A 115,343-nucleotide genomic window follows, 5' to 3' on the forward strand; every position below is an offset into this window, starting at 1 on the left:
TGGAGCGGGTACCGGGAATCGAACCCGGGTATCCAGCTTGGAAGGCTGGTGTTCTACCATTGAACTACACCCGCATATTGGTCGGGGTGACAGGGATCGAACCTGCGACCTCATGGTCCCAAACCACGCGCGCTCCCATCTGCGCCACACCCCGAGAGGTTTCTCTCACCGCCACTCTCTCGCGACGACAATAGTTATTCTACAGTATAGTTATTATTATGTCAACACTTTTTTCAAAGTTTTTTTTAAAAAATTTATCGAAACCTCTAAAACCTTGATAAACTCTAACTTTAAAGATAAAAAAAGCTAATAAAAATAGTTTCTTTTATCTTTATTAGCTATTATTTTTAATATAATTTTACTTAAACTGAGAAAAAGTTAACCTTTATATTTCCTTCATCCACATCCATAAAAGCTATACTTGCATCTCCATCTTTTGGTAAAGAAGGACTACCTGGATTTATTATATAAATATTTTCTTCTTTTAAAGCCATTTTTTTATGAGTATGACCAAAAATAACTCCATCTACTCCTAATTCTAAAGCTCTATAATATAACTTATCTAAAGAAAATTTAACTCCATATTTATGTCCATGAGTTATTAAAAATTTTTTCCCTTCAAGTTCAATTACATCCTCTACTTTTCCCTCTGATTCATAATCACAATTTCCTAAAACAGCATAAACTTTACCTTGAAATCCTTCACTTAAAAGTTTAACATCTCTTATATTATCTCCTAAATGTATTAAAGCATCTGAATCATTTAGCAAAGTTTTTATGTATTCTAAAACATTATCAAGTCCATGTGTATCACTAACTATAGCAACTCTCATCTTATTTCCTCCTATTTTACTATAAGTTCTAATTTCTCTTTTAGTTTATTTAAGGCTCTACCCCTATGGCTAATAGAATTTTTTTCATCTGAAGTCATTTCTGCAAAAGTCTTTTTATACTCTGGCACAAAAAATAAAGGGTCATATCCAAAGCCATCATTTCCACTTAATTTATCTAAAATAATGCCATAACTTTTCCCCTCTGCAACTATCTTTTCTCCCTTATCATTAACTGCAACTATAACACATGTAAAATTAGCTTTTCTATTATCTTCCTTAACATTTTTTAATTTAGATAAAAGTTTTTCATTATTTTTAGCATCATTTCCATGTTCTCCAGCATATCTTGCTGAATATATTCCTGGTTCTCCATTTAAATAATCAACCTCTAAACCAGAATCATCAGCTATAACAATAAAATTATTTTCTCCTCTTTTTAATAAGTATTTTCTTATTTCATTTGCTTTTTTAAAGGAGTTTTCTTCAAAGCTTTTACCATCCTCCTCAACATCTATATCAATATTTGCTTCTTTTAAGGATAATATATTTAAATCAAAATCTTTTAATATTTCCTTTATCTCTTTTATCTTATGTGAATTATTACTTGCTAATATAAGTTTTTTCATATTAATCTCTCCCTGTTCCAATCCATAAAGAATCTGTTTTTAAAGAATCTTTTTGACATTGTATAATTTGTTTTGCTCCCTTTTCAGCAATTTTAAGAAGCTCATCTAATTCTTCTCTTGAAAAAGGACCTTGCTCTCCTGTCCCTTGAATCTCAATAAACTTTCCTTCCTCTGTCATTACAACATTCATATCAACTTTAGCACTACTATCTTCTTCATAACATAAATCTATAACTGTTTCTTCATCCACTATACCTACACTTATAGCACTTACAAAACTTCTTATAGGATATACATTAAAAGGTTTCTTTTTATGAAGTTTATTTACAGCATCAACTAAAGCAATAAATGAGCCATTTATTGCTGTTGTTCTTGTGCCACCATCTGCTTGTATTACATCACAATCTATCCAAATAGTTTTTTCTCCTAAGGCTTTCATATCAACTACAGACCTTAAAGCCCTTCCTATAAGCCTTTGAATTTCCATAGTTCTTCCTTCTATCCTTAATTTGCTAATATCTCTTGCTTTTCTAACTTGAGTACTTCTAGGAAGCATATTATATTCAGCAGTTATCCAGCCTTCTCCTGTCCCCTTTAAAAATTGTGGAACTTTTTCCTCTATTGAAGCAGTACATAATACTTTTGTATCACCAACTTCTATTAAAACAGAACCTTCAGCATACTTAGTAAAATTTCTTGTTATCTTAACAGGTCTTATTTGTCCATTTTTCCTTCCACCACTTCTCATTTATTATCTCCTTACCTTTTAAAATTGTCTTAAACAAAATTAATCATAAGAATAGTATATTTCTTATTTTATTCTTAATCAATATTACCTAAATCACAAAAACTATTAATAAAATAACAATTTATTAATTCAAAATTCACATAAAAGTATTATATACTTATTAGGTAATATTTATAATAAAAATTCATATTAATATATATAAGAAATATTATTATGAGGTGAACTTTTTGAAATATATAAATTCCCTTCTTAAAGTGAATTCTCTTTCAAAAGAAGAAATAGAATCTCAACTGCTTTTTCTTTCAAAAGAAGCTATAAATCATATAGTTCTTGAATCTAGATGTGGTATATCTATAAATTATAAAAATATTAAAGAAAATTTCAAAAAAGATGAAATGAATTTCTTCAAAAATAATAATCCTTTAATTTGTATATATAAAAAAGCTAAACCTAATATATACTCTTCTAAATATTCTAAAACTTGGGATGATACTACATTTAAAAAAGAAATTCCTATATCATCAAATGCTTTAATGACCCTTTCTCTTTTAAGACTTTCTTCATACTATGAAGAATTTAAAGATAAAGAAAACTCCTTATATAAAAAAGCTATCTTTTATAGAAATTTAAGCAAACTTCAATTAGATTTTTATTATACCCATTTAAGAGATTCTGAAGGATTTTTTGTAGACAAAAAAAATAATGATTCTTCTAATAAACATCAACTAAATTTAAGTGAAATTGATAAAGAAATCTGTTATAGCGACCAAGCTTTTATGATGTTAGCATACTATATGTATAGCAAACTAAATCCTTCTGACAAAGATAGTCCAGCTTATGAAGATTTTGCACTTCAAATATTAAATATGTTTATAAACTTTAAGGATAAAATATATTCTTTATCTCTAGATGAATGTTGTAAAATAAACTACTGTTTAAATAATATGTTTTCTTATGATAAAAATGAAGAATGTAAGACTTTAATTTTAGATTTATCAGATTTTATACTAAATAAATATAAAGAATCAAATAATACATTTTCAAATATTGAAACCACAGCTCTTATAGCTATAAATCTTTATTTAAGTTATAAAAATACAAACATATTTTTATTTAAGGATGCTTACTTAGATTTAATTGAGCTTTTCATAAATATGTTCAATGAAGAAAAGGAATTGCTTTTAAAAGGAGCTGATAAAAAAGAATATAAATATTCAAATATAGAAATTTGTTTATATATAACTAATCTTATTTTAAATTATGACTTAGAAGAAGATTTTAAAAAGAAAAATCAAGTTATTCTTTCTAAGTTCTATAAAAATTATATTATAAATTCTGGTCTTGTAACTAGCTTCCCTGAAGCTCCTGATTTATCATCACAGGAAAGATATATGAATTTTTCTATTAAAGAAGGAAGAAAAATTGAGGAAAGTTATTTTAGAATGAATAATGTAACATCTCCTTTACTAGCTGGGCTAGCTCCTATTTTTATTAAGAATGTAAAATATTCAACTAAGAAATCAATATTTATAGCAGATAAAATAACCTTTAATAGTACAAAAAATATGTTTATCTTCTTTATCTTTATTAATAGTTTCCTTGATAATTATATAAGATTTGTTAAAAAATCTGAGGAAATAGAAAATATAAAAAACATAGAATCTAAAACTTTAGAAAATACTAAAAATAAAGAAAATCTTTCTGAGGACAATAACAGTACTAATTTAACTGTAGAAAATACTTTAGAAAATATCTGTAATGAAGTTAATGAAAAAGCTTCTCCTAATCTTTCTTGTATTAATAAAGATGAAGAATTTGAAGATACAAGCTTAGATAAGCAAAGTGAAAAAATATTAGAATCTACTGACTTACTTTAAATAAAAAAAATATAAAACTTATAGATAAAGATAACTGTATTCTAAATCTATAAGTTTTATATTTTTTATATAAATTTAACTACTATATTTAAATATTAGATTTCCAAGCCCATCAATAAATAGGTACTTGACCTTAGGTGATTTAAACCAAATGTCATTTTTCAAATATAAACTACTATAGCTTAAATTTAACTTTTCTTTTTCTTCTCCATTATTAGAATCTTTTAATTCCCTATTTTCATCATTCTCTTTTTCACTTATTTTATTTAATTCATTAAGGTTTATCTCTTTAAAAGTAATTGTAAAATCTCCTTTATTAATCTTCCGCTCTATATCTTCTTCATAAATTTTAACAGATGCCTTTATAAATAACTCCTCCTCTAAGAAGCTTTTTAAACTTTCTGCTAAAATTTTATCTTCTTCACTTTCTCCTATAATTATTTTAATATTTTCCTCTTTAAATTCCCTTAAAATTTTCTTAGCTTCTTCTTTTACATTATTTCTTTTTACTAAAAATTCATCATCACTTTCTTTTTTAGCATTATAACTTTTTATAATATTAAAATCCTCTTTACTATTTAAACTTTGAACTTTTAATTCTCCTATTATATTTTTTAGTATAGGAGATTCCATAACCAAAACTTCCATAATATTTTGGATTGCTTTGATAAAGGCATCATCTTTGCTATTTATAAGCATGAGCTTTAAATTATTATTTGTATATTTTGTAGATTCTTTATATAATTCTATTTCTTCTGAATAAATAATAGGTGGATTTTTCAATACATCTACTTTTTGTAAATTAAATGCAGCTAATTCTAGCTCTCCTTCTGTTTTTTCTTTAAAAGATATATTCTTTAACTTTAATTCTTCTTTGTTATAGGGATTTTCTTTTAAATTAACTACCCCTTCTTCACTTATATCTTTTAAAATATAAGAACCCGTATAAGATATTTCTTTAAAAGAATTTTTATAATCACCTAAGGGTTCATTAAAATCCCTTAATCTATAAATAGGTTTGGCTAAATTTTTAAGAAAGTTATCATCCTTATTATTCATTCTAAAAACTAAAGTGTAATCATCAATAGCATTTATAGCCACTTCACTAAATTCTATTTTTCCTTCTCTATAATCTTTAACACCATATATACTATATAATTCTTTGCTTTTATAATTTTTATTCTTAGGGCTTAGTAAATCACGAAAAAACAATTGAAAATCCTTAGCTTTTATATTTTCTCCATTACTCCACTTAATACCCTCTTTTATTTTAAAAGTATATTCTAAGAAATTATTACTAATTGTCCATCCTAAAGCAAGGTCTGGAATTGGCTCCCCCTGCTCATTTAATTCTAATAGTCCAGAAAATAAATTTACTATTAAGTCCTCTTCTCCTTTATTTAAATTTTCCATAGGGCTTAAACTTTGTGGCAAATTATTTATAGCATAAACAATATTATCCTCTTCTAAAAATTTATCTTCCTCTAAAAAAGAGCTTACATCTACATAACTTTTAGCTATACTAAAGCTAAAAAAACATATTATTAAAAATATAAACAAAAGTATCTTTTTCATTTAAATATCTCCTTTAATAAGCTGTCCCTCTAAATTATTGACAAGTCAAAAAAAAGAAATACAATTTAATTAATACTTTTAAAAAATTTAATATTTTTAATTATATACTTAGCTAGTAAAAAGATTTAAAAGTTATTTTATCGTAAGATATATGATTATGCTTTTTCTTTTTTATCCACCTTATTTTAATTATAAAATTTTTCCCATCTAAAAGTTTAACCTTGTTTATAAATTTGTCTGCTTCTTGTATATTATAAACATCTTGTTGAAAAACCCCTGTTGTTATATATACTCCCTTATCTATTTTTTCTCTTTTCAAAATCTCTATAAATTTATAATAATCATAAGTTGTAATAGCCAAGGCTTTATGGAAAATTATTAAAGTACTTTTTTTATAAGAATTTATTTTAACAATAAGTTCTCTATTATTACTCTCAATTATTTCATAATTTAAATTTTCACTCTCACACTCCTTACTTATGATTTGAGTAACTTTTTTTATTGAAATTTTTCTAAATTTCATTAAGGACTTTTCTATATTTTTTGAATTAATAATTGTATAAAAAGACTTCAGCATTACTATTCCCCTTATTTATTGCTTAATAAAAGTATATGTTTTATTGTAATAATTATTTAATACTATTTATAAGTAGTGTTATGGTATAATTTACTTATTATTTATATGGAGGTAGAATAAATGACCCTAGTAGTTCAAGTTGTTGCTATAGTATTTATGCTAATAATGATTTTTCTAGGAATATGGACCTTTGTATTAGTTAACAAAGCCTATAGACAAATAAAATATAAAAATTATTTACTTGAAAAAATAGCACACAATATCTCTTTAATAAGAAATAAAGAAAAAATATTTGACAACTTAGACTCAATGGATGATTCAGTTTCTTATGCTGAAATAAAAGAAAATCTTTTAAAAAAAGATAAAAACATGAGCTAAAATAAAATGAATATAAATTATTAAATTTCTTTATAAAGAAAAAAGCTATGCCTTTTAGCATAGCTTTTCTTTTATATCATATTTTCAAATTCTTCTTCACTTAATATAGTTACACCTAAATCTTTAGCTTTATCATATTTAGATCCTGCTGCTTCTCCAGCTATTACAAAATCTGTTTTCTTACTTACACTCCCTGAAACCTTTGCTCCTAATGCCTCTAATTTTTCTTTTATTGATGTCCTTGAGTAATTTTTCAAAGTTCCTGTAACAACTACTGTTTTTCCCATAAAGCTACTTTCTAAAACTTCTTTTTTCTCATAATGAGGATTAACTCCAAGAGATAATAATTCATTTATAACTTTTAATGTTCTCTCTTCCTTAAAAAATTCTATTATACTTTTAGCAACTATATCTCCAACATCTTGAACAGAAACTAATTCTTCAAAGGTAGCTTTTTCTATATTTTCTAGAGATTCAAATCTTTTAACCAAATCTTTAGCTGTTTTTACTCCTACATTAGGAATACCTAAAGAATATAAAAAAGCTTCTAAAGTACAATTTTTACTTTTTTCTATAGCATCTAAAAGATTTTGTGCTTTTTTAGGACCAAACTTTTCTAAACCTAATAATTTGTCGTACTCTAATTTATAAAGGTCTGATATATCTCTTATATCTAACTTTTCAAATAATTGTTCTGCTGTCCTTTCTGAAAAACCAGCTATATTCATAGCTTCTCTTCCTGCAAAATGAACTATAGTTTTAACCATCTGAGGTTTACATCCTAAAGTATTTTCACAATAAATGTGAACCCCTTCATGAACTAAATGAGCTCCACAAGCTGGACAAAACTTTGGTTCTTCAATTTCCTTTGTACCTTCTAAACTTTCAGGCACAACTCCCATTATTTCTGGAATTACATCATTACTTCTTCTTACAAAAACATAAGCTCCAAGTCTTACTCCTTTTCTAGCTATGTCATCCATATTATTTAAGGTGGCTCTTTTAACTGTAACTCCTGCTAATTCTACAGGTTCTAATATAGCTGTTGGAGAAACTCTTCCACTTCTTCCAACATTCCATTCAACATCTAAAAGTTTAGTTGTAGCTTCTTGAGCCTCAAATTTATATGCAATTGCCCATTTAGGAAATTTAACTGTATATCCTAATAACTCTCTAGTTTTTATATCATCTATGGCTATAACTAAGCCATCTATATCGTAATTTAATTCAAATCTAATATCTCTTATGTAGTCAATCTCTTTTTGAATTTCCTCTAAACTTTCACATTCTTTAAGATAATCATCCATTGGAAACCCCTTTTCTTTTATGAAATGTAACATTTCCATATAAGTTTTAAAAGGTCTACCTTCCTTATAACCAATATCATAAAAGAAAGCTGATAAATTTCTCTTAGCTGTTTCTAAGACATTTAAATTTCTTAAAGCTCCTGCAGCTCCATTTCTTAAATTTTTAAGGGGAGTATCTGTTTCTCTATTATATTTTTCAAAAGCTTCCTCTGTCATAATTGCCTCTCCATGAATCTCTAAAAAGTCATGACAGTCAATTTTTAAAGGAATACTTTTTATTGTTTTAACTTGAGCTGTTACATCTTCTCCAACAGTTCCTGTTCCTCTAGTAGCACCAGTTACTAAAACTCCATTTTCATCATAAGAAAGATTAATTGTTAATCCATCAAACTTTTTTGTCAAAACGTATTTTAGTGGTGGTAATTCTTCCTCTGCTGTCTTATTATATTCTTCAATAAACTTAATATTTTTATTGTGCCACTCTTTAATTTCCTCTAAAGTTTGAGCTTTATCTAAACTCCAAAGTCTTGCCTTATGAGTATATTTTTTAAATTCTGGAAGAATTACATCACCAACTCTTTGAGTAGGTGAATATGGTAATTTATATCCTGTTTCCTTTTCTAACTCTACTAATTCATAGTATTTTTTATCATAATCTTTATCTGTTATTGAAGAATTTCCTAAAACATAATATTCATAGGCATACTTATTTAACTCTTCAACTAACTCTTCTATTAATTTTTTCTTATCCATCTTACTCATCTACTCCTTATTAAAGTAAATATATATTAAAGAAGTTCAAGCTTTGCAAAACTAAACATTAAATGCTTAACTCCTTGACTATCAAAAGCTATTGTAAGCTTATAATCATCTCCAACTTTACTTTTTGTTATTAAAGTACCTACTCCAAATTTAGTATGTTTAACTTTTCTTCCAATGGTTAACTCATTTATTTCTATATTATCTGAAGATTTCTCTGATAAAGTTTTATTTAAAACTTCTTTAGCCTTAGAAAAACTCATTTCTCCTCTAAGACTATGAGGATTATAACTTTTTCTTGTTTCTCCATAAACTTTAGAATTATTTTTAAAAGAATCTACTGATGATTTCTCTTTATTATTTATATATTCCTTCAAATTAGATGGAATTTCTGAAATAAAATCAGATTGTCCATAGGATACCATTTTACCAAATATCATCCTTATTTCTGCAGATGTCATATAAAGTTTTTCTTCAGCTCTAGTTATTCCAACATAACAAAGCCTTCTTGCTTCTTCCATTTGACTATCTTTATCAAAACAAACTGCACTTGGGAATATTCCATTTTCCATTCCTACTAAAAATACAACTGGAAATTCTAATCCCTTTGAACTGTGAACAGTCATAAGCATTACATAATTATCTTCATTTTCTAAATCATCCATATCTTGAACAAGGGCAACCTTCTCTAAATAAGCAGATAATGATTTATCTTCTTCATTGCTCTTTTCAAATTCAACTGCATCAGAAACTAATTCTTCTAAGTTCTCTATTCTACTTTGGTCTTCTATAAGCTTAGAATCTTTAAGAGATTTTAAATATCCTGTTTTTTCTAAAACATATTCAATTAATTGAGAAACACTTAATTGCTCTGACATTACTAATATTTCTTCCATCATAGCAATAAATTTTTTAATAGGATTTATACTTCTAGCTGTTAATCCTGGTACATAATCAACATCTAATAAAACATTATATAAAGTATCTTCTATATCATTTGCATGATTTTGAAGCTTCTCTACAGTAGTATCTCCAATACTTCTTTTAGGAACATTTATTATTCTTCTTAAACTTATGGAATCCTTAGGATTAACTATTATTTTCAAGTATGAAAGAATATCTTTTATTTCTTTTCTATCATAGAATTTTAACCCTCCAAAAATTTTATAAGGTATTCCTGCTCTTCTTAAAGCCTCCTCAAAATTACGGGACTGTGCATTAGTTCTGTAAAGAATGGCAAAGTCTTTATAGTTATATCCCTTATCATTTCTTAATTTTTCTATTTCTGAAACCACAAAAGAAGCTTCCATTTTATCTGAATAAGCTCTATAAATACTTACCTTTTCTCCTTCAGCTTTTTCAGTTCTTAAAACCTTAAATTTTCTCTCTGCATTGTTTCTTATAACTTTATTAGCAGCTTCTAGTATATTTCCCTTTGACCTATAATTTTGTTCTAGTTTAATAACTTTAGCCTCTGGATAATCCTTTTCAAAATCTAAAATATTTCTTATATCTGCTCCTCTCCAAGCATAAATACATTGATCATCATCACCAACTACACAGATATTTTTATATTTATCAGCTAAAAGCTTAACAAATTCATACTGTGCTTTGTTTGTATCTTGATATTCATCAATCATAATATATTTAAATTTATTTTGATAAAATTCTAATACATCTTTATGTTTTCTAAATAACTCAACAGTTTTAACAATTAAATCATCAAAATCTAAGGCATTATTTTCTTTTAATTTTTTTTGATATAAAAGATATACCTCTGCAATTTTATTTTTTCTAAAATTACTTTCATTCTCTCTTTTAAAACTTTCAGCACTTTGTATATTATCTTTAGCTTTTCCTATAGTACCTAAAATCTCTAAATCACTTATATCTTTATCATTAATATTAAGTTCTTTCATAACTATTTTTATCAAAGTTTTTTGATCTGATGAATCATATATTGTAAAGTCTTTGCTGTATCCTAATTTGTCTATTTCTCTTCTTAAAATTCTTACACAGGATGAATGAAAAGTTGATATCCACATATTATCTGCAACTTCTCCAACTAAAGATTTTACTCTCTCTCTCATCTCACCTGCTGCTTTATTTGTAAATGTTATTGCTAATATATTATAAGGCTTTATATCATTTTCTATCATATATGCTATTCTATGTGTAAGTACTCTAGTTTTTCCAGAACCTGCTCCTGCTAATATAAGTACTTGCCCCTCAATTGTAGTTGCTGCTTCATATTGTTCCTTATTAAGCAAGCTTTTTAAATCCATTAAATCACTCCTCTTCCTACAATAAAACTAAACTTTATTATACCATATAAATCTACATATTATCTTGTATATAAATATTATTATTTTAAATACACAAAAAAATAAATGACCATTTAAAATATGGCCATTTATTCAAATAATTACATTATAATAATATATTTTTATAAACTAATTATAATAATTTAAATATCAAAAGACTTTTTTATTTCAAATAAATAAAAAATAGATATTTTTCTTGCAAAATTAAACAAATAAAAAACGCAACCCTTGGGGCTAGGTTGCGTTTCAGCAATAAGCAATAAATAAAAAGGGGGCTATTTATTCCTTTTATTTATCCTCGCACAACTATTATATTAGATGTTTACTTAAATTGCAAGTAATCTAATATCTTTTTTGCAAGTTTTCCTACATGAATTTTTCCTTAACAATCGTTCAAAATTAAACAGTTAAAAATTTTTGTAAAGTATCGCTAATTCGCTTTCTGAAAGCTCTTTATATTCGCCTTCTTCTAAATTTTCATCTAGTTCAAGATTTCCAAAAGAAATTCTTTTAAGATAAGTAACTTTCTTACCTCTAGCTTCAAACATTCTTTTTACTTGATGATACTTTCCTTCTTGAACAGTAACTTCAACTTTAGATGAATCCTCTAAATTTTCTATTACTTTAAGCTTTGCACTCATACATTTATAACCATCATCTAAAGTTACTCCATTTTCAAAAGATAAAATATCCTTCTCTGTTATTGGAGCATTTATCTCTGCATAATAAACTTTGTCTACATGATATTTAGGTGATATTAACTTATGATTTAAATCACCATCATTAGTTAATAATAATAATCCTACCGTATCCTTATCAAGTCTTCCTACAGGAAAAGGTTCAAAAACTTGATCTTCCATGTATAATAAATCAATAACAGTTTCATCTCTTTTATCATAAGTTGCAGAAATAACTCCTGCTGGTTTATTCATCATTAAATATATGTACTTTTTATATTCTACTTTTTCTCCATTTATAATTATAATATCTTTCTCTGGATCTACTTGAAGTCCACTATCTTTAACCTTTTCATCATTAACTGTAACAAATCCCTTTTTAACAACTTGCTTTATTTCTTTTCTAGTTCCATAGCCTAAATTTGACAAAACCTTATCTAATCTTTCCACTAAGTAATCACTCCTTAAAAATCACATTTATATCTGTGGTTAGTATAAAGCAAAGCTTAATTAATTACAACTTATTATAAATTAAAATAAATAAGACTCTATTTTCTTATAAATATTTATTTTAGATAAATATTATGTAAAATAGAATCTTAATAAATTTTCTTATATTTTTATTTTACCTTAAATTCAAAAATATCATAGTCCTCATAAGAACACTTCTTATAATAACTCTTACTTAAAACTAAGATTTTATATTTCCCTGGAACATAAGGCCTGAAAGAGTAATAACTTTTTCTACTATATTTTTGAACTAAAGACCAGTTTCCATTTATCATTATGTAATACTCATAACAAACTCTACTTCCACCTTCACATTTAGTATAAAAATTTATTTCTTCATTTATTTTAAATTCATTTTCAGAAGAAACTACTTTAGTATTTGTAATAGGTAAAGCTTCACTTACATAAAATTTTATTTCTCTCTTTGAATCAAAGCCCTCTTCACATTTAACATTTTTAGCAAAAACATCAATTGTATATTTTCCTGGACATTTTGGAGAAACTTTAAACTTTTTGCTTTTTATATAATCAGTTTCTTCCACAGTTTGTCCATTAACTTTAGTAACATACTTAACTTTTATTTGCCTAGTATTTTGTACTATAACTTCAATTTCAATATCATCTCCAACTAGAAAATACTCCTTAGCTGGTACTAAAATATGTTCAATCTTTCCTTCAACATAATCTCTAACCTTTAGATTTAAAACAGTATGAACATCATATTCCTTTTTTGAATACTTATCTTTTACTCTTACCTCTAATTGATAATTTCCTTTTACTTTTGGAATAAATTCTACCCAATTATTATTTCCAAAATCAATTTTTTCTAATAAATCTCCCTCTTTGAAAATCAAAAATGAATATTTTAAATCAGATGAACCTTCAGCATTTACCTTAAGTTTTACTATTTCATTTGTTATTGGAGCTTTATCCTTATCAAAAATTAATTCCTTTATTCTTATTGATTTTTTATGTTTTTTCTCAATTTTATAATTTAGTTTTGATTCAATTTCATAATCACCTATAAAAGCCTCATCTTTAACCCAAAGAGTTATTTTATAATTACCTTCCTTTTTAGTATTCCATTTAAAGTTATTACTTTTTATATATCCAGTATCTTCTGATATTTCTCCATCAATTTTAAATCTATATAAAAGACTACTTCCACCTTCAACTATAGCTTTAATATCTATTATTTCTCCTCTTTCCTGAGGAGAGCTTAAATCTGTTGTAAAACTTCTAAGTTGTAAAGCTTCATAAGGTTTTACTTCATAAACCATAACTGCTCTATCATCAAATTCTTTATTAGAATACATGTCTCTTATTAGACATAAAAGTTTATATTTTCCTTCTTTAAATTCCTTAAAAGTAACTGTTTTATTTGAAGAAAAATCTTGTATACAAGTTCTGCTTCCATCAGGTGAAATCTTAACAAATTTATATAAAGCCGTTCTCTCATCTTCAAAATTTGCTTCCACCTCAAAGGTAAGGTCTGAATTTACAATTAACTTTTTACTTAAATTTAGAAAATTTGTTATTTCAGGTTTTATAAAATCCTTTGCGGTAAATATAACAGTAGCATAATCATCAGCAGTATTTGTAGAGCTAGTTTTCTTACTTTCAATTAAAAACTCAAACTGTCCACTTTCATTTATTGTATAATTTAATTTTTTATCTAGAGTATAATCTTTTACAAGTTGCCATCCATTTTTTCCACTTATGAAAAATCTATTCATTACATCTGATTCACTATTTTCAATTTCTAATTTAGCTTTTTCTCCTATGTTAAATACATCCTTATTAAGATATATTCCCTTTATTAAGCTTTCTTCTTTATAATTAGTTTCTTTATCTTTTTCCTCTGAATTTTTCATAAGTTCTTTAGTATCAAACTTTTCAGTAACTTTATAATCAAAAGGTTTATTAGAATTTTCTTTCTTACCTTGAACCATTATCATATACTCTCCATCTTCATTAGGAGTCCATAAAAATTCATTATCTTTTTCAAATTCCCTTAAGGTTTCCCATATTCCATCTTTCCCTATTAAAATTTTATAATTTAAGTTTTCTTTTGTATTATTTATTATTTTAATTTTTATGAAACTATTATTTAAAGCTTCTAACTCTAAAAGCATTTCTCCCATATTGCTACGCCCCCTAAACCCCTAAACTTATGATAAATAAATTATATTATACTTGTGTTTTTATGTAAATATTTTCTATTTTTATTCCCATAAAACACTTTATTTCTACATTATTTATAAAGTGTATAAAAAAAATTTAAAATGTCTATAATATAGTTAGTGTTAAATGACACTATAAATCTCCTAATTTTATTATATCCATATAATCAAACCATTAAAGAAATCTCAGCCTTTCTGGGATTTCTTTTTAATTTTCAACGTTTTTAAGTATTAGAAGTTCTAAATTTTTATAAAGTCTTTCATCATCCTCAGCTTTTCTCTTATGACTTCCTTTTATTTTACCACCAGCTTTTCTATTCTTTTGTTTTAAATGTCTTTCAAACAATAACCTATCTATATTATTATTGTCATACACATATCCCTTAGGACTTATAGCTAAAGCTCCCTTTCCTAAAGACATTGCAGCTACTCCATAATCCTGGGTTACTACTATATCATTTTCATTGGTATTATTAGCAACATACATATCTACGCTTTGAAAGCCATGGTCTACAATTTTTACCTCTGAATAATCTGAACTTATACTGTGATTTATAGTGCAATAAATTAAAACCTTTATTGAATATTTCTTTCCTACCTCTTCAATTATTTCTCTCCCTGCACATCCATCACCATCTACTATTATTTTCAAAATATTATCCTCCAAAATATTTTTAAAAGGGAAATAACTTATTTATATGTTAAAAAGGAGCCCTTTAAAGAGCTCCCTTTTTTAAACTTAGTTATTATTTTAATCTTTCTTCTAATTCAGCTTTTAAATCTTCAAAGCCTGGTTTTCCAAGTAAAGCAAACATATTTTTCTTATAAGCTTCAACACCTGGTTGGTCAAATGGATTTATTCCTAAAATATATCCACTTATACCACAAGCTTTTTCAAAGAAGTAAACTAATCTTCCGAAATAATATGGAGTTAACTCTGGAACATTAACAACTATATTTGGAACTTCTCCATCATTATGAGCAACTAAAGTTCCTCTAAATGCTTGTTTGTTAACATAATCCATAGTTTTTCCTGCTAAGAAGTTTAATCCATCTATATTTTCTTCGTTAGCTTCTATAACTATTTCTTCTCTTGGAGTTTCTACATTTACAACAGTTTCAAATATATTTCTTCTACCTTGTTGAATATATTGTCCCATTGAGTGTAAATCAGTTGAGAAGTCAACAGCTGCTGGGAATAATCCCTTGTTGTCTTTACCTTCTGATTCTCCATATAATTGTTTCCACCATTCATTGAAGAAATGAACTGATGGTTCATAGTTAACTAATATTTCTATAGCTTTACCTTTGTTGTATAAAGCATTTCTAGCAGCTGCATATTTATAACATTCATTATCAGCTAATGAAGGATTTAAGTATTCTTCTCTAGCATCAGCAGCTCCTTCCATCATTTCATCTATATTTATTCCAGCTGCAGCTATTGGTAATAATCCAACTGCTGTTAAAACTGAATATCTTCCTCCAACATCATCAGGAATTACGAAAGTTTCATATCCTTCAGCATCTGCTAATGTTTTTAAAGCACCTCTCTTAGCATCTGTTGTAGCATATATTCTCTTTCTAGCTTCTTCTTTTCCATATTTCTTTTCCATGTAATCTTTTAAAATTCTGAAAGCTATAGCTGGTTCTGTAGTTGTACCTGATTTAGATATAACATTTAAGCTTACATCTAAACCTTCAATAGCTTTTAATAAATCAACCATATAGCTTGAGCTTATGTTATTTCCTGCATAGAATATAGCTGGTGTTTTTCTCTTATCTTTTGATACTGAGTTATAGAAGTTATTAGTTAACATTTCTATAGCTGCTCTAGCACCTAGGTAAGAACCACCAATTCCTATAACAATTAAAACATCAGAATCGCTTTGTATTTTTTTAGCGGCTTCTTTTATTCTTGCAAATTCATCTTTGTCATAATTAACAGGTAGGTCAACCCATCCTAAGAAATCATTTCCTGCTCCTGTTCCATTATGTAGTTTGTTATGTGCTTGGCTTATAGTTTCTTGCATGTAAGCAACTTCGTGAGATTTTAAATATGGAGCTGCTTTTGATAAATCAACAACTAATCCTTTTTTCATTATTACTACCTCCATTAGCGTTTATAAAATTATTTTATCCACGCCATCAATATATATAATATAATCGCAAAAATAATTAATCCTCCAAAGACCATTGGGAATATTATTGCGTATTGCGCTAACATTATAGCAACCAAATCCTTAAAAGTTGGCTTTTCTTTATCCTTAATTTCTTCCATTAACCTCTCATACTCTTCTTTTTCTTTCCTTCTAGCTATTTCATCTTTAAACCAAAACAAACTAAATCCTCCCATTTACCATCCGTTAATATTTTATCATTTATTATTTGTGTATTACAATACAATCTAAAATTTTTTATATTTTTAATGAAAATTTCTTATATATAGTTATAGTGTAGGAAATTTTATGTCCCTACACTACAAATTTAATTCTAAAATTAAGCTTTTAATTTATTTTTCTTAAAATGTAATTTATTTAATTAAACCAAATGGCAAGCTACAAAATGATTTTTTCCTACACATTTATACTCAGGTGCCTCATTTTTACATTTATCCATAGCATATGGGCATCTAGTATGAAACTTACATCCCCTTGGTGGATTAGCAGGAGATGGAATATCTCCTTTTAAAATTATTCTTTCCCTTTTAATTGTTGGGTCAGGTATTGGAACAGCTGATAATAAAGCCTTTGTATATGGGTGTAATGGATTTTCATAAAGTTCATTTTTAGGTGCTAATTCTACTAAACTACCTAAATACATTACTCCAATCTTATGACATATGTGCTTTACTATACTTAAATCATGAGATATAAAAAGATAAGAAAATCCCATTTCCTCTTGTAAATCCATCATTAGATTTACAATCTGTGATTGTATAGATACATCTAAAGCTGAAACTGGCTCATCTGCAACTATAAAACTTGGATTTAATATTAAAGCTCTTGCTATTCCTATTCTCTGCCTTTGTCCTCCTGAAAATTCATGAGGATATCTTTTCATATGATATCTTGCAAGTCCACATCTTTCTATGGTTTTAGCAACTCTTTCTGGAAGTTCACTTTTACTACATAAGTTATGACTTAAAAGTGCTTCCCCCACTAAAGAATCTACTGATAATCTTGGGTTTAAAGAAGAATAAGGGTCTTGAAATATCATTTGCATTTTAGGCCTTAAGTCTCTAAGTTCTTTCTTTTTAAGAGCAAATATATCTTTTCCTTCAAAATAAACATTTCCCTCTGTTTTTTCAAATAATCTTAAAATCGCTCTTCCTGTTGTTGATTTTCCACAACCTGATTCTCCAACTAATCCTAAAGTTTCTCCTTTATCAATAGTAAAACTAACCCCATCAACAGCCTTTACATTACCAACAGTTTTAGAAAAAACTCCTGCTTTAATAGGAAAGTATTTTTTTAAATTTTCAACTCTTACAACAGTCTTATTCTCCATCTACTTTCCCTCCTTCATATAACCAGCATGAAACTTTATGCCTATTTCCAACATCAATAAGATGTGGTTGCATAGTAGTACATTTTTTCATACATCTATCACATCTTTCATTAAAGTAACAATTATCAGGCATTCCTACTGGATTAGGAACTTGTCCTGGTATTGAATAAAGTCTAGTTTCATTTCCATTTACTGATGGCTTAGATTTAAGTAATCCTTGAGTATATGGATGAAGAGGATTTTTAAATAATTCTAAAACTGGTGCTTCCTCAATAACTTTACCTGCATACATTACAACAACATAATCTGCCATTTCAGCAACAACTCCTAAGTCATGAGTTATTAATAATATTGATGTATTTAATTTTTCTTTAATATCTCTCATAAGGTCTAAAATTTGTGCTTGAATTGTAACATCTAATGCAGTTGTTGGCTCATCAGCTATTAAAAGCTTAGGATTACAACAAACTGCCATAGCAATCATAATTCTTTGTCTCATACCTCCTGATAATTCATGAGGGTAAGACTTTATTATCTCTTCAGCTCTAGCTATACCAATTATTTTTAAAACTTCTATAGCTTTTTTTTCTGCTTCTTCCTTTGATAAATGTTGATGAAGTATTATAGCCTCACATATTTGGTCTCCTATTTTAAATACTGGGTTTAAAGATGTCATAGGCTCTTGGAAAATAACTGAAATATCATTTCCTCTCATATCCATAAGCTCTTGCTCTGTAAATTTTAAAACATCTTTTCCTTCAAAAAGTATTTCTCCACCAACTATTTTTCCTGGAGGACTAGGTATAAGTCTCATAAGAGACATGGCTGTAACAGATTTTCCACAACCAGACTCTCCAACTACACACACAGTTTCTCCTTCTTTTATTTTAAAACTAACGTTATTTACCGCCTTAACAATTCCCTCACCTGTATGAAAGTGAGTTTCAAGATTTTTAAATTCTACTAATGTTTTTGTCATTTCCTTTGCCCCCTTAGACCTTTAGCTTAGGATCTAGAGCATCTCTTAATCCGTCCCCAAAAATATTTATTGATATAACAGTTAAGAATATACATACACCAGGTGGTATCCATAACCACCATCTATTAGTTAAAGTATAGTAATCTTGAGCTGTTTGTATCATATTACCCCAAGTTGGTGTAGGTGGTGTAACTCCAAGACCTAAGAAACTTAAAGATGATTCAGTTAATATTGCTCCCCCAATTCCTAAGGTAGCCGAAACTATAATAACTGCTAGAGTATTAGGTAATAGATGCAAAAACATTTTTCTAGTATCTGATAAACCTAAAGCTTCTGCAGCTTGCATAAATTCTTGTTCCCTTAAAGAAAGAACCATACCTCTTACCATACGACAAGTACCAGTCCAACTAAGAGCACCTATAATAAACATAACTATAAATATTCTATATTCTGGTGGTATTTTTAAATCTGACATTATAGCAGAAACCATTATTAATAAGGATAAAAATGGGAAACACATAAATACATCAACAATTCTCATAATTAAACTATCTATAAATCCACCATAATATCCTGCTAAAATACCTAAACTAGTTCCTATAACTATTGAAATACCAACAGCAACTATACCTATTGAAAGAGAATATCTTCCTCCATACATAAGTCTAGCTAAAACATCTCTTCCTGATTCATCAGTACCTAGCCAATGAGTAGCTGATGGTGCTTGATTTGTTTGTAATAAATCAATGGTTAAATGGTCATGTGGATATACCATAGGACCAATAACTGAAATTAAAACTAAAACTAATAATATAAATAAACCACCTAAAGCTAATTTATTTTTTCTTAATCTTTTAAAAGCTACAGTCCAAGGGCTTTCTATTTTTTGTGTTTTTATTTTTTCAACTCTTATTGCCTCTTCTTTACTCATTAAAAAGCACCTCCTACTTAAGCCTTATTCTTGGATCTACCAATGCATATATAATATCAGCAAGTAAATTTCCTATTAAAACTAATATAGCTAAAGTAAGGTTTATACCCATAAGTAAATAGTAATCTCTATTATTAACAGCACTTAACTGTACTGGACCGATTCCTGGCCAGTTAAATATTTTTTCTGTTAATGTAGCTCCTGAAAATAACCCTGGAATTGACATTCCTAATAAAGTTACAACTGGTATAAGAGCATTTCTTAGAGCATGTTTATAAATAACCACCTTTTCTTTTAATCCCTTTGCTCTAGCAGTTCTTATATAATCTTGTCTAACTACCTCAAGCATACTTGACCTGGTATATCTCATCCATCCACCTACACTTCCAAGTGTTAAAACTATAAGTGGTAAAATCATATGCTTTAGCACATCAAATACATACTTCATCCCCGTATATGCACTACCTGGGGTTGTCATACCCGATATTGGAAATAAATTAAGTTGAACTCCTAAATATTTAATTAAAATAAGACCAAAGAAAAATGACGGCATTGATATTCCCATAAGGGCAAATACCGTAAAAAATTTATCAAAAAATGAATATTGCTTTGTTGCTGAAACTATACCTATTGGTACTGCAATTATAAGCCCCAAAATTAAAGATGCCGCTCCTAAAATAAATGAGTTTGGTATAAACTCTTTCATAACCTCTGCAACAGGTCTTTTATAATAAAAAGATTCTCCTAAAGAACCTTCTGTTACAACTCCTTTTAACCAATACATATATTGAGTTGTTTTTGGCTCATCTAAATGATATTTTTCTCTTATTGCCTGTTTTGTTTCTACACTCATATTTGGATCCATATTTGCTGTAATAGCATCACCTGGTGCCATAGCAAATATGAAGAAAAGTACTAATGATACACCAATAATAGTTGGTATTATTAATAGTATTCTTCTAGTTATATACTGTAGCATACTGTCTTTCCCCCCAATTTTTAAAAATTAGCCTGGATTTTACGTCCAGGCTAATTTCTTCTTAATTTATTAAAATCTTATTGATTCCCATTGTCTAATTCAAGTTTATGCACATCATGAGTCCAATCTATATAAGTTGAAGGATTATAACCTTTAACTCTTGAATTTGATGCAAACATCTCTTGTGCATTTCCAAGAAGAATATAAGGTACATCTTCAGAGAATTTTAATTGCCATTCATCATAAGCTTTCTTTCTATCAGCTTCATTTGTTGTTCCTTTACCTTCTTTTAATAACTCATCTGCTTCTTCATTTCTCCATCCAATATTATTAAATCCGCCTGGTACATCTTGAGAAATTGCAAATATTCCTGATGGGTCTGGGTCTATTGAAAGATTCCAAGCACCATTATATATGTCATACTCTCTGTTATTAACTTTATCCATCATTGTTCCAAATTCCATAAGTTCTGGTGTAACTTTAACACCTATCTTCTCCCATGATTGTTGAACTATTGGAATTAATGCATCAACATATTTAGAACCAGTATAAGTTAACCATTGAAGTTCTAATTCAACTCCATCTTTATCTCTAATTCCATCTCCATTTGTATCTTTCCAACCTGCTTCATCAAGTAATTGATTAGCTTTTTCTGGGTCATATTCATACTTAGGAACATCTGGGTTATATGCCCATGAAGTAGGTAAAATATGTGAATTGTATACTTGTCCATATCCTTGATAATAAGATTGCATAAATCCTTGTCTATCTAAACCATAAAGCAATGCTTGTCTTACTTTAGGGTCTTTAACTTTATCACTTCCATAGTTAAGCCCCATGTATCCATAACCATTTTGCATGTATAAGTCTAAATTTAAGAATCCAGCTTGTTTTAATGGATCTATATTTTCTGGTTTCGCACCAACTCTATCTATATCAACTGTTCCAGCCATTAATTCTTGTAATAATGTTTGTGCATTTGTAACCTTCATTACTATATAAGGTATCTTTGGTTCTCCTTTCCAGTAATCAGCATTTTTTTCAAATTTAACTTCTTGTCCTGGTTTAAAATGAACAAACTTATAAGCTCCTGAACCAACCGGTTCTAATAATTTATCCTTAACAGCTTGGAAATTTCCTTTTTCAAATTTATAAACACTCTCTGGCATAATTCCATATTCAAAATTCCATATACCAGCTGCATCAGTTTCTTTATTCGTAAATGATATTGTGTAATCATCAATTACATTTATACCCTCAACTTTAGTTGCATCACCCTTATTGTATTCTTCATAACCAACTAAATTATTTACAGCATCCATTCTTGGACCATCATAGCTTGGATCACAAATAGAAGTAAATGTGAATGCTACATCATTTGCTGTTAGCTCTTGTCCATTTGAAAACTTAATACCTTTATTTAGTTTAAAGGTATAAGTTTTTCCATCTTCTGAAACTTCGTAACTTTCTGCTACATTAGGAACAGGCTCTCCTTTTTCATTGTTAGTAATAAGCCCATCAAAGATTAATTTATTAACCCATGAATCATAAAGAGTAGATGCATATATTGGTACAAATTCACCTTTTGGGTCTGTAGTTCCAACAATCAAAGTATCTGTTCTATTTTTTGCAGCTTCTGGAAGTGCACTAGGATTTGCTGCCTCAATTCTCTCTGGCTTTGATAAGTCTTTAACAGTACCTCCTGTTTGTGTGCTACCATTTACTGCTGTTTCATTAGCTCCTCCACAACCTGTAAAAAGCATTGAAGTTGCTAAACCCGCCATTAATAACGCAACTAATTTTTTTTTCATTTAATATGCCCCCTTTAATATTTATTGTTTTGATATAACAAAATTTTAAATGCCCCATAAATAAAATATTGTTATAAAAACATACATTTAATGTTATTTTATAAATAAAGTTTTATTGTATATCTTTTATAATTTTTATCTTATAAATAAAATAAGTTAAAAATTATTTTTAATAAAATACTTAATTTAATAAATTATCAAAATAAAACTTTATATATAATTATTTTATTAAAACCAAATGTGTCCATAATAGAAAAACATTCGTCTTTCAAATTTATATTATTTGTATTTTAATTTATTTCCAATATTTTTGCAATATTGTAAAATTATTTTTTCATTATAAATATTTTCACATTTTATTATTAATTACTATTCATTTTATTAACAATATTAAATGTTTTTTAACATTAGTTTTTTATATTTTTTATCAACCTAACAATTTTTAATCATTTAATTATTAATTTCAAAGCACAAAGGCATATAAAAGCTATTATTTTATCAATTTATTATTTCTTTTCAATTTTATTAAAAAAGTTACATTTTATTTTTATATTAATGATAAGCTTTCCAAAGATTTGAATTTTTTTTAGATATAGATAAAAATAAAAAAATTTTATTTTTTTTTATTAGAACTGATTTTAACTAAATTACTTAAATAATGTTTTATTCAAAATATTTTTAACGTTAAATATTTTTTAAATGTTTATCCTTTATTATAAACTCTTTAATATCTTTATAGTATAATTAAACAATCATTCTACTATGAAAGGGAGATGTTTATGAATTCTTTTGACTTTATAGGTTTCACTTTTGAACCCTCAATAGGCGTGTTAGATATAGAAACAATGGAACTTTCTTGGGTAAATAAGGTAAAAAAAGACGATGAGATTTTTAAAGGTTTACAATGCGACTTTGATTACTATTACTTTAATAATATCTTAATAATTCCAGAACCTACTCCTTCTCCAAGAATAAATTGGAATAAAAAAATTATAATAGAAAATACCTTAGAAATAGATTGTATAGGTAAAGGTAAATACATATATTTCTTTCACTTTGAAAAACTTGATAACTGTATTTTCGCCAAATCTCTAACTCTACCAGAATACATATTTTTAGAAAATAATATTTCTATTGAGTAACATAATTTATACATAAAAAATACCCTATAGAATAATCTTTTTTAGATTTTATTCTATAGGGTATTTAATTAAAGAATAAACTTTTTGTTTGTAATTGCTTTTATTATTCCCACTCAATAGTTGCTGGTGGTTTTGAAGTTACATCATAAACAATTCTGTTTACTCCCTTAACTTCATTTACTATTCTTCTTGAAACCTTATCTATAACTTCATATGGTATATGAGCCCAGTTTGAAGTCATTCCGTCTGAAGATGTAACAGCTCTTAATCCTACAGTATGACAATAAGTTCTTTCATCTCCCATAACACCAACTGATTGTATGTTAGGTAAAACTGCAAAGTATTGCCAAATTTCACTTTCAAGACCTGCTAAAGCTATTTCTTCTCTAAAGATAGCATCAGCTTCTCTAACAACTTCTAATTTATCTTCAGTAACTTCTCCTAGAACTCTTATTGCTAATCCTGGTCCTGGGAATGGCTGTCTCCATACTAAATGATGTGGAATTCCTAATTCCTCTCCTACAGCTCTTACTTCATCTTTAAATAATTCTCTTAATGGCTCTATTAATGAGAATTCCATATCTTCTGGAAGTCCTCCAACATTATGATGACTTTTTATTACTGCTGAAGTATCTGTTCCACTTTCAACAACATCTGGATAAATTGTTCCTTGAACTAAGAATTTAATATCTCCTAGTTTTCCAGCTTCTTCTTCAAAAACTCTTATGAATTCTTCACCTATAATCTTTCTCTTAGCTTCAGGTTCTGAAACTCCCTTTAATTTTCCTAAGAATCTATCTTTAGCATTAACTCTAATAAGATTCATATCAAAACCTTCTTTAAAGATTTTTTCTACTTGGTCTCCTTCATCTTTTCTTAATAGACCATGGTCAACAAAGATACAAGTTAATTGCTTTCCAACGGCTTTATGTACCATAACAGCAGCAACTGATGAATCAACACCACCTGATAATGCACATATTAACTTTTTATCTCCAACAATTTTCTTTATTTCTGCTATTTTTTCTTCAGCAAAGGAAGCCATTGACCAAGAATTTTCTAAACCACATATATTGTAAAGGAAATTTCTCATCATATCTTGGCCAAATGGAGTATGTTCAACTTCTGGGTGGAATTGAACTCCATAAAGTCTTCTTTCTTCATTTTCCATAGCAGCAACTGGACAAACATCTGTATTAGCTATTATTTTAAACCCTTCTGGTGCTTCTGCTATATAATCAGTATGACTCATCCAACAAGTTTCAGCTGATTCTATTCCCTTAAATAATTTTGAAGAATTATCTAAAGTTACATTAGTTTTTCCATATTCTCTAACTGGTGCTGTACCAACTTTTCCCCCTAAAAGATGTGCCATTAATTGGTCTCCATAGCATATTCCTAATATAGGAACATTTAAGTTAAAAATTTCCTTATCTAATGTTGGAGTATTTTCTCCATAAACTGAGTTTGGTCCTCCAGTAAAGATTATTCCCTTTGGATTTTTTTCTTTTATCTTTTCTATGCTATATGTGTAAGGTATTATTTCACAATAAACTCCACATTCTCTAACTCTTCTAGCAATTAATTGGTTATACTGTCCACCAAAGTCGACAACTAAAACTAAATCTCTCATTCGATTTCCTCCACAATTTCATTTTCCGTTTTATGTATAAAATATATTCAACAAGATGCTATAATCTAACATCTTGTTGAAAATTTTAATCTAATTTATTGGTTAACACTATAATTTGGTGCTTCTTTAGTTATGTTTATATCATGAGGATGACTTTCTCTAAATCCTGCTGAAGTTTGAACTACAAAATTAGCATTTTCATATAAATTTTCTAAAGTAGGTGCTCCAAGGTATCCCATACCTGACTTTATTCCACCTATTAATTGATATATAGTATCTGCTAAATGACCTTTATAAGCTATTCTTCCCTCTACTCCTTCTGGAACGAATTTTTTAGTTCCATTTTGGAAATATCTATCACTAGAACCTTTAGCCATTGCTCCAAGTGAACCCATACCTCTATAAACTTTATAACTTCTTCCTTGATATATCTCTATAGCACCTGGTGCTTCTTCACACCCTGCAAAGATTGAACCCATCATAGCTGCACAAGCTCCTGCTGCCAAAGCTTTAACTATATCTCCTGAATATTTTAATCCACCATCAGCTATTACTGGTATTCCTAATTTTTTACCTTCTTCAGCACAATCCATAACAGCTGTTAATTGAGGAACTCCAACACCTGCAACTATTCTTGTAGTACAAATTGAACCTGGTCCTATACCAACCTTAACACAATCTGCACCAGCTTCTTTTAAATCTCTTACAGCTTCTGGTGTAGCTATGTTACCAGCGATTACTTGAAGTTCTGGGTATTTAGCTTTTATTTTTTTAACCCCTTCAATAACTCCTTTTGAATGACCATGAGCTGTATCTAAGACAATAACATCAACCTTTGCCTTAACTACTGCATCAACTCTATCCATCATATCATTAGTTACACCAATTGATGCACCACATAAAAGTCTTCCCTTCTCATCCTTAGCTGCATTTGGGAAAGCCTTTGCTTTTTCTATATCTTTTATAGTTATAAGCCCTTTTAAATTATTATCATCATCAATTAAAGGTAACTTTTCTATTTTATGCTTTTTTAATATTTCTAAAGCTTCAGTTAATGTAGTTCCTTCTTTCGCAGTAACTAATGGGCTTTTTGTCATAACCTCTGAAACTTTTTTATCGTAATTTGTTTCAAATACTATATCTCTATTTGTTATGATTCCAACTAGTTTTCCTTCTCTTGTTACAGGAACTCCTGAAATTCTATATTGAGCCATTAAATCTAAAGCTTCGCTTACTGTGTGATCTTCTGATAAGAATATTGGATCTGTTATTACTCCATTTTCTTGTCTTTTTACTCTATCAACCTCTTTTGCTTGGTCCTCTATTGTCATATTCTTGTGGATTATTCCAATTCCACCTTCTCTAGCCATAGCAATTGCCATCTTAGATTCAGTAACTGTATCCATACTTGCACTCATTAATGGAATATTTAATTGAATTTTTTTAGTTAATTGAGTTTTTAAAGAAACCTCATTAGGTAGGACCTCTGATTTGTTTGGTACTAATAATACATCATCAAATGTATATGCTGTTTTTAATATTCTTGCCATACTATCGCCTCCACACAATATCTTTAAGTTAATTTACGTACAATTGAATTTTTAATGTTTCTACCTTTTTTAAATTCCAATTTATTTTTTGAAAGCAAACTTGCAAATATACATAAAGAATGAATTTTAGTGTTCAAAAAAAGCATAATAACTCCTAAGTGAAGTTAATATGCTTATAGTACCCCTATAGTATATCAAATTCACTCATAGACGGGAATTTAAGGTTCCCGGTAGAAACGCCTTGCCCTATTCAAAGCTTATACGAGTTTATTTATATTCCGTTTTGTTTAATTTTTATTTATTATAATCTATGAAATAAAGCTTGTCAATAAAATGCATAAAATAAATTCCAAAACTTATTTATTGCATTTTTTAATTCAAAAATGACTATAAACGAAATAAAAATTGCATTTTAACCTCAAAAAAATAATTTATCAAAGAATTTTTACTTTTATTTACACACAAACATTTTTATATTCTTCAAAAAAATCTTACATATTTAATTAATTATAAATTAACATAAAAAAATTTACTTTCTTTTACTATTTATATTCCCTTTAAAATTTTATCCTTAATATAAATAAATTTATATTAAAAATATACTTTAAATATATTATGCTCTAAACCATATCTATAAATACTAATTAAAATAAACTCCAATAAAAATTATAATTTAGAAACTTACATTGTAAAATTTATTAAATAAAATATAAATAAGCTATTGCATCACCAAAAAATATTAGTATTGTAGTTGATATTGAAATAAAAGGAGCAAAAGCTATTTTATCATTTAATTTATTATTTCTAAAAATAATAAATATTAAGCAAAAGATTCCTCCTACTATAAAAGATAAAAATATATTCACTATTGATAATTCAACACCTAAAAATATTCCAGAAATAGCATATACCTCTCCATCTCCACTCCCTATAGAGCCAGTAATTTTACTTAAAATTGATATAAATAAAAAAGATATCAAAAACCCAAGTAAATAATTAAATATACTATTGTTAAATATAATTTTTTCAAAAAAAATAAATATTATTCCTAAAACAATAGCTGGATAAGTTGTAATTGCATATATATACTGTGTTTCATAATCAATTAATGCAATCAACATAAGAAAGGTTATTAAAGAGATATACTTAACCGTAAAAAAAGACATACCATAAAATTTATAAATAAATGAATATAGTAATCCCATGATTACCATGACTATAAATTTAGTTATGTATTTTTTTTTATTTAATAATATATATTTAATCTTTGATTTAATATAGGTAATAGTATATATCTTACTTATATATTTAAAACTTTTATAGTATTTATAAGCAAAATATCTTAATGATTTATAATTTTCTTTCTGAATATAATCTGAAATTATATTTAAACACCAACCACTTAATAATCCAATGAAAAAAAATATTATATACAAGCTTCCTCCTCTTTTAATATTATTTCATAATCCTATAATTTAAATAAAAGGATATAACTTTAAAATTATATCCTTTTAAAAACTTAAACTATTGTAACCTCAACTTTCTTACCATCAGTTATATTAGCTAAATAAGCTTCTCCTTTCTGTGGCTTTTCTAATCCATCAAGTAAATCACTTAACTTTTCTTTTCCTTCACCGCTTATACCATTTATACTTATAGAATCCTCTTCTACAGTTATTTTTATTTCTTCTTCTTGTTCACTTATAGCTTCTTCAGCAAGAAGCATTTCAATAGAACGTTCTATTGTCATACAGTTTTGCTTATCCACCTTATTCTTTGCACTTTCTTTAATATAAGAAAAATTAGGTGCTATAACTGTTAGTATTATAGCCATAATAGCTAATACTACTGTTAATTCTATTAAGGTAAAGCCTTTTTTCTTTTTACTAATTTTAAATTTCCATTTAAATTTTTTCATATTACACTCCTTTAAATGTTATATAATTTTTATCTATAATTATTAACATTTAAAGGTTTTATATACAAAAAAAAGAAGATTCTTTTAAGAATCTTCTTTTTTTATATCATTAGTATTTTTTCACTTCATATAGTTTGTCTAATTTAAAGTCATTAGTATTTCTAATGCCATCTTAATGTTTTTAAATACAAAGGTTCATATGTAGAATTTAAATCATTAGTAAAATTTAAATCATTAGTTTTATAAGTTTCTCTTAATAATTATATTATCTCATGTACTTATAAATCTTTTGTACTTTATATTTGTATACTAACATATTAATTTCCATTTGTCTACAAAATAATACAATATTTATTATTTTTTTTAATAATTATATTATTAAAAACTTTTATCAATCAAAAATTAATACTTTTAATTACAATTATTAATAAAAAGCAACTTCTTTTTCGACATTTGTTACATTTATAGTCTTATATGTATATATTTTCTCTATAAAAGAAAAAAAGATGGCAATTTCTTGCCATCTTTTTTTTAATACATTCCGTCCATTCCCATTCCAGGTGCTTGTGGAATTTCTTTTTCAGGTATATCTGCTACTGCTGCTTCTGTTGTTAAGAAGGTTGAAGCTACAGATGCTGCATTTTGAAGTGCTGATCTTGTAACTTTAGTTGGGTCTACTATTCCTGCTTTAATCATATCCTTATAGTCTCCTCTTAAAGCATCAAAACCTACTCCTAAAGCACTACCTTTAACTTTTTCAATTATAACAGAGCCTTCTAAACCAGCATTATGAGCTATTTGTCTCATAGGTTCTTCTAAAGACCTTACTATTATATTTATACCAACTTGTTCATCTGGTATATCTGAAGTTAATTTTGAAACTTCATTTATAACATTAACATAAGCTGTTCCACCACCAGGAACTATACCTTCTTCTACAGCAGCTTTAGTTGCAGCTAAGGCATCTTCTATTCTTAATTTACTTTCTTTTAACTCTGTTTCTGTAGCTGCACCAACTTTAACTACTGCAACTCCTCCAGCTAATTTTGCTAATCTTTCTTGTAATTTTTCCTTATCAAATTCTGAAGATGTAGCATCTAATTGTAATTTTATTTGATTAATTCTATTTTTAATTTCTTCTGAATTTCCTCTTCCATTTACAATTGTAGTACTCTCTTTAGTAATCTTAACACTTTCAGCTTCTCCTAGCATATCTAATGTAGCTTCTTTTAAATCTCCTCCCACTTCATCAGATATTAAAATACCTCCAGTTAAAGTTGCTATATCTTGTAACATCTCTTTTCTTCTATCACCAAATCCTGGTGCTTTAACTGCAACACAAGTAAAAGTTCCTCTTAATTTATTAACAACTAATGTAGTCATAGCTTCTCCTTCTATGTCATCAGCTATTATTAAAAGTTTTTTACCTGCTTGAACTATTTGTTCAAGTAATGGTAGTAATTCTTGAATATTACTTATTTTTTTATCTGTAATTAATATTAAAGGATTGTCTAAAATGGCTTCCATTTTTTCTGTATCTGTAACCATATAAGCAGAAACATATCCTCTATCAAATTGCATACCTTCAACAACATCTAATTCAGTACCCATTGATTTAGATTCTTCTACAGTTATAACACCTTCATTTCCAACCTTCTCCATAGCATCTGCAATTAGCTTACCTATTTTTTCATCAGCTGCTGAAATTGCAGCAACTCTAGCTATATCTTCTTTTCCATTTACAGGTTTAGAAATTTTTTGTATTTCTTCTACAGCCTTTTCAACTGCTGTTTTAATTCCATTTCTTATTAAAATAGGATTTGCACCTGCAGTTACATTTTTTAATCCTTCTCTTATAATAGCTTGTGCTAATAATGTAGCTGTAGTTGTACCATCCCCTGCAACATCATTAGTTTTTGTAGCTACTTCTTTAACAAGTTGAGCTCCCATATTTTCATAAGCATCTTCAAGTTCAATTTCTCTTGCTATAGTAACACCATCATTTGTTATTAATGGTGAACCAAATTTTTTATCTAAAATAACATTTCTTCCTTTTGGTCCTAATGTAACCTTAACAGTGTTAGCTAATTTATCTACACCAGCTTGCATAGATCTTCTTGCTTCTTCACCGAATAATAATGTTTTAGCCATACTAATTTACCTCCCAAATCTATCATGAATATATAAATCACTTATATTTAACTATTCAACTATTGCTAATATATCATCTTGTCTTAATATAGTGTATTCTTCACCTTCAAATTTAACTTCTGTTCCTGCATACTTAGAGTATAATACTTTATCTCCAACTTTAACTTCCATTTCGCTTCTTTTTCCATCAACTATAGCTCCTGGACCTACTGCAATAACCTCTGCCTCTTGTGGTCTTTCTTTAGCTGTTCCAGTAACAATTATTCCACTTTTAGTGGTTTCCTCAGCCTCTAGTCTTTTAATAACAACTCTGTCTCCTAGTGGTCTAATATTCATTAAAAACCCTCCTTAAAAATGCTAATTTATTTAGCACTCTTTATTATAGAGTGCTAATTCTTACTATTATCATATAATTTACCAGTTGTAAATTCAATAAGTAAATTTATTTATTTAGAATATATTAGTATTATTTTCTATCTTTAAATTAATTTATCTTAATATTTCTTCTATTCTTTTGAAATTTCTTTAATTTACATATTTAAAGATTTATAATTATTAAATTATAAAATAATATCATATATTTAAAGCTTACGTACTATAAATTAATACTAAAACTTTTATTAAAATATGTATTTTTGTTTATTATTTAATAAAAAAGTCTAGAATTAAAAAAATAATTATTTAAAGGAGTACGTAATGTTTAAAACTTTAAAGGATTTTATATTTTCAATCTACCTTTTAATAAGCTCTATAATAATTTCAGTACTTATAACATTAAATATATCCCCTATTATCTATTATATACTTATTAAATTTAATAAAATACCAAAATTTAATAATATTAGCACTAATGAACTTTTAAAAGATTATAAAAATATAATAAATTACTTAAATTCACCTGAAATTGAAATTCTTAAATTTAACAACTTCAAAATTAGCAATATAGGGCAAATTCACTTTTTTGAAGTTAAAGAAATATTTTCATCCTTATATTTAATGGCTTTAATATCTATAATAATAGGTATTTTAATTTATGTATTTTTTAAAAAGTCTAACTCAAACCTTTCCTTTAAAGGTTTTAATATGTTCTTTTATGAAGTTATATTGATATTTTTCACTTTAATTATTTCTTTTTATATAAACTTTTCAAAATTATTTACCATTTTTCATAAAATATTTTTTAATAATGACTACTGGATTTTTGACCCTAAAAAAGATGAAATAATAAATGTCTTACCTGAATCCTATTTTTTATTGTTAGCTTTATTTATATTATTTTTAGTAATGATATTTTCCATAATATCAAAAATTTTTTACACTATAAAAATAAAAAAACTAAAATCTACCTTTATTAAATAAAATATTAAAATTAAAGCTTTTAAATTAAAAAAAGCTTTAAAATAAGGTTTTTTTAATTTTAAATATATGTATTATAATATTTAATAATATTATATTTATTTAAAGGTGGTTAACTTGACTAAAGAAAATATTTGTAATCTTTGTAAAAGGAGTGTTCCAGAAGTTACAAAACATCATTTAATACCTCTTGAAAAGAAGAAATTTAATGAGGAAGTAATTTCTCTTTGTATTCCCTGTCATAAGCAAATTCACGCTCTTTTTAGCAATTATGAATTATCTTTTAGACTTAATTCTCTTGAGAGAATTAAAGAAGAAGAAAAAATAAAAAAATATCTAAACTTTATTAGAAAACAACCTGGAGAAGCAGATATCTCAATAAAAAAATCAAAAGCTTTAAGAAAAAAAGGACGATATTATTAAAATAAAAAAGAGCTTAAATAACTAAGCTCTTTTTTTATTTAAAGTTTTATTCCATTTTCTCTAGCATAATAAAATAAATACTGTTGAGCAAATCCTGAGTATTCTCCAAATCTTTCTCTTGCAAAAATTCTTATTTTATTTAAAGAAGCATCATCAGCACCATAAAAATGCATCATTGCTCTTTTAACCCATACATCTACAGGAAATGCAGAACTTTTTTTCATGGAAAATAACATTATACAGTCTGCAACCTTTGCTCCAACTCCCATAAATTCTTGAAGTCCTTTATGACAGTTATCAGCATCCATATTGCTTATCTTTTCTAAATCATATTTTTCTAGTATTTCAACTATGTCCTCTTCAGGTGCATTTAATATTCCTTTCTTAGCTAACTCACAATCATATATCTTTTTAGTTGTATCAACTATATACTTACTTCTAAATGAAGCCCCTGTTTCCCTTATATCATCAATTGATGCTTTAGATAAACTTTCTGGACTTGGAAATGAATAATAGTCTTTGCCTTTATACTCTATTTTATTTCCCCATCTTTCACTTATTTTCTTTATTGTTTTTGAAATAACAGGAATACTATTTCTAGCTGATATTATAAATGATATAACAAGTTCAAAGGGTTCTTGATTTAATATTCTTATACCATATCCAAATTCAACAGCACTTTTTAAAGTTTCATCCCAAGATAAAGCTTCTTTAACCTTTGAATAATCCCTTTTTAAGTCAAAATAATCAATCCATATATTTTCAAAATCTTCTTTGTTAGTATTATATATTATTACATCATCTCCCTTTTGAGATACTTCTATAACCCTACCAAAGGCAACACCTATGTATGAATTATTTTCTGTTTTTTCCCATCTAAAACATTGACCACACTCAAAAACTTGTTTTATATTAAAATTTTTAGTTTCTCTTAAGATAACTTCATTATCTTTATATTCTACACTTTTAAAATCCATTTTTTTCACCTATCTTTCTCTTTGTATAATTTCATCTAAAATTTCAGCTGCTGTTTCTATCATAACTATGCATCTTTTGTCATCATCTTTTCTATATTTAGCTTTTAAATCAATACAATTATAATATCCTAATTTATCATAAAACTTTTTCATAAATTCTTCTGTTAAAGCTTTTGTCTTAGGACTTTGGTGTCCTCTATCTTCAGTAAACATAACTCCTAAAACTCCAGCTGCTCCAGTTATAGCCCCACAGATATTTCCTATAGCTAATCCTCCACCAAAAGAAGACATTACCTTTAAAGTTTCCTTTGATAAATTTAAATTATATTCTTCATTTGCAGCATACATTATGCACTCTGCACAATTTAAGTCATGCTTTTTATCCCACTTTTCTCTAGCTTTTTCAACTAACATGTTATACCTCCAAAATAAAGTTTAATTTCTATAAAACCTTATCTCATAAAATTAATTTTAAAAGTCATTAACTTAAATAATAACCTCATACTACTAATATTATACTAATAAGAGTTATTAATAAATAGTATTTAATAATATAAAATAAACCTAAAGAAACTAAAATACTTTAATTTCTTTAGGTTTATTTTTAATTCTTAATATTCTTTTTATTTCCTTTAAATGTGTCAAATAATATGCTTATAGCAATTAATATCATAAATCCAGAAATAACTATAGGCTTTGATAAAAATATAGTTAAATGTCCTAATAAAGGTATGTGAAATAAAACTTTTCCTATAAAATTTTCTTCATTAACTAAGCCACTATCTTCAACATTGTTATTATCACCTTTTGTTATAAATCCATCATCCTTTTTTCCTATTACTCTATGAGTAACCACATTCCCCTCAGATTTAAATGTTATAATATCTCCTTCTTTAATTTCATTAAAATTAGTATTTTTAACAACAACTAAATCTCCTGTTTTTATTTTAGGCTCCATACTACCACTTAATATTGTATAAGTTCTAAAGCCAACAGTTTTAAAGATTTTATCTGATTTACTCATAAAATTATTTATTAAAATTATAATTAAACAAAAAATAATTATGTAATATATTATATTAAATAAACTCTTATTTTTCATAAATTCACCTATCTCTGAATAAAAATATAAAATTACAATATATGTATATTCTAATAAATCGAAAAATATTCCTATTTTTTTGAAATAAACTATAAACTCTTTTTTAATTAATTTAAAAATTAAGAAAATAAAAAGAGGTTGATAAATATCAACCTCTAAATTTACTGCAATCTAAAAAATTATATTAATTCTACATTATAAAATTTCAATAATTAAGCTTTATAGTCATAGAATCCTTTACCTGTTTTTCTTCCTAGCCATCCAGCTCTAACATATTTTCTTAATAAGCTATGTGCTCTATATTTAGAATCACCAGTTTCCTTAAATAATACATCCATTATAGCTAAACAAACATCTAAACCAATTAAATCTCCTAAAGCTAAAGGTCCCATAGGGTGATTAGCTCCTAATTTCATTGAAGTATCTATATCTTCAATAGATGCTATATTTTCTGCATATATTCCAACTGCTTCATTTATCATAGGAATAAGAATTCTGTTAACAACAAAACCTGGTGCTTCAGCAACTTCTACTGGAGTTTTACCTATCGCTTCTGATATAGCTTTAACCTTTTCAAAAGTTTCTTGTGAAGTAGCCATACCTCTTATAACTTCTACTAATTTCATTATTGTTGCAGGATTAAAGAAATGCATTCCTATAACTTTATCTGGTCTATTTGTAGCAGATGCTACTTCTGTTATTGATAAAGAAGATGTATTTGAAGCTAAAATAGCTTCTTCTTTACATATCTTATCTAGCTCTGCAAAGATTTGTTTTTTAATGTCCATATTTTCTACTGCAGCTTCTATAATTAAATCACAATCTGCAGCTAGACCTAAATCAGTAGTTCCTGTAATTTTTGATAAAATAGCCTCTTTATCTTCTTCAGTTATTTTTCCTTTAGAAACTAATTTAGTTAACCCTTTATTAATCCCTGCTAATCCTCTATCAACAAATTCATCTTTTATATCTCTAACAATTACTTCATATCCTTTTTGTGCAAATGCTTGAACTATTCCAGCTCCCATTGTACCTGCACCAATCACAAAAATCTTTTCCATATTAAACTCCTCCTAAATACTCTTTATTAGACTTTTAATTTTAAAAGTCATACACCATAAATTGAAAAATTTTATAAGTTTACCCTTTTTATATTTATATATTTATTTATATTAAGCTTCTTCCTTCATAGCCTTTAACTGTGCTATAAATTCTGGAACAACCTTATTTACATCTCCAACTATTGCATAATCTGCAATTTTCATTATAGGAGCATTAGCATCTTTATTTATAGCTATTATCATATCTGAGTCTTGCATACCTGCGGCATGTTGAATTGCACCTGATATACCACAAGCTACATATATACTTGGTCTAACAGTTTTACCAGTTTGTCCAACTTGATAATCTTTATCTATCCAACCCTTTTCTACTGCTGCTCTTGAAGCTGCAATTGATCCATTCATAACTTCTGCTAATTCCTTAAGCATCTTAAAGTTTTCTTCTGAACCTATTCCTCTACCACCAGCAACTAATACGTTAGCTTCTGATATATCGACAATATCTTTATGTTCTTTAACTATTTTAACTATTTTTGTTCTTATATCCTCTTCATTAAATTTTATATCAACTTTTTCTACAGTAGCATCATTTTCACCTAAAGGAAGCTTTTCAAAAACTCCTGGTCTTACTGTAGCCATTTGTGGTCTATGTTCTGGACATACTATTGTAGCCATTAAATTACCACCAAAAGCTGGTCTTGTTGCTAACAAATCTCCATTTTCAACATCAACATCTAAAGATGTACAATCTGCTGTTAATCCAGTTTCTAATCTTGCAGCAACTCTTGGACCTAAATCTCTTCCTATAAAAGTTGCTCCTATAAAAATTATATTTGGTTTTCTATCCTTAGCTAATTCACATATAGCTTTTGTATAACCATCAGTTGTATAGTGTTCTAACTCTTTATCTTCTACAACTAAAACTTCATCTGCCCCATGTCTTGATAAATCTTCAACTAAGTTTTCAACATTACTTCCTATTAATAAAGCTGTTAACTTTGACCCTAATTTATCAGCTATTTTTCTACCTTCACCTAATAATTCTAGTGAAACTTTTTGTAATTGACCTTCTCTTTGCTCAGCAAAAACCCAAACGCCATTAAAATCTGCTTTATTCATCTTAAATACCTCCCATAATCTTAGATATAGTGCTTTTCTTTTAATTTACCTAGTACATAATTAACTGAATCCTTAGGTGATTCCTTAACTATCTCTCCTGCACCCTTAGCCTCTTTAGTCATTGATTTTTTAACCTTTGTTGGTGAACCCTTTAATCCTAATTGAGACTTGTCTACATCTATATCATCAGCTGACCATACTAAGATTTCATCATCAGATGTATCAAATATATTTTTAACATTCATATATCTTGGTTCATTTAATTCTTTTATTGCAGTTAAAAGTACTGGTTGTTTAACTTTTATTAATTCATATCCATCTTCTAAAGCTCTATTTACTAATAAGCCATCTTCTTCAACTTTAACACCTTGAACATAAGTTACTTGAGGGATATTTAAGTGTTCAGCTATTTCAGGCCCAACTTGTGCAGTATCACCATCTATAGCTTGTCTTCCTGCAAATATTATGTCATAATCTAATTTCTTTAATGCTCCTGCTAAAGCCTTTGATGTAGCTAATGTATCTGCTCCTGCAAAAGCTCTATCAGTTATAAGAATTGCTTTATCTGCTCCCATACATAAAGCTTCTCTTAAAGCTAATTTAGCTTGAGGTGGTCCCATACTTAAAACAGTTACTTCTGCTCCATTATTATCCTTTAATTGTAAGGCAGCTTCTAAAGCGTGCTTATCTTCTGGGTTTATTATTGATGGAACTCCATCTCTTATAAGAGTTCCTGTTTTTGGATCTATTTTAACAGCTGTTGTATCTGGTACTTGTTTTAAACAAACTACTATTTTCATCTCAAAGCCCTCCTAAATTATCTTAATATGCTTCCTGCAATAACCATTTTTTGAACTTCTGAAGTTCCTTCGTATATTTCAGTTATTTTAGCATCTCTCATCATTCTTTCAACTGGGTATTCCTTAGTATATCCGTATCCACCAAATAATTGAACTGCCTTAGTTGTAACATCCATGGCTACTTCTGCAGCAAATAACTTAGCTCTTGCAGCATCTACTGAATAAGGTTTACCTTCTTCTTTTAAACAAGCTGCCTTATATACTAAAAATCTTGCAGCTTCTATTTTAGTATCCATTTCTGCTACCATCCATTGAAGTCCTTGGAATGCTGATAATGATCTACCAAATTGTTTTCTTTCTTTCATGTATGCAACTGCTTCTTCTAAAGCACCTTCTGCTATACCTAAGGCTTGAGCAGCAATACCTATTCTACCACCATCTAAAGTCTTCATAGCTATTCCAAATCCCTTTCCTTCTCTTCCAACTAAGTTTTCCTTTGGAACTACACAGTTTTCCATAATTAACTCAGTTGTTGATGAAGCTCTTATACCCATTTTTTCTTCTAATTTACCAATTGAAAAGCCTGGAAAATTCTTTTCAACTATAAATGCAGAAATACCTCTTGTTCCTTGACTTTTATCTGTCATGGCAAAGATTATAAAAGTATCTGCAACTCCTCCATTAGTTATAAAAATCTTACTTCCATTTAAAATATAGTTATCGCCATCTAATGTAGCAGTAGTTTGTTGACCAGCTGCATCAGTTCCTGCTCCTGGCTCAGTTAATCCAAAAGCTCCTAACTTTTCCCCTTTTGCAAGTGGAATTAAATATTTTTCTTTTTGTGCTTGTGTTCCAAATTGTTCTATTAAAGAAGCACATAAAGAAGTATGGGCTGAAACTATAACCCCTGTAGTAGCACAAACCTTTGATAATTCTTCAACAGCTAAAATATAAGATAAAGTATCTCCACCTGCGCCACCAAACTCTTTACTAAAAGGTATGCCCATCATTCCTAATTTGGCCATTTTTTTAACATTTTCCATTGGAAATCTTTCTGTTACATCTATTTCAGCCGCTATAGGTTTAACTTCATTTTGAGCAAATTCTTTAACCATTTGCTTAACTAATTCTTGTTCTCTTGTTAATTGAAAGTTCATTTTAATTACCCTCCTTAAATCCATACAACCATTTTAAAAATTATTTATTTTTAAAAGTTTTTTCTCTTCTCTCTAAAAAAGCACTCATTCCTTCTTTTTGGTCTTCTGTAGAGAAACATTTTCCGAAATCTCCAGCTTCTATAGCTACAGCTGAATCTATATCAACTTGAATACCTCTATTAATTGCATCTTTACATAACTTAACAGCTATTGGTGCATTATTAGCTATTTTTTTTGCTAAAGTCATTGCTTCCTCCATTAATTTTTCTGGTTCAACAACTTTATCTACTAACCCAATTCTTAAAGCTTCATCAGCTTTTATAATATCTCCTGTATAAATAAGTTCTTTAGCTTTGCCTTGTCCAACTATTCTTGGTAATCTTTGAGTTCCACCAAAACCTGGTGTTATACCTAAACCAACTTCTGGTTGAGCAAATTTAGCTTTTGAAGAAGCTATTCTTATATCACAAGACATAGAAATTTCACATCCACCACCTAAAGCAAAACCATTAATTGCTGCAATGACAGGCTTGTCTAAATTCTCTAATCTTCTAAATACCTTATTTCCTAATAATCCAAATTCTTTACCCTCTTCTTCATTTAAGTCTTTCATTTCTGCTATATCAGCACCTGCAACAAAAGCTTTATCTCCAGCGCCTGTTAAAATAACAACATACAAATCATCATCTTTTTCTATATTTTCTATAGCAGTATTTAAATCTTTTAGTGTCTCTGAGTTTAGTGCATTTAATGCTTTAGGTCTGTTAATTGTTAAAACTCCGATGTTTCCTTGCTTTTCAAAGATTACATTATTTAATTCCATTTTATTTCCTCCCTCATATACCATAGCGGATATACGGTTGTAAATGACTTTTAAAGTAATTTATAACAATATAACCATTATTATCCTAAACTTTCACATAATTAATTGTTAATTTTGTAACAAGCAAAGGCAAAAAAATAATTGAAGTAGCCTGTACTTCAATTAAATTATAAAACTTAATAGTAAATTTTTCAATATATTTTTTTGAAAATCTAATACTAATTTTCCATTTTAAACAAATTTTTATAAAATAAATCCAATTTATTTTACGTCATTATGATTTAAAAGATACACTAAAGTCATCATACTTTCGCTTAAATGTACATTCTCAACTTTTACATTTTTAGGAACATTTAAGTCTAAAGGCGCAAAGTTCCATATACCTTTTATTCCACCTTCAACTAAGTCATTACATACCTTTTGTGCATTAGTTCTAGGAACACAAATTATTCCTATTTCTATATCATTTTCTTTCACGAAATCTTTTAAATTTTCAACATCCTGTATCTCAATATCTCTTATTTTTATGCCAAACATTCTTGGATTAGCATCAAAAATACCTTTTAATTTAAAGCCTAATTTATTAAAACTATTGTAATTTGCAATAGCCTGACCTATATTTCCCGCACCGATTATAACTGTATTATAATCTCTATTAAGGCCTAAAATGTTTCCTATGTTATTATATAACTCCTTAACATTATAACCATAACCTTGTTGACCAAAATCACCAAAGCAGTTAAGGTCTTGTCTTATTTGAGAAGCTGTAAATCCTATTTTTTCACTTAATTCTTTTGAAGATATTCTATCAACATCATTTTCCATAAGCTCTTGTAAATATCTATGGTATTTAGGCAATCTTTTTACTACAGCCATAGATATGCCTTTTTTCTTTTCCATTTAAATAGCACCTCTTTCTAAAATTTTTATTTTTTTAAAAAGCAATTACTTTTTAGACTATATTCTAAAATCTAATGATAAAATTACAAAATTAACCTTATAAAATATTATCATACCCTAAAAAGTTTGTCTATATTTTAACATTCTTTTGGTTTTACTATGAAAAATATATGTATTTTTGTGTATTCTTTACAAATATTAGAAATTTTTATTTTCTTAATTAATATTATTAAAACTATGTAATCTATAACATATCTATACTTATCTAATAAATTTCTACAAAAAAAATAAGGCTTGCGTGGCTAAAACCCTACGTGCACACAAGCCTATTTAAACATTTCATAATGTTTAATATAAAAGTTTAAGGGAATTATTTACAATCTATACCCTATGCCTGAAAGTATTCTTACCATATTAAGATAGCAAAAAATTTAACCATTGTCAACAACATTAGACAAATTTCACGCTTATAAATTTTTACTCTTTAATATTCTACTTGAATTTAAAACAGCTATTAATGTTACACCTACATCTCCAAACACAGCTTCCCACATATTAGCCATTCCTAAAGCACCAAATATTAAAATTATAACCTTAATACCTAAAGCAAAAATTATATTTTGCCATACAATTGTATTTGTTCTTTTAGCTATTTTTATTGCCTTTATTATCTTACTTGGCTTATCATCCATTATAACTACATCTGCTGCTTCTATAGCTGCATCAGAACCAACACCACCCATAGCTATTCCTATATCAGCCCTAGCTAAAACAGGTGCATCATTTATTCCATCACCAACAAAGGCAATCTTTTTTCCTTTACTTTTATCTTTAAAAATATCTTCTAACTTTTCAACTTTATTTTGAGGAAGTAAACTACAATAAGCTTTATCAATTCCTAGTTCTTTAGCTACACTATCTCCAACTTTTTCATTATCTCCAGTTAACATTATAGTTTGCTTTACTCCTATTTGCTTCAATCCACTTATAGCTTCTTTAGAATCATCCTTTACTTCATCTGAAATAACTATATATCCTAACTCAGTTTTTTCATTTGCTAAGTAAACAACAGTTCCTATTTCATCTATTTTAGATATTTTTATATTAAACATATCCATTAATTTTGAATTACCAGCTAAAAAGATATCATTGTTAATTTTAACCTTTATTCCTTTACCTGAAATCTCTTCATAATCTGAAATTAAAGATTTATCAACTTTTTCTTTTAGCTCACTAACTATAGACTTAGCAATAGGATGATTTGAATAATACTCTGCATAAGCTCCTAACTTTAATAATTCTTCATCCTTTAAATTGCTTGTACTTTGTACTTTATGAACCTTAAAAGTACCTTTTGTTAAAGTTCCTGTCTTATCAAAAACTATACTCTCTACATTATTTAAAGCTTCTAAGTAATTACTACCCTTTATTAATATACCATTTTTAGATGCTAAACCTATTCCAGCAAAATAACCAAGTGGTATAGATACAACCAATGCACAAGGGCAAGAAACAACTAAAAATATTAAAGCTCTTGAAATCCAAGGAGAAAAACTTTCTCCCATAACTAAAGGAGGTATTATGGCAAGAGCTAAAGCTGAAAATACTACAACTGGTGTATAATATCTTGCAAACTTCGTTATAAATTTCTCTGTTGGTGATTTTTTATTACCTGCATTTTCAACTAAATCTAATATCTTAGAAACTGTAGATTCACCAAAACTTTTTGTTACTTTTATTTTTAATAATCCACTTTTATTTATAGAACCTGCTAAAACTTCATCTTTTTTATCAACTTCCTTTGGAAGTGATTCTCCTGTTAAAGCTGAAACATCAAGAGTTCCTTCTCCTTCTAACACAATACCATCTAGAGGAATTTTTTCACCTGCTCTTACAATTATTGTTGAACCAACACTTACTTTATCTGGTGAAACTTTTTTCTCTTCTCCATTTTCACCTATTAAATTTGCAAAATCTGGTCTTATATTCATTAAATCAGATATAGATTTTCTTGATTTATTTACTGCATAATCTTGGAATAGTTCTCCTACTTCATAAAATAACATTACTGCTACACCCTCTGGGAACTCACCTATGGCAAAAGCCCCAATTGTAGCTATAGACATCAAGAAGTTTTCATCAAAAACTTGTCCTTTTAAAATGTTTTTACATGCTCTTAAAAGAACCTCTCCACCAGCTATAATATAAGCAATACCAAAAATAATAAACTCATAAGTTTTATCTAATTTAACTATCATTCCTATAATAAATAAAGCTAAGGCAATTGCAAGTCTTAATAATTCTTTTTTATCTATATTGCCAGCAATTGAATTATTACTTTCCTTCTTATGAGCATGACTATGACTACCTTCATGACAACATGAATCTTCACAAACATGACTATTATTTTTCATATCACTTTTATTTTTTAAAACTTTTACCTCTGGCTCTAAATCTAAAACTATTTTTTTTATCTTTTCTTCTAGTCCTTCCTTTGAAACACCTTCTTTTGGTGTTACAAGTAAAAGTTTTGTTGAAAAATTAAGTACAGCTTCTTTAACTTCTGGAAGTTTATTAACTTTATCCTCAATTTTCCCTGCACAGTTTGCACAATTTAATCCTTCTAAATAAAGTTTGATATCATTCATTTTAAATACCTCCTTTTCATTAAAATATAATTATTTTATTTTTTCTTTTGAATTATTCTAAAACATGATTTAATCCCTCATTAAATATATGTTTAACATGGTCATCTGCTAAAGAATAAAAAACTACTTTTCCATCTCTTCTAAACTTAACTAATCTAGCTTGTTTTAAAACTCTAAGCTGATGAGAAACAGCTGATTGACTTACTCCTAATAACTCAGCCATATCACATACACACATTTCTCCCTCAAAAAGAGCACATAATATTTTTATTCTTGTTGAATCACCAAAAACCTTAAATATTTCTGCCAATTCATAAAGCACTTCTTCTTTTGGTAAATGTTCCTTAACTTTACGTAGAATATCCTCATGGATATCAAGACAATTACAACTTTCTATTTTATTATTATTCATATACAAGACTCCTATTATTTTTATATATGAGCATCTGTTCATATATTCATTTTTATTATATGTTAAATTACTAAAAAATGCAATAAAAAAAGACTATATTTTACATATAGTCTTTCACTTCTCTTTTTAAAAATATCTCTATTTCTTTTAAAATATCTTCTTCTCCTACAACAAGTAAGATATCATCTTGTTCAAAAATTATATATGGCCCTGGAGATATTATAAGATTTCCTTTTCTTCTTATAGCAACAATTGTAGCCTTTGTGTTTTGCCAAAATCTTGAATCCGAAATACTCTTTCCTATTAAAAAACATTCCTTTGGCAACTCTACTTCTATAGGAGTTAGTGGATTTGTATGTCTAAGCCTATTAGAATAATCTACTATTTTATCAATCATTTCTCCTATACTTTTTTCTATAGACTTTTTTTCTTCCATTAAAAAATCTATACTTTGTTTTAATGAAGCTACGCTTTCTATAGAATGAAACCTATTTATAAAATCATAAGCATTTTCCCTTGAAATGATAGTTATCCCACTACCCTTACTAGAAGATACTACTTTCATTTCCTCTAAAAGCTTAACAGCTTTTCTTACAGTTTCTGGAGATACATTATAACTACTTGCTAGGGTTGACCTTCCGTGTATCCTTTGCCCTACCTTTATATCATTATTATATATTCTTCCAGCTATATCTAAGGCTATTTGCTTATACATAGGCTCATTTACTTTAATCTCCATATTTATCCCTTTCTATAAAAAATGTTATATTATAATTTTAACATATTTTATTCATTAAAGGAATTTTTTGTATTAAGCTATTGCTGCTGAGTAAACTGCTTTAGTATTAGCAACTATGCTATCATTTATATATCTAACTACACTAATACAAGCAAAGTAAGCATATTTAAGGTCATTTTCATAACTCTCTCTTTTTCTATATAAGCTATGTGCCTCTTCTAAAAATGTTTCAACTGACATTTTTCCCCATATAGTAAAGTATTCCTTAGAAGGAATATATGTTTTAGCAAAGTTAGCTAATTCTTTTTCATACTTAACATGCTTATTCATGCTATGCTTAAATTCCCATCTTTCACTATGAGGAATACAGAAAAAATCACATACAAAATGGCATATAACTCCTAATTCTTGACTAAATCTACTTACTGAAAATTTCTTTTTAAAGTCTTCCATATTAAGAGAAGATAATTCTTTTATCTTATTAACAATCATATCAAAAGATTCATCTAAATAATGTTTTCTTAATTTATACTTTGAAACCATATCTGGCTTTACATTTCCATATATGAAGTTTTTATCACTTATTTTGAAATCTACCTCAACATCTTTTAATATATTTTGCGCAATAAGAATATGAGTGTTCATTAACATAATTTATTACCTCTAATCTTTTAAAAGTTTCTTATTAATATGATATTTCATCTCAATAAGAGTATATTACAAAAACATTTTTTATTTATTAAGTAATTATTAATTAATTATTAATTAATTTTTTATTAATATTATCATAATATTTTTTTCTAATTATACAAATTTACACAAAAAATAAAAACTAGAAACAGATAATATCTATTTCTAGTATAAAATCTTAATAATTATATTGTCCTACATTTTCACAAAGTCTTATATCTAAAGTATCCTCTGAAAGAGTCTTCTTATAAGAACATAAAAATTCATTTAACTCAGTATCTTGAAGGTCTATATTCTTAGGACTAGTTATAAGAACTTTATTTCCTTCTAATATTAATTCTATATCATTTTTATCATTTCTTATAAAATATGTAGTAACGCTTGAAGTCTTTACTTTTCCTTTATACTTTTCTTGAAAACTTAAAGTTTTTCTTAAGCTTTCATAATCCCCATTTTTTATACCTAAACTACTCATATCTATTCCTAGATTTTTCATTTGTCCTTCAATATCACCCATGTCAAAGCCATACCTTTTTAACATTTCTGTTTGGATATTTAAAAACTTTTCTTGAGAAATATTATTTTCGTTCATATATTTAGTTATCTCTCTTGAAAGGTCTATCATGCTCATCTTACCTTGAGCTACTGAATAATATAAATCATAAATATATGATTCAAACTTATCTATATCTTTATCTCTTGCCTTGTTTTTTAATTCATTAAAATCTACAATTCTATCACTCATAAAACAATACCTCCGTAAAGTTCAAACTTATATTATTACTATAATAACACAAAAATTTATTATTAACATATTATAATGGTTAATTTTACTTATATTTATGTGAAATTTATTTTAAAGAAAATAATTATAAAAAAAATTCTGTATGATAAAACATACAGAATTTTTATAGAATTAACCCTTATAAATAACCTTTAAATTCCTTCTTACTATTAATAGAATTCAATAAATGCTTAATCTCTTGATCTCTTCCTTTATCCATAACTAAAATAACATCTCCAGCATCTACTAAAACCAAATTTTTTATTCCAAAACCTATTATCAATTTTTCCTTACCAAATATAGAACAATTCTCACATTCTTCTAAAAAAACATTTTCTGAACTTCTATTAGTTCCCTTAGGCTCTAAAAATCTTCCTAGAGCTGAAAAAGTTCCTATATCATCCCAAGAAAAATCACATTTTATTACAAAGGATCTTCTTGTTTTTTGCATAACACCAAAATCGATAGATATCCCATCTATTAATGCATATTGATTTTTTATTACCTCTTCTTCATCCTCTTCTCCAATGTGTTGATATATCTCCATTAAATTCTTATACATTCTAGGAATATATTTTTCAATCTCTCTTAATATAACATCAGTACTCTTAATAAAAGTGCAATGCAACAGCCAGTAATTGGGAACATAGAATTTAACTTATATCAAGAGAAATTAAAGCAATCAATGAAAGAAAAATATTATAAACTTGTAACTGATTATAATATTAGCGAAGAAGAATATATGGAAAATATAGATATATTTATATATGTTCATTATCCATTTACTCTAGATGAGGGATATCTTTCTCCTAAACATTTTAAAACCTTTTGTGGGCTATTTATGATTCCTTACACACTAATAGCAGATGAATATTATTTATTTGTTTTAGGTGACTATGCAAATGATATTTTAAACATACGAAAAGCTTTCAAGTACACTCAAAAAGATTTGGCAAAAAAACTTAATATTAGTCCTGTTGATATTTATAAGTTCGAATCTTACTTAAAATATCCCACAAGATTACAATATAGAAAAATAATCAAAATAATATAGAAAGCTAGTGGCAAATGCCACTAGCTTTTATAATCTTTTCATCAATAAAATCTAAATTTAATAGATAATATTTTTATTTTAAATTTAGGTAATTAAATGGTTGTAGTATACTGCATCCACTTAATTGCCTAATAAATTTAACTTTTCTTATAAATTATCTCACACTTTTTTTCAAATCATCAAAAGTTAAATTATTTATATCTTCTTTATTTTTTACGACACCAATAAAATTTATATTTTCCATTAAAGATGTATTAAAGCCTTTCCTGTAAAACCTTAGTCTATCTCTTTCCAATATTGGAGTTGGTGCAGTTTTACCTACTCCATCTAATATTAAAATCATATTTTTATTTAATTCACTAACTACATTTATGAATTGACATAATTCACCTATATGCACCTTTCTATCTCCAGTTTTTGAATGTTCTATCCATATAGCTTCATCATTATTTTTAAAATATAAATCTGGATTATAAAACTTGCTATTAAATTTTTCTTTTTTAAAATCGCTTATATCAAATTTTTCTTTGAATTCATTTAGTTTCTCCCATTAAATATCCATTCGTATTCCATAATCTCTAAGCCACTCTTTTCTAACTTCATAATCACTCATTACTGAAGATAATAATTGCCAAAATTCATGAGAATGGTTCATATAATACATATGACACATTTCATGAACAATTATATAGTCTAGAGCTGTTGATTTAGCCATTACACATCTCCAGTTAAATAGTAATTCGTCTTTACTTGTACAACTAGCCCATCTTTTCTTTTGTTCTTTAACTTTTATATCTGTTGGTTTCTTATTAAAAAATTTTTGATAGTATTTTATTCTTTTGGCAACTTGTTCTTCAGTTTTTTCTCTATACCATTCTTCCATAGCCTTTTTTATTATTTCATCATTTTTTTCCTTTACGTAAACATGAAACTTTCCCCTAAATAATTTTACAAATGAATTATTCTGTAAAGTTTCATCTACATGAATTTGTAATGAATAGTTTCTTCCTAGGTACATGAATGATTCGCCATTAACGAATTCTCTTTTAACTTTCTTCTCTTCTATATGTCTAAATTCAAAAAGCTTTTGTACTATCCAAGCTCCTTTTGACTTAACTATTTCCTTAATTTCATCTTCAGAAGTATTCATAGGAGCAACTACTAAAATATTTTTAGGTGGCTCTACAGAAATACTTATCGTTCTTCTATCTCTAAATTCAATTCTGAATTCTATTTCTTTTGTTCCAAATTGTATTTTACTTTTCATATTCTACCTCAGATTTTAATCATTCTGCTTAGAATTATATATAATTAAACTACTTCAAAATGTATCTTAGCTAAGTTTAGAAGTGGTTCCATTATTTTTTCTCTAACATCCCTAGGAATTTTTTTAGCATACTTTTTGATTAGCATAAGCTTTATTCCTCTCTCAACATCATTAGTTTTTGAAGGATTAGTAACCCAGTCAATTCCACTGACATCTTCAACTACAGTTCTAACATCTTTGGCTATTTGTTTAGAAAGTTCTACTGTTTCATCTGATATATAACATGCTTTTTCTTCCTTAGCTATGAATTCTTCTCCACCATCTTCTAAGTATTTTTTTACTACTTTAAAGAACGCAAACTCTTTCTCATCTAGCCCTAAATCACTAGCTTCATTAGCAGCTCCATCTTCAACATGATTCTTAATAAACTTATTTAATCTTATTTTTCTTTCAATCCAATCATTTTTTGTTTCATCTAATATCTTTTGAAGTCTTTCCAATAGAGAAGCATAATAAACTGGATTTTCTTTTCTTCTAATATTAATTGTATGCTTAATTGCATGTTCCATAGCAGATGCTTGAGCTTCATCTGATTTTAGAGTGTTTATCTTATCTTTAAAATCTTTTTCAAATAATGTTATTGGTTCAATCCAACTTCTAACTCCTAGTGATTTTAAATGAGTTTCTATTATTTCTCTAACTTTTTCTCCACAATCAGCTATATCTATGGATTCACTTGGACTAAACTTAGCTTTAGCAGCTGCTCTAATATATGATAGCCATTTCAAATCATTTAATATTTCTGTATCAACATGTGATGGTAAAAGACTTTCAACTGCCCCTGAGAATTTTCTATACATTAATTCAAATTCAGCTCTTTTATCTTCTGGCTCAATTTTATTCACAAGAGCATCTAAATTATTTTTATCCACACCTCTAAACATAGACATTATAGATTCTCTATAAGATAACATTTCATTATATAAATCATCTAAAGATTCCATAGGTTTACCTAATTCTTCTTTATCAAATATAGCTAAAGCATCCTCTAAGTAATTTGAAATACCATAATAATCTACTATGTATCCACATTGCTTTGTAATATTTTCTTTTACTATTTCTCCATTTTCAAGTTGTCTCTCAACTTCTCTTGTTGATGTTCTATTAACCCTTGCAATAGCTTGAAGTAAAGTATGTTCTTTTAGTGGTCTATCAAGATACATAACCTGTTCAATAGGTGCATCAAATCCTGTTAATAACATATCTTTAACTATTAAAAATGTTAACTTGTCCTTATTTATAGGTTTCTTAAATCTTTTTATTAACTTTTCTTGCTCTGATTTTGTAGTAAAATGCTTTTTTAAGTGAGGTTTATCATTATTATCTCCTGAGAATATTACTTGAGCTTCAAATCCTTCACCTAATATTTCTTTCATATGTCTATTTAAAGCATCATAATATTTTACACAAGCTTCTCTTGATACACATACAATCTGTGCTTTAAATCCATTAGGAAGTATTTGTTCTTTATAGTGTTTTAATAAATCTTTAGCAATTTCATCGATTCTATCTTCTGATTCAACAACAGTTTTTTTATTGGCATATTTTTGTTTAATAGCTTCTTTTTCTTCATCAGTTCTATCAGAAAAAGCTTCATCAAATAATTCTTCTAAAGATTCTCCTATTACTTGTAAGTCTGGTCTTCTACCTTCATAAACAATCTTAACAGTAGCACCATCATCTACTGCTTGTTTAATAGAGTATTTATCTATATATCCTCCAAAAGTTCTTGGTGTTGATTTATCTTCTTTATCTATTGGAGTACCTGTAAATCCAATAAAAACAGCATTAGGTAATGCCTTTCTCATATTAGCTGCTGTGTCCTTATATTGACTTCTATGAGCCTCATCAGCCAATACAATAATATTTTGTTTTGTGCTTAAAACAGGGTACTCAACAGCATATTTTTGAGTTAATTTTTCTCCATCAAGCATAACTTCCTTTTCTTCAGTTTCACTTTGAAATTTCTGAATAGTAGTCATTATAATTTGTGGTTGAGGATTTGATAATAATTTTTTCATTTTATCAATAGTATCAGCTCTAACAGGAGTAGTTATTTTACCTAAAGTTCTTTCAAAAGTTCCTGCTATTTGCTTATCAAGGTCAATTCTATCTGTCACTACAACTATTGTAGAATCTGTTAATCCTTGTGTTCTCTTAATTTTTTTAGCTAAGAAAACCATAGTTAAAGATTTACCTGACCCCTGAGTATGCCAAACAACACCACCTCTTGAAATCTTATCTTTTCCATTTTTAATTTTATTAAGAGCTTTGTTCACAGCTCTAAATTGTTGATATCTACAAACCTTTTTAATTACAACTCCATCTTCTGCCTCAAAAACTATAAAGTTTCTCATCAAATCTAAAAGATTTTTCTTTTCTAAAAATCCTTGTAAGAATATATTTTGTCCACAATTTTTATAATTTTCAACGTCTTCAATTTTAAATGGATATGGGTCTTTCCATTCTAGATAGTAATTATAACTTGAACTTATAGTGCCAACATAAGCATTATATCTATTTAAAATTCCAGTAAAAAAATTAGTATAGAATAGCTTTGGAGCTCCTTCACCTAAAGACTCATCTCTAGCATTCATATATCTTCTTAACTGTTCATAAGCTTGTTTCTTTCCAATACATTCATTATCTCCTTTTTCTAAAAAAGGAGATTTAGCTTCTAAAACAACTACTGGAATACCATTAATAAAAATAACTATGTCAGGAAATATAGACTTTCCAGAAAGAGTTTGAACTTCAAACTGCCTGACAACTAAAAAATCATTATTATCAACATCATCCCAATCTATAAAATGAACTGTCTGTGGCTTTTTTTGCCCATTCCCAAACAAATCCTGTTCAACAGTAAAAGTTAAATCTACTAATGCATCATATATCTTTTCATTTATCTCTAATAAACCACTTCCTAGATTATCTGCTCTAGAAATATATCTAATTGCTCTATCTAAATTTTCTTCATTCATCCATGGATTTAATCTTTTTAAAGCATCCCTTAATATATTAATCAAAACAACATCAGATAAAGAATCTCTTTCCCCACTTTCAGGAGTTAAATCCTTACCATGAATAAAAGAATATTTTAAATTCTTTTCTAAATAATCAACAGCTGGTAATTCAACCAAAGTTTCTTCATTACCTAAGTATGACATTTTCATCCCCCTTTAACGTTAATAATCAATTTTATTATACACTATTTTACATTTAATAGATTCTTTGCATAATAAAAAGTCATAGATTTCTCTATGACTTTTTAAACTTTTTTATAAAATACTAAACCAATATTTCGGTAAATATTACATGATACCCCAATCTATAAATAATACTACACATTAAAACCAAAAGAACAATCCATGATATTGAATATACTATCGCTCTCTTTAAAATATATTTTTTATCCTCTATAATATATTCATCATCTTTAAATATTCTTTTTATATCTTCTTCACTTAAAATATCATTATAACTTTTTTTAGTTCTTTCATATATCTGAATGTATCTTTTATATTCATAATATACTTGAAAATTCGATATCAACATATATATTGATGAACCTATTATAAATGCAAAAGATATATATATTATATCTTTTGTAAATATATCCTTTAAGCTCCTATAATTTATAGCATTAATAATAACTATGGTTCCATATAAAGTCATTGCTGCTACCATATTAGAAAATAAATTTTTACCAATAGAATTAGCAAGTTCACTAATTTTATTGCATAAATCAAACAGAAACTCTGATACTTTTGATTTTATTTCTAAATATTCTTTTACATTTTCTCTTAAATATATAGAATGATTAGATTCAATTGACGGCATTAAAGGATTACTTAAATTAGTTATATCATTTTCTTTAATTGATAGTGATATAATATTTCTTGCTATTCCTAATTTATCAATTAAGTTTCCATTATTAATTATCCATTTATAAACACTATAGTATTCATCTGGACATTCATTGGTATATAAAATTAAACCTTCAATATTTTTATATCCATTGATAATTACATTAACACTATTATTATCCTTAAAATAAGCTATATCTGCTATTGAAATTATAGATAATATATCTCTTAATTTATAAAATATTTTTTTCATTCTTTCATTTGTACAATTAATAATATCAAAGTCACTTGGTACTAAACTACATTCTGAACTATTTAAAAAATTACTTATTTTAACTCTTTTTTTCAATTCTAATTTGCGGTCGTAATTATTTATTTCAAGTGATTTATTATTCCCATAGAAATATATTGATTTACTGTTGCAATCAATTTCATTTTCAATACTAAAAAAGCTAATTTTATCATTTACTAGTAATTTAGAAAATTCTTTAAATAACCCTTTTAAAGGTATACGTTCCATATATTTAATGAATACATTAATACAATAAATAGATATAATATCATCTACATTTTTTTAGATATTATTAATGAAACTTTATATTTTTTATTATTTCCATCGCTTAAATAAAGATTTAAATCTTTTATAAATTCCTCTATATTATCTCCACTCGAAAAATTAGTTATTGAAGCACCATCTTCAGATATACTTATTCTTACTGCATCTCTCTTTGGTATATTAGATATAAACTTTTTAATATTTTCTTTATTCGGCACTGATATTAACGAGCTACTTACAACTATTTTAAATTGTTCAAATGACTCAGAGCATTCATCTAAACTATACTCACTGAAAAATTCATTTATTATATACTCATATAATTTCATAAAGACATCTCCAAATCTAATTTATTTTTTAAAAGTTAAACTCATTGTATATCCTTTCTTCTATCTTAATTTTAAGATACATTTCATTAGTACTCTCATCTTTTTCTGCTTTAATCATATCATTTAAGTTAGAAATATTATCTTTTATTGTTAATTCAATTTCATCGCATATAGAGTAAGTTTTCTTTTTCTTTTTTCTTATAGCATTTAACTCAATATCAAATTTTCTATCAAAATTATTATCTGGTAGTTTTTTAAGCTTACTCTCCAAAACCTTAATATCAATTTTCTCACTATCATATGGTGTATAGTTTAAAAATACTTTTTCTATTAAATTATCATAGTCAAATCCCTTGTTTTGGTTGTAATATCCAATTAAGCTATTAAATAATCCTATATAGTCTTTTGGAGATTTTGATTTTATATTTCTAACTAAAAACCTATCTATTGTATTTAAAGACTTTTTTGTATTATCTTCATTGTTTGTACATGGTTCTAACTCCAAAAATCCATTTTTCCAATAATCTGATATTAAATTATTAGAATCAAAAATCCTTATTTCTTCAACTTCTCCATTAAAATTATAGTTTATAGACACGTTTTTAATATTTCTTTTTCAAGCAGCAAGCCTGTATGTTTTTCCCAATCTTTCTTATCTAAAATATTTACATGCTCTATTTTAGCCAATATATAACCTAAGTTATCTTCATTTTTAATTATAGACTGAATTAAACTTCCTTGGCTAATTTTAGTTCCTATTTTTAAAACCTTTTTTTGTGCTTCATTTTGTTGTTCTAGTAATCTTTTTGCTATTTTAAGTGCTTCATTTTTAAATGCCGTATTAGTGCCTTCTTGTAACGTAGATGCAACCTCACTATCTATAGATTTTAATTTATCTAACACTAAATTATTTATACAACTAATTACTTCTGTACTTTCTCTTTTTTCTTAAAATACCTGATATTTTTATTTTCTACACTCTTATTTATAATAGTTTTTAAATATTCCAATGCTTGATTTTTTTCAACTAAAATTTCTTCAACATTCTCCTCAATATTATGAATACACATTTCTAATACCTTTATATCCTCCATAATAACTCCTCCACAATACTAACTTACTCTTATTCTACCTACTAATAACTGTTGTATTAATCCTATTTTAACTTCTTTTAATTTTTCTTTTTTATTTTTATATTCTTCTAATTTTTCATCTAACCCCGATAATATTCTTGATATCTTTTTTTGTTCTTCCAACAAAGGAACTACTATTTTAAACTTATTGACATCTGATAAATTTAATGATGGTTGAACTCCACTTTTTAAGTATTTATTAATTTCTTTTTTTGCTTTTTCAGATTCTAAATAATAATAATAAAACTTGCTATTATAAATATTATTATCAATTGCTATCCTAGCAGTTTGCTGTGTTATATTCGCCTCATTTAACCTTAATGGTACTATTGCTAAATTACCTACACTACCTACAATAGTTAATAATAAATCTCCTGTTTTAACTCTTGACCTAGTATAAGATTTTTCTATAATATCACTTGTTTTAAAAATCTCATCATTATCTACCCATCCAAATGAATAATCCTTAGCTCTAATAACATGCACTCCATTCTCTGTATATTCTCCAGGTTGTACTATTCCATATGTTATCTTTCTTTCTTTTTCTACTATTTCATCTAACTTTTTAACTTCCCACTCTTTAGGTATCTCTCCCAATTCAGTTTTCTTAAACTCTGTATGTCCTATTCCTTTTGTTAATAATTGTTGCATTAATCCTTTTTTAAGTTCTTGATTTTTTTGTATTAATTTTTCTGTATTATCTATTTGTTCATCTACAGTCGAAAGTATTTCAGCTATTTTTTCTTGTTCACCTAAACTCGGTATTGGTATTTTTAACGATTTTAAATCATTACTATTTATTGCTTCAAATGTACTGCCTTGTGCTGATTTTAATAAAAAATCTTGAAATTGTTGTATAGCATAATATAAATATCTGTAATTACTAAATTCATTTTGTCTAATTGCTCCTAATCCTCTACCAATACATGCCTCTATATTATTAATATTTACTGCTCCTACTGGTGCTCTTACTGAAATTAGTATATCTAGTGGCTTTGATATCTTAGTTGGATTACTACACCATTTTTTCACTATTGGATTTATTCTTCCAAACTCAGTTTTCCCCTGAAAAAATGCAATACCAATTCCATCATTATTATAACTATTAGAATTTGGTGATTGCCCCATTATTATTTCTGAAACATCGCTTAATTTTTTAATTTTCCACTCATTAGGTATCTCACCTAATTCCGTCATTTTATATCCTTCTCTTGCTTCTTTTTTCACTTATTAATTCACCACCTTACAGAATATCAAATCCTAATTCTTTTAAATATCCATTAAGTTTCTCTTTTGTTTTCTCTTCTTCTTTTTCTAATTCTTTTATTTCATTTATTACTTTTTGTATGTCTACTGGTTCTTCTTCTTCAGTTGTGTCTACATATCTGCTTATATTTAAGTTATAGTCATTTTCTTTTATTTTTTCTAACTCTATTACATTTGCATATTTTTCTACATCTTCAAAATTATCAAAGGCAGCTATTATTTTTTCTATATCTTCTTTTCTTAATTTATTTTTATTTCCTTCTTTTACAAAATCATTACTTCCGTCTATAAATAATATTTTATTTTTTCTTTCTTCTGATTTTTCCTTATTAAGTACTAATATAGCTGCTGGTATTCCTGTTCCATAGAATAAGTTTTGTGGAAGCCCTATTACTGCTTCTATTAAATCATCTTCTATGAATCCTTTTCTTATCTTTCCTTCAGCTGACCCTCTAAATAAAACTCCATGAGGAACTACTGATGCCATTTTACCTTTCATATTTAAACTTGCTAACATGTGTTCAACAAAAGCTAAATCTCCATATGACTTTGGTGGAATTCCATAAGTAAATCTATGAAAAGCATCATGTGAAGCTTCTTCTGCTCCCCAGTTTTTAAGTGAGAATGGTGGGTTTGCTAATACCTTATCAAATACCTTTAATGCTCCACCTTCTGTATGTTTTGGTTCTCTTATAGTATCACCTTTTTGAATATCTGCTCCCTTTGCCCCATGAAATAGCATATTCATTTTACAAATTGCCCAAGTTGAAAGGTTTATTTCTTGACCAAATAAACTTAAGTTCTTAGGATTTCCACCATGCTTTTTAACATACTCTATACTTTGAATAAGCATACCACCTGAACCACAAGTTGGGTCATATATTCTATCTCCTTCTTGTGGTTTTAAAATATTTGTAATAACCTTAACAACTTCAGTAGGAGTATAGAATTCTCCCCCTTTTTTACCACCTTGGTCTGCAAATTGTTTTATTAAATACTGATAAGCATCCCCTAGAATATCTTCTGATTCTAAGTTTGAGTTTGCTAAATTTATTGTACTAAATAAAACTAAAAGTTGTGCTAATTTTTTATCTGGCACTTTTTCCTTATCATTGTAGTTAGTTGTACTTAAAACTCCCACAAGTTCTGAGTTTTTAGGCTCGTCTTCTAAAGCTTTAAATGCTTTATCTAATTCTGGTCCTATATTTAAAGTTAAATTTCTAAGTTTCTCCCATCTAGCTTGCTCTGGAACAAAGAAAGTCTCATAAATACTAGGGTCTTCTAAAAGTTCTGTTACCTCATCTTTATCTAATCCATCTTCTAAAAACTCTTTTCTTCTCTCTTCTCTTTCTTCATCAAATTCATCATTTAATCTTTTTAAAAATAACATTCCAAATATATAATCTTTGTACTCAGCAGCTGATAATTCTCCTCTAAGAATATCAGCACATTGCCAAAGTGTTGATTCTAATTCTTGTAGTGTAAGCTTTGCCATAAATTAATCTCCTTTATTTTTAATCTTATATTAATTTTATCATAATAATATTAAATATTGTTTTAATAGACATAACAAATTTAAACATTTATGTTTTTATATACTATTTACTAAAAACTAAACATATATATTATAGATATTACTATTATAAAGGAAAGTTTAATGAGTAAAAATCCATATCTTGATTCAGTAATAAAATATTTAAAAGACAAAAAGTTTTCAGAAATTATTAATTTAAAACCAAATGAAATAAACAAATTTATTAGAGAAAATAAATCTGATATTATTTCATCTTTAAATTTATCTGAAGATAACTTTAATTCTTGTAAAAACTATGTATCTGTTTGCTTAAAAGCCATAATAATTATAAATTTTCTTTCAAATGAGAAAGTTAATATATATAATAAATTGTTACAATGTAAAGACATTAAAGAAGTAAACTACTTATTAAGAGATGAAGAAAACCTTCCTTTCTATATTTCTAATAATATTTCTGCTCAAATTAGAAAAGAAATTCATTCAATAAAAGAATTAAAAACACCAAACATTTATACTAAAGCAAACTTAGAAGAAATAAAAATTGAACAAACTACTCTTGAAACTTTTAAAGAAAAGAAAAAGCTTAATATCGATTCACTCATAAATTTAATAAAAAATGATACCTCTCTAAATAAAAAATTAAATAATTGTACTGACAAAGAAATTTACCCTTTAATAAAAGAAAATTTCAATGAAACTTATGAAATTTCTGATAAATTAATTGATGAATATATTGATATTAAAAATTCTTCTGAATCTATAGAAATCGATGAAACTATCAATATTGATAAAGTTAATTTAATTAACAAGGAGCTTACAGACCGATTATCTATTCTTCAAGAAAACTTTAATAAAGTCTCCTTAGAAAATCAAAACCTACTTAATGAAAGAGAATATTTTATTGCTGAAATAGAACGTCTCAATAAGGATATAGATAAATATAAAAACAATATAGAAAGTAAAAAAGTTGAAAACTTAGTTTCAATGAAATTAAACACTTTTAATTCTTTATTAAATAGCAATTCTAATGAAAGACAAGTAACTATAAAGGATTCCATCTTAGTTAACATATCTAAGTTTATTGATAAAAATAATCTAATTAATACCGAAAATTTAATATCACAAAATCGTGATTTATATTCAGAAATAGTTCAAATATGCTTATTATCTTTTATACATGAAAATTTGCTTTTTTAAGTTATAAAACTTATAATACTTGTCCATAATATGGATATATATATGTTATGGGGAGTGTATTTAATGAATAAATTAATAAATAATGCTGGAAATCTAATAAGGTCAAAACGTAAAGAAAAAGGCTATTCCACTCAAGAATTAGCCAATATATTAAATGTATCATCTGGATTAATAAATAATATAGAAAATGGTAAGACCGACACATTTAACTTAGAATTACTTCATAAAATTAGCGATACTTTAAATATATCATCTTCTCAGATTGTTTCTGATAATATTAAGGATATAAATTTAGAAAACATATCTATCTCTAAATCTTTTATACCTTTATTAAAATCATTGAATATAATAGCAAATAATCCCAATTGGAATCAGCTCAAAATCCAATTATTATTAGATAAACTTATTAATGACATAAATTTTTATAATAAAATAAATTCAAATTAAGTAAGTAATCACCTAAATTACTTACTTTTTTATTTTAAATCTCATATAAAATATTGAATTATTTATATATTTTTTTGAATATTTCATATAAATTTGCAAATAACTATATATGTGATAGTTACATAAAATTTATTTTCAACATCTATCTTCCATTTATAAAATTAAAATATTAAATAAAGAGGTGTTTTAAAATGGCAATTAAAAAAAATGATAATTTTAAAGTAAAAATATCATATATAGACAAATCATCAACTTGGAATAAGTTAACTAATTTTTTAATATCATATATTATGGAAAATTATGATATTATGGAGGATTTAAAGAATGGAGAATATAACGATGGTAAATAAGGTAATAAACAATCCAAAAAACTATGCTGTTATATATGCAAGAATATCTTCTAAAAATGAAAATAACTCTATAAATGCACAAATTAATCTTGGAAAAGATGTCATATATAAAAATAACCTAATACTTTATGATACATACATAGATAAGATATCTGGAAAAACTACATCTCCTAAAGAAAGAAAAGGGTTTTCTAGACTTTTAGAAGATGCTAAAGCAGGTCTATTTAAAACTCTAATTATATATAGACTTGATAGATTAGTTAGAAGATATGATGATTGGATTGAGACAAAAAAAATTCTCAATAGATTAGGAATTAAAATATTGTTTTCAGATACTAACCAAGCCTTATTAGAAAACTCCCCACAATCTGAATTCTTTCAAAATTTTTCTGTAATGATAGCAGAAATGGAGCCAGACACTATAAGCTTACGTGCAAATCAAGGTAAAATATTTAGAAGAAATAGTGGTGCATATACTTCTACTAAATCCCCATTTGGATATATAAAAAAACAATCTAATGATAGTAAAAAATCAAAATCTATATTTATTCAAGAGCCTATAAAACTAGCATTTATTAAGTATATATTTTTTGTTTTTCATCGCTTAATTATTGAAGAAAAAAGAAGTAGTAACTCTAATTCTCAAGCTTCAATCAATAAACTATATAATTTATTAAAAAGTACATTAGATTATATAGAATCCCATATTAATTCAAAATATATTCCTATTAGAAATAATATTAAATACCCATATTTAGAAGGTGAACTTTTTGATGTAATTAATAAATATATAAAAAAAAATGATTTAGAATATTTAAAAAAAGAGATAAGTGAAGTTAAATACTATTATTTATTTTATAAAGAAAATAATCGAAAAAAAAATTCTAATTATTTAAATTCTTGTTTAAAAAACCCTATATATGCAGGCTTTATTTTAGTAGACTCTAATCATCCATTTAAAGGCCTGTCTTACTCAACTAATAAAAAAACTGGTATTACTAATTTTAAAGAGCGTTTAGATTTGAACTCCTTTGTTAATACCAATAATTTAGTTGGAATAATTCCTTTACCTATTTTTAAAACAGTATATTCTTATATAACTTATAAAACTTTAATTAATATTGATAGAACTCCTAACTTTTTGCTTAAAGGAATCCTCATATGTTCTAAATGTAATAAAAAGCTAAAATTAATTGATGATAATTATCTATCATGTAAAGGAGCTAGATGTTATCCATTCCTAAAATATGATTTATTAAAATTTATTATTGATAAAATTATAGATAGTTGTTTATCTATAAGTCAAACACCAATGGAACAATTTATAAACAAACTATCTCGAAATATTGAAATTAAAAATCAAAATATTAAATATCAAACTTTAAGTAAATATGAAGCTATTTATAACTATCTATCTTCAAATGATTATTCTTATGTTGATAAAATACAACAAAAGGATACTGCAATAAAATCCTATATTAACTCATGCAATAAGTATAGAAATAAACTTTCTTATTTAAACCAATTATTTGATGAAGTTAATAAAATAAATAAAAAATGTAGTTCTAAACCTCAATTAGAAAATGATAGTATTCTATTACACCAAGTAAAAGAAAAAATAGTTAATCATATTATGAATAATGAAGAATTTTTTATTCCTATATTTAGTGAAATTATTAAAGAAATAAAGGTGGATATTAATTATGACCAATCTCCAATTGAAGGAAAGCTCAACATCAAATATGAATTTACGTCCTAAAAGTATAGCTATTTATACTAGAGTGTCTACTGAAAGACAGGAAAATAATAACTCTAAAGCTAATCAACTTTCAAGTATAAAGCAATATATAAGCAATCAAGGATGGAGTGATATTCCTTATGAAATATATTCTGATACTCAATCTGCTTCAATAACATCTAACTCTATTAATATTTATAATGAATCAGATACTATGAATCCTAGTATATTTTTAAGAGATGGATTAAGACGATTAATTTATGATGCTAATTATAAAAAATTTGATAAATTAATAGTTTATTCTCATGATAGATTATCTCGTGATATATATGAAAGCTTATTAATTAAGCATACTTTAAAGAAACTAAACATTGATATATTATATTCTAAAGCTGGTGAACAAATAAATTCTGAAAATCAATCTATTAATAACTTTTTTGAAAATATGCTAAGCAATATAGCTGCTCTTGAATCTAGTATTATTGGTGGAAGAGTTCTTATTGGCAATAGACATAATATATTAAATAATCTATGGGCTGGTGGTCCTGCTCCTTATGGTTATAAATTAATTGCTATTCCATCTAACCGTAAAAAAAGTAAACTTTCAATATATGCTCCAGAAGCTAGAATAGTAAAAAAAATCTTTGAATTATATACTGAAGGATATACTCCTAAAGATATAGTTCAATTTATTAAATCAGAATATAGCTACAATAAAGATAGACTTTGGACAATAAATAGTATTAAAAGTATATTAAATAATCCAGTATATACAGGAACTATAGTTTGGAATAAAAAAGGAGGCAGAAGAAACCCCAAAAAACATCCTACTAATGAATATGTTTATTCTAAATATGATGAAAATATAAGAATAATAGATGAAAAGTTGTGGAAAAAATCTTTAAACATACGAAAGCTTCAAGACGAGAACCCTAAATTTTTATCAACAGCCTTTTTACTTCAAGGAATGCTTGTGTGTAAAAGTTGTGGAAATTATTTAATTAGTAAAAATCATGGAAATTCATCTGGTAGAGTCTACTTTTGCTCTCATAATAATAAAGATAAATTTTCTAAAAAAATAAATGCTCCAACAATTACAATTAAAGCATCACTAATTCACAATATTGTTTTTAAAGAATTACTAAATCTTTATAAATCAATATTAAGTATTCCTGCATTTTTTGATGAGTTTTATTCTAACTATTTAAATAAATTAAAAGAAAAAAATAACAACCTATTAGTTCAGAAAGATGAAATTGAAAGTAATATAAACCATTGTGATGATATATTAATGAAATGCTCATCTGAAATTTCAAGATTGCTAGAACTAACTAATGTTATGAGTAAAGATATTGCTGATATTGACTATCATGAAAAAAATTTATTGTTACTTGATTCAATTAAAGAATTTAAAACTAGCCTTATTTTATCTAAGTCTCAATTAAACGATGATTTAAATAAAATAAATAGAAAGCTTTCAAAATCTATACCTAGTAAAGCTTGTTTTAAAGACTATGTAGTAAATACTTTAAAACCTATTGAAGATATACTTAGCCAAGAAAATTCAAAGATTAAAAACAGATGTTTAAGGCTATTGCTACATGAAATTATTGATAAAATAATAATTTCTGAAACATTTGAAATAGAAATAATATTTAAATAGTTACTATTATTTTTCCCAAATTAAATGAATATATATTAAAAGTATATCACTATATTTTGGGGGAAAAATGGCTAATCAACATGATAAAGTACAATTGTTTATAGCCGAAGATTCCATTGAAGATGAATCTTTACTTATAAAAAAGCTTAGTATTGCAACCATTGATTCAATTAAAGATATTCTTCCTAAAGATATTGAAACAATGAACTGTTTAATTAATAAAGTAAAATCTGATATATGAGGAGGTATTTAGTTGAAAACCGCTGCAATTTATGCTCGTCGTTCAAAAGTTGTTGAAACTGGTGATTCTATAGAAAATCAAATTCAACTTTGCACTAATTATCTTAAAAATATAGGTATAAATAATACTCTTATCTATTCAGATGAAGGCTTTTCTGGTAAAAACACAGAAAGACCTGGATTTGTTAGATTAATGAACGATGCCAAGCAAAAGAAATTTGATACTCTTGTATGTTATAAAGTTGATAGACTTAGTCGTAATATTGGTGATTTCTCAAATCTAATAAATGAACTTGAAAAAAATGAAATTTCATTTATATCAGTAATAGAACAATTTGATACTAGAGCTGCAATGGGCAAAGCCATGATGTATATTTGCTCCGTATTTAGTCAACTTGAAAGAGAAACTATATCTCAAAGGGTTTGTGATAACATGTACTCTCTTGCTACAAATGGATATTGGCTAGGTGGTGAATTTCCATTTGGTTTCAGTAGCTCTAGAAAAAATTTTACTGATTCTTCTGGTACGAATAGAAGTTACTCTGAGTTAATACCAATTGAAAAAGAAATAAATTTAGTTAAATTAATATTTAATAAATATATTGAATTAGGTAGCCTTTCTCAAGTTGAAAAATATCTACTTCAAAATAACATTAAAACTCGCCGAGGAAAAGATTGGAGTAAGGCAAGCATAAAAAATATTATTTCTAATCCTGTATATGTTAAGGCAAATGATAAAACAATAGAGTATTTTAAGTCCCAAGGAATAAAAACATATGGTGAACCTGATGACATACACGGCATATTAATTTATAAAAAACGAAAAGGTAAAAGTGGGAAAATACGTAATCCAGATGAATGGATTTATGCCGTATCTACTCATGAAGGAATTATTGATTCAGATTCTTGGTTAGAAGCACAAAAAATAGCTGAGATTAATAAATATAAAGCTCCTGCTTTAGGTAGTAGTCATAAAGCTTTACTAAGTGGAATAATTCGCTGTGCACAATGTGGAAGCTCTATGAGAGTATCATATGGGGTTCCAAATAAACTAACTAAAAAAAGAAAGCATTACTATATGTGTACTTTAAAACACAATTCGGGAAAAGTAAGGTGTGCAAGTAAAAATGTTGATGGTCCAGAAGTTGATAAATTAGTAATTAATAAGTTAAAAGAACTATCTTTAGATAAAAGTTATCTAGTTCAAAGATTAAAAGATTATAAAAAGTCTTTTGCTACTTCATCAGAAAATATTTTATCTAAAAATATTCAAAATGAAATATCTAAAAATAAAGAGCAAATAGATAACTTAGTAAATAATATTACTCTTACAGAAGACCCTCAACTTGTTCAAATATTACTTGATAAATTAACAAAATTAAAAGGTAAAAGTGTAGAGCTAACAAATTCATTAAATAAATTAAATGATGAATTAGCTAAACAAGACATTTTGATAAATAACTGTGATAATATCATACAAAAATTAAAAAACTTATCAGCTCTAATTGATGATTTAGATGTTCCACAAAAAAGAAATTTATTATCATCAGTAATTGATAAAGTTTTTGTTGATGGTGATACTGGAGCAGTGAAAATAAAATTTAAAACAAAATAAAAGCCCGTAGTTATTAACTACAAGCTAAACACTATGGAGGATAAAAATGAAAACAGATGAATCTAAAAAATTAAACTCTGCATCGCATTTTTGTAATGAGAGCATCAGCTCTAAATATGAACATTCCACTATTCCATAAATAAGTGCCTTTTAATAAGAAGTCTTTTGCAACTTCTAAATTAGGCTTTTCTGTAAACCTTGCTATCTTGAAGGTAGGAATTTGTCCATTTACTCTATCACCCATTTCTATATAACCATAACCTGTTTCTGGTCTATTTGGTTCTATTCCAATGGTAACAATAGCCCTTTTTTTATCAGCAATCTCTACTGCTTGTTCTAAGGTTTGAAGATAGCTTTTATCTCCTTCTATATAGTGATCTGAAGGCAATACTATCATAACTGCATCTTTATCTTTCTTTAAAAGCTTAGCAGCTGAAAGACCTATACATGTTGCAGTTTCTTTATTAGCAGGTTCAGTAAATATATTTTCTTTCCTTATGTCTTTAAGTTCATTTCTTATCTTGTCTTCATACTCTTTATTTGTAACTACGTAAATATTATCCTTATCTATTATAGGTCTAATTCTATCCACAGTATTGCTCAAAAAACTTTTACCGTTATTTTGTATACTAAGGAATTGTTTTGGGTTAGAACTTCTTGAAAGTGGATAAAGTCTAGTTCCTCTTCCTCCTGCTAAAATTAATGAGTAAAGCATTGTGCCTCCAACTCCCTTAATTGTTATAGTGTATTTTATGTGTAAAATTCCTATTATGTGAATAATAAAAAATTTAAGGCTTTAGTTAAGAAAAACCTAAACTAAAGCCTTTTACAATTCTTATTAATTTAATCTGTTTATTAAGATTTAATAAATATTTTTATTTTATCCCTATTTTAAATTAAGTAAAATAAATATTAAAATCCATTATTCTTAGAAACCTCTTTCATCCACATACCTGATTTCTTAATGGTTTTCTCTTGAGTTTCTAAATCTAAGGATATATATCCATATCTATTTTTATATGAATTTAACCATGACCAACAATCTATAGGTGTCCAAAGATGATATCCAACACAATTTGAGCCTTCTAAAATCGCCTTGTGTAACCATTGTAAATGCTCCTCTATAAATTCAATTCTATAATCATCTTCTATTATTCCTTGAGGATTTTTAAATCTATCTTCTCCTTCAACACCCATTCCATTTTCGGAAACAAACCATTTTATATTTCCATAGTTATCCTTAACATTTTTAGCTATGTCATAAATTGCCTTAGGATATATCTCCCATCCTCTATATGGATTCATTCTCTTTCCTGGCATATCATAATTATCAAAGTATTTCTCTGGTGCCCAAGTTTTTTCATTATAATCTTTATTTTCTCTAGCCTTAACTCTTCTTGGTTGATAATAATTAACCCCTAAAAAATCAACAGTATTATTTTTTATTATATCTAATTCCTCTTTAGTAGAACTCCAAAGAACTCCATCTTTTTTGAAAATTTCTACTAGCTTTTTAGGAAACTCCCCTTTAACAGCAGGGTCTAAAAATAGCTCATTGAAAAATGCATTAACAAATTCAGCAGCTTCCCTATCCTCTTTAGAATTACTTCTTGCATAGGCTGGTGTTAAATTAACTATTATTCCAATTTCTCCATCTTGACCTAACTTTCTGTATTCTTCTATAGCTCTAGCAGAGGCTAAAGCTATATTATAAGCTGCTTGAATTCCTCTTTTTCCATCAACTATACAAGGATAATGCCATTTATATAAAAATTGTCCTTCAATAATAACTATAGGCTCATTAAAAGTAGCCCACTTTTTAACTCTATCTCCAAATAAACTAAAAGCAGTTTTAGCAAATTTAGCAAATAACTCTACAACATGTTTTGATTCCCATCCACCGTATTTTTCATAAAGTTCAACTGGAAGGTCAAAATGATGTAAATTCATTATTATATCTATACCATTTTCTAAACAATTGTTTATTACTTCATTATAAAATCTTACTCCATCTTCATCTGCTTCTCCAGTTTCAAAGTCTTTTATTAATCTTGTCCATTGTATTGATGTTCTAAAAGAATTTAATCCAATCTCTTTTAACATTGATAAATCTTCTTTATAGCTATTATAAAAATTTGATGCTATATTAGGACCTATTCCATTATGAAATAGCTCAGGATTTATATCAAACCAATAATCAAATACATTATCATGTTTTTTATTAAATCTACCTTCTGATTGAGGTCCTGAAGTAGCAGCACCCCACCAAAAACCCTTTGGGAAATTATATTTCATATGTAAAACCCCCTATATGCCCTTTGTAAACTTTTTCTCTACTTAATTGTATATTTTAAAAAACTTTTTTTCTACTTTTCTATTATTGATTTATTCCAAAAATTATGGATAATTTCAAGAAAAAAAAGACCTAAGAAAATCTTAGATCTTTTATAGCAAACCAAATTTTACTAGTGTATTCTATAAATTTTAATTTAAACAAATAACGTCCCCATTAAATGACCATACTTAATAAATTCTCTCAAAATTTAAATAATAAAAATACTCAATATAAATACCCTAATATCTATCATATGTCGAAAGATATCTAAGCTTCTTCCCCGTCGAAGCTTGTAAAATTGCATAAGAATAATTCCTTATTCTTAAGTTTAAAGTAAAATTTATACACATTCTAAATTAATAATCTACTTAAAGGCTCCCCCAAACCAAAAAGAAAAAAATTAACTTGAATATGATAATAATAAAATTATTGGCTTGTTAGAAGTTCATCTATAAATAACAGGCATTAGTACATAGACGTAACTTTAAAGATTGTATTCCTATTTTAAAATTTTTATAAATTGAACACTTAAATTTTAATTATTTCTCATCCGAACATTGAAAACATATACAATCTTTAATTATATTATACATAACTTTCTTAATCATTTCCATACAAATCCACTCAGTTTCTTTCATTTTTTATTTATTTCATTAATTTTTTAACAATTGTTAACTTATTTTGGAAAGGAGCATACCTAATTTTTAAATCAAAAAATGTTTTTCTATTCATAACACTCTTTTTATTAGAGAATAAATCAAAGCTATATTTACCATGATATTCTCCCATTCCACTATTTCCAACTCCACCAAAAGGTAAATAAGAAGATGAAACATGAACTACAGTATCATTTATTGTTACTCCTCCAGAGGATGTTTTTTCTAATACTTTTTCAACATTATTTTTATTCTCAGAAAAATAATATAAAGATAAAGGTTTCTCTTTACTATTTATAATGTTTATTACTTCATCTAAACTATTAAAAGTCAAAATAGGAAGAATAGGACCAAAAATTTCTCTCTCCATAATTTTATCATTCCAATTTACTCCTCTTAAAATAGTAGGTTCTATCTGTAAAGTTTCTCTACTGTAATTTCCCCCAAAGAATAATTTATTTTTATCTATGTAAGAAATAACCCTATCAAATTCTCTTTCATTAACCATTTTAGGGTAGTCCTCAGAAAGCAAAGGATTTTCTCCAAATTGATTTTTTATTTCTAATTTTAAAGCCTTTAAAAATTCTTCCTCAATATCTTTATGAACATATATATAATCTGGTGCAACACAAGTTTGTCCAGAGTTAAGTAATTTTCCCCATATTATTCTTTTAGCTGCTAAGGAAACTTTACTTTCTTTATCAACAATACAAGGACTTTTTCCACCTAACTCTAAAGTTACGGGAGTTAAAAATTCTGAAGCAGCTTTCATAATTATCTTTCCAACAGTAGCACTGCCTGTAAAGAATATATAATCAAATCTCTCCTTTAATAAAGCCTCAACTACATCTTTTCCATTGCCTGGGTCAACATGTAAAACATACTTTTCATCAAAAACTTCCTCTAAAATTTTCTTAACAATTTTAGAAGTTTCTAAAGCTGATTCTGATGGCTTTATAACCGCAGTATTACCTGCTGCTATAGCTCCAACAAGAGGTTGCATAAGTAACATAAAAGGATAATTAAAAGGACCTATTATTAAGACTACCCCATAAGGTTCTAATTTTACAAAACTATTAGCTGGGAATTGTACTAAAGGTGTTTTTACCCTCCTTTTTTTACTCCATTTTTTTATATTTTTAACTTGTAAATTTATTTCATCATAAACCATTGCTATTTCTGTAACATAAGCTTCAAAACTAGATTTTTTTAAATCTTTCTGTAAAGCATAAAATATATTTTCTTCTTCTTTTTTTAATACTTCTTTTAACTTTTTTAATTTTTCTATTCTAAAATCTATATTTTTGGTTTCTCCTAAGGAAAAATATTCTCTTTGATTATTTATTTTATCTCTTAATAATTCCAAAACTCTTCCTCCCTCTTTATTCCAAAGTTCCTTTTTACTTATTATATATCTAAATTCTTCAATAATAAAATAAATACCAAAAAATAAAAAATGTATCAAAATATTTTGATACATTTTTTTATTTCTCAAAGTTAAAAATTATAAATCAATCCTTCTTTTAAATATTCGTAAGGTATTTTAAACTCTCTAATTCCTGAAGAATAGGGTGCTATTTCATATAACTGAAAATATATTACTATGGCATCCTCTAGTAAATAATAATCTTGATTTTCATTAATCCCTTTAAACACTTCTCCTCCATCAAAATAAAGTTCCTTTTCTTTTTTTATATCTTCCTTAATTTTTTCATCTATTTTTAATTTATAATCAAAATTATCTTTAAAAAGATTTTTAAGCTTTAAAACTTTCCCATTTTTCAAATTATAATTATAGCTAATTTTAGTAGTCAATCCATGAGCACCACCAGTATACTGATAGTAATCCATATTAATACTTAATAAATCATTTTTAGAAAAATAATTATAATTAGTATAAGCTTCAAACTTTTTAATATCCTTATTTAAATTTTCTTTTTTATTATGTTCTTCCTTCTCTAAAAGCTTAATATCTTCTATCCATTCTAAAGTATAATCTTCTATTGCCTTATTTATATTATCAGCAATCCCTTTATCCTCTAATAAAACTACTGGATATTTAACCTTAATATCATATTCTTCCGTACTTTCCTTTACTGTTTTCTCTAATAATTTTTCACAATTTAAACTTTTACCAAAAACTATTGAAGTAAAAGAAAAAATTAAAATAGAAAGCAGTAAAAAAGTTTTCTTAAAAGTCATAACTAAACCTCCCTTTTAGTTTAAATTAAACACTTTTATTTTTCTCTTAAGTGCTATAATTATGTATAAACAAAAGATTTTTAATTAACAATGAAAGGAGTGTTATAAATGAACTTTATTATTATTATTTTGATTTTTGTCCTTTTAATTTTATTCTTCTATTTTGGGACAGGCTATTATGTTTTTAGCTCTACAGTTACTAGAAAATTACATGATATTAATAAAAGTTACAATAGATATGTTGAAAATAATCTCTTTGATGAAGCTTTATATGACTCTGCCTGTAAGGAAGATATTACTTTAAAATCCTTTGATGGAATTGATTTAACATCTACCTTTATAAAAAGTAAAAAACCTTCAAAAAAGTTTGTAATATTAGTTCATGGAGTGTCTATATGTTATGTGGGTTCTTTAAAATACTTTGATATGTTTTATAAAGATGATTTCAACATTTTAATTGTTAATCAAAGAAGACATGGAAAAAGTGGAGGAAAATATTCTACTTACGGATTTTATGAAAAATATGATATAAATCTGTGGATAAATTATCTTAAAGAAAAATTTGGTGATGATATAATACTAGGTCTGCATGGTGAATCTATGGGTGCTGGTACAGTTATGGAAACTATTCCTCTAAGTAATTTTATAAAATTTGTAATTGAAGATTGTGGGTATTCAAACTTTGAAGAACTTTTAGCTTTTCAAATAACAGAAAATTTTAAATATAGAATTATTAGAAAAATTCTTATGCCAAGCCTTGTATTTGCAAATTTTCTTATGAAATCTAAAGCTAAATTTTCTATGAAAGACATAGTACCTATAAAAATAATAGAAGAAAGTACTATTCCTATAATGTTTATACATGGAAAAGAAGATTATTTTGTTCCTTGGTACATGGGATTAGATTTATATAAAGCTAAGAAAAAAGGACTTAAAGAACTTTATTTAGTGGAAGGGGCAAAACATGCTGAATCATTAGAAGTAAATAAAATTCTTTATGAAAAGAAGGTTATGGATTTCGTAAAAAAAGCTCTTGATTTGTATAAATAACTTATAAATAAAATTTATTATCTAAAACTGAGATTTAAATCTCAGTTTTTTTATTAAAATAAATTATTTCTAAATATTTCAATTTAAAATAAAATCTTTAGAAATAATTAAGATTTTCTATATAAATTCTTAAGATTATTTATAAAAATTCTTTCATTTATTTTCATATGATTGTAAATAAAAAACAAATTTTAAAAATTATAATAAATATAAAGAGTTATTTCTTTACAATACATAATGATTGGAGATTTTACAATGAAAGAAAATATATGGTTAAGTTCTTTTCTAAACTTTTCTTTAAAAATTTTGTTTTTATTAGTATTATTAGGAAGTATTAGATATTTAAATTTTAATTGTGATATTTCATCCACTTCAGTAATACTTTCTTTAATAACAATTTCCTTAATACTATTTGTATTCTTCTATATAAAAAAAGGCTATAACAGAAAATTTTTAATTTTTTTCATCATATTTATTGCCTTTATATTTAGAGTTCTATGGTTTTTAAATATAGATAGTATTCCCATAGGTGATTTTAATAGAATGTTTATTTGTTCTGGTGAATTTTTAAATGGTTCAAATTATATGTTTAAAGGAACTTCTTACTTCGCAAGATTTCCACATATGTCTTTAACAGTTTTATATTTCTCATTGATTAGAAATTTTTTTAGCAATCCACTTGTAATTATCCGTATTATAAATTTATTATTTTCAATGTTTAATGTAATTTTAATCTATTTAATATCTAAAGAAATTTTTAAAGACAAGAATAAAAGCATCTGGGCCTTATTAATAAGCTCTTTATATCCTCCTATGATACTATATAACAATGTTTATTGTTCAGAAAATATAGCACTTCCCTTATTGCTACTTAGTGTTCTTATGTTTTTTAAATCAATAAATAAAAAACAAAGTCTATTCTATTTAGTTTTTTGTGGAATATTTTTAGGTTTATCTCATCTTTTTAGACCAAATGGCTATGTTTTTATAGTAGCTTATTTAATGTACATATGTATTTATTTCAAAGAAAAGATTACTATTAAATTTAAAAAAGTTATAGTAACTTTATTTTCTTTTGTGCTTCCTATTGTTTTAGTTAGTACAATTCTTATTAAATTAAATATAACAGAGTTTCCTCTTTGGCATGGTACAGAGCCTATGAGTATTTCTATTCTAAAAGGCACTAATATATCTTCTGATGGTAAATGGAATTATGAAGATTCTCAAATATTTGAAAAATATAATGGTGATTATAATAAAGTAAATAGTGCTGCTAAAGAAATAATTAAAAATAGATTAGTAAATACACCTAAAATAGAACTTGCTAAATTCTATGTTTCAAAATTTATACGTTTATGGAATAATGGAAGTTTTGCTGGAGATTATTGGTCTGAAGCTGGATTAGATAGTGCTTATAATAAGGATTACTATCTAAAAATATTAAAAAAAGAAAATGCAGATATGAAAATAAGAATTAGTAAAGAAGGAGCATTCTATACTCAAAGTTTCTATATTATACTGCTTTTACTATCATATATTGGGCTATATAAAAATAAATCAAAAAGAAAAAAATCAATAGATTTACTTTATATACTTTTTGGTGGTATGTCAATTCAATTATTAATTATAGAGGCACAGGAAAGATATGCTTATCCTTTGTCATGGATATTTATAATACTTGCTATAACAGCCTTTAAATCTGAATCAGATAAGGAGGCTTTAAGTTATGAATAATATTAAATATATAATAAAATTATTAAGACCAAAGCATTGGATAAAAAACCTATTTGTATTTGGTCCAATAATTTTCTCAAATAACTTTTTAAATATGCATTTAATAATTAATAACATACTTACTTTTATATCATTCTGTTTTATATCATCTACAGTTTATATTCTAAATGACATAGTAGATATAGATAAAGATAAAAATCATCCTCAAAAATGTAAGAGGCCTTTAGCTAGTGGTAAAGTTAGTATTTTTACTGCCATAATAGTTGGAATAATACTTTGTACAGTATCTTTAATAATCTCTTTCAATTTAAATATTCATATATTTATTGTCATAATAATTTATTTGATAAATAATATAGCATACTCATTTAAATTAAAAAATTTAATTATTATAGATGTATTCTCAATAGCCTTTGGATTTATACTTAGAGTATTGGCTGGAAGCTTTGCTACTGGAGTACCTGCATCAAGCTGGATAATTTTATGTACCCTATTCTTATCATTATTTTTAGGTTTTAGTAAAAGAAGAAATGAAGTTATATCCTTAGGAAAAAATGCAAGTAGTCATAGAAAAAATTTATCTAAATATAATATCAAATTTTTAGATAAAATAATCAATATATCATTAACTTGTACAATAGTTTTTTATTCAATATATTGTATTTTAGGAACCTCCTCAAACTTATTTATTTGGACAAGTATCTTGGTAATTTTAGGAATAATAAGATATTATTATCTAATTTACTTTGAGGCTAAATTTGATAACCCTACTGATTTAATATTAAAAGATAAACAATTAATATTTATAATTTTATTATGGGGAATTTCTTGTCTAGTAATACTTAACTTATAAAAATATGTTTAATTTATAAATAAAAAACTTACAAACACTAATAATTTAAGTGATTGTAAGTTTTTTATATTGTCTTAGATTGATGCCTCTTCAGTTTTTAATGATTTTCTAGTTAATTTATTTATTTCATTTAGCTCTTTTTCAGTTAAATATCTCCACTCTCCTATATCTAACCCTTCTAATGAAACATTCATTATTCTTATTCTTTCTAACTTTATTACCTCATAACCAAAATACTGACACATTCTTCTTATTTGTCTGTTTAATCCTTGAGTTAATATTATTCTAAAAGAATTTTCACCTTCTTTTTTAACAAAACACTTCTTAGTAACTTTACCTAACACAGGAACCCCATTTCCCATGCCTTTTATAAAATCTTTAGTTACAGGTTTATTTACAGTTACAATATATTCTTTTTCATGGTTGTTTCCAGCTCTTAATATTTTATTTACTATATCTCCATCATTAGTCATAAATATTAAGCCTTGAGAATCTTTATCTAATCTTCCTATTGGGAAAATTCTTTTCTTATGATTTATAAAATCTACAATATTTCCTTTTACCTTGTGTTCAGTAGTACAAGTTATACCTACTGGCTTATTTAATGCAATATACACTAATTCATTTTCACTTTTTATAGGTTTACCATCTATATATACTTTCTGACCTTTTAAAACCTTCATTCCCATGGTAGCCTTAATATTATCTATCTTAACTCTGCCCTGTTCTATAAGCTTATCTGCCTCTCTCCTTGAGCAAAAGCCTGTTTCACTTATATACTTATTTAGCCTAACTTCATCTCTAACTTCATCCTTATTTGATACTATAATCGTATTATTTTCTGAAGCTTTTTTTGCTAAATTGCTTTTCTTAAAATTATTTTTCTTATGAACTCTTTTATTTATAAAATCTGAATTACTTTTAGTTTTAAAATCTTTATTTTTCTTATTACTATTTCTTAATGTTTTTCTCACTATGAATAATCCCTTCCTTTTTTAATTTTTCTTTTCATAGCCTGAATTATTTATTTTTATTCTAAAATTATTCGTTGTATTATCATCTTTATTTACGCTTTCAACATAATTAGTTACCTTATTTAAATCAACAGTATCAACCATTTTACCAGTAATATAAACATCTACAATTCTGTTTGGTGGAAGCATATCCTCTTGTTCAAAACCTTTTAAAATAGCTATCATTCCATCATCAAACTTTTTATTATCTAGCTTAAGTTCTGTTACTAAGATATTTCCCTTTTCAGTTGGAGAATAACAATATACTATTCTATCAAATCTATTTATTCCTAATTTAACCTTTGAAGTACCTTGAATTAATATTGTTGTTTCTTGTTGTTTATACATATAAGTAAAAGCACAAGTAAAAATAATAACTATTATAGAAGCAAATATTATTATTTTTTTATAGTGTCTAAAGGTCTTTTTTTCTCTTCCTGAAAGCTCTTCACCTAATTTATTTTCTGACCTTGTTTTTATTCTTATAAAGTCTCCATCTCTAGTTAATATTATGCTCCCCTTCTTACTTTCTAAAAGAACTAATCCTTTATATAAAGTTTCTTCCCCCTCAGAACCTCTTATTACAGATAAGGTTTCTAAATCTCTAAAATTTATATTTAAATACATTGCTAAATTAGTATAGTTTGCATTATATAATAAAAGCAAGTAAGCTATTAAATAATTTGACCAATCAATTATTTGTTCATTTGAAAAACCTGTTTTCTTAGCAATAATTTTTGTTTTTAATTCTTTTCTTATTAAAATCTTTCTTAATAATACTTCTTCATCAATTAAATAATACGCTATATTAAGAATTTTATTTCTATCCTCAAGATTAAATCTTTCATTAGCTAGGGTTTTTAAATCAACATTAAACTCCTTAAGTTCTCTTTTAAAAGCAATTATTTCTTTTTTTAGCACACTTTTTTCTAAGTTTCTTTTTACACTTCTAGTAGAAAACATATATTTATCTTTTCTAAAAGTTAATTCGCTCACTAAAGCTACACTCCTTTATGTTTATTTTACAAAAAATAAGACTAAGTATAAACCCAGTCTTATTGTACTAACTTTCCTTTAACTATAACCCTATTTTTTGCATCCTTTGTACATGTAACTATTGTTATAGTAGCATCTTTTGTAGGATTTAAAGCTTCCGTTTCATTTGGAGTAACCTCATACATATCTGTTACTTCGTAAGTGTACTCTTTACCATTATAAGTAACAATAATCTTATCTCCTTTTTGTAACTTATCAATATCCTTAAAAGCTTGACCAAAATATGATATTCTATGACCTGCTATAGCAAAATTTCCTTTTTGTCCTGGCATTGGTGAACCTGGGAAATGTCCTACAACATATTTTATATCATTATAACTAACTCCTTCTATTATCCCTATCTCTAAGTTTAATCTAGGTATATTTAAAATTCCTATACCCTTACCATCCTCAAGCTGTGCTTTTTCTGGAGTTTTATTATCTTTATTTTCTGTAGTATCCGTATTACTTTTATCACTACTTTCACTATTACTACTTTCACTATTATTATTTGCAGGTAATTCTTTCTTATTTTCTTCTCCCTCTGGAACATCAAACTGTAAGTTCTTAAAACTTTCTAAAACTGCTTGTTGTTGCTTATAAGTATCATATTTCATCCAAACAGTTAAGCCAACTAAGCCTATACCTACAACAATCAATAAAATACCAAGTATGTTTCTGATTTTTCCCCACATATAAAAATTCACCCTTTCAACTCAAAGTATCTTATAAATAATCTTATATAAAATTATTAATTTATTTTTCTTCTACTAAATCTCAATTTATTATACCATAGCAACACTTTATATCTATATATTTTTTTACATATAAGTATATTTTTTAACAAATAAAATTTATAAATATATTTAATTACGTATGTAAAGCTATAATAATTTATAAACTTTATATATAATGTAAACATACAAACTTTAAAATAAATTACGAGGTGATTAATATGAGAATAGGAATGGGATATGATGTTCATAAGCTAGTTGAAAATAGAGACCTTATATTAGGTGGCATAAAAATTCCATATGAAAAAGGGCTTTTAGGACATTCAGATGCTGATGTTTTACTTCACGCCATAATGGATTCCTTACTAGGTGCTGCTGCTTTAGGAGATATTGGTAAACACTTTCCTGATACAGACCCTAAATATAAGGGAGCAAATAGTTTAAAACTATTAGAATTTGTTGGCAAACTTTTAGAAGAAAATAATTATAAAATTTGCAATATAGATTCAACTATAATAGCTCAAAAACCTAAAATGGCACCTTATATACTTACCATGAGAGAAAATATTGCTAAAGTATTAAAAATAAATTTAAATCAAATAAACATAAAAGCTACAACTGAAGAAGGACTTGGCTTTACAGGCTCAGGTGAAGGAATTTCTTCTCAAAGTATCTGTCTTTTATGTAATTAAAAATAAAAAAACTTACAATCTATATTAAGATAAAATAATAATCTTAAAATAAGATTGTAAGTTTTTTTAGCCCCAATTTAAATAAAAAATACTAAACTTAATTTTTTAAGCTACCTCAAGCTCCTCATTATTTTTAGTCTGTCCTTTCTTTTGGAAAAATGCTATAAATATTATTGCACTTATTCCCATTAAGTATGGATAAAATAAAAATTTCATTATTTCAAAGGAACTTAAGCCTGTTAAAGCTGCTGCTGACATAAGTTGAGCACCATAAGGAATTATTCCTTGAACTGCACAAGAAAACATATCTAATATTCCTGCAATTCTTTTTGAATCTAAATTATATTTATCTGAAATATCTTTTGCTAAAGGTCCTACTGTAACTATAGCAATTGTATTATTTGCTGTACATGCATCAACTAAACTTACTAATAATCCAATACCAAACTCAGCACCTTTTTTACCGTTTATTCTCTTTGTAACTAAGTTTAAAACGTAATCTATTCCTCCGTTTGCCTTTATTATTTCAACAATTCCTCCAATAATTATTGAAATTAGTATAAGCTCACTCATTCCACCTATACCAGTTGATATTGAAGTAAAGAATGTTTTTACATCTAAAGAACCTGTAAAAAATCCAATAGCACCTGCTAAAACTATTCCACCTGATAAAACAGCTATTACATTAGCTCCCATCAAAGCTGCTATTAATATTCCTAAATAAGGAATTATTTTTATAAAATTATAATCATAATGTCCTACTGAAGTATTAGCTCCACTTCCTAAAACCGTATATATAATAATAACTAAAATTGCAGCTGGTAATATAACCTTAAAATTAACTTTAAACTTGTCCTTCATTGCACAGCCCTGTGTTTTTGTAGCTGCTATTGTTGTATCAGAAATCATTGAAAGATTGTCTCCAAACATAGCACCTCCAACTACGGCACCTACAATAAGTGGTAAAGCTATATCTGTTTTATCTGAAATCCCCATTGCAATAGGAACGATAGCTGCTATAGTTCCCATTGATGTACCTAAAGATATAGCTATAAATGATGATATTACAAATATACCTGCAACTAATATATTTTTAGGTAATATTGTTAATCCTAAATTTACTGTAGACTCTACAGCTCCCATGCTTTTAGCTACTTCTGCAAATGCACCAGCTAATATAAATATTAAGCACATTAAAATTATATTACTATTTCCTGCCCCTTTACAAAATATCTCTACGTTCTTTTCAAGTCCTCTTTTTCTATTTGTAAATATTCCAAATAAAACTGCGATTATTCCTGGAACTAAAACAGATACAGAGTAGAAGTCTTTCATTACTAATGAAGTTCCCAAATAAATAGCTACAAAAATTATTAATGGTAATAATGCTGAAAACTTTCCTTTTTTCATTTTTTTCCTCCTAATCTTAATCTATTTAATAAATCTATCTTTATCCTACAAAATAAAAAAACTCCTATCCTATGATAGAAGTTATTATTCTTACAGATTCGCATTCTTATCTCTCAGTTTCTACCGCAGGATTTAGCACCGCTATAAATCTTTGCATAAGAAAGCATACTGACTTATTTAAAAGTTTAAATCAGTATTATTTTAACCGCAAAGAATTACCGGTTGCTGGGTTTCACAGGGCCAGTCCCTCCACCTCTCTTGATAAGATTTATTAAATTTTGTTTTTTTAATATTATCATTCTAAAATTACTTTGTCAAATAAATTATATGACATTAATAATTTATTTACTTATTAATTTATATAACAATGCTTCTAATAATATGCCTTCATTTTTTGGATAATTAAACTTTTCGCTATACTCTATTGCTTCTGCAATAAAATCACAAGATTTTTCTAAAGCCTTCTTAACATCCTCTCCTTTTAATATCCATCCGATTAAAAGTGAAGCAAAGGTATCACCTGTCCCACAATAAAAAGCATTTATTTTTTTATGAGAGTATGTATAAAAAATCTTCTCCTTCTTATCATAGAGTACAGTATCAATATATTCATCACCTTTTGAACTTGATACACTTGTTATTATACTTATTCTAGGTCCTAATTCACTTAAATCTATTAAATACTCCTTTATATCCTCTTCACTTAAATATTCTTTATATTCTCTTCCTAAAAGAAAAGAGGCTTCTGTTAAATTTGGAGTTATTATATGTGCATCTTTTATAAGTTCTCTCATTTCTTCAATTATTTCAAAACTCATGCCATCATAAAGCTTTCCCCCATCAGCCATTACAGGGTCTATAAGAACTAAAGTATTCTTCTCTTTAAATTCTTTTATAAAACTCTTTACAAAATTAACTTGCTTAGGGTCTGCTAAATAACCACTATATATACATTTAAAATCTAGATTTAATTTTTTCCAATGTTCTTTAGTTTCATATATAAAATCTGTTAAATCCCTAAAAGCTGGTTTTCCAAAGCCATCTGTATGAGTTGACAAAACTGCTGTAGGCAAAGGACACACTTGATTTCCCATTGAAGATAACACAGGTATTATTGTTGCTAAAGCCGCTCTTCCATAGCAAGACATATCATGAATTGCAGCAATTTTATTTACAGGATTCATCTTTATTCCTCCTTAAAATTTTAATAAATAAACTTTATGCTTTTTTAATATTATATCAGTTTAATAATATAATACTAATTTACTTTTTAGTATTTTAAAATTTATTATAAAAAAAAGCATCGCCTAAATAGACGATGCTTGGTGCACCATCAGGGATTCGAACCCTGGACTCCCTGATTAAGAGTCAGGTGCTCTACCAACTGAGCTAATGGTGCATATTATATTTTTAAGCATTATTTTACAAATAAACCTTAAAAAATGGAGCGGGTACCGGGAATCGAACCCGGGTATCCAGCTTGGAAGGCTGGTGTTCTACCATTGAACTACACCCGCAAATACATTTATATATTAACATAACATTAATATCTTGTCAAGTTTAACCAATTAAATGGCTGGGATAGCAGGATTCGAACCTGCGAATGACGGAGTCAAAGTCCGTTGCCTTACCGCTTGGCGATATCCCAATATGGTGTACCTTAAGGGATTCGAACCCCTGACCCACGGCTTAGAAGGCCGTTGCTCTATCCAGCTGAGCTAAAGATACAAACTTGAACTAACAAAAATTATTATACATATTTATTTAAATATTGTCAACAATTTTTTAATTTATTATGTTATGTTAATCAATTCAAGTCTTTACCACATAAAAAAAATAATGAAAATACCTATACTTATACTACATCTTCTAGATGTTTAAAAAGAACTATTTTAAACTTTTCTTCGTCCTCTTTATTTTTATGTGCATTTTCACAAACTCTAAACCATTCTTCTGTACTCATCCCTATAGTTTTTTCAAATAATTCTTCACTATCTGTTTGTAAATTAGTTTCTACAACAAATTTACCAAGTTCTTCAGCTGTTTCAAAAGCCTTTAAATATAAGAACTCGTCATCATTTCCAAGCCAGTTATTATTGAACCTACTACAGAATATCTTTAGTTTTCTCATTCCATTTTCAGCACTTAATCCTTTTAATTTTCTTAGTGCTACAATGTCCCTTTTCATTTTGTCTTTGTCTTCTTCTGTTGCATTGCTGCTTATCATTGCGCTTATTTTTTCAACATCAATTGAAGGTATTCTTGTTATTAACTTATTCTTCCCTTCAACCCACTTATAATAAGCTTCAGGCATGAAAGCATACTCTATAAACCCTATTAACTTTCCAAAATTAGGTAAAATCACCCAAACATTTTCAATTCCCACTTTTCTGTTAAATATAACATAGTGTAAATATTTGGTTTCTTCGTTTATAGATTGTTCCTTAAACATTCTTCCTTTTAGGGTTTCATTTTTAGTTATTAATTCCCCCCAAAATTTTTCGGGATTTTCTTCTGTTTTTGTTTTTTTCTTAAATAAGTTATGCATATCCAAACCCCCTTATATACACTTACATTTTAATTATATTGCTAACTTTTTTTAACATCAAAGTGTAAAAAAACCTATATTTCTTTATATACCTTAATCTATATTTATACAGGTAACTTATATTGATTAAACTGTTTTTTTATGCTATTTTATTACTATAAATGGGTATTAAATTTTTAAGGAGGATTATATGTCTTATTTCTGTGAAATTTGTGGAGATTATGCAGATATTCATCACATAGTTCATAAATCTGAAGGCGGTTTAGATTTTAATCTTAATTATAAATACTTATGTAAAAAACATCATAGATCTAAACAAGGCCCACACAAAGATAAGGTTGTGGATTTAAATTATAAATTGGAAATGCAAAATAATTTAAATGAACTTTTTTCAAAAAATTTTTATACAAGTAAAGACCTTAAAATACTTTTAGGACTTACTCCTGGTTCTTTAAAAAAATTAACTAAAAATTTAAAACTATATAAGGAAGGATATGCAAGAGAAGAATTAATATTTAACCTTATGGGAAAAAAAATATATTCTGAGGAATTTATTGAAGATTTTATTTTGCAAAGAGCCTTAAATTACGTATAAAAAGCTAAATAAAAACTTTTTAGGTTTTTATTTAGCTTAAATTTAAAAGAACTTTAAACTACATATTAAACTTTTCTCATCATATATGTTAAATATTTTAAAAAGATTTCTAGCAATTAAAATTTCTCCTTTATAACTTAGTTTATTCTTCGAAAAAAATATTTCACCAAAATCACTATTATAAAGTTTTATATTTTTAAAATATTCATAATGATTTATAAATAATATCTCTCTATTTTTAACTAAATTTTCTATAACTTCTATACACTCTTTCTTAAGATTTAATAAATTTTCTATTACTAAAAAAGTATTTATCTCCTTTGTCTTAATATATAACTTAAAAATATCTTTCTCAAACTCATATAGATTATCTACTTCTTCATTTAAAGATATAAATAAAACCCTAGGATTAAATTTTAAAACAGTATCAGAAAAATTATTTAATATATATTTTATATTAAAATTTTCATTATATAAATTAAGCATAAATCTTTTCTTACTTTCTATAGAACCATCATTTAGTTCCCAGCGCACTCTTTCTTCTAGATATTCAATATAGTTTTTAAAAAATATCCTATCTTCACTAAAACGCTTACTATATATAAATTCAAAAACACTTCCTTTTTCCTCTACTATTATCTTATATATCAATTCTATTTTTCTTTTACTTTCTTCAGAAAAAATATCATAAACATTAAAAGAATTTTCTATAACATACTCTAACTCTTTTACCTTTTCTTTTTTATAAAAGATATGGTCATTTAACAAAGAATCTAAAACATCTTTATCTAAAATGTTTAAGCTATTAAAAATAAATTTAGTAATTTCTAAATGTCCTAACTCATTTGGATGAATATTATCACTTAAAAGTAAGGATTTAATATTTAAATCCTTCTTATAAAGTTCTTCCCAATTTCTATAATGATCTATTAAAAATATATTTCTCTCCTTAGAAATCATTCTTAAAATATCCATATACTCATCAATACTTTTTCTACTAATATCATTATTTATTATATTACTAGTTTGAATAAAAATATTAGCTCCTAAGCTCTCAACTTTTTCTATAATTCTTAATATATTTTTTTTATAAATTTCTAAAGGTACCTTATTTTCTGCACAATCATTCATACCGAGCATAATAAAAACAATATTAGGACTATACTTCTTTATACAATCATCAAAATTTTCTAATATATCTAAGGTTGTAGCCCCAGAAATTCCAGTATTAAAAACACTAATATTAGAATTTTTTCTATTATTAAAATTATTATTTCTTATTAATATCTCTCTAAAATATTCAGTATAACTTCTATATCCCTTAGTATGAAGTGCCCCATGAGTTATACTATCTCCTGTAAAAACAATACTTAAATCTTTATTATTAAATATTTCTTTAAACATAAATTTCCCCCTTTTATATTTAAATATAATTTCTAAAATTAGCAATAATGATATTTAACAACTCTTATATATTAATTTTAATAAAAACCTACTATTTTTTTCATTAGAAAATTTTATAAAAATAAAAAAAAGCACCCAAAACATGGATGCTTCTGGTGCACCATCAGGGATTCGAACCCTGGACTCCCTGATTAAGAGTCAGGTGCTCTACCAACTGAGCTAATGGTGCATAATTTGGAGCGGGTACCGGGAATCGAACCCGGGTATCCAGCTTGGAAGGCTGGTGTTCTACCATTGAACTACACCCGCATAAGTGGAGCGGAAGACGGGACTCGAACCCGCAACTTTCACCTTGGCAAGGTGACACTCTACCATTGAGTCACTCCCGCATAAAATTTAATATATTATGTAAAGTGGAGCGGGTACCGGGAATCGAACCCGGGTATCCAGCTTGGAAGGCTGGTGTTCTACCATTGAACTACACCCGCTTATAAGTTGGTGCAGGTGAAGGGAGTCGAACCCCCACGCCGTAGGCGCTAGATCCTAAGTCTAGTGCGTCTGCCAATTCCGCCACACCTGCAAACCTATGTTTTTATTATAATATTTTTTAAATTTTATTTCAATATTTTTTTAAAATTATTTTATTAAAAATTTGGATATAATATTTATCTATATTCTATTTTTTTAACATTTAAAATTTTATTTCATTTAAATTATTATATAAAATTAAATTAGAATTTATTTTTATTTTATCCATTGACATACAAAAATAATAAACTTATAATCTTAAGTAAATATTATAAGTTTGTTAACACAATGAAGAGAAGAGTAAACTTTGGTACATTTTCAGAGAGAAGGTACAATAGCTGTGAGTACTTTTAAATGGAATTAGTTGAAAACTAACTCTGAGTGACTCTAATCAAGTCCGTTTAATCACGTTACGATTATTTTAAGAGGTGTTTTTTAACACAAATTGGGTGGAACCACGGGAATATACACTCTCGTCCCTTTTCTATTTAGAAAAGAGACGAGAGTTTTTATTTTTTATGAAAGAATAAAGAAAATTATTTCGAAAGGAGAAATTAATATGATAAAAATTACACTTAAAGATGGTTCAGTAAAGGAAGTAGAAGCTGGATTATCAATTTTTGAAATAGCTCAAAGCATAAGCCAAGGACTTGCAAGAAATGCTTGTTGTGGTATATTAAATGGAAAAGTTGAGGACTTAAGATTTATAGTTAATGAGGATTCCTCATTAGAAATATGTACTTTTGATTCTAAAGAGGGTCAACATGCTTTTAACCATACTGCATCTCATGTACTAGCAGCTGCTGTTAAAAGACTTTTCCCACAAGATAAATTAGCTATAGGACCATCAATAGATAATGGCTTCTATTATGATTTTGATACTGAAAAGCCATTTTCTGCTGACCAATTAAACAAATTAGAAGAAGAAATGAAAAAAATAATAAAAGAAAATCCTGAAATAAAAAGATTTGAACTTCCTAGAAATGAAGCTTTAGAACTTATGAAGGATGAACCTTATAAAGTAGAACTTATAAATGACCTTCCAGAAGATGAAGTAATTTCATTCTATCAAATAGGTGATTTTGTTGACCTTTGTGCTGGTCCTCACTTAATGGCTATTAAACCAATGAAAGCTGTTAAGTTATTAAGATCTACTGGTGCTTACTGGAAAGGTAACGAAAAGAACAAAATGCTTTCAAGAGTATATGGAACTGCTTTCCCTAAAAAATCTGAATTAGATGCATATTTAGAAGCTTTAGAAGAAGCTAAAAAGAGAGACCATAATAAATTAGGTAGAGAACTTGGAATATTTACTACAGATGAAAATGTAGGTCAAGGTCTTCCTCTATTAATGCCAAAGGGAGCTAGAATAATTCAAACTCTTCAAAGATGGATTGAAGATGAGGAACAAAGAAGAGGATACGTTTTAACTAAAACACCTTTAATGGCTAAAAGCGACCTTTATAAAATTTCAGGACACTGGGACCACTATAAAGATGGTATGTTCGTTTTAGGAGATGAAGAAAAGGATAGTGAAGTATTCGCTTTAAGACCAATGACTTGTCCATTCCAATATGCAATATATAATGCAACTCAACATAGTTATAGAGATTTACCAGTAAGATTTGCCGAAACTTCTACTTTATTTAGAAATGAAGCTTCAGGAGAAATGCATGGTCTTATAAGAGTAAGACAATTTACTCTTGCTGACGGACACATAGTATGTACTCCTGAACAATTAGAAGATGAATTTAAAAATACTGTTGATTTAGTTAAATATGTTATGGATACTTTAGGAATCTCTGATGATATTACTTACAGATTCTCAAAGTGGGACCCAAATAATACTGAAAAGTATATAAATGACCCTAAAGCTTGGGAAAACACTCAAAACATAATGAGAGAAATATTAAACCATTTAAATATAGAATTTACTGAAGCTGATGATGAAGCTGCATTCTATGGACCAAAACTTGATATACAATTTAAAAATGTTCATGGAAAAGAAGACACAATAATAACTATTCAAATAGATTTCGCTTTAGCAGAAAGATTTGGAATGTATTATATTGATAAAGATGGAGAAAAGAAACGTCCATATATAATTCATAGAAGTTCAATAGGATGCTATGAAAGAACATTAGCAATGCTTATAGAAAAATACGCTGGTGCTCTTCCAACTTGGATAGCTCCTGTTCAAGCTAAAGTTCTTCCACTATCAGACAAATATGCAGATTATGCAAACGAAGTTGTTGAAGAATTAAGAAGAAGAGGAGTTAGAGTTGAAGCTGACCATAGAGCTGAAAAAATAGGCTATAAGATAAGAGAAGCTAGATTAGAAAGAACTCCTTACATCTTAGTTGTTGGAGAAAAAGAAGCTGAAAATAAAGAAGTTTCTGTAAGAAGTAGAAAAAATGGTGAAGAAGGTGCTATGCCTCTAGCTGATTTTGTAAACAGAATAGTTCTTGAAATAGCTAACAAAGAAAACTAATTAATATAATAAAAAACTTGAAGCATTTCTATAATTTTTTTATAGAAATACTTCCAAGTTTTTTTATTCTAATTTCTATTAAAATTTTATTCTATAACTTTTAAAATTTACTATCATCTATACTTTCTAAGTATTCGTCAACTACTCTAAGAATCTCTTTAATACACCCATCTTCAAAAGGTGATTTTAAATTAGCATATTTTAATAAGCCTAAAAATGTTTTTGTCCCACCTATATTACATAAATTTAAATAATCTTCCCATGCTTTTTCATGATTTTCTCTATCTTTTTTCCAAAATTGAAGTGCACATATTTGTGCTAAAGTATAATCAATGTAATAAAAAGGATCTAAGAATATGTGGTTTTGTTGGAACCACCATCCCCCTCTTTCTAAGAAATCACATTCTCCATAATTTTTATGTGGAAGATATTTTTTCTCTATATTTCTCCATGCCTCTTTTCTCTCCTTTGGAGTAGCTTCTGGATTTTCATATACAAAGTGTTGAAATTCATCAACAGTTATTCCATAAGGTATAAATTTTATTGCATCTCCTAAATGATAAAATTTATATTTATCTGTATCCTCTTTAAAAAATAAATACATAAAAGGCCAAGTAAAGAATTCCATACTCATTGAATGTATTTCACAACTTTCCATTGTAGGCCATTGACACTCTTGCATTTCTATCCAAGAACTTCTAAAGTTTTGGAAAGCATGTCCTGCTTCATGAGTTAATACATCTACATCCCCAGCTGTACCATTAAAGTTTGAAAAAATAAATGGAGCTTTATAATTAGGGAAATTAATACAATACCCTCCTGCTGCTTTTCCTTTTTTAGCAATTAAGTCCATTAAATCATTTTCAACCATAAAATCAAAAAATTCTTTAGTTTCCTTTGAAAGCTCTGAGTACATTACCTCTGCATTATTAACTATCCATTTAGCATCTCCTTTAGGAGTTGGATTCCCACTTAAAAACTCAAATTTTTCATCATAGTATTTTAAATCTTCAAATCCTAATCTTTTAGCTTGTCTTTTATACAATTTATTATTTACAGGAACTATATACTCTTTAACTTGTTTTCTAAAGTTATCTACCATTTCCTTATTATAGTCATATCTTCTCATTCTTATATAGCCTAAATCTACAAAACTATTAAATCCAAGTTTTTTAGCTATAGTTGTTCTTACCTTTACAAGCTTATCAAAAATTTCATCTATTTCACTTTCATGTTTAACAAAAAAATCATACTTAGCTTCTGATGCTTTTTTTCTTGTTTCTCTATCTTTAGAATTTATAAAAGGCACTAATTGTGCTAAAGTTCTTTCTTCTCCCAAAAATTCAATTTTAGCCGAAGCTATAAGCTTTTGATATTGACTTGCTAACTTATTTTCAAGCTTCATATCTTCTATTACATCCTTTGAAAAACTCTTTTGAGAATACTCTGCTCCTTTTATTAAAGGTTCTCCATAATAATCTCCGATTTCTTCTTTAAATGGAGAATTTAATATAGCTTTATAAAATTCATTATTTATTTCTTCTATAAGCGGAGAACTTTCATCCCAAAAATCTTTTTCCTTATTATAAAATTCATCTTCAGTATCAATTGTATGTCTAACTTCAGACAAAGCTATCATAGTAGCAAAATTATTTCTTATAGTATTTATTTTCTTTATTATTTCTTTAGCCCCATTAAAATCCTTAGCTTTTTCTAATTCTTTTATAAAAGTTCTAATATTTTCTCTATCTTTTTCAATATTAGGTCTTTCATATTTAAAATCCTTAAATTTCATTATTTACCCCACCTTAAGCTTTATATATTCTTTATAATTTTGGCATAATTAAAAATTATTATCAATAAATTTACATTATCAAAAGTATTTCTTTACCATTATAACTTCTTAAAGGCTATACTCCTACTTTCACTAATAATTAAATCAACCTTTTCATCAAAAAATTCATGAGGTATTTCATCATAAATTTGAAAATCATAGCAAAGTGCTACTCTTTTACTATTAGGATATTTACTTAAGAATCTATCATAAAACCCTCCTCCATATCCTAATCTATTTCCTTTTAAATCAAAGGCTAATCCAGGTATTATAATTAAATCCACTTCTTTACTTATATCTTCACAATTAATGCTAGGCTCTAATATTCCAAAAGCACCACTTTCATTTAATTGAAGTAAAGACTCTATCTTTAATGCTTTCATTTGCTTTTCTTTTAAACTAACTGGAATTACTTTAGGTACTGCAAGGGTTTTATCAGAACAAATTATATCTTTAATTATATTAATAGTGTTTACCTCAGATTCCATATTTACATATACAAATATAACCTTACTATTTTTATAAATATCATTTTCTAAAAGAGTTTTTCTTATTTTTTCATCAGCTATCATTTTAGTATCTTTATCCATACTTTCTCTTTTTAGTTTAATCTCTTCTCTTAATTCCCCTTTATCCATTTGAAATTCCTCCTTATAGGCTTTTAATTATTTTACCATATTTTGTATTGCCATACTATAAAATCACTATATCATAATTAAATATTAAATTACAAAAATAAAAAAAGCATAGTATATATTTTATACTATGCAAAACTTTATTTAACTATTTTTTTGCTACTATAGTGAAAGTCTTTGGAATACCCTTATCAAATATATCACTAGATAAGTTCGGTTCTTCTGTTAAACTTTTTATAGTAAGACCTGTTTCAGCTACAGCAGTTATTATTTCTCCTAAATTCCATTTACGTAAATATACTTTTTCTACTTCATCTTCTTCTAAATATTTTGAATAAGCAACAGCTTTTTCTTCTAAGGAAGTATCAAAATAATCTCCTGTAACCTTATGTTTTCTTACCTTTGCTGTAGAACCCCTTGAAGTTATTAGTTTAGTTGATACAGGATGAAAATCTCTTAAAACAGCTCTTCCTCCTTCTTTTAATAAACTATTTATAACGTTCATAAAGGGAGATAAATCAGTAAAATAATGAAGTATTCCCATTTCAGCAAATACTATATCATAATCTCCACTAAGAACCTCTTTAGGCATTTTTAAAACATCACTTAATATAAAATTTATGTCAACATTACAAGCTTTAGCTAAATCTAAAGCATATCTCCTATTTCCCTCTGAAAAATCTACAACAGTAACTTCAGCTCCTAATAAAGCTAAGGCAACAGCCTTATTTCCATTAGACCCCATAAGATTAAATATCTTTTTTCCTTGTACCTCTCCAAATTTATCTAATAAAATCCCTAGCTTCTTTTCAGGCATAGCTTTAATTTTTTCTCCTGCCTCTTTTGCTGTGCCAAATCTTTTTACCCAAGCATTATAGGTTTCTTTATTCCAAGCCTCTTCATTTTCATTTACACATACTTTCCCACTATTTAAAATGTCATTGTCTTGAATTTTTCCCACTACAAATACCTCATTAATTATTTATTAACTTATTCATAAAATAATAAAAAATAAGCTAGAGTATTATACTTCAACCTTATAAAATTTTCAATATGTTTTAATAAAATAAGGTGTATTTAAAATCAATAATTTTAAATACACCTTAAAAATTATATATAAACTTAATATTTAATCCTAATTGTTATTAAATTCTTTCAGCACCAATTGCTGCTTCTAAGTCTTTTATAACTACATTTACTATATCTAGTTTACCCTTAGCATAGTCTTTTTCTTCTAACCAAATTAATCCTGATTCAAGGCATTTTTTAGTTTCTTTGTACTCTGCTAATAATTTTAATAAACTCTCATTATTCATAATACACACCTCTTTTACTCAACAGTTACTGACTTAGCTAAGTTACGAGGTTTATCCACATCAAACCCTTTAGCTTTAGCTACATAATATGAGAATAATTGTAATGGTACTACACTTAAAACTGGTGATAAGAAGCTTAATGTTTCTGGTATTTCTATTATACCTTCAAACATCTCTCTTTTACTATCTTCCATATCTCCTTCGAAGCAAACTCCTAAAACCTTAGCTCCTCTAGTTACAACTTCTTGAACATTACTTATCATTTTATCCATAAGTTCTCTTTGAGTTAATAATGATATTACTGGAATATCTTTTTCAATAAGAGCTATTGGACCATGCTTAAGTTCTCCACCTGCATAAGCTTCTGAGTGAATGTAAGAAATTTCTTTAAGTTTTAAAGAACCTTCCATTGCAACTCCATAATCCATACCTCTTCCTAAGAAGTATAAATCTCTTTCATTAGATGCTTTAACTGCAAATTCTTTTATTAACTCTGTATCTTTAAGTATTTCTTCAACTTTTTCTGGTAATTGAAGCATTGCTTTTTTAATTTCTTCAATTTCTTCTACAGATTTACTTCCTTTTAATTCAGCAAAATGTAATGCTAATGTGTACATTGCTATTAATTGAGTTACATATGCCTTTGTTGATGCAACTGCTATTTCTGGACCTGCCCATGTATATAATACATCATTAGCTTCTCTTGAAACTGAACTTCCTACAACATTAGTTACAGCTAATACTCTTGCACCTTTTGCTTTTCCATCTCTTAAAACAGCTAAAGTATCTGCAGTTTCTCCTGATTGGCTTAAAACTATTATTAAAGTTTTATCTGTAATAACAGCATCTCTATATCTAAATTCTGAAGCTATATCAACTTCTACTGGTATTCTAACTAATTTCTCAATAGCATATTTACCAATAACTCCAGCATGGTAAGCTGTTCCACAAGCAACTATATAAACTCTATCAACATTATCTAAGTATTCTTTAGTTATTGATATATCATCTAAAGTTACTTCTTTTCCTTCCATTATTCTTGAAGTCATTGTATCTTTTATAGCTTTTGGTTGTTCATTTATTTCTTTTAACATGAAATCTTCATATCCACCTTTTTCTGCTGCATCAACATTCCATGTTATATGATATATTTCTTTTTCAACTGGCTTTTTATTTTCATCAAAAAGAGAAACTCCATTTTCTGTTAATACAACAAATTCCTTATCTTCTAAAAGATAAACTTCTCTTGTATGATTTAAAACTGCAGGAATATCAGAAGCTATAAAGTATTCCTTATCTCCTAAACCAACTATTAATGGACTATCTTTTCTTACTGCTACTAATTTATCTGGTTCCTCACTACATATAACACCTATAGCATATGAACCTTCCATATGTTTAGTAGCTTCCATAACAGCATCTAATAAATCTCCTTTGTAGTAGAAATCTATTAAATTTGGTATAACTTCTGTATCTGTTTCTGATTTAAACTCATAGCCCTTTTCAATTAACCAGTTTCTTAATTCATTGTAGTTTTCTATAATTCCGTTATGAACTACAGCGATTGTACCTTTATTATTTAAATGAGGATGTGAGTTAACATCTGATGGTTCTCCATGTGTTGCCCATCTAGTATGTCCAATTCCAATTCCACCATCTATTGGATTTTCACTTAACATTGCTTCTAGATTTGCTAATCTACCTTTATGCTTTTCAGCTTTTATTTTATTATTTTCTAAAACTGCAACTCCAGCTGAGTCATATCCTCTATATTCTAACTTTGATAATCCCTCAACTAGTATATCTGTTGCTCTTTTTTTTCCTACGTATCCAACTATTCCGCACATATTATTTTTCTTCCTTCCATCTGTAAAATCATATTTAACTTTCAAAACAATATTAATATAACTTTTAATGCATAGAAGATTTAAAACACCTAATTAGCTTTGTCCTTAAAATCACTTTTAAGATTTAACTAATCTTTTACGGTAGTGCTATACCGTGAGGCATCCGCCGAAATTTCGATACTCCCCAATCCTCGTCAACTTAAAATCACTTTAAGTCCTGGCGCTTTATATTTTATTTTGAAAGTTATTATATACTATGCATCATATACTTAAAAAGCTACAAACTTATTTTAGCACTTTTTAAAAAAATTTCAAGCATTTATAAGTTATTTTAGTTTATTTTAAGCGATTTTAATTTATTTTTAATAATTATTTTTTGTTTTCTTTGTTTTTCTTTAAATTACTCTATATTAATATATTAATGTATAGTTGTATAGACATCTATAATATTGTTTTTTAAAAAAATCTAATAAAAAACATAAAACTTAAGAAATTTCATTAATTATATCCTGCATTTTTATGTAATTTATAATATATCTAAAAGTAATTTAAAATAAATATTGTACTTTTTTTATAAAAAATCACCTTTAAATAATAAAAGCTATAAACAACCTAATAAGATTATTTATAGCTTTTCTTATAATATAAATTTTATATTAATTACATTTTTCCTCTATCATTTTTGCTAAGTTATGAGCCATTTCATCTATTTCAGCTTGATTTTCACCTTCAAGCATAACTCTTACTAGTGGTTCAGTACCTGATGGTCTTATTAAAACTCTTCCACAACCATCTAAAGCTTCTTCCATCTTTTTAATTTCAGCAATTATTTCCTCATCTTCTTCATGAATATTTTTCATATCATTAGGAACCTTTGCATTAACTAAAACTTGTGGTAATACTTTCATTACACTCTTTAATTCAAATAAAGATTTTCCTGTTCTCTTAACTATACTAGCTACTTGAAGTGCAGTAACAAGTCCATCTCCTGTTGAATTATGTTCTAGGAATATAATGTGTCCTGATTGTTCTCCACCTAAAGAATATCCTTTAGCTAACATTTCCTCTAAAACATATCTATCTCCAACCTTTGTAACTGAAGTATTGATTTCTTCATTTTTACAAGCTATCATAAGTCCTAAATTACTCATTACAGTTACAACTAAAGTGTCATCTTTTAATCTTCCTAATTCTTTTAAGTACTTAGCACATATTGTTAGTATAAAATCACCATCTACTAAGTTTCCTTGTTCGTCAACAGCTAAACATCTATCTGCATCTCCGTCAAAAGCAAAGCCCATATGACATTTCTTCTTAACAACATACTCCATTAACTCCTCTGGATGAGTTGAACCACAATTTTCATTTATATTAGTTCCGTCTGGATTATCATTTATTACAAATATTTCTGCTCCTAATTCTCTAAAGGCTCTAACAGCAGCTTCATGAGATGCACCATTTGCACAATCTAATGCAATTCTTAAGCCTTCTAAAGATATTCCTATTGTATCTTTAGCAAAGCTTATATAGTCTTCTAGAGCAGCTTTTTCTTTTATTTCTCTTCCTAAATTAGCACCTGTTGGTGAAGGCACATTTTCAAATCCACTCTCTATAACTCTTTGTATTTCATCTTCTAAATCATCAGATAATTTATATCCCTTGTCATCAAAGAATTTTATTCCGTTATATTCAACAGGATTGTGTGAAGCTGATATCATAACTCCTGCATCTGCTCCATAAACTCTAGTTAGGTGAGCTACTGCTGGTGTTGGTACTACTCCTAAACATATTGCTTCTGCACCTACTGATAAAATTCCTGCAACTAAAGCAGCTTCTAACATATCTCCTGATATTCTTGTATCCTTTGCTACTAGTATCTTAGGTTTGTGAGTTCCCTCTGTTAAAACATAAGCACCAGCTCTACCTAAATTATATGCTAATTCTGCTGTTAATTCAGTATTTGCTATTCCTCTAACTCCATCTGTTCCAAATAATCTTGACAATTTATGTCACCCCTCTAATAATTTTATATTATACTAATAATAAATTAAAATATCTATAATTTTGCTACTTAATTAATACTTTTTACACTTTCAAAGAATACTTTATATAAGTTAATTTGTCAAATATTTGCTATTAATATTCTCTTAAGTTTTTATTTTAAAGTCATATTTTATAATAACATATTAATAAAATTTATTTATTACTAAAATATTATTTTTGATTTATCAAGTTAACATTCTTTTCATTATTTATACCATTATTTTCATTAAATTAATATAATATATGTCAATTAATAGCATATAATTTAAACTGTAAAGGCAATGAATTTATGGACTTATTTAAATTTTAATAATTTCATATTATATATTACATAAATATATTTGAAAACATTTTAATTATGGACATAAGAGTAATTACGCCTTAAAATATTAATTGAGTGATATAAAAGAAAGGGGATAATTTACAATGACAACTAATGAATCTAATTACATAGATGAAAAAAGAGATTCTAAAGAAATTGAAAATTTCGCTGAAGCTTTAGCTGCAGAAGAAGAAAACTGTTGTAAAAGAAAAAAAGAGGTAATTGAAAAGATAAAATTCTTAGCTAACAATGCTCAAAACTGGAAAGAAGCTAATAAAGAATTTAACGCTCTTATTGAAGAGTTTAACGATATTTATTACTATGACCAAGAAATTGAGAATGCCCTAAAGAACGAATTAAGAGAAGCTAAAAATGAATTCTATACTGCTAGAAAAGATTTCTTTGAAAAAGCAAATGAAGGTTTTAAAGAAAATGCTATAAAAAAAGAAGATGTTATAAAAAGACTTGAAGCTTTAGTTTATACAAATGATATAAAAGCTTCTGATATGTTAGCTAAATCTTTATCTGAAGAATTTTATGCTATAGGCTTTGCTGGAAAAGATTTAAATAACGATTTATATGATAGATTTAAAAAGGCTAGAAATGCAGCTCAAGAAACTAGAAGAGCTATTATGGAAGGTTTAAGAGAAGAATTCACAAATAAAGCTAATAGAAAAAGAGCAATAATAATTGAACTTAAAGGATTAGTTAATAATGATAACTGGAAAGATGCTACTGAAAAATTCAACCTTCTTTGTGATGAATTTAAGAGCATAGGTTTCTCTGGAAAAGAAGGAAATGAAGAAATTTCTATAGGTTATAAAGAGGCAAAAGATATATTCTTTGCTAAAAGACAAGAATTCTTTGATGCTTTAAAAGCTGAAAATAGACTTAATGTAGAAAAAAGAAGAGCTCTTATAGAAGCATTAAAAGCTTTATATGAAAATGATAGCTGGAAAGAAGCTTCTGTTAAAGTTAAAGAAATAAGTGATGATTTCTTTAAAATAGGCTTTTGTGGAAAAGATGAAAATGAAAAACTTATAAATGAATTTAAAGAAATCAGAGATGGCTTTTATAAAGCTAGACAAGAATACTTTGATGGTATAAATGCTGCTAGAGCTGATAAACAAAAGGATTTCTTAAATTCTTTAGTTAGAAATAAAGAAGAATTTATAAAGAAATTAAAAAAATATATAAGCCAAGATGAAGAAAGACTTGAAGACTTTACTAATAGACTTTTTAATGTTAGACCTGGTGGAAACACTTTAGAAACTATTGAAAAATATCAAGAAATAGTTGAAGACATTAAAGGAAGAATAGAAAATAATAAAGCTAAAGTTAAAGAAGTTCAAAGAGAAATTCAAGAAATAAAGAAAGAATTAGACTCTTTAAATTAATAATAATAACCCAATAGAATTAATCTATTGGGTTATTTCAATATAGAAAAATCTAAAACTTAGGTAATATTATTATAAATTCACTTCCTTCACCTAATTTACTCTTAACTTTAATTTCTCCATTATGAGAATTAACTATTGAATTTACAATTGTTAATCCTATCCCTGTTCCTCCTGTTGTCCTTGTTCTTGATTTATCAGCCCTATAAAATCTTTCAAAAATATATTTTAAATCTTCCTCTGAAATTCCTATGCCTTGATCTTTTATTGATATCAATATTTCCTTAGAATTTTCATGAGTATTTATAAATACATTGCTTCCTTCATTTGAATATCTTAAAGCATTTGAGAGAAGATTAACTAAGGCTTGTGTTATTTTATCTTTATCACAGAAAATACTTATATTCTTACTTTCATAATTTATATTAATATTTTTACTTTTAGCTAAATTAGAAAATTGAAATATTACAAAAGAAATTATGTTATCTAAATTTTCCTTGCTCATTTTTAATTTAATAGAAAACTCATCATACTTATTAAGTCTTTGCATATCGCTTACTAAGGTTGATAATCTTTCTGCTTCCTCCTTAACACTTATTAACCTTTCCTCTGTAGGTTCCCATATTCCATCAATCATAGCTTCTAAATGAGATTGTATATTTGTTAGTGGAGTTTTTAGTTCATGAGATATATCTCCTGTTAATCTTTTTCTTATATTCTCTTGTTCCTTTATACTTTTTGATAAATTATTTATAGAATTTACTAAATCATTTATTTCTAAAATATCAGTATTTATTTCTATCTTTTTATCATATTCCCCTTTAGATATATACTTTGCTTTAATCATTAATTTTTTTATAGGTCTTGTTATAGACCTAGAAATTATAAAACCTATTATTGTGGAAAATAATATAAGTAATAATCCAATACCTAAAATTATCTTATTTACTATATCTAAAAATACTAACTCATTTTCCATATAAAATATTGGTCCATAAAATTTTACTACAACTTCACCAATACGCTCTCCATTTTTTATTAGTGGATAGTACACAGGTTGAAACTGTGTTTTTGTTGAACCATATTTACCTTCCATAGAACTCTTTATAAAATTCATAATCCTATTGCACTTATCCTTAGAGTTTTTCTCCATGTTAATTATTTCATTTCCATTTTTATCATATAAGGCTACTATAATTCCTTTATCTAAAGCATTATATGTTATTTTCTCAACATTTTTATAATCCCACTTATCCTTAGAATACTGTTCATCTAATTCCATTAAAATATTCTGAACTGTATCTTGATTTTTTACCATTATATAATCTCCAAATTTTTTATCAAAATAAAATTTAGAGATAGTTACCGTAATTAAAGTTACAATTATTATAAGTATTATAGATGGAACTATAACCTTAAAATTTAAAGTTTTATATCTTCTCACCTTCAAATTTATACCCCACTCCATAGACAGTTATTATAAACTTAGGTTTTCTTGTATTCTCCTCTATTTTACTTCTCAAATTTTTTATATGAGAATCTATAACTCTATCAAAACTATCACTTTTATTTCCTAAAACAAGCTCAATTAATTCATCTCTTGTAAATATTTTTTTTGGATATTTACTTAAAGATAAAAGTATATTAAATTCTGTAGAAGTTAAATTTATTAAATTTTCTCTAATAAAAACCTCTCTTGTATCTAAATTAATTTTTAATTCTCCCTTATTAAAAATTAAAATTTTACTTCCTTCCTTAGAAGAATTACTTCTTCTTATAATGGCCTTTATTCTTGCTATTAATTGTTTTACACTAAAGGGCTTTGTAACATAATCATCTGCTCCAATATTAAAACCCTCTAGCAAATCCTCTTCCTCTGTTTTAGCTGTTAACATTATTATAGGCACACAACTTTTTGCTCTAATTAATCTACAAACCTCTTCTCCACTTAAGTCTGGAAGCATAAGGTCTAAAAGAATTAAATCTATTTTTTCTTTATCAAAAATTTCTAAGGCCTCTTTGCCACTTCTACAAGAAAAAACTTCATATCCTTCTTTTTTTAAATAAGCCTCTAATACCTCAACTATCTTTTCTTCATCGTCAACTAATAATATATTCAAAGTTCCCACCTCTTATAAAGACTTTTTAATTCTATTAAAACTAAAAAGTGTATAAATAATATGTAGAATTTAAGCTTGTCCAAATTTAAATAAGATTATTTAAAAAGAAGACTAAAAAATAGTCTTCTTAAAGTAATAAATATTTTATTCTTGTTTAAAACTTGAACATTCTGTATGATCTTGATTTTGAGCATAATCACCAGAAATATCTATACTTTCAGCATGGCATTTACAGTTTTTATTATGACAGCAATTTTCAGCTTCACAAGCAACTATAGTTTGTGCCTCTGCTTCTCCCATACTAAAAGCAGCATTAGTAAAGCCACCCTTTTCAACAAAACTTCCACAAGAAGTAGCCTCTGAATGATTTGCAAAAGAGCCATTTACCTTTATTGAGTTTAAAGAACACATATCATTTTGATTATATGCACAATTATCCACACCACAGCTTAAATTTGGCATACCATATCCCTCCTTAATGGTTAATGATACTAGTATGCCTATTTTTCAAAAAATTATTACTTAGCCTCTAATTTATTTAATATTTCATTATATCCATTAGCTCCATAATTTAAACACCTGTTTACTCTGCTTATGGTAGCTGTTGAAGCCTTTGTTTCTTCAGCAATTTCAGTATAAGTTTTTTTATCTCTAAGCATTTTAGCTACATGTAATCTTTGTGCTAAAGCTTTAAGTTCTGAAATAGTGCATATATCTTCAAAAAAATTATAACATTCATCTATATTTTCTAATTTTAATATAGCTTCAAATAAAAAATCTAAATCTTTTCCCTTTAATCTTGAGTGTACTCCGTTCATATAATCTTCTCCTTTAACTCTTCGTTTATTTATATATAATCAATTATATTTAGACTATTTCTACTAATAATTTAATTATATATCTTTATTTAAATAAATAAAATAATACTTATAAATTATGCTTCAGTATTAGATGTTCCACTAGGGTCAGTTAAAAGTTTTAAAGAAGTCCATCCTTTTTCAAGCTTTTCATAAACAGCCTTAGTTGGTATTAACCAAATCTCTCCAGTTCCTCTAAAGACATTTAAAAGTCCTTCTCCACTAGTTGAAGTTGCTACTAAGGATTTTGATGACCTCTCAACAGTAAATTCTATATCTCCAGTTCTTAAAATAGCAAAATTTCCATCTACTTTTAAAACATCATCATTTATTTTACACTTAAATATTTCTTCTTCAGGAACAGGAATTTCTAAAACAGCTATTCCACTTCCAGATAATTTAGTTTGAAACATTCCTTCATTTCCTAATACCATAGAGGATATGCTCTTATTCATATGAGATGATATTTCTACTGTACTTTCACAAGCATAGAATATTCCATCATCAACTACTATATCCTCATCCTCTAACTCAATTAAGGCATAATGACCAAAAGAAGGTTCTAAAAAGATATCTCCTACTCCTTCATATCTAGGTTTAAAGGTACTTTCGCCTGTAACTTTACTTGTAAATAATTTCTTTCCTAAACCTATTGCTCCTCCAACTTTATTTTTTATGCTTATAGGCCCTCTCATGTAACTTAAAGCTCCCTTTTCTATATTTACTGAGCTATTATCTAAAATAATTCTTACTTGTCTAAGCTTTATATTAGCTTCATTCATTTGATTTAACTTAATAGCAAGGTCTAAAGAATTTCCTCCTTTTAAACTATCAAATTCTAAAATTTGAAAAAGAGAATCTCCTCTCATTTCACTTATTATATTTAATTTATTTTCTATATTTAATGATGTCCTCATAAATTACCCTCCTTTATTTTTATTTATTCATTTAATTATATCCTAAAATTACAAAGTTAATAATTACAAAACTTTAAAAAAAGCTAGAGATTAATTTAATAATCTCTAGCAAAAATTTATTCAAATAAAATTTTATGAGCATTTTTTAAAAGCCTATAGTTCCCTAAAATATCTTCATAATATACTCTAAGCATTTCTCCAACACTCCAAGCTTGAGAATAACAGCCTCTAGGTCTATAAGGATTATCACCATCAAAAATTTCAGCAATACTTCCTAAACATTGGTCCTTAATATGATTTTCCATATCCGTCATTAAATAATTAACAGTATCTACAGCATCTTTAGAATAATCATTAACTTTACAATAAGCTGTAAAAAATGCACCTAATGGAAAAGCCCATGCTGTTCCTTGATGATATGCCATATCTCTATAAAAAAGTTTTCCAATATAAACACCATGATAATTTTTATTTTCTCTATCTAAACTTCTTAATCCATAAGGAATATATAATTTCTCAAAGACTTTTTCAACTACAAGTTTTCCCCTTTCCTTATCTAACATTGTAAAGGGTAAAGATATAGCAAAAATTTGATTAGGTCTTAAATCATCATCCTTTTCCTCTTTGTTTACAACATCATAAAGATAGTTTTTATCTTCTATCCAAAAGGTTTTTAAAAAAGACTCCTTAACCTTTTTAGCTAAATCTTCATACTGGTTATGGCTTTCTTTTTCAAATTTATCTTTTAATAATGCTGTAATTTTCAAAGCATTATACCATAAAGCATTTATTTCAACTGGCTTTCCATGTCTTGGTGTAACTACAATATCATTAACTCTAACATCCATCCAAGTTACTTGGTCTAATCCAGAACCTGCACTTATTAAATAATCCTTCTCATCCATTTTTATTGAAAATTTAGTTCCTTTTTTATAAGCCTTTATTATATTTTTTATAGTTTTATAAATTTCTTTTTCAACAAAATCTAAAGCTTCCTTACTATTAGCATAAAGCAAGTAATTATAAACTGCATTTATAAACCATAGGGATGCATCTACTGTATTATAAATAGGCTCTTTTCCTTTCCCAGGAAACATATTTGGTATTAAACCTTCTTTTTCATAAAGACTAAAGCTTCTTATAATCTCCTTAGCTTCTTCAAGCCTTCCTGTTGATAAGGTTAATCCATTAATAGCAATCATTGCATCTCTTCCCCAATCCAAAAACCAAGGATATCCTGCTAAAATTGTTTTTCCATTTATAGATTCTCTCTTTACTATAAACTGGTCTGCAGAAATCGGAAGATATCTTGCTAAAATTCTTGAATCATTAAAGGTATTTCTTAATTTTTCTATTCTCTTTTCTTCATTCTTTATTATTTTTTCACAATTAAAATCCCTTTCATCTTCTATAGTACAAACACAATAAATCTTTTTATTTTCCCTAGGCTTAAGATTTATTTCAACACTTCCTGGTATATAACATTTATCCACAAAGTTATCTCCTGTACTTTTATCAACATCATAATAAATTTTATCCACAATTCTACTATTTTTGTCTAATATATTTCCACCATATGCAAAAAATTTTATACTTATATCTTTATTTATATTAGGAATAAGTTCAATTTTATTTTTATCCACAAGCTTTAAGAATCTTAAATTTTCCTCTTTACTGCATACTCCTGGATTTCTAAAAGTAATTAAAGGTTCAATATTAATTTTTACTTCTTTACTTCCATTTAATATGTCATATTCTATTAACACAGTATTTTTACCATATTCCATAGCAATTTTCTTATTTATAACTACTCCATCTATAAAGTATCTAAAATGAGGTAACCCATCATAATAAAATCCTTGAAGATTTTTAAATCCTTCATCAATTTTATCTGTATATTTTAAAGAACTTAACTTACTAAGCTTTCCATTAATAATTATTTCTTCATTTAAGCTTGAAAGAATCATATATCTTTCCTCAGGTGAGTTAATACACCCTATTAATAATCCATGATATTTTCTAGAATTAGAGCCTATAATAGTTCCACCACAAAATCCACTTATACCATTTGTAATCATCCATTCTTTCTCTATAGCCCTATCATAATTAAGCCAATCCATTTTTCCAAAATTCATAAATTAACACCTCTTAATTTTAATAATAAAATCATACCCTTTTAAATATGAACATACTTCATTTATCTATTTGTATAAAATTTTGAATTAAAAAAGGTTCTGCAAAACTTAAAAACCTTTAATTTAAATACTTATAAAGAATAAATTATTATCCTTAAAATGTTATTTAAATTTCATAATAAGCTTTTAAAATTTTACAAAACCAATTCTAAAAGTATTTTTTATTAATAATTAAATAAAAAATTTATTTGTTAGTGCATTTTTTAATATGCCAAATATCTTTACAATATTCTTTTATTGTTCTATCACTTGAGAATATTCCTGCATTACAAGTATTCTCAAAGGCTTTTTTAGCCCATCCTAATTTATCTTTATAAGCTTCAAAAACTTTATCCTCAGTATCCTTAAAAGACTTAAAATCTGCTAACAAGAAATATTGGTCCCCTTCTTTTAGTAATGAATTATAAAGGTCCTCAAAATCACCAGTTCCTCCATCATCAAAAGTTCCATCTATTAAGGAATCTAAAACTCTCTTTAAACCCTTATCAGCTTCATAATAAGCTACAGGGTCATAATCTTCTTTTAACTTCTCTATATCTTCAACCTCTAAACCAAATATAAAGTTATTATCTAATCCACTTTCTCTAAAAATTTCTATATTAGCTCCATCATTAGTACCAAAAGTAGGTGCTCCATTTAACATAAAGTTCATATTTCCTGTTCCTGAAGCTTCTTTACCTGCTGTTGATATTTGTTTTGATAAATCTGCTGCTGGGAATAATTTTTCTGCATAAGAAACTCTANAACTTCATATTTCCTGTTCCTGAAGCTTCTTTACCTGCTGTTGATATTTGTTTTGATAAATCTGCTGCTGGGAATAATTTTTCTGCATAAGAAACTCTATAATTTTCTACAAATACAACCTTTATTTTTCCCTTTATTGATTTATCATTATTTATAAGTTTTGCAACTTCATTAGTTAATTTAACTATTGATTTAGCTCTCTTATACCCTGGAAAAGCCTTTGCTCCATATATAAATGTTACTTTTGGTATATCCATATCTGGATTCTCTTTTAATCTATAATATAAATCTAAAACATATAATGTATTTAATAATTGTCTTTTATACTCATGTAATCTTTTTATTTGTATATCAAATATTGAACTTGGATCTAGTGTAACCCCTTCATGTTCTTTTATATAAGAAGCTAATTGTTCTTTTTTAATATGTTTAATATCCATAAATCTTTTTAATATAGCTTCATCATCTTTATATTTTTCTAGCCCTTTTAATAAATCTAGATTTTTAACCCAATCCTCACTTCCTAAAAGTTCAGTTATTAAAGCCGATAATTCTTGATTACATAATCTTAGCCATCTTCTTGGAGTTATTCCATTTGTTTTATTTTGAAATTTATTAGGATATAAGTCATACCAAGATTTAAGTTCAATATTTTTTAATATATCTGTGTGTAACTTAGCAACACCATTAACAGCAAATCCCACATGAATTGCTAAATTAGCCATTCTAACCTTTCCATCATTTATTATTCTTAGCTCATCTATATGCTCTTCTGAATATCCTTTTTCACATAATTCTTCTATAAAATTCTCATCTATATTTTCAATTATTTCTAATATTCTTGGAAATAGCTCTTCTATTAATTCAACATCCCATTTTTCTAAAGCTTCTGCTAATATAGTATGATTTGTATAAGCAAAAGTCTTTGATGCCACATTGTAAGCTTCATCAAAAGTAAATCCTTCATCATCTACAAGAAGTCTTATAAGCTCTGGAATTGCTAAAACTGGATGAGTATCATTTAACTGAACTACATGCATCTTAGCAAAATTTTCAGTTATTTTTCCAAAAATCTCTTTATGTTTTCTTATTATATCTTTTAAAGAAGCACTTACTAGAAAATACTGTTGTCTTAACCTTAATAGCTTCCCATCTTTTTTCGAATCATTAGGATATAGAACCCTTGATATATCTTCTGCTCTATTTTTAAGTTCTAAAGCTTTATCATATTTTTGTTCATTAAATAACTTAAAATCAAATTCTCTTACAGGCTCACACTTCCAAAGTCTTAAAGTATTTATATTTTTACTTGCATATCCTATAATAGGAGTATCATAGGGAATCGCCTTAACTGTCATATCTTCAAAATCAACAGTTACAAACTCCTCTTCTTTTCTTATACTCCAAGGCTCTCCATATTTTAACCAATTATCAACCTCTTCCTTTTGAAATCCATCTTCAAAGTATTGTGAAAATAAACCATTATTATATCTAATTCCATACCCTTTTAAAGGTACTTCTAAAGAAGCTCCAGAATCCATAAAACAAGCTGCTAGTCTACCTAATCCACCATTTCCTAAACCTGCATCTTCCTCTATTTCTTCAATTTTATTTAAATCAAATCCAAGTTCCTCTAAAACCTCTTTAACTTCATTGTAAAGTCCTAAACTTATTAAATTATTACCTAAAGCTCTTCCCATTAAATATTCAGCAGAAAAGTAATAGGCATTTTTTTCTTTTTCATAAAGCTTTTCTGTACTATTCCAATCATCAACAATACTTTCTAAAAGAGTTAATGATAATGCATTAAAAACTTCAAAATCCTTAGCATCTTTAATTGAACTTTTACCATATTTAACTTTTAAATATCTCTTTATTCCATTTTTTATTTCTTCTTTATTCATAGATATTCACCCTTCCATATAATTTTGTTATATCGTATATTTTTTCTGCTAATTCATCTGTAAGAGCATAACATTTTACTCTCCATTGCCAATTACCACCTAAGGTTGATGGGTAATTTATTCTTGCTTCATTTCCTAAATTTAAAAAATCTTGCATTAAGGCCATTGAGATACTAGATACACTACCCCAAACACCTCTTATAAAGCCCCAGTTATAACCTTCTTCTTCTGTAAGCTTTAAGTATTTTTTTGCATACTCCACATCCTCTTTATTCCCAGTAACTTCAAACCAACCTCTAAATGTATCATTATCATGAGTTCCTGTATATGCTATGGAATTTTCTTTATAGTTATGTGGTAAATAATCACTTTCTTCTCTAGAATCAAAGGCAAATTGTAAAACCTTCATACCAGGAAAACCAGTTTCATTTCTAAAGTCTATAACTTCTTTTGTTAAATATCCAAGGTCCTCAGCTATAACCTTTACATCACCTAGTTCATCTTTAATTGAATTAAATAACTTTATTCCAGGTCCTTTAACCCATTCTCCATTAATAGCTGTTTCATCTCCATAAGGAATTTGCCAGTAAGATTCAAATCCTCTAAAATGATCTATTCTTAATACATCATAAAGCTTAAAACTTTCTCTTACTCTACTAATCCACCAAGCGTAGCCAGTATCCTCCATGTAATCCCAATCATATATAGGGTTTCCCCACAACTGTCCTGTTTCTGAAAAGGCATCTGGTGGACATCCTGCTACTTTTTTTGGAATATTATTTTCATCTAATAAAAACGCCTTTGGATTAGCCCAAACATCTGCACTATCCTCAGCTACATAAATAGGCATGTCTCCTATTATTTTAATACCACAATTATTTGCATACTCTTTCAACTTATTCCATTGCTTAAAGAAATGGTATTGAAGAAAAATCCAATAATTTATCTCTTTTTCTAACTTAATCTTATATTCTTCTAAAGTTTTTTCATCTCTTAATCTTAATTTTTCATCCCATTCTTGCCAACTTAATAAGTTATTTTCATTTTTTATAGCCATGTATATGGCATAGTCTTCAAGCCAAAATTTATTTTCTTCCTTAAACTTTTTAATTTCTTCTTTATCTTTATCTAAAGATTTTTCATATGCTATTTTTAACACTCTCATCTTTTTCTCAAATAATAAAGCATAGTCTATCTTTTCTGGATTATTTCCGAAATTAATACCTTCATAATCTTTGCTTTGAAGAATTCCCTCTTTATTTAAGATATCAAAATCTATAAAATATGGATTTCCTGCAAAAGCTGAAAAAGATTGATAGGGTGAATCTCCATAACTCGTTGGCCCTAAAGGAAGTATTTGCCAATAGCTTTGTCCAGCTTTTTTCAAAAAATCTACAAATTTATACGCCTCTTTTCCTAAAGTACCTATTCCATGTCTTCCTGGTAAAGAAGCTATATGCATTATTATTCCACTTGCTCTTCTCATAACTTATATCCCCCTAGTTACTTATTACTAAAGTAATATTTCTCTTTTAACCATATTATTATTTATATCAAATATTTTAATGTTTAACTTTTTAACCCTAGAATTATTATTTTCCACCAATATTTCATAATCTAAATTTTCTTTTTTAATTATAATTTTCAACTCCTCATATTTACCCTTTTCATAATCTTTGCTAAATCCATCATCATTATAATAAATATATTCAGCTTCCTCAGAAACAAAGGAAATTAAATTTAACTCCTCACTATTTATTTCCTCTACCCTTTTTGCTTTATTATTAGCCATTACCATAATTTTATTTTTTCTTATAAATATAGGTATTTCATTTAGTTTAGCTTCTATATAATGATGTCCCTTTTGTAAAACTTTAAGTTCAAAGTCATCAACTTTTCTAACTTTAAATAAAAGCATATCTTCTGGAAGATATACATATCTGCCTAAGGAATTTTGTTCATATATAGGAGCTATCATTAAGCTATCTCCTAAAAGCATCTGATCTTCTACTCTTTTTGTGAAATTATCTTTATACTGAAAGGTTAATGGCTTAAAATACATTTCATTATTTAAAACTGATTTCATATACTCACTATAAAGATATGGAATAATAGCATATCTAAAATATAAAACATCTTTTAATATATGACAGCTTTCTTCTCTAAAAGAATAAGGCTCTTGATTTCTTGTACCTAAAGCTGAATGATTTCTAAACAAAGGAGTAAAGACACTAAACTGAGACCACCTTATAACTAAATCCTCTGTAGCATCTCCTCCAAAGCCACCAGTATCAGCTCCTACATATATAAATCCACACATATTTATACTTGGCATCATTTGCATATTTAACTTTATATGTTCCCACCAAGACATGTTATCTCCAGTCCATATTCCACCATATCTATGCATACCAACAGTTGAAGCTCTAGAAAACAATAAAAACCTCTTATTTTTATCAATATCATAAAGCCCTTCAGAAGCTGCTCTTGTCATATTAAATCCAAAAAGGTTATGCACTTTATCATGTCTTATAAAACCATCTTTTGTTTTATGATAGAAACTTTTATAATCTTCCATATTATTTTGAAGTCTTGGAAACTCATCTTTAAGGTCAAAATAATCATATATACCTAAATTTTTTCCTTTAGCTTGTGATACCTTTTCAAAAGCTTCATTTAATCTTTTTTCCGAATAAAATATTGCAGGTTCATTCATATCATTCCAAAAACCTTCTATTCCTTTATCAGTTAAAAATTTATACTTATTTCCAAACCATTTTCTAGCATCCTTATTTAAAAAGTCTGGGAAATGAACTTTTCCTGGCCAAACTGCTGCTACAAAAGGCTTTCCCTTTTCATCTATACAATAATATCCCTCTTTAATCCCTTCTTCATAAACATCATATCCTTTTTCAATTTTGCACCCTGCATCAATTATTGGAATAAGTCTTACTCCTTGTTCTTTAAATTCACTTACTAAGGCTTCAAAATTTGGAAAGGAATTTTTATTTATTGTGAAGTTTTTAAAGTCATCCATATAATCTATATCAAGATATATACAATCAATAGGAATATTTAATCTATTAAAATTTTCTAATAGATTTTTAACTTCTTTTTCATTTTTATAGCTCCATCTACTTTGTTGATAACCAAAGGCCCACTTTGGAGCTATGTAACTTTCCCCTATAAGACATCTAAAATTCTTACATATTTCATTTAAGTTTTTTCCTTCTATAATGTATAAATCAAAATTTATATCCTCTACTTTTATTTTAAGTTCATCACTTTTTGTATAACCTATATCAAAATTAACTTTTCCAGGAGAATCTATAAAGACACCAAAGCTTTCTTCTCCATATATTAATAAGAAATTATGTGCTCCATAAAGTCTTACTTTTTCTGGAGTATGAGAAAAATCATCTGTACAAAAGCTTTCATACTTCCATCCTCTTTTATTTAACCCTCTTACATTTTCACCAAGTCCGTAAACTATATCATCCTCTTTAAGATTTAAAATTAAATATCCATCCTTTAATTTTAAATACTTTAACTCTCTCCCCTTTTTTATTTCTTCTTCCTTTAACACTACAGATTCTGTATTAAAAAAAGGTTTTCCAAAGGTATATTTAATTATATTATTATTAATTAAATTATCTTTCATAATATTCTCTCCCTTATTCTTTTACCAATAGTTGAATACTTTTTAAACTTAATACCACTTTATTATTTTTTTAAATTTTTACAAGATTCTCTTTCAATTATTTTAGTTTCAAAAATTATATGCTTATGTTCTTCTTTCTTAGCTAAAAGAGCTAATAATAAATCTATACTATTATTTGCCATACTCTTTTTAGGTTGTTTTACTGTTGTTAAACCAGGATTATAATATTTACTTATATCCATACCATCAAATCCAACAATAGATATATCTTCTCCAATTTTTAACCCACAATCTACAACAGCCTTAGCAGCACCAACTGCCATTATATCTGAAATAGAAAATATCGCTGTTATGCTACTATTATTTTTTATTATCTCTTTTGTAACCCTATAAGCACCCTCATAATCATAATTTCCTATAAAAACATTTTCTTCTGAATATTTTATATTACTTTCTTCTAAAGCTCTTTTATACCCTTCTAATCTTAGTCCACTTATTCCTACATCATTTTTCTCTCCTAATAAAATACCAATATTTTTATGTCCAAGAGATATTAAATATTCTGTTGACTCCTTAGCAGCTAATATATTATCTATACCAACTGAAGAAAACTTACTTTTACTCTTTTTTGAAAGAGTATTAACAGAGGTTAAAACCACAGGAATATCTAAAAATTGAAAACTTTCATCATTTATATTTAAAAAGTTTCCTCCTAGACATATAATACCTTGAAGCCTTTTTTCCTTAACAAAGGCAATTAAATTGTCTACATCATCCTCTGTTGTATAATCATTTTGTTGTAAAATCATTGTATATCCAGCTTCATTTATTCTATTACCTATTATATTTATCATTTCTGCAAAAAAAGGGTTAAATACCCCTTTTACTAAAACTCCTATATTTTTAGTATTATTTTTCTTTAGAATTCTAGCACTATTATTTGGTATATAATTACTATCTTTTATTATTTTTAATATTTTTTCTCTTGTTTCATCCTTTACATCTGGGTGATTATTTATAACCCTAGATACTGTACTTACTCCTACTTCAGCCATTTTTGCTATATCTCTTATATTCATAACTTCCTCCTATTATAAAATCTTTCACCTTATAAAATCCCATTTTTGGAAATTGTACCGGTAACGATTCCAAGTAAATTATAACCTTCTTTGTAAACCTTGGCAATAAAAGGACTTATAATTTAACAATAGAAGTTATTTTAAAAAGGAAGGACTTTCATCCTTCCCTAATAAATTTATTTTAAAGAAGTATGTTGGGCTTTGAGATATAATAAATTTTTAATTAACCTTTAACTGAACCAGCAGTTAATCCTTTAGCCATATATTTTTGTGCAACAGTTGCAAATATAACTATTGGAACTGATGCCATAATTGCAGCTGCTGAGTATTGAGTCCAGTTTGCAGAGAAATTGTTTGTAATAAACTGTTGCATACCTACTGCAAGTGTTAAACTTTCAGGACTCTTTAAAAGAGCTGAAGCAAATATAAATTCACTATATGTTCCTATAAAAGTAAATAAGAAAATTACTAATAACATATTTCTTAATAAAGGAAGTATTATCATTTTAAAAGTTTGGAAAGTAGATGCTCCATCAACATAAGCTGCTTCTGTAAGTTCCTTTGGAATTCCATCTATAGCTCCCTTAAGTAGCCAAATGTTAAATGCTCCTGCACCAGCTTGTATTATTATTAAAGTAATTATATGATCCATTCCGTTTAATCTATATGCAATAGCTAATATTGCTGGTAAAGACATTGCTGATGGAAACATTTGAAGTAATAATAACATCATTAATCCCTTTTTTCTTCCCCAAAACTTTAATCTTGAAAAAGCAAAAGCCATAGGTACTGTTAATACAAGTTGAATTATTGATACTACAACACATATTATTAAGGAGTTCTTAACCCATATTAAGAAATTTGTTTCAGTTAAAACCTTTGTATAATTTTCTAAAGTAAATGCTGAAGGAATTAAAGTTGTTTGGGTAAAAACTTCTCCCTTAGCTAAAGAAGCTGAAACTACAGCGAAAACTGGAAATAAAACTATAAGTAGCATTATCCAAATGAATATTCTACATATCCAAGCCATCCTTTTTTCTGCTGGTCTTAATTTTCTTTCATATTTGATTTCTGAGGTAGTTACTATATTACTCTTTTTTTGAACTTTACTTTGCATATTATTCAACCTCCTCAAACTGACCACTTAACTTCATTTGGTAATAAGATATAGTTCCTAGTATTAAGAAGATTATTATACTTATTGCAGAAGCTATTTCAAATCTACCAAATTGTGTTGATAATTTGTAGTTTACAGATGCTAATATATCTGTATAACCTGCAAATTGAGTAGTCATTCTTGGTGGTCCTCCCTTTGTTATTAAGAAAGCTGAACCAAAGTTATTAAAGTTAAATGCAAAAGATGAAATTAATAATGGATAAGATATTTGTGCTAAAGAAGGTAAAGTTATCTTCTTAAATTGAAGCCATTTACTAGCACCATCAACTTCTGCAGCTTCATAATAACTATCAGGAATTGCTCCTAAAGCTCCTAAACAAACATTCATCATATAAGGGAATCCTAACCATATGTTAACTATTATAAGTGCTACTCTTGCCCAAGTTGGGTCTGTAAGCCAAGGAATTGGATTTGATATTAAATGTAAATTTAATAATAAATTATTTATAGCACCATAGCTTCCATTTAATAGCCCTTGCCAAGATAAAATAGCAACTGTAGCTGGTAGAGCCCATGGAATTATAAGTATTGCTCTATATATTGCTTTCTCTCTTATATTAGGATTATTTACTGCCATAGCAACCATTAATCCTAAGAAGAAAGTTCCTGCAGTTGATATTACTGCAAATACTATATTCCACCCAAAAACAGGTAAAAATACATCTTTAAACGGTCCTGTTAAAACTTCTATAAAATTTGCAAAGCCTACAAAATTAATATGTCCTTGTGAATACATAGTATAATCAGTAAAAGCAATTATTACAGTATATACTATTGGAAATATTGTGAATATCATTATTGATATAATAGCTGGTAATAAATATGGCATTGCTTTAATTGTATTTTTTAAATTTTTTGATTTCTTGCATGCCCTTACATCATCACTTGTAACTTGCATTATATCTCGCCTCCTTAAATACCTAGTTAAAATAAATTTCTATAAATAAAGGGATTTAAATCCCTTTATTTATAGTTTTTAAAATTATTTTTGTTGTGCTATACCTTGCTTAATTTGTTCTACTGTCATTTCAGCACATTTTTCTGGTGTTATTTGTCCTGAAGTTAATAATTGTAGATTAGCACCAGCAGGTCCCCACATAGCTTGAATTTCTGGTATATTAGGCATTGGTGTAGCAAATTTAGCTTGTTCTGCAAATGCACTCATATATTCATTATTCTTAAAGTCATCACTATCTAAATATTTATTTAATACTGGTATTCTGTTACCCTTATTTAGTAATACATCCCCTGAATTTTCTGATAAGTACTTAACTAATTCCCATGCTAAATCTTTATTTTTAGATTTTTCACTAACAAAAGCAGTTTGAACACCTAAGAATGTTGGTACTTGCTTTCCAAATAATGTTGGCATTGGAGCAACACCAAAGTTTACTCCTCCCTCTTTAAAAGCTGATACATCCCAAGGTCCTGAAATATAAAAACCTGTATTCTTAGATAAGAAATCACCTTTTGCTATATCTCCAGTTATATCAGCAGGCATTAATTTATCTTTTTGAACTAAATCTTGAACGAATTGATATCCTTTTATTGCACCTGGTGTTCCTAGTCCAATATCAGTTGGATCTAATGTTCCATTATTATCTTTATAAACATATCCTCCATCTGCTGCTATAAATCCATAAGTAGCATAAAAGTTATTGATATCATATTTAAATCCTGCACCTTCTTCTGCAACTTTAACTAAATCTTCCATACTCTTTGGTACTTCACTTACTTTATCCTTATTATAGAAAAGAGCTGATGTTTCTTGCGCTATTGGAATAGCATATTTTTTACCATCAATTGTTACAGCATCTAAAACTTGATGTGATGCATAATCTGAATCATTTATTACTCCCTCAGGAACTTCTGCTAAAAGACCAGCTTTTTGGAATGTTCCTAAGTTATCATGAGCTAGTCCAAACATTACATCTGGTCCTTTAGAACTATTTGCAGCTTGTATGTAAGCTTGCATTTCTGATTTGTCCTCTACAACCTTAACTTTTATTCCTTTTTCTTCTCCCCATTTAGAAGCAATTTTATTAATTTCTTCTACTTCTGGAGTTGTTAAATGTGACCATACTGTAAGTTCTTTATCTGAACCTTCAGAAGAAGCTGAATCTCCTTTACCTCCACATCCAATTAAAGAACCAGCAAACAACATTGTTGCTGCCATAACAGTTACTAAAATTTTTGTACGTTTTCCCATTATAAATCCCCCTCATAATTTTAATTAGCTAAAAAGCCATAAATTACATTCTCATTTTCGGAAACGGTACCAAAAACATTCTAAAAAAATCACCAAAACTCTTTTGAAATTTCGGTACCGTTTCCAACTTAATTATATAATACTAAGAAAACATTTTCAATATATTTTTCTTGAAAATTATTATTATTTTATAAAAATTATCCATTATTTATTTACAATAAAAAAGCTTAGTCAGAACTTTTATTTTCTAACTAAGCTTTCAATTAATTATTTTTATCTATTTCTTTTCCACGCCATATTAAAAATGCTATTTTAAATATTACCGCTTCATTAAAATTTCTTATATCGTAAGATGTGCACTTTTGAATTTTATCAAGTCTATATATTAATGTATTTCTATGTACATAAAGTTCTTTAGATGCATCACTTACATTAAGTCCACACTTAAAAAAAGTTTCTATGGTTTTAATCATTTCTCTATCTAAAGTAGAAAATCCTAAACCAAACTCTTCATATAGCTTTAATTTTAATTTTTCATCTATAGAATCAACTAAACTTTCAAAAAGCAAGTCTCTCTCCCCATAGATAGTTTCATCTAAATCATATTTTATTGCAAGATTTATCTTAGACATATTTATCTCATAAGCCTCTTTTATTTCATTAATATTATTTAATTTCATATAACTTATATAACATTTTATATAAAGGTTTGAATCTATAGAATATTTTATACTATTTACATGTTCTTCAACATCCTCTAATGCACCAAGTATTATTATACTTCCACCTTCTAAAAGACTAATAACATTTTTATTATTATAACACTCTTGAACAATATCTAATGCTTCTTCAAGATTAGACGTTAAAAAAACATTTATCATATAGAAACCATTTTTTAAAAAATTAAGTTCACTATCTATAATACTTTTTTCTATATTTATACCTTTTAAAGCTTTTTTAATTAATTTTTCTCTACTACTAGAAGCTTCTTTAATTTTGGTTTCAATTAAATATTTTAATAAAGAAATACAGCTTTCATATTTCTCATCCGTTGTTATAACAATACTTTTACCCTTAACAGAAAAATCTAAAGAAACTTTTTTCTTCTCCTCAACTTCTCCTAAAGAAAACTCCTCCTCTTCTAAAAGAACTTTAAAAGGTATTTTTGTATTTAAATATAACTCTTCTAAGAATTTATGAAAACTGTACATATTTATTTCCCCTTTATATTATCGCTATTTATTCTAAACTAACTTTAATTCACTTTCTTTATCAAAAACATGAATTTTAGTAGCATCTACATAGAATTTAGCTTCTTGTCCACTTTGTAACTTAGTGCTTCCATTTACTCTAACTGTTATGTTTTGCTCACCAAGTTTAGTATATATATAACTTTCTGCTCCCATAAGCTCTGTAACTTCAACTCTTGATGTTATTACTGTTGATGGATTTGAAGAAACTAAATCTTGATCATCATCTAAATGTTCAGGTCTTACTCCTAGTATAACATCTTTTCCCATATATCCTTTTTCTTTTAATAATCTAGCTTTCTCAACTGGCATTTCAATTTTTTGATTTTGGAAGTAAGCGAAGTATTTTCCACCTTCTTCTTTAATAGTACCATCTATAAAGTTCATTTGTGGACTTCCTATAAATCCTGCAACGAACACATTAGCTGGATTGTTATATATTTCTTGTGGTGAATCAACTTGTTGAATAATACCATCTTTCATAACAACTATTCTTGTACCCATTGTCATAGCTTCAACTTGGTCATGTGTAACATATATAAATGTTGTTTGTAATCTTTGATGTAATTTAGCTATTTCAGTTCTCATTTGAACTCTTAGCTTAGCATCTAAGTTTGATAAAGGCTCGTCCATTAAGAATACCTTAGGTTCTCTTACTATAGCTCTTCCTAAAGCAACCCTTTGTCTTTGACCTCCTGATAAAGCCTTTGGCTTTCTATCTAATAAATGTTCTATATCAAGTATTTTAGCTGCATCCTTAACTTTTTTATCAATTTCAGCCTTTGGAACTTTTCTTAACTTAAGACCAAAAGCCATATTATCATAAACAGTCATATGTGGATATAAAGCATAACTTTGGAAAACCATTGCTATATCTCTTTCTTTTGGTTCAACTTCATTAACTAATCTATCTCCAATATATAACTCACCTTTTGAAATCTCTTCTAAACCAGCAATCATTCTTAAAGTAGTTGATTTACCACAACCTGATGGTCCAACAAATACTATAAATTCTTTATCAGCTATTTCTAAGTTAAAATCCTTAACAGCTGTAACATCTCCTGGATAAACTTTATAAATATGTTTAAGTGATAATTTTGCCATATTAATAATCCCCCATAATTTTAAAATTATTTCTCAAATTCTTTCATGATTTTATTTTATACCACTTAACCGTTTTCATCTATAAACATTACTTACAAAAGAATTCCATATTTTTTGTATACTAATCTAAAGAGTTTGTATAAATTTTATTTTTCATGGATTATTTTAAATAAAAAAAGCAGGATAAATAATATCCTGCTTTTAATTTTAAAATTATTATTTTTTATATTTCATGTGTAATAACTCATGAGCTCTTCCGTGTCCTGGTGTACCCATGTAATTTTCATACATTTTTAATAAAGCTGAATTTTGATGTGATTTTCTCTTTGCTAAGTTTTTATCTTGATTATAAAGAACAGATGCTCTTACTGCTCTAATATCCATTTTATCACTATCTTCAGCTGAAACATGTGGTTGACCTCCACCATTAACACATCCTCCTGGACATGCCATTACTTCAATAAAGTGATAATCATTTATTTTTCCTGACTTAACTAATTCAAAAACATTAGCAGCTCCATTTACAACAGCTAATTTATATTCTTTTCCTGCTATTTCAACTTCTGCTTCTTTTATTCCAGCTAAACCTCTTACAGCTTCATAATCAACATTTTCTAAGTCGTCATTTTCCATAAAGTCTTTAGCTGTTCTTAAAGCAGCTTCCATAACTCCACCTGTAGCTCCAAAAATAGCTCCTGCTCCAGTATATTCTCCCATAGCTGGGTCAACTTCACCATCTTCTAATTTAGCAAAATCAATTTTAGCAGCTTTTATCATTCTAGCTAACTCTCTAGCTGTTATAACTGCATCTATATTTCTTATACCGTTGTTTTCCATTTCTGGTCTATCAGCTTCATACTTTTTAGAAGTACAAGGCATTACTGTTACTGTAAATACCTTTTCTGGATCTATATTAGCAACTTCTGGGTAATATGTCTTTGAAGCAGCTCCAAATATTTGTTGTGGTGATTTTGCAGTAGAAAGATTTTCAACTAACTCAGGGAAATAATTTTCAACTTCTCTTACCCATGATGGACAACATGAAGTTAACATTGGGAAAGGTCCATTATTTTTTATTCTTTGAACTAACTCTGTAGCTTCTTCCATTATTGTCATATCTGCTCCAAAGTTTATATCAAATACTTTATCAAAGCCTAATTGTCTTAAAGCT

General features: G+C 27.0%; 98 protein-coding genes, 11 tRNA genes, 3 pseudogenes, 2 riboswitches and 1 other annotated feature (1 of these 115 running past the window's edge). Of the genes and pseudogenes, 20 read left to right on the plus strand and 92 right to left on the minus strand.

All coding sequences use genetic code 11. The annotated features are described in order from the left end of the window. The 5 genes from AC4FQV_RS08195 to rph all read right to left on the minus strand — a co-directional run bounded on the left by AC4FQV_RS08195 (position 1) and on the right by rph (position 2,207). Positions 1–74, minus strand: a tRNA-Gly gene (locus AC4FQV_RS08195). Between the two features lie 4 nt (positions 75–78). After that, positions 79–154, minus strand: a tRNA-Pro gene (locus AC4FQV_RS08200). 208 nt (positions 155–362) lie between these two features. Continuing rightward, positions 363–833, minus strand: coding sequence for a metallophosphoesterase family protein (locus AC4FQV_RS08205; RefSeq protein WP_491139766.1), 471 nt, complete (start codon positions 831–833; stop codon positions 363–365). A gap of 11 nt (positions 834–844) precedes the next feature. After that, positions 845–1,459, minus strand: coding sequence for an XTP/dITP diphosphatase (locus AC4FQV_RS08210; protein WP_491165302.1), 615 nt, complete (start codon positions 1,457–1,459; stop codon positions 845–847). A 1-nt stretch (position 1,460) separates the two neighbouring features. Then, positions 1,461–2,207: a ribonuclease PH gene (rph, locus tag AC4FQV_RS08215; RefSeq protein WP_491139768.1), complete on the minus strand. Its 747-nt coding sequence runs from the start codon at positions 2,205–2,207 to the stop codon at positions 1,461–1,463. A gap of 218 nt (positions 2,208–2,425) precedes the next feature. On the opposite strand from rph, the gene AC4FQV_RS08220 reads away from it, so the two are divergent. Next, positions 2,426–4,084, plus strand: a complete 1,659-nt coding sequence (locus tag AC4FQV_RS08220; protein ID WP_491165303.1) for a hypothetical protein — start codon at positions 2,426–2,428, stop codon at positions 4,082–4,084. A 75-nt stretch (positions 4,085–4,159) separates the two neighbouring features. Here the strand turns inward: AC4FQV_RS08220 and AC4FQV_RS08225 are convergent, their stop codons facing one another. Continuing rightward, entirely contained in the window at positions 4,160–5,659 is a 1,500-nt protein-coding gene (locus tag AC4FQV_RS08225; protein ID WP_491165304.1) for an ABC transporter substrate-binding protein, read from the minus strand. A gap of 112 nt (positions 5,660–5,771) precedes the next feature. After that, the gene (locus tag AC4FQV_RS08230) at positions 5,772–6,236 is read right to left on the minus strand and encodes a restriction endonuclease (RefSeq protein ID WP_491139772.1); all 465 of its coding nucleotides are present in this window, start codon (positions 6,234–6,236) and stop codon (positions 5,772–5,774) included. Between the two features lie 120 nt (positions 6,237–6,356). On the opposite strand from AC4FQV_RS08230, the gene AC4FQV_RS08235 reads away from it, so the two are divergent. Then, positions 6,357–6,614, plus strand: coding sequence for a hypothetical protein (locus AC4FQV_RS08235; RefSeq protein WP_491139773.1), 258 nt, complete (start codon positions 6,357–6,359; stop codon positions 6,612–6,614). Between the two features lie 71 nt (positions 6,615–6,685). Here AC4FQV_RS08235 and ligA read toward each other — a convergent pair whose 3' ends face one another. The 12 genes from ligA to AC4FQV_RS08295 all read right to left on the minus strand — a co-directional run bounded on the left by ligA (position 6,686) and on the right by AC4FQV_RS08295 (position 22,581). Further along, entirely contained in the window at positions 6,686–8,674 is a 1,989-nt protein-coding gene (ligA, locus tag AC4FQV_RS08240) for an NAD-dependent DNA ligase LigA (protein ID WP_491139774.1), read from the minus strand. 35 nt (positions 8,675–8,709) lie between these two features. Then, entirely contained in the window at positions 8,710–10,965 is a 2,256-nt protein-coding gene (gene pcrA, locus AC4FQV_RS08245) for a DNA helicase PcrA (RefSeq protein ID WP_491165305.1), read from the minus strand. A gap of 446 nt (positions 10,966–11,411) precedes the next feature. Beyond that, the gene (locus AC4FQV_RS08250; protein ID WP_491139777.1) at positions 11,412–12,131 is read right to left on the minus strand and encodes a pseudouridine synthase; all 720 of its coding nucleotides are present in this window, start codon (positions 12,129–12,131) and stop codon (positions 11,412–11,414) included. Between the two features lie 170 nt (positions 12,132–12,301). Further along, positions 12,302–14,335, minus strand: a complete 2,034-nt coding sequence (locus AC4FQV_RS08255) for a triple tyrosine motif-containing protein (protein WP_491165306.1) — start codon at positions 14,333–14,335, stop codon at positions 12,302–12,304. 247 nt (positions 14,336–14,582) lie between these two features. Next, positions 14,583–15,026 carry a YaiI/YqxD family protein gene (locus tag AC4FQV_RS08260; protein ID WP_491139779.1) on the minus strand — a complete coding sequence of 148 codons (444 nt, stop codon included), beginning with the start codon at positions 15,024–15,026 and terminating at the stop codon, positions 14,583–14,585. A gap of 94 nt (positions 15,027–15,120) precedes the next feature. After that, positions 15,121–16,473, minus strand: a complete 1,353-nt coding sequence (locus AC4FQV_RS08265; RefSeq protein WP_491165307.1) for a glucose-6-phosphate isomerase — start codon at positions 16,471–16,473, stop codon at positions 15,121–15,123. 29 nt (positions 16,474–16,502) lie between these two features. Further along, positions 16,503–16,712 (minus strand): hypothetical protein, encoded by a 210-nt coding sequence (locus AC4FQV_RS08270; protein ID WP_491139781.1) that lies wholly within the window; start codon positions 16,710–16,712, stop codon positions 16,503–16,505. Between the two features lie 200 nt (positions 16,713–16,912). After that, positions 16,913–17,881, minus strand: coding sequence for an ABC transporter ATP-binding protein (locus AC4FQV_RS08275; protein WP_491139782.1), 969 nt, complete (start codon positions 17,879–17,881; stop codon positions 16,913–16,915). Further along, positions 17,871–18,860 carry an ABC transporter ATP-binding protein gene (locus AC4FQV_RS08280; RefSeq protein ID WP_491139783.1) on the minus strand — a complete coding sequence of 330 codons (990 nt, stop codon included), beginning with the start codon at positions 18,858–18,860 and terminating at the stop codon, positions 17,871–17,873. Before AC4FQV_RS08280 ends, AC4FQV_RS08275 begins: the two co-directional genes overlap by 11 nt. Positions 18,861–18,873: 13 nt before the next feature. After that, the gene (opp4C, locus tag AC4FQV_RS08285; RefSeq protein ID WP_491139784.1) at positions 18,874–19,791 is read right to left on the minus strand and encodes an oligopeptide ABC transporter permease; all 918 of its coding nucleotides are present in this window, start codon (positions 19,789–19,791) and stop codon (positions 18,874–18,876) included. A gap of 13 nt (positions 19,792–19,804) precedes the next feature. Next, positions 19,805–20,770 carry an ABC transporter permease gene (locus AC4FQV_RS08290; protein ID WP_491139785.1) on the minus strand — a complete coding sequence of 322 codons (966 nt, stop codon included), beginning with the start codon at positions 20,768–20,770 and terminating at the stop codon, positions 19,805–19,807. A gap of 77 nt (positions 20,771–20,847) precedes the next feature. Further along, positions 20,848–22,581 carry an ABC transporter substrate-binding protein gene (locus AC4FQV_RS08295; protein ID WP_491165308.1) on the minus strand — a complete coding sequence of 578 codons (1,734 nt, stop codon included), beginning with the start codon at positions 22,579–22,581 and terminating at the stop codon, positions 20,848–20,850. A gap of 779 nt (positions 22,582–23,360) precedes the next feature. Between AC4FQV_RS08295 and AC4FQV_RS08300 the strand changes: the two genes are divergently transcribed. Beyond that, a complete protein-coding gene (locus tag AC4FQV_RS08300; protein ID WP_491139787.1) occupies positions 23,361–23,723 on the plus strand; it encodes a hypothetical protein in 363 nt (120 codons plus the stop codon). Positions 23,724–23,826: 103 nt separating this feature from the next. Here the strand turns inward: AC4FQV_RS08300 and guaA are convergent, their stop codons facing one another. The 6 genes from guaA to groES form a co-directional block, all read right to left on the minus strand. Then, positions 23,827–25,356, minus strand: a complete 1,530-nt coding sequence (gene guaA / locus AC4FQV_RS08305; RefSeq protein ID WP_491139788.1) for a glutamine-hydrolyzing GMP synthase — start codon at positions 25,354–25,356, stop codon at positions 23,827–23,829. A gap of 95 nt (positions 25,357–25,451) precedes the next feature. Continuing rightward, positions 25,452–26,906 carry an IMP dehydrogenase gene (guaB, locus tag AC4FQV_RS08310; protein WP_491139789.1) on the minus strand — a complete coding sequence of 485 codons (1,455 nt, stop codon included), beginning with the start codon at positions 26,904–26,906 and terminating at the stop codon, positions 25,452–25,454. Between the two features lie 187 nt (positions 26,907–27,093). Continuing rightward, positions 27,094–27,191: riboswitch (purine riboswitch) on the minus strand. 413 nt (positions 27,192–27,604) lie between these two features. Further along, a complete protein-coding gene (locus AC4FQV_RS08315) occupies positions 27,605–28,342 on the minus strand; it encodes a prepilin peptidase (protein ID WP_491165309.1) in 738 nt (245 codons plus the stop codon). A gap of 83 nt (positions 28,343–28,425) precedes the next feature. Continuing rightward, entirely contained in the window at positions 28,426–28,824 is a 399-nt protein-coding gene (locus AC4FQV_RS08320; RefSeq protein ID WP_491139791.1) for a type II secretion system protein, read from the minus strand. Between the two features lie 531 nt (positions 28,825–29,355). Further along, positions 29,356–30,975, minus strand: coding sequence for a chaperonin GroEL (gene groL, locus AC4FQV_RS08325; RefSeq protein WP_491165310.1), 1,620 nt, complete (start codon positions 30,973–30,975; stop codon positions 29,356–29,358). Positions 30,976–31,026: 51 nt separating this feature from the next. Further along, positions 31,027–31,311 (minus strand): co-chaperone GroES, encoded by a 285-nt coding sequence (groES, locus tag AC4FQV_RS08330; protein ID WP_491139793.1) that lies wholly within the window; start codon positions 31,309–31,311, stop codon positions 31,027–31,029. 360 nt (positions 31,312–31,671) lie between these two features. Between groES and AC4FQV_RS08335 the strand changes: the two genes are divergently transcribed. Then, positions 31,672–32,334 (plus strand): TIGR01906 family membrane protein, encoded by a 663-nt coding sequence (locus tag AC4FQV_RS08335; RefSeq protein WP_491139794.1) that lies wholly within the window; start codon positions 31,672–31,674, stop codon positions 32,332–32,334. Positions 32,335–32,448: 114 nt separating this feature from the next. Next, a complete protein-coding gene (locus AC4FQV_RS08340) occupies positions 32,449–32,754 on the plus strand; it encodes an HNH endonuclease (protein ID WP_491139795.1) in 306 nt (101 codons plus the stop codon). 38 nt (positions 32,755–32,792) lie between these two features. Here AC4FQV_RS08340 and AC4FQV_RS08345 read toward each other — a convergent pair whose 3' ends face one another. The 15 genes and pseudogenes from AC4FQV_RS08345 to AC4FQV_RS08415 form a co-directional block, all read right to left on the minus strand. Further along, positions 32,793–33,731, minus strand: coding sequence for a DNA-3-methyladenine glycosylase family protein (locus AC4FQV_RS08345; protein WP_491139796.1), 939 nt, complete (start codon positions 33,729–33,731; stop codon positions 32,793–32,795). A 9-nt stretch (positions 33,732–33,740) separates the two neighbouring features. After that, the gene (locus AC4FQV_RS08350) at positions 33,741–34,145 is read right to left on the minus strand and encodes a C-GCAxxG-C-C family protein (RefSeq protein ID WP_491139797.1); all 405 of its coding nucleotides are present in this window, start codon (positions 34,143–34,145) and stop codon (positions 33,741–33,743) included. A gap of 190 nt (positions 34,146–34,335) precedes the next feature. Beyond that, the gene (locus AC4FQV_RS08355; RefSeq protein WP_491139798.1) at positions 34,336–34,833 is read right to left on the minus strand and encodes a signal peptidase I; all 498 of its coding nucleotides are present in this window, start codon (positions 34,831–34,833) and stop codon (positions 34,336–34,338) included. Between the two features lie 212 nt (positions 34,834–35,045). Continuing rightward, positions 35,046–35,894 carry a 3-hydroxybutyryl-CoA dehydrogenase gene (locus AC4FQV_RS08360; RefSeq protein WP_491139799.1) on the minus strand — a complete coding sequence of 283 codons (849 nt, stop codon included), beginning with the start codon at positions 35,892–35,894 and terminating at the stop codon, positions 35,046–35,048. A gap of 111 nt (positions 35,895–36,005) precedes the next feature. After that, the gene (locus AC4FQV_RS08365) at positions 36,006–37,013 is read right to left on the minus strand and encodes an electron transfer flavoprotein subunit alpha/FixB family protein (protein ID WP_491139800.1); all 1,008 of its coding nucleotides are present in this window, start codon (positions 37,011–37,013) and stop codon (positions 36,006–36,008) included. 20 nt (positions 37,014–37,033) lie between these two features. Continuing rightward, positions 37,034–37,813 carry an electron transfer flavoprotein subunit beta gene (locus AC4FQV_RS08370; protein ID WP_491139801.1) on the minus strand — a complete coding sequence of 260 codons (780 nt, stop codon included), beginning with the start codon at positions 37,811–37,813 and terminating at the stop codon, positions 37,034–37,036. A gap of 17 nt (positions 37,814–37,830) precedes the next feature. Continuing rightward, positions 37,831–38,970: an acyl-CoA dehydrogenase gene (locus AC4FQV_RS08375; protein ID WP_491139802.1), complete on the minus strand. Its 1,140-nt coding sequence runs from the start codon at positions 38,968–38,970 to the stop codon at positions 37,831–37,833. Between the two features lie 40 nt (positions 38,971–39,010). Beyond that, positions 39,011–39,793 carry a short-chain-enoyl-CoA hydratase gene (locus AC4FQV_RS08380; RefSeq protein ID WP_491139803.1) on the minus strand — a complete coding sequence of 261 codons (783 nt, stop codon included), beginning with the start codon at positions 39,791–39,793 and terminating at the stop codon, positions 39,011–39,013. Between the two features lie 261 nt (positions 39,794–40,054). Beyond that, on the minus strand, positions 40,055–40,693 hold the full coding sequence (locus AC4FQV_RS08385) for a redox-sensing transcriptional repressor Rex (RefSeq protein ID WP_491139804.1): 639 nt from the start codon (positions 40,691–40,693) through the stop codon (positions 40,055–40,057). 467 nt (positions 40,694–41,160) lie between these two features. After that, positions 41,161–43,341: a heavy metal translocating P-type ATPase gene (locus tag AC4FQV_RS08390; RefSeq protein ID WP_491165311.1), complete on the minus strand. Its 2,181-nt coding sequence runs from the start codon at positions 43,339–43,341 to the stop codon at positions 41,161–41,163. Between the two features lie 52 nt (positions 43,342–43,393). Then, positions 43,394–43,753 carry an ArsR/SmtB family transcription factor gene (locus AC4FQV_RS08395; RefSeq protein WP_491139806.1) on the minus strand — a complete coding sequence of 120 codons (360 nt, stop codon included), beginning with the start codon at positions 43,751–43,753 and terminating at the stop codon, positions 43,394–43,396. A 100-nt stretch (positions 43,754–43,853) separates the two neighbouring features. Next, positions 43,854–44,492, minus strand: a complete 639-nt coding sequence (locus tag AC4FQV_RS08400) for a cation:proton antiporter regulatory subunit (protein ID WP_491139807.1) — start codon at positions 44,490–44,492, stop codon at positions 43,854–43,856. Between the two features lie 72 nt (positions 44,493–44,564). Continuing rightward, positions 44,565–45,143 carry a zinc dependent phospholipase C family protein gene (locus AC4FQV_RS08405; protein ID WP_491139808.1) on the minus strand — a complete coding sequence of 193 codons (579 nt, stop codon included), beginning with the start codon at positions 45,141–45,143 and terminating at the stop codon, positions 44,565–44,567. Positions 45,144–45,360: 217 nt separating this feature from the next. Further along, positions 45,361–45,927 carry a DUF3867 domain-containing protein gene (locus tag AC4FQV_RS08410; RefSeq protein ID WP_491139809.1) on the minus strand — a complete coding sequence of 189 codons (567 nt, stop codon included), beginning with the start codon at positions 45,925–45,927 and terminating at the stop codon, positions 45,361–45,363. Between the two features lie 178 nt (positions 45,928–46,105). After that, positions 46,106–46,582 (minus strand): annotated as a pseudogene (locus AC4FQV_RS08415) (mannose-1-phosphate guanylyltransferase); the annotation flags it as partial. A 6-nt stretch (positions 46,583–46,588) separates the two neighbouring features. On the opposite strand from AC4FQV_RS08415, the gene AC4FQV_RS08420 reads away from it, so the two are divergent. Next, positions 46,589–47,020: a helix-turn-helix domain-containing protein gene (locus AC4FQV_RS08420; protein ID WP_491165312.1), complete on the plus strand. Its 432-nt coding sequence runs from the start codon at positions 46,589–46,591 to the stop codon at positions 47,018–47,020. A gap of 154 nt (positions 47,021–47,174) precedes the next feature. On the opposite strand, the gene AC4FQV_RS08425 is transcribed toward AC4FQV_RS08420, so the two are convergent. The 10 genes from AC4FQV_RS08425 to AC4FQV_RS08470 all read right to left on the minus strand — a co-directional run bounded on the left by AC4FQV_RS08425 (position 47,175) and on the right by AC4FQV_RS08470 (position 56,992). Beyond that, positions 47,175–47,420, minus strand: a complete 246-nt coding sequence (locus AC4FQV_RS08425; protein ID WP_491139811.1) for a hypothetical protein — start codon at positions 47,418–47,420, stop codon at positions 47,175–47,177. A gap of 150 nt (positions 47,421–47,570) precedes the next feature. Then, positions 47,571–48,287: a M48 family metallopeptidase gene (locus tag AC4FQV_RS08430; protein WP_491139812.1), complete on the minus strand. Its 717-nt coding sequence runs from the start codon at positions 48,285–48,287 to the stop codon at positions 47,571–47,573. A gap of 44 nt (positions 48,288–48,331) precedes the next feature. Continuing rightward, positions 48,332–51,514: a type I restriction endonuclease subunit R gene (locus AC4FQV_RS08435; protein ID WP_491165313.1), complete on the minus strand. Its 3,183-nt coding sequence runs from the start codon at positions 51,512–51,514 to the stop codon at positions 48,332–48,334. A 121-nt stretch (positions 51,515–51,635) separates the two neighbouring features. Then, positions 51,636–52,733: a hypothetical protein gene (locus AC4FQV_RS08440; RefSeq protein ID WP_491165314.1), complete on the minus strand. Its 1,098-nt coding sequence runs from the start codon at positions 52,731–52,733 to the stop codon at positions 51,636–51,638. Between the two features lie 44 nt (positions 52,734–52,777). Continuing rightward, positions 52,778–53,098 carry a hypothetical protein gene (locus AC4FQV_RS08445; protein ID WP_491165315.1) on the minus strand — a complete coding sequence of 107 codons (321 nt, stop codon included), beginning with the start codon at positions 53,096–53,098 and terminating at the stop codon, positions 52,778–52,780. 28 nt (positions 53,099–53,126) lie between these two features. Next, the gene (locus AC4FQV_RS08450) at positions 53,127–53,696 is read right to left on the minus strand and encodes a hypothetical protein (RefSeq protein WP_491165316.1); all 570 of its coding nucleotides are present in this window, start codon (positions 53,694–53,696) and stop codon (positions 53,127–53,129) included. Continuing rightward, positions 53,687–54,001, minus strand: a complete 315-nt coding sequence (locus tag AC4FQV_RS08455) for a hypothetical protein (RefSeq protein WP_491165317.1) — start codon at positions 53,999–54,001, stop codon at positions 53,687–53,689. The genes AC4FQV_RS08450 and AC4FQV_RS08455 overlap by 10 nt, the downstream gene beginning before the upstream one ends. 20 nt (positions 54,002–54,021) lie before the next feature. Then, a complete protein-coding gene (locus AC4FQV_RS08460) occupies positions 54,022–54,192 on the minus strand; it encodes a hypothetical protein (RefSeq protein ID WP_491165318.1) in 171 nt (56 codons plus the stop codon). A gap of 18 nt (positions 54,193–54,210) precedes the next feature. Then, positions 54,211–55,458, minus strand: a complete 1,248-nt coding sequence (locus AC4FQV_RS08465) for a restriction endonuclease subunit S (protein ID WP_491165319.1) — start codon at positions 55,456–55,458, stop codon at positions 54,211–54,213. Between the two features lie 16 nt (positions 55,459–55,474). After that, complete coding sequence (locus AC4FQV_RS08470) at positions 55,475–56,992, minus strand: type I restriction-modification system subunit M (protein ID WP_491165320.1); 1,518 nt, start codon at positions 56,990–56,992, stop codon at positions 55,475–55,477. Positions 56,993–57,154: 162 nt separating this feature from the next. On the opposite strand from AC4FQV_RS08470, the gene AC4FQV_RS08475 reads away from it, so the two are divergent. The 7 genes from AC4FQV_RS08475 (at position 57,155) to AC4FQV_RS08505 (ending at position 64,281) form a co-directional block, all read left to right on the plus strand. Then, positions 57,155–58,228, plus strand: a complete 1,074-nt coding sequence (locus tag AC4FQV_RS08475; protein ID WP_491165321.1) for a BAR domain-containing protein — start codon at positions 57,155–57,157, stop codon at positions 58,226–58,228. A gap of 63 nt (positions 58,229–58,291) precedes the next feature. Beyond that, positions 58,292–58,675, plus strand: a complete 384-nt coding sequence (locus AC4FQV_RS08480) for a helix-turn-helix domain-containing protein (RefSeq protein WP_491165322.1) — start codon at positions 58,292–58,294, stop codon at positions 58,673–58,675. A gap of 191 nt (positions 58,676–58,866) precedes the next feature. Further along, entirely contained in the window at positions 58,867–59,025 is a 159-nt protein-coding gene (locus AC4FQV_RS08485) for a hypothetical protein (RefSeq protein ID WP_491139822.1), read from the plus strand. After that, complete coding sequence (locus AC4FQV_RS08490; protein ID WP_491165323.1) at positions 59,000–60,784, plus strand: recombinase family protein; 1,785 nt, start codon at positions 59,000–59,002, stop codon at positions 60,782–60,784. Before AC4FQV_RS08485 ends, AC4FQV_RS08490 begins: the two co-directional genes overlap by 26 nt. Then, positions 60,729–62,426: a recombinase family protein gene (locus AC4FQV_RS08495; protein WP_491139824.1), complete on the plus strand. Its 1,698-nt coding sequence runs from the start codon at positions 60,729–60,731 to the stop codon at positions 62,424–62,426. The genes AC4FQV_RS08490 and AC4FQV_RS08495 overlap by 56 nt, the downstream gene beginning before the upstream one ends. 67 nt (positions 62,427–62,493) lie before the next feature. Continuing rightward, positions 62,494–62,667, plus strand: coding sequence for a hypothetical protein (locus tag AC4FQV_RS08500; protein ID WP_011591118.1), 174 nt, complete (start codon positions 62,494–62,496; stop codon positions 62,665–62,667). Between the two features lie 12 nt (positions 62,668–62,679). Further along, entirely contained in the window at positions 62,680–64,281 is a 1,602-nt protein-coding gene (locus AC4FQV_RS08505; RefSeq protein WP_491165324.1) for a recombinase family protein, read from the plus strand. Between the two features lie 85 nt (positions 64,282–64,366). Here AC4FQV_RS08505 and AC4FQV_RS08510 read toward each other — a convergent pair. The 4 genes and pseudogenes from AC4FQV_RS08510 to AC4FQV_RS08525 all read right to left on the minus strand — a co-directional run. Continuing rightward, a pseudogene (locus tag AC4FQV_RS08510) lies at positions 64,367–64,996 on the minus strand (mannose-1-phosphate guanylyltransferase); the annotation flags it as partial. Between the two features lie 197 nt (positions 64,997–65,193). After that, the gene (gene gmuD / locus AC4FQV_RS08515; RefSeq protein ID WP_491139827.1) at positions 65,194–66,576 is read right to left on the minus strand and encodes a 6-phospho-beta-glucosidase GmuD; all 1,383 of its coding nucleotides are present in this window, start codon (positions 66,574–66,576) and stop codon (positions 65,194–65,196) included. Positions 66,577–67,261: 685 nt separating this feature from the next. After that, complete coding sequence (locus AC4FQV_RS08520) at positions 67,262–68,638, minus strand: aldehyde dehydrogenase (protein ID WP_491165325.1); 1,377 nt, start codon at positions 68,636–68,638, stop codon at positions 67,262–67,264. A gap of 131 nt (positions 68,639–68,769) precedes the next feature. Next, entirely contained in the window at positions 68,770–69,474 is a 705-nt protein-coding gene (locus tag AC4FQV_RS08525; protein WP_491165326.1) for a DUF3298 and DUF4163 domain-containing protein, read from the minus strand. 108 nt (positions 69,475–69,582) lie between these two features. On the opposite strand from AC4FQV_RS08525, the gene AC4FQV_RS08530 reads away from it, so the two are divergent. The 3 genes from AC4FQV_RS08530 (at position 69,583) to AC4FQV_RS08540 (ending at position 73,111) form a co-directional block, all read left to right on the plus strand. Beyond that, complete coding sequence (locus AC4FQV_RS08530) at positions 69,583–70,524, plus strand: alpha/beta hydrolase (RefSeq protein WP_491165327.1); 942 nt, start codon at positions 69,583–69,585, stop codon at positions 70,522–70,524. A 255-nt stretch (positions 70,525–70,779) separates the two neighbouring features. Further along, entirely contained in the window at positions 70,780–72,258 is a 1,479-nt protein-coding gene (locus AC4FQV_RS08535; protein WP_491165328.1) for a glycosyltransferase family 39 protein, read from the plus strand. Next, positions 72,251–73,111, plus strand: a complete 861-nt coding sequence (locus AC4FQV_RS08540) for a decaprenyl-phosphate phosphoribosyltransferase (RefSeq protein WP_491165329.1) — start codon at positions 72,251–72,253, stop codon at positions 73,109–73,111. Before AC4FQV_RS08535 ends, AC4FQV_RS08540 begins: the two co-directional genes overlap by 8 nt. A gap of 74 nt (positions 73,112–73,185) precedes the next feature. Here AC4FQV_RS08540 and rluF read toward each other — a convergent pair whose 3' ends face one another. The 3 genes from rluF to AC4FQV_RS08555 all read right to left on the minus strand — a co-directional run bounded on the left by rluF (position 73,186) and on the right by AC4FQV_RS08555 (position 75,854). After that, positions 73,186–73,941, minus strand: coding sequence for a 23S rRNA pseudouridine(2604) synthase RluF (gene rluF / locus AC4FQV_RS08545; RefSeq protein WP_491139947.1), 756 nt, complete (start codon positions 73,939–73,941; stop codon positions 73,186–73,188). A 165-nt stretch (positions 73,942–74,106) separates the two neighbouring features. Further along, a complete protein-coding gene (locus AC4FQV_RS08550) occupies positions 74,107–75,120 on the minus strand; it encodes an anti-sigma factor domain-containing protein (protein ID WP_491139834.1) in 1,014 nt (337 codons plus the stop codon). Positions 75,121–75,179: 59 nt separating this feature from the next. After that, positions 75,180–75,854 carry a class D sortase gene (locus tag AC4FQV_RS08555; RefSeq protein ID WP_491165330.1) on the minus strand — a complete coding sequence of 225 codons (675 nt, stop codon included), beginning with the start codon at positions 75,852–75,854 and terminating at the stop codon, positions 75,180–75,182. A gap of 260 nt (positions 75,855–76,114) precedes the next feature. Between AC4FQV_RS08555 and ispF the strand changes: the two genes are divergently transcribed. Further along, positions 76,115–76,585 (plus strand): 2-C-methyl-D-erythritol 2,4-cyclodiphosphate synthase, encoded by a 471-nt coding sequence (gene ispF / locus AC4FQV_RS08560; RefSeq protein WP_491139836.1) that lies wholly within the window; start codon positions 76,115–76,117, stop codon positions 76,583–76,585. A gap of 105 nt (positions 76,586–76,690) precedes the next feature. On the opposite strand, the gene AC4FQV_RS08565 is transcribed toward ispF, so the two are convergent. From AC4FQV_RS08565 to AC4FQV_RS08595, 7 genes are all read right to left on the minus strand, one after another. Next, the gene (locus AC4FQV_RS08565; RefSeq protein ID WP_491139837.1) at positions 76,691–77,995 is read right to left on the minus strand and encodes a Na+/H+ antiporter NhaC family protein; all 1,305 of its coding nucleotides are present in this window, start codon (positions 77,993–77,995) and stop codon (positions 76,691–76,693) included. Between the two features lie 103 nt (positions 77,996–78,098). After that, a riboswitch (SAM riboswitch) is annotated at positions 78,099–78,263 on the minus strand. 73 nt (positions 78,264–78,336) lie between these two features. Beyond that, positions 78,337–79,179 (minus strand): pyridoxamine kinase, encoded by an 843-nt coding sequence (locus AC4FQV_RS08570; RefSeq protein ID WP_491165331.1) that lies wholly within the window; start codon positions 79,177–79,179, stop codon positions 78,337–78,339. 139 nt (positions 79,180–79,318) lie between these two features. Then, positions 79,319–79,394, minus strand: a tRNA-Lys gene (locus tag AC4FQV_RS08575). Between the two features lie 44 nt (positions 79,395–79,438). Continuing rightward, a tRNA-Gly gene (locus AC4FQV_RS08580) sits at positions 79,439–79,512 on the minus strand. A 56-nt stretch (positions 79,513–79,568) separates the two neighbouring features. Then, positions 79,569–79,643: transfer RNA gene (locus AC4FQV_RS08585), tRNA-Gln, on the minus strand. Positions 79,644–79,646: 3 nt separating this feature from the next. Next, positions 79,647–79,723: transfer RNA gene (locus AC4FQV_RS08590), tRNA-Arg, on the minus strand. A 127-nt stretch (positions 79,724–79,850) separates the two neighbouring features. Further along, on the minus strand, positions 79,851–80,543 hold the full coding sequence (locus tag AC4FQV_RS08595) for a hypothetical protein (RefSeq protein WP_491139839.1): 693 nt from the start codon (positions 80,541–80,543) through the stop codon (positions 79,851–79,853). A 190-nt stretch (positions 80,544–80,733) separates the two neighbouring features. On the opposite strand from AC4FQV_RS08595, the gene AC4FQV_RS08600 reads away from it, so the two are divergent. Then, positions 80,734–81,138: an HNH endonuclease signature motif containing protein gene (locus AC4FQV_RS08600; RefSeq protein WP_491139840.1), complete on the plus strand. Its 405-nt coding sequence runs from the start codon at positions 80,734–80,736 to the stop codon at positions 81,136–81,138. A gap of 42 nt (positions 81,139–81,180) precedes the next feature. Here the strand turns inward: AC4FQV_RS08600 and AC4FQV_RS08605 are convergent, their stop codons facing one another. From AC4FQV_RS08605 to AC4FQV_RS08630, 6 genes are all read right to left on the minus strand, one after another. Further along, positions 81,181–82,542, minus strand: coding sequence for an SGNH/GDSL hydrolase family protein (locus AC4FQV_RS08605; RefSeq protein WP_491165332.1), 1,362 nt, complete (start codon positions 82,540–82,542; stop codon positions 81,181–81,183). A gap of 153 nt (positions 82,543–82,695) precedes the next feature. Further along, positions 82,696–82,771: transfer RNA gene (locus AC4FQV_RS08610), tRNA-Lys, on the minus strand. 6 nt (positions 82,772–82,777) lie between these two features. Next, positions 82,778–82,851, minus strand: a tRNA-Gly gene (locus AC4FQV_RS08615). 5 nt (positions 82,852–82,856) lie between these two features. Beyond that, positions 82,857–82,931 (minus strand) — tRNA-Gly (locus AC4FQV_RS08620). Positions 82,932–82,956: 25 nt separating this feature from the next. Continuing rightward, positions 82,957–83,030 (minus strand) — tRNA-Gly (locus tag AC4FQV_RS08625). A gap of 8 nt (positions 83,031–83,038) precedes the next feature. After that, a tRNA-Leu gene (locus AC4FQV_RS08630) sits at positions 83,039–83,122 on the minus strand. A gap of 227 nt (positions 83,123–83,349) precedes the next feature. After that, positions 83,350–83,554: a binding site (T-box leader), on the plus strand. 75 nt (positions 83,555–83,629) lie between these two features. Between AC4FQV_RS08630 and thrS the strand changes: the two genes are divergently transcribed. Next, positions 83,630–85,561, plus strand: coding sequence for a threonine--tRNA ligase (gene thrS, locus AC4FQV_RS08635; RefSeq protein ID WP_491165333.1), 1,932 nt, complete (start codon positions 83,630–83,632; stop codon positions 85,559–85,561). A gap of 100 nt (positions 85,562–85,661) precedes the next feature. Here thrS and AC4FQV_RS08640 read toward each other — a convergent pair whose 3' ends face one another. From AC4FQV_RS08640 to glmM, 6 genes are all read right to left on the minus strand, one after another. After that, positions 85,662–87,356 (minus strand): M3 family oligoendopeptidase, encoded by a 1,695-nt coding sequence (locus AC4FQV_RS08640; RefSeq protein ID WP_491165334.1) that lies wholly within the window; start codon positions 87,354–87,356, stop codon positions 85,662–85,664. A gap of 98 nt (positions 87,357–87,454) precedes the next feature. Continuing rightward, positions 87,455–88,033 (minus strand): 5-formyltetrahydrofolate cyclo-ligase, encoded by a 579-nt coding sequence (locus AC4FQV_RS08645; protein WP_491139844.1) that lies wholly within the window; start codon positions 88,031–88,033, stop codon positions 87,455–87,457. Positions 88,034–88,178: 145 nt separating this feature from the next. Continuing rightward, entirely contained in the window at positions 88,179–88,991 is an 813-nt protein-coding gene (locus tag AC4FQV_RS08650) for a class I SAM-dependent methyltransferase (protein WP_491139845.1), read from the minus strand. A gap of 184 nt (positions 88,992–89,175) precedes the next feature. After that, on the minus strand, positions 89,176–89,346 hold the full coding sequence (locus tag AC4FQV_RS08655) for a hypothetical protein (protein ID WP_491139846.1): 171 nt from the start codon (positions 89,344–89,346) through the stop codon (positions 89,176–89,178). A gap of 14 nt (positions 89,347–89,360) precedes the next feature. After that, a complete protein-coding gene (gene glmS, locus AC4FQV_RS08660; protein WP_491139847.1) occupies positions 89,361–91,193 on the minus strand; it encodes a glutamine--fructose-6-phosphate transaminase (isomerizing) in 1,833 nt (610 codons plus the stop codon). Between the two features lie 656 nt (positions 91,194–91,849). Next, positions 91,850–93,196 carry a phosphoglucosamine mutase gene (gene glmM, locus AC4FQV_RS08665; protein ID WP_491139848.1) on the minus strand — a complete coding sequence of 449 codons (1,347 nt, stop codon included), beginning with the start codon at positions 93,194–93,196 and terminating at the stop codon, positions 91,850–91,852. Between the two features lie 466 nt (positions 93,197–93,662). Here glmM and AC4FQV_RS08670 point away from each other — a divergent pair, with 466 nt between their 5' ends. Next, on the plus strand, positions 93,663–94,955 hold the full coding sequence (locus AC4FQV_RS08670) for a DUF349 domain-containing protein (protein WP_491165335.1): 1,293 nt from the start codon (positions 93,663–93,665) through the stop codon (positions 94,953–94,955). A gap of 52 nt (positions 94,956–95,007) precedes the next feature. Here AC4FQV_RS08670 and AC4FQV_RS08675 read toward each other — a convergent pair whose 3' ends face one another. From AC4FQV_RS08675 to AC4FQV_RS08750, 16 genes and pseudogenes are all read right to left on the minus strand, one after another. Then, on the minus strand, positions 95,008–96,405 hold the full coding sequence (locus AC4FQV_RS08675; RefSeq protein WP_491165336.1) for a HAMP domain-containing sensor histidine kinase: 1,398 nt from the start codon (positions 96,403–96,405) through the stop codon (positions 95,008–95,010). After that, entirely contained in the window at positions 96,386–97,075 is a 690-nt protein-coding gene (locus AC4FQV_RS08680; RefSeq protein ID WP_491139851.1) for a response regulator, read from the minus strand. The genes AC4FQV_RS08675 and AC4FQV_RS08680 overlap by 20 nt, the downstream gene beginning before the upstream one ends. A gap of 144 nt (positions 97,076–97,219) precedes the next feature. Further along, positions 97,220–97,537, minus strand: coding sequence for a DUF1540 domain-containing protein (locus tag AC4FQV_RS08685; RefSeq protein WP_491139852.1), 318 nt, complete (start codon positions 97,535–97,537; stop codon positions 97,220–97,222). Positions 97,538–97,593: 56 nt separating this feature from the next. Further along, on the minus strand, positions 97,594–97,893 hold the full coding sequence (locus AC4FQV_RS08690) for a YerC/YecD family TrpR-related protein (RefSeq protein WP_491139853.1): 300 nt from the start codon (positions 97,891–97,893) through the stop codon (positions 97,594–97,596). Positions 97,894–98,009: 116 nt separating this feature from the next. Beyond that, the gene (locus AC4FQV_RS08695) at positions 98,010–98,849 is read right to left on the minus strand and encodes an AIM24 family protein (protein ID WP_491165337.1); all 840 of its coding nucleotides are present in this window, start codon (positions 98,847–98,849) and stop codon (positions 98,010–98,012) included. 116 nt (positions 98,850–98,965) lie between these two features. Continuing rightward, complete coding sequence (locus AC4FQV_RS08700) at positions 98,966–100,984, minus strand: amylo-alpha-1,6-glucosidase (protein ID WP_491165338.1); 2,019 nt, start codon at positions 100,982–100,984, stop codon at positions 98,966–98,968. Between the two features lie 244 nt (positions 100,985–101,228). After that, positions 101,229–103,692: pseudogene (locus AC4FQV_RS08705) on the minus strand (glycogen/starch/alpha-glucan phosphorylase). Next, positions 103,685–105,178: a 4-alpha-glucanotransferase gene (malQ, locus tag AC4FQV_RS08710; RefSeq protein ID WP_491165339.1), complete on the minus strand. Its 1,494-nt coding sequence runs from the start codon at positions 105,176–105,178 to the stop codon at positions 103,685–103,687. The pseudogene AC4FQV_RS08705 and the gene malQ overlap by 8 nt, the downstream one beginning before the upstream one ends. Positions 105,179–105,205: 27 nt before the next feature. After that, positions 105,206–107,353, minus strand: coding sequence for a TIM-barrel domain-containing protein (locus AC4FQV_RS08715; RefSeq protein ID WP_491165340.1), 2,148 nt, complete (start codon positions 107,351–107,353; stop codon positions 105,206–105,208). Between the two features lie 62 nt (positions 107,354–107,415). Beyond that, the gene (locus AC4FQV_RS08720; protein WP_491165341.1) at positions 107,416–108,432 is read right to left on the minus strand and encodes a LacI family DNA-binding transcriptional regulator; all 1,017 of its coding nucleotides are present in this window, start codon (positions 108,430–108,432) and stop codon (positions 107,416–107,418) included. A 223-nt stretch (positions 108,433–108,655) separates the two neighbouring features. Continuing rightward, on the minus strand, positions 108,656–109,549 hold the full coding sequence (locus AC4FQV_RS08725) for a sugar ABC transporter permease (protein WP_491139860.1): 894 nt from the start codon (positions 109,547–109,549) through the stop codon (positions 108,656–108,658). Position 109,550: 1 nt separating this feature from the next. Further along, on the minus strand, positions 109,551–110,507 hold the full coding sequence (locus AC4FQV_RS08730; RefSeq protein ID WP_491139861.1) for an ABC transporter permease subunit: 957 nt from the start codon (positions 110,505–110,507) through the stop codon (positions 109,551–109,553). An 84-nt stretch (positions 110,508–110,591) separates the two neighbouring features. Continuing rightward, positions 110,592–111,818 (minus strand): sugar ABC transporter substrate-binding protein, encoded by a 1,227-nt coding sequence (locus tag AC4FQV_RS08735; RefSeq protein WP_491139862.1) that lies wholly within the window; start codon positions 111,816–111,818, stop codon positions 110,592–110,594. A 263-nt stretch (positions 111,819–112,081) separates the two neighbouring features. Next, entirely contained in the window at positions 112,082–113,029 is a 948-nt protein-coding gene (locus AC4FQV_RS08740) for a PucR family transcriptional regulator (protein ID WP_491139863.1), read from the minus strand. A gap of 33 nt (positions 113,030–113,062) precedes the next feature. Continuing rightward, on the minus strand, positions 113,063–114,172 hold the full coding sequence (locus AC4FQV_RS08745; protein WP_491139864.1) for an ABC transporter ATP-binding protein: 1,110 nt from the start codon (positions 114,170–114,172) through the stop codon (positions 113,063–113,065). A gap of 216 nt (positions 114,173–114,388) precedes the next feature. Next, on the minus strand, positions 114,389–115,343 hold the 3' portion of the coding sequence (locus AC4FQV_RS08750; protein WP_491139865.1) for a ferredoxin hydrogenase. It continues 764 nt past the right edge of the window; 955 of the gene's 1,719 nt are visible here — the last part of the coding sequence; its start codon lies beyond the right edge, outside the window; it ends in the stop codon at positions 114,389–114,391.

This window comes from Clostridium sp. TJA038 (genome assembly GCF_058310255.1).

Bases quoted from the DNA above. Each gene is read 5' to 3' on its own strand.
- AC4FQV_RS08385 (WP_491139804.1), bottom strand. From the start codon at position 40,693: ATGGAAAAGAAAAAAGGCATATCTATGGCTGTAGTAAAAAGATTGCCT.
- AC4FQV_RS08540 (WP_491165329.1), top strand. From the start codon at position 72,251: ATGAATAATATTAAATATATAATAAAATTATTAAGACCAAAGCATTGG.
- AC4FQV_RS08645 (WP_491139844.1), bottom strand. From the start codon at position 88,033: ATGGATAAAGGGGAATTAAGAGAAGAGATTAAACTAAAAAGAGAAAGT.
- AC4FQV_RS08595 (WP_491139839.1), bottom strand. From the start codon at position 80,543: ATGCATAACTTATTTAAGAAAAAAACAAAAACAGAAGAAAATCCCGAA.
- AC4FQV_RS08405 (WP_491139808.1), bottom strand. From the start codon at position 45,143: ATGTTAATGAACACTCATATTCTTATTGCGCAAAATATATTAAAAGAT.
- glmS (WP_491139847.1), bottom strand. From the start codon at position 91,193: ATGTGCGGAATAGTTGGATACGTAGGAAAAAAAAGAGCAACAGATATA.
- malQ (WP_491165339.1), bottom strand. From the start codon at position 105,178: ATGAGAAGAGCAAGTGGAATAATAATGCATATAGCTTCTTTACCAGGA.
- AC4FQV_RS08410 (WP_491139809.1), bottom strand. From the start codon at position 45,927: ATGAGTGATAGAATTGTAGATTTTAATGAATTAAAAAACAAGGCAAGA.
- pcrA (WP_491165305.1), bottom strand. From the start codon at position 10,965: ATGGATTTAAAAAGCTTGCTTAATAAGGAACAATATGAAGCAGCAACT.
- AC4FQV_RS08320 (WP_491139791.1), bottom strand. From the start codon at position 28,824: ATGAAAAAATTTAAATGGAAATTTAAAATTAGTAAAAAGAAAAAAGGC.
- AC4FQV_RS08280 (WP_491139783.1), bottom strand. From the start codon at position 18,860: ATGACAAAAACATTAGTAGAATTTAAAAATCTTGAAACTCACTTTCAT.
- AC4FQV_RS08275 (WP_491139782.1), bottom strand. From the start codon at position 17,881: ATGGAGAATAAGACTGTTGTAAGAGTTGAAAATTTAAAAAAATACTTT.
- AC4FQV_RS08565 (WP_491139837.1), bottom strand. From the start codon at position 77,995: ATGAAAAAAGGAAAGTTTTCAGCATTATTACCATTAATAATTTTTGTA.
- groES (WP_491139793.1), bottom strand. From the start codon at position 31,311: ATGAATATTAGACCACTAGGAGACAGAGTTGTTATTAAAAGACTAGAG.
- guaB (WP_491139789.1), bottom strand. From the start codon at position 26,906: ATGGCAAGAATATTAAAAACAGCATATACATTTGATGATGTATTATTA.
- AC4FQV_RS08210 (WP_491165302.1), bottom strand. From the start codon at position 1,459: ATGAAAAAACTTATATTAGCAAGTAATAATTCACATAAGATAAAAGAG.
- AC4FQV_RS08225 (WP_491165304.1), bottom strand. From the start codon at position 5,659: ATGAAAAAGATACTTTTGTTTATATTTTTAATAATATGTTTTTTTAGC.
- AC4FQV_RS08290 (WP_491139785.1), bottom strand. From the start codon at position 20,770: ATGCTACAGTATATAACTAGAAGAATACTATTAATAATACCAACTATT.
- AC4FQV_RS08490 (WP_491165323.1), top strand. From the start codon at position 59,000: ATGGAGAATATAACGATGGTAAATAAGGTAATAAACAATCCAAAAAAC.
- AC4FQV_RS08230 (WP_491139772.1), bottom strand. From the start codon at position 6,236: ATGCTGAAGTCTTTTTATACAATTATTAATTCAAAAAATATAGAAAAG.
- AC4FQV_RS08740 (WP_491139863.1), bottom strand. From the start codon at position 113,029: ATGTACAGTTTTCATAAATTCTTAGAAGAGTTATATTTAAATACAAAA.
- AC4FQV_RS08420 (WP_491165312.1), top strand. From the start codon at position 46,589: ATGCAACAGCCAGTAATTGGGAACATAGAATTTAACTTATATCAAGAG.
- AC4FQV_RS08600 (WP_491139840.1), top strand. From the start codon at position 80,734: ATGTCTTATTTCTGTGAAATTTGTGGAGATTATGCAGATATTCATCAC.
- AC4FQV_RS08525 (WP_491165326.1), bottom strand. From the start codon at position 69,474: ATGACTTTTAAGAAAACTTTTTTACTGCTTTCTATTTTAATTTTTTCT.
- AC4FQV_RS08475 (WP_491165321.1), top strand. From the start codon at position 57,155: ATGAGTAAAAATCCATATCTTGATTCAGTAATAAAATATTTAAAAGAC.
- AC4FQV_RS08460 (WP_491165318.1), bottom strand. From the start codon at position 54,192: ATGGAGGATATAAAGGTATTAGAAATGTGTATTCATAATATTGAGGAG.
- AC4FQV_RS08365 (WP_491139800.1), bottom strand. From the start codon at position 37,013: ATGAATAAAGCAGATTTTAATGGCGTTTGGGTTTTTGCTGAGCAAAGA.
- AC4FQV_RS08235 (WP_491139773.1), top strand. From the start codon at position 6,357: ATGACCCTAGTAGTTCAAGTTGTTGCTATAGTATTTATGCTAATAATG.
- AC4FQV_RS08720 (WP_491165341.1), bottom strand. From the start codon at position 108,432: ATGAATATAAGAGATATAGCAAAAATGGCTGAAGTAGGAGTAAGTACA.
- AC4FQV_RS08470 (WP_491165320.1), bottom strand. From the start codon at position 56,992: ATGGCAAAGCTTACACTACAAGAATTAGAATCAACACTTTGGCAATGT.
- AC4FQV_RS08440 (WP_491165314.1), bottom strand. From the start codon at position 52,733: ATGGAACGTATACCTTTAAAAGGGTTATTTAAAGAATTTTCTAAATTA.
- AC4FQV_RS08485 (WP_491139822.1), top strand. From the start codon at position 58,867: ATGGCAATTAAAAAAAATGATAATTTTAAAGTAAAAATATCATATATA.
- AC4FQV_RS08345 (WP_491139796.1), bottom strand. From the start codon at position 33,731: ATGGATTTTAAAAGTGTAGAATATAAAGATAATGAAGTTATCTTAAGA.
- rph (WP_491139768.1), bottom strand. From the start codon at position 2,207: ATGAGAAGTGGTGGAAGGAAAAATGGACAAATAAGACCTGTTAAGATA.
- AC4FQV_RS08400 (WP_491139807.1), bottom strand. From the start codon at position 44,492: ATGGAGATTAAAGTAAATGAGCCTATGTATAAGCAAATAGCCTTAGAT.
- opp4C (WP_491139784.1), bottom strand. From the start codon at position 19,791: ATGAGTAAAGAAGAGGCAATAAGAGTTGAAAAAATAAAAACACAAAAA.
- AC4FQV_RS08530 (WP_491165327.1), top strand. From the start codon at position 69,583: ATGAACTTTATTATTATTATTTTGATTTTTGTCCTTTTAATTTTATTC.
- AC4FQV_RS08690 (WP_491139853.1), bottom strand. From the start codon at position 97,893: ATGAACGGAGTACACTCAAGATTAAAGGGAAAAGATTTAGATTTTTTA.
- AC4FQV_RS08390 (WP_491165311.1), bottom strand. From the start codon at position 43,341: ATGAATGATATCAAACTTTATTTAGAAGGATTAAATTGTGCAAACTGT.
- AC4FQV_RS08265 (WP_491165307.1), bottom strand. From the start codon at position 16,473: ATGAAAAAAGGATTAGTTGTTGATTTATCAAAAGCAGCTCCATATTTA.
- AC4FQV_RS08360 (WP_491139799.1), bottom strand. From the start codon at position 35,894: ATGGAAAAGATTTTTGTGATTGGTGCAGGTACAATGGGAGCTGGAATA.
- ligA (WP_491139774.1), bottom strand. From the start codon at position 8,674: ATGGATAAGAAAAAATTAATAGAAGAGTTAGTTGAAGAGTTAAATAAG.
- AC4FQV_RS08205 (WP_491139766.1), bottom strand. From the start codon at position 833: ATGAGAGTTGCTATAGTTAGTGATACACATGGACTTGATAATGTTTTA.
- AC4FQV_RS08535 (WP_491165328.1), top strand. From the start codon at position 70,780: ATGAAAGAAAATATATGGTTAAGTTCTTTTCTAAACTTTTCTTTAAAA.
- AC4FQV_RS08380 (WP_491139803.1), bottom strand. From the start codon at position 39,793: ATGGAATTAAATAATGTAATCTTTGAAAAGCAAGGAAACATCGGAGTT.
- AC4FQV_RS08480 (WP_491165322.1), top strand. From the start codon at position 58,292: ATGAATAAATTAATAAATAATGCTGGAAATCTAATAAGGTCAAAACGT.
- AC4FQV_RS08570 (WP_491165331.1), bottom strand. From the start codon at position 79,179: ATGAATCCTGTAAATAAAATTGCTGCAATTCATGATATGTCTTGCTAT.
- AC4FQV_RS08700 (WP_491165338.1), bottom strand. From the start codon at position 100,984: ATGAATTTTGGAAAAATGGATTGGCTTAATTATGATAGGGCTATAGAG.
- gmuD (WP_491139827.1), bottom strand. From the start codon at position 66,576: ATGAAATATAATTTCCCAAAGGGTTTTTGGTGGGGTGCTGCTACTTCA.
- AC4FQV_RS08500 (WP_011591118.1), top strand. From the start codon at position 62,494: ATGGCTAATCAACATGATAAAGTACAATTGTTTATAGCCGAAGATTCC.
- AC4FQV_RS08255 (WP_491165306.1), bottom strand. From the start codon at position 14,335: ATGGGAGAAATGCTTTTAGAGTTAGAAGCTTTAAATAATAGTTTCATA.
- groL (WP_491165310.1), bottom strand. From the start codon at position 30,975: ATGGCTAAAACATTATTATTCGGTGAAGAAGCAAGAAGATCTATGCAA.
- AC4FQV_RS08745 (WP_491139864.1), bottom strand. From the start codon at position 114,172: ATGGCAAAATTATCACTTAAACATATTTATAAAGTTTATCCAGGAGAT.
- AC4FQV_RS08435 (WP_491165313.1), bottom strand. From the start codon at position 51,514: ATGTCATACTTAGGTAATGAAGAAACTTTGGTTGAATTACCAGCTGTT.
- AC4FQV_RS08350 (WP_491139797.1), bottom strand. From the start codon at position 34,145: ATGTTAGTTGAAAAAGCTAGAGAAAAGTGGGATAAAAAGCATGACTTA.
- AC4FQV_RS08295 (WP_491165308.1), bottom strand. From the start codon at position 22,581: ATGAAAAAAAAATTAGTTGCGTTATTAATGGCGGGTTTAGCAACTTCA.
- AC4FQV_RS08735 (WP_491139862.1), bottom strand. From the start codon at position 111,818: ATGGGAAAACGTACAAAAATTTTAGTAACTGTTATGGCAGCAACAATG.
- AC4FQV_RS08395 (WP_491139806.1), bottom strand. From the start codon at position 43,753: ATGAATAATAATAAAATAGAAAGTTGTAATTGTCTTGATATCCATGAG.
- AC4FQV_RS08605 (WP_491165332.1), bottom strand. From the start codon at position 82,542: ATGTTTAAAGAAATATTTAATAATAAAGATTTAAGTATTGTTTTTACA.
- AC4FQV_RS08495 (WP_491139824.1), top strand. From the start codon at position 60,729: ATGACCAATCTCCAATTGAAGGAAAGCTCAACATCAAATATGAATTTA.
- AC4FQV_RS08685 (WP_491139852.1), bottom strand. From the start codon at position 97,537: ATGCCAAATTTAAGCTGTGGTGTGGATAATTGTGCATATAATCAAAAT.
- AC4FQV_RS08670 (WP_491165335.1), top strand. From the start codon at position 93,663: ATGACAACTAATGAATCTAATTACATAGATGAAAAAAGAGATTCTAAA.
- AC4FQV_RS08430 (WP_491139812.1), bottom strand. From the start codon at position 48,287: ATGAAAAGTAAAATACAATTTGGAACAAAAGAAATAGAATTCAGAATT.
- AC4FQV_RS08355 (WP_491139798.1), bottom strand. From the start codon at position 34,833: ATGAAAAATAAGAGTTTATTTAATATAATATATTACATAATTATTTTT.
- AC4FQV_RS08725 (WP_491139860.1), bottom strand. From the start codon at position 109,549: ATGCAAAGTAAAGTTCAAAAAAAGAGTAATATAGTAACTACCTCAGAA.
- AC4FQV_RS08695 (WP_491165337.1), bottom strand. From the start codon at position 98,849: ATGAGGACATCATTAAATATAGAAAATAAATTAAATATAATAAGTGAA.
- AC4FQV_RS08640 (WP_491165334.1), bottom strand. From the start codon at position 87,356: ATGAAATTTAAGGATTTTAAATATGAAAGACCTAATATTGAAAAAGAT.
- AC4FQV_RS08300 (WP_491139787.1), top strand. From the start codon at position 23,361: ATGAATTCTTTTGACTTTATAGGTTTCACTTTTGAACCCTCAATAGGC.
- AC4FQV_RS08375 (WP_491139802.1), bottom strand. From the start codon at position 38,970: ATGAACTTTCAATTAACAAGAGAACAAGAATTAGTTAAGCAAATGGTT.
- guaA (WP_491139788.1), bottom strand. From the start codon at position 25,356: ATGAGAGATTTAGTTTTAGTTGTCGACTTTGGTGGACAGTATAACCAA.
- AC4FQV_RS08715 (WP_491165340.1), bottom strand. From the start codon at position 107,353: ATGAAAGATAATTTAATTAATAATAATATAATTAAATATACCTTTGGA.
- AC4FQV_RS08730 (WP_491139861.1), bottom strand. From the start codon at position 110,507: ATGCAAGTTACAAGTGATGATGTAAGGGCATGCAAGAAATCAAAAAAT.
- AC4FQV_RS08335 (WP_491139794.1), top strand. From the start codon at position 31,672: ATGTTTAAAACTTTAAAGGATTTTATATTTTCAATCTACCTTTTAATA.
- AC4FQV_RS08445 (WP_491165315.1), bottom strand. From the start codon at position 53,098: ATGAAATTATATGAGTATATAATAAATGAATTTTTCAGTGAGTATAGT.
- ispF (WP_491139836.1), top strand. From the start codon at position 76,115: ATGAGAATAGGAATGGGATATGATGTTCATAAGCTAGTTGAAAATAGA.
- AC4FQV_RS08655 (WP_491139846.1), bottom strand. From the start codon at position 89,346: ATGAATAATGAGAGTTTATTAAAATTATTAGCAGAGTACAAAGAAACT.
- thrS (WP_491165333.1), top strand. From the start codon at position 83,630: ATGATAAAAATTACACTTAAAGATGGTTCAGTAAAGGAAGTAGAAGCT.
- AC4FQV_RS08370 (WP_491139801.1), bottom strand. From the start codon at position 37,813: ATGAAAATAGTAGTTTGTTTAAAACAAGTACCAGATACAACAGCTGTT.
- AC4FQV_RS08555 (WP_491165330.1), bottom strand. From the start codon at position 75,854: ATGTGGGGAAAAATCAGAAACATACTTGGTATTTTATTGATTGTTGTA.